A 113,586-nucleotide genomic window follows, 5' to 3' on the forward strand; every position below is an offset into this window, starting at 1 on the left:
GGTAGTATAAAGGAAAGATTATAACATGAAAAAATGCACTCGTTAGAGGAGGAAATATAGATGAAATCATTAGAAAGCATGGAGCAATTCCAAGAGTTAAAAAATGAAGAGAATGTAATCTTTATGTTCTCAGCAGAATGGTGTCCAGACTGCCGCTTCGTAGATCCATTTATGCCGGAAGTAGAAGAGAAATATAGTGATTTCTCATTTTACTACGTAGATCGTGATGAGTTTATTGATCTATGCGTAAAATTAGACGTATTTGGCATTCCGAGCTTTGTAGCGTACAATAAAGGTGAAGAAACAGGTCGCTATGTAAACAAAGATCGTAAAACACAAGAACAAATCGAAGAGTTCATTGAAGGTTTAAAATAAGGCTATTTGCCAATTGAATTGTAAAACAACCTCTACCTTCGCGGGGGAGGTTATTTTTTTGGAAGGGAGGAAAAAGAGATGAAGATGACAAGTAAAAAGATGAAAGACGAGTTAATGAAGAGATTATCTCGCCCGGAATGGGACTTTCAGTATGATAGTGAGAAAGAAGTTCTACGTATAGAACAGAAAGACTCAAAAAAAGGTATTAACGTATCGCTTCCAGGAGTTGTAGCAAAATGGGAAGTGAATAAAGAAAAGGCGATTGAAGAGGTTGCCTACTACGTACAAGAAGCGTTAATTGCGATGCATAAGGAAGAAAATAGCGCGGCAAAAATTTTACCTGTTATTCGCTCTACTTCTTTCCCGAAACAAGCAGAAGAAGGAAATCCGTTCATTATGACGGATCATACGGCGGAAACACGTATTTACTATGCGCTAGATTCGAATAAAACATATCGTCTTATTGATGAGCGTTTATTACAAAAATTAGGGCTTACAGAGCAACAAGTGCGTGAAATGGCATTATTCAACGCTCGCTCATTAAGTTATGAATTTAAACAAGACACAGTAGCAGGTAATACATTCTACTTTTTAAACACAAATGATGGGTATGATGCGACTCGTATTTTAAACGAATCGTTACTACAATCGATGCGTGAAAAGATTTCTGGTGACATGGTTGTTGCTGTTCCTCACCAAGATGTATTAATTATTGCTGATATCGTCAACGAAATCGGTTATGATATTATTGCACAAATGACAATGAAATTTTTTGCCGAAGGGCATGTTCCGATTACATCACTTTCATTCGTATATGAAGATGGGGACTTTGAACCAATCTTTATTTTAGCGAAGAATCGGAAGAAGACAGATGGAAAAGAGAAAGGATGAACGAAGTGAACGTTTTTTACAACCTTGAAGGAATTGGTGACACTCTAATTGTTGCCTTACAAGATATTACTTTAGAGAACCGTACTTTTGATCGCAAAGGAGATGTTGCACGCGTATATGACCGTGAAAGCAACGAAACAGCAGGATTCAACATCTTTAATGCATCTTCTTACTTAGAAGTAAAAGAAACAGGTAACCTTACATTAACGAAAGAGCTTGTAGAAAAAATTAACGAAATTTTAGCGAAGAACGGCTTTGAAGAAACAGTAGAAGCAGATCTTTCTCCGAAATTTGTTGTAGGCTATGTAGCTGAAAAAGAGAAACACCCAAATGCCGATAAGCTAAACATCTGTAAAGTAGAAATCGGTACAGAAACATTACAAATTGTATGTGGCGCACCAAACGTTGATGCAGGACAAAAAGTTGTCGTTGCAAAAATCGGCGCTGTAATGCCAAGCGGTATGTTAATCAAGCCAGCTGAGCTTCGCGGAGTTCCTTCTGCTGGAATGATTTGTTCAGCACGTGAATTAGAGCTTCCAGATGCTCCACAAGAAAAAGGTATTCTTGTATTAGAAGATAGCTTTGAAGTTGGACAAGAATTTAAATTTTAATTGATATAAGAAAAGAGAGGTTGTCCTTTTGGATGACCTCTCTTTTCATTTTTTTTGTCAGTAAATCGATATCCTGTGTTGAATCGTTGATATATTGCGAGTTGTGATAGATATATTCAGAAAATCATTCATATTCATAAGGATGTCACCTTTTTTCACAAAATCTATATTGTATTTTATGAACAATCTAGTTAAAATTTAGAAAAATAGAAGGGGATAGACTTATGAAACAACAACCAAAAATCGCAGAACTTCTGAAACGAATTGAAACTTCAAAACAGCAAGATATCGAGTTAGGTACTTATGAGATATATTTGTTTAGTCAAAATGAATTAGAAAAAGGACAAATTGGTTATCGATATGATAAACATAAAAATTCATTAATAAGTAAAGAACACGGAAAATGGAAAGATGAATGGATTGTTATTGGATATGAAACAGATATGGGAGACCCAGTTTTCGTGAATATCGATGATGATGCGTATCCAGTGTATACGGCAGAGCGTGGTACAGAAGTGTGGCAACCCGTTCATATTGGAAATATAGATGAGATTATAAAACAATTATAAAACAATTATAAAACAATTATAAAACAATTATAAAACAATTATAAAAAACTTTGAGATTGGTGCAAAGTGTAACGGATAGTGTAGATGAATATTGGAAGAGTAAAGCTTAAACGCAGTCTTACATGTAAGGGTGCGTTTTTCTATATGAAAACAATCGTAAATTAGAATATTATGGATAAATATGACATGCTTAATTTTACCTGCACTTTTTGCCGAATGCTGATACAATAAAGGATGTTACTATTTAGTAGAAAGAGTGGTAAGCATGTTAGATTGGATGAAAAAGCTGTTTAACAAAGAGGAAGAACAAACAGCGATGAATAAAGAAGTACCAAAGCAAGTTGAAAGTCAGCCGAAAATTCCTCGTGTAAACCACTACACTGAAGCAAGAGAAGCACAAATGGCAAGTAGGAATGCAGGTAAATGCCGTTTTCCATTAGTACCGGATAATGGGTTCGATGAAGAGGATGTTATAGAAACAGGGCATTTTGAAGAACAACCTGTTCAAGCTGTAACATATGAAAATGAGCCTATTCAAAGAGGAATCAAAGTGGAAAGAAGCAGACGACAGTATGTGGAGAAGGTAGTTTCTACATATGAAGAACCGGAAATGCAATATGAACCGGAGCGAGAACCTGTCGTAAAGAAAGCATCTACACCAGCGCAAGAAAGTAACCGTAGACCATTTCGTCCAACAGAAATGATTTCGCCAATTTACGGATATAATCGTCCTTCAGTAGAGAAAAAGGAAGAAAAGCAGGAGGAAGTAAAGGAAAGAGAAGACCTTGAAATATCTGTAGAGGGCAAATCAGTCGTTGATGCATGGTTAGAGAAAAAAGGATATACATTATCTGATTTCTCAGATGGACAAGCACCGACTTCTTCTAGTCATGGAGCTGCTAACCAGCAAGGAGAGCGACAATATGAAGAGAGTAAAAAGGAAGAAAAGTCAGTTGTCGATCAATGGCTAGAGAAAAACGGTTATGAAATCGAACGCCAAGAGCCTATAGTAGAAGAAAAAGAAGTGGTTCAAGAAATGAGTGCACCGCAGGAAGTTCCAGCGGCTGAATTACTTCATGAAACAATTGCTGAGCGCATGGAAGGTGCGAAGCAAGAAAGTGATGTAGTGGACAAAAACATTCTACAAGAGGAATTAGTAGATTCTAAAGTAGAGCACGAGGATACGATATTATCAGAAGAAATTAAACGTAGTACACAAATAGAACAACCTACTATTGAAGTAGAAAAACAAGCACCAGAAGAATCAGTGATTGTCAAAGCAGAAGAAAAACTTGCAGAAACAATTGTTGTAGAAATACCAGAAGAAGTGGAAGTAATTGCAGAAGCGGAAGAACCAGAAGAAGTGGAAGTAATTGCAGAAGCGGAAGAGTCAGAAAAAGTAGAAGTAATTGCAGAAACAGAAGAGTCAGAAGAAGTAGAAGTAATTGCGGAAGCAGAAGAGTCAGAAGAAGTGGAAGTAATTGCAGAAGCGGAAGAACCAGAAGAAGTGGAAGTAATTGCGGAAGCGGAAGAATCAGAAGAAGTGGAAGTAATTGCGGAAGCGGAAGAATCAGAAGAAGTGGAAGTAATTGCAGAAACAGAAGCACCAGAAGAAGCCGAACCTGTAGCACTTGAGGAAATGCAACAAGAAATGGTGTTAAATAAAGCAATTGAACAAAAGAATGAATGCATACATGTTGCTGAGGCTGATGAACAAACGAAAAAAGATGTTCAAAGCTTTGCGGATATTTTAATTGCAGAAGAACAACGAGTTGTAGAGGAAGCACCGGTCGTAGAAGAACAATCAGTTGTAGAAGAAGCACCGATTGCAGAAGAACAACCAGTTGCAGAGGAAGCACCGATTGCAGAGGAAGCACCGGTCGTAGAAGAACAATCAGTTGTAGAAGAAGCACCGATTGCAGAAGAACAACCAGTTGCAGAGGAAGCACCGATTGCAGAAGAACAGCCAGTTGCAGAAGAAGCACCGGTAGTAGAAGAACAATCAGTTGTAGAAGAAGCACCGATTGCAGAAGAACAGCCAGTTGCAGAAGAAGCACCGGTCGTAGAAGAACAGCCAGTTGTAGAAGAAGCACCGATTGCAGAAGAACAACCAGTTGCAGAAGAAGCACCGGTCGTAGAAGAACAACCAGTTGCAGAAGAAACATCGGTCGTAGAAGAACAACCAGCTGCAGAAGAAACACCGATTGTAGAAGAACAACCAGTTGTACAAAAAGAAGAACCAAAACGTGAGAAAAAGCGTCACGTACCATTTAATGTTGTTATGTTGAAACAAGATAGAGCGCGATTAATGGAAAGACATGCGTCTAGAACGAATGCAATGCAACCTTCTATGAGTGAACGAGTAGAGAATAAGCCTGTACATCAAGTAGAAGAACAGCCACAAGTGGAAGAAAAACCAATGCAACAAGTAGTAGTGGAACCACAAGTGGAAGAAAAACCAATGCAACAAGTAGTAGTGGAACCACAAGTGGAAGAAAAACCAGTGCAGCAAGTGGTAGTAGAACCACAAGTGGAAGAAAAACCAATGCAGCAAGTAGTGGTAGAACCGCAAGTGGAAGAAAAGCCAATGCAGCAAGTAGTGGTAGAACTGCAAGTGGAAGAAAAACCAGTGCAGCAAGTAGTAGAGCCACAAGTGGAAGAAGTGCAGCCAGTACAACAAGTAGTGGCAGAGCAAGTACAAAAGCCAATTTCAAGTACGGAAGTAGAAGAGAAAGCATATGTTGTAAATCAAAGAGAGAATGATGTGCGCAATGTATTGCAAACGCCACCGACGTATACGATTCCATCATTAACATTACTATCGATTCCGCAGCAAGCAGCGTTAGATAATACGGAATGGTTGGAAGAACAGAAAGAATTATTAGATACAACGTTTAATAATTTCCACGTTGGCGCACATGTTATTAATGTATCGCAAGGTCCAGCAGTAACTCGTTTTGAAGTACAGCCAGACCCAGGTGTAAAAGTAAATAAAATTACAAACTTAAGTGATGATATTAAGCTAAGTTTAGCTGCGAAAGATATTCGTATTGAAGCGCCGATTCCAGGGAAGAGTGCGATTGGAATCGAAGTTCCCAATAAAGAAAGTAAGCCAGTATTTCTTCGTGAAATTTTAAGAAGTCCTGTGTTTACAAAGAGTGAATCACCGCTTACAGTTGCGCTTGGACTTGATATTTCAGGTGATCCAATTGTAACGGATATTCGAAAAATGCCACACGGACTTATTGCGGGTGCAACAGGGTCAGGTAAAAGTGTGTGTATTAACGCCATTTTAACGAGCATTTTATATAAAGCGAAACCACATGAAGTGAAGTTAATGTTAATCGATCCGAAGATGGTTGAGCTTGCACCATACAATTCTGTTCCACATCTTGTAGCACCTGTTATTACGGATGTAAAAGCAGCGACAGCTGCATTAAAATGGGCAGTTGAAGAAATGGAGCGCCGTTATGAATTATTTGCGCACGCAGGAGCTCGTGATTTAACTCGTTACAATACGATTGTAAGTGAGCGAGAAATTCCGGGAGAGACATTACCTTATATCGTTATTGTCATTGACGAGCTAGCCGACTTAATGATGGTAGCACCTGGTGATGTTGAGGAAGCGATTTGTCGTATTGCGCAAAAAGCACGTGCTTGTGGTATTCATTTATTAGTAGCGACGCAGCGTCCATCTGTAGATGTTATTACAGGTTTAATTAAGTCAAACATTCCAACGCGTATTGCGTTTACTGTATCATCTCAAGTTGATTCGCGTACGATTATTGATATTGGGGGCGCGGAGAAATTACTTGGTCGTGGTGATATGTTATTCTTAGGGAACGGTACATCTAAGCCAGTTCGTGTACAAGGTGTATATGTATCGGATGATGAGATTGAAAAGACAGTTGATCATGTGAAAAAGCAAATGAAGCCGAATTACTTATTTAAGCAAGAGGATTTATTAGCGAAAACAGAACAGGCTGAGTCGGAAGACGAATTGTTCCTTGATGCATGTCAATTTGTTGTAGAACAAGGGGGAGCGTCCACATCTTCTGTACAGCGAAAATTCCGCATCGGTTATAATCGCGCGGCACGTCTCATTGAAGAGATGGAATCGCAAGGAATTATTTCTGAAGCAAGAGGAACGAAGCCAAGAGATGTCCTTATTTCTGAGGATGAATTTGCCGCTATGCAGGAAACAAATGTATAGTAAACGGTTTTGCTGTATACTAAGAGAAAATGTTGGATAGTAAAGTAGGGAGTAAAGCGACATGAAAGAAATTGAATTAAAATTAAAAGGTGAAATAAATAGACTAACAAATAAAACATTTAAATTTGACGAACGCGTTGGAGAAGGTTGGTTCTCTGCCGTTTACTTTTTAAAGACTAGAGAAATCATCGAAGAATTTCGCCCGAAAAGTGTTGTAACGATGCAATTTTTCCAAAAGGAAAATGCAGTTCTTTGCGGAACAGATGAAGTTATTGCATTGCTACAAACATTCGCTAAAAATCCTGAGGAACTTGAGATTAACTCTTTAAAAGATGGCGATAAAATTAGTCCATTTGAAACAGTGTTAACAATTCATGGTCCTTATGAAAATTTCGGATTTTTAGAAGGTGTTATTGATGGGATTTTAGCTCGTCGTACATCGGTTGCGACAAACGTATATAACGTTGTCCAAGCTGCACGTAGCGTAGATAAAGAAAAACCAGTTATTTTCATGGGAGACCGTGATGATCATTATACACAACAAGCTGGTGACGGTTATGCAGCATACATCGGTGGTATGAGCGCACAAGCGACGCATGCGATGAATGAATGGTGGGGCAAAAGTGGTATGGGGACAATGCCTCACGCATTAATTCAAATGTTTAATGGTGATGTTGTGGAAGCGGCAAAAGCATATCATAAAAAATTCCCAGAAGATGAATTAGTTGTATTAATTGATTACAACAATGATGTCATTACAGATGCACTTCGCGTAGCACGTGAATTTGGATCAACATTAAAAGGTGTACGTGTAGATACGTCTCGCACGATGATTGATCAATACTTCATTCGCCACCCAGAAGTACTTGGAACATTCGATCCACGTGGTGTAAACCCATCGCTTGTATTCGCACTTCGTAAAGCACTTGATGAAGAAGGATTCCAGCATGTAGACATCGTTGTAACTGGTGGATTTGATGAGAAACGTATTCGTGAATTTGAAGCTCAAAACGTACCTGTTGATATATACGGAGTAGGAAGTAGCTTATTAAAAATGAATATTGGCTTTACTGGTGATAACGTAGAATTAAATGGAAAACCGGAAGCGAAAGCTGGTCGTAAATATCGTCCAAACCCACGTCTAGAACGTGTTCAATTAGAAAAAAGAGAAGATATGTAAGAGAGAGAAAAACTGATAGGTGATTGACCCTATCAGTTTTTCTGTTATCATAGTATAGCGGCTTCTTTTTTGCTATAATGGATTTGTTATGGACATAAAAAAGAAGTACGTACGAGTTTATCCTGATAAGTGAAGGGAAGAATAACTTCACTACATCAAAAATGTATGATGATTACCAAAATAAGAAAAGATTCATATACTGTCTTATAGATAGGCCGTTGTATTAGTTCGAAATGTTGGAGGTTCTTTAAGATGACAGTTTACCATTTTGTAGGAATTAAAGGAACAGGAATGAGTTCATTAGCGCAAATTCTTCATGACATGAAGCATACTGTTCAAGGGTCTGATTATGAAAAGCGTTTCTTTACACAAACAGCGTTGGAAAAGCGTAGTATCTCGATTCTTCCTTTTGATAAAAGTAATGTAAAAGAAGGACAAGTGATTATTGCAGGAAATGCATTTCCTGATACGCATGAAGAAATCGTAGCAGCAAAAGAATTAAACATCCCAGTACATCGTTACCATCACTTCTTAGGTGACCTTATGAACCAATACACAAGTGTTGCTGTAACTGGTGCACATGGAAAAACATCAACAACTGGTTTGTTAGCCCATGTAATGCAAGGTGCACACCCTACATCTTACCTTATTGGAGATGGAACAGGGCATGGGGTAGAAAATAGTAAGTATTTTGTATTTGAAGCTTGTGAGTATCGTCGTCATTTCTTGTCTTACAATCCAGACTATGCGATTATGACAAACATTGATTTTGATCATCCAGATTATTTCACAGATATCAATGATGTATTCAGTGCATTCCAAGAGATGGCATTGCAAGTGAAAAAAGGCATTATTGCATGTGGAGATGATGAAGAACTTCAAAAAATTCAAGCGAAAGTACCTGTTATTTTCTATGGATTTGGAGAAGATAATGATTTCCAAGCACGTAACATTCAAAAGAGAACAGATGGTACTATTTTCGATGTATTCGTTCGTAATACGTACTATGACACGTTCAAAATTACAGGATACGGCAATCACAGCGTATTAAATGCATTAGCAGTAATCGCGCTTTGCCATTATGAAAATGTTGATGTAGAAGCAGTTAAGCATCAGTTAACAACTTTTGAAGGCGTAAAACGTCGCTTTAATGAGAAGCCGATGGGAGAGCAAGTTATTATTGATGACTACGCACACCATCCGACAGAAATTAATGCAACGATTGAAGCTGCTCGTCAAAAACATCCAGAGCGTGAAATTGTCGCTGTATTCCAGCCACACACATTCTCACGTACAGAAAAGTTCTTAGATGAGTTCGCTGAAAGCCTAAGCAAAGCTGATCAAGTATACTTATGTGATATTTTCGGATCAGCGCGCGAAAACAAAGGTGAATTAACAATCGAAGATCTGCAAAAGCGTATTGACGGTGCAGAATTAATTACAGATACAACAACGGATGTATTAAAGAAACATAAAAACGGCGTTCTCATTTTCATGGGCGCAGGAGACATCCAAAAATTCGAAGCAGCTTACGTAAAAGAAGTTCAAGTTGCAGAGAAGTAATAGAAAAGACGCATAGCTTAGCTGTGCGTCTTTTTTGTTGTGTTTGATTTTTATTTACGTATTGACCTAGAGCTAACTCTAGGTTGTAAGATGAATATGTAAAAACAAGGGGGAGAAAACATGTATAAAATCGGTGAAGTAGCAGAATTAACAGGGATGGGTATTCATACTTTGCGTTACTATGAGAAATTAGGATTAGTACCACCACCAACGCGAAATAGCGGGATTCGTCAATATACAGAAGGTGATGTGCGCCTATTAAAATTTTTATGTTCATTAAAACAAACTGGAATGTCATTAGAAGAGATGGCTGAGTTTGCAAGTGATGGATGCATTATAGAGGAAATTAGGCAGAGGAAAGAGGAAGTGCCAGCGAAAGTAAAAAAGAGAATTTCAATTTTAACAACTCATTTAGAAAGGTTAAAAGAACAGCAAGAACAATTGCGAAAAGTTGTCCAGCTAACAGAAGAGAAGTTAGAAATCTATTACGGTTTTCTAGAAGGAAAAGACTTGGAGGCCGACAATGAAAAATAAAGTATATGCGCAGTTATTAGGATTTGCGATATTTACTGGTGGAACATTTAATGCTTCGAAATATGCGGTGCAGTATTTCGAAGCGATTCATATAGCAGCATGGCGTTTTGGGATTGCTGCATTTGTGATGTTATGTCTGTTAAAAATACGAAAAGATTTTGAGGTAGAGGTATGGAGGCAGAATAGGGTCTATTACTTTTTGTTAGGTATTGTTGGTGTATTCGGCTTTAACTTCTTTTTCTTTTTGGGAATGAAACATACAGAAGCTATGAATGGTGCACTTATTATGGCAACAAATCCGCTTGTTACGATGTTATTAGCAAGTGTCATTTTACGGGAGACAATAGTAAAGCGCCAAGGTGTTGGAATGTTACTTGCACTACTTGGTGTTGTTTTTGTGCTTACACAAGGCTCGTTTACCGCACTACAAAATTTATCATTTTCAAAAGGGGATTTTTATATTTTATTAGGAAATATTTGCTGGGCGTTATACGGCGTGCTAGGCAGAAGGTTTATTAAAACTGGTAATCCAATACAAACGACGACATATACGATGACTATTGGTGCACTTGCCTTTATGATCATATCTTCTACACAAAAAAGTATAGTACCAGTTTTAGAAATTCCTTTGTTGGCATGGGGAGCGATTCTCTTTATGGCAATTGGAATGAGTGTGCTTGGTTACTTATGGTGGAATAATGGAATTGCTCAAATTGGTGCAGCAAGGACATCTTTATTTTTTAATCTAGTGCCTGTAGTTACAATGATTATTTCTTTTGTAGAGGGAGTAAATATAGCACCCGCACAATGTATAGGGATGATATTGGTTATTACGGGAGTATTGTGTTCATCAGGTTTTATACAAATAAAATCAAAAGAAAGTGTGAATATTTAACATTTTTTATTTAGAAATGTTAGAATAATAAGAAAAAATAAAAAGGGGAGCTAAAAAACATGTTCACACTCCGGGTAGACGACGAAATCGAATTACAATTATTAGAGAAGCATCATAAAGAGGAACTATATCAATTAATAAATCAAAACCGCAATCATTTAAGAAGATGGCTTCCTTGGGTAGATGGGACGAAATCTGCTGATGTTTATAATGAGATTTGTCCGATGTGGTTAAAGAAGTTTGCAGAGGGAGACGGTTTTGAAAGTGGCATACGTTATAAAGGAAAGCTCGTTGGGATGGTAGGTATTCATCCAGTGAGCTGGGGGAAGAAAGCGGCAAGTCTCGGTTACTATCTGGCAGAAGATGCTGGCGGGAAAGGTATTATGACGCGTAGCGTAAAGGCTGTACTTCACTATGCATTTGGGAATTTAAAATTAAATAAAATGGAAATTAGATGCGGTGTTGAAAATGTGAAAAGCCGCGCGATCCCAGAACGTTTAGGATTTAAGTTAGATGGTATTTTAAGAGATGAAGAATGGCTATACGATCACTTCCACGATATCGCTGTATATAGTTTATTAGCTTCAGAGTGGAAGGAGATTCGATGAACGAGAAGATACGCATTATTCCGTATGAAAGTACGTTTCAAGATGAAGTAGTAGATCTTATCGTTCATATTCAGCAAAAAGAGTACAATGTCCCCATTACGAAAGAAGAGCAGCCGGACCTGCTTGAAATAGAAACATTTTATCAAAGGAATCATGGCAACTTTTGGGTAGCAATTTATGATGGTAAAGTAGTTGGAACAGTAGCTTTATTAGATATTGGGAATCATCAAGTAGCGTTAAGAAAAATGTTCGTAAAAAAAGAATTTCGCGGAAAAGAGTGGGGTGCATCACATAAGTTGCTCCAAACAGCAATTTCGTGGGCTGAGAATAAAAAGCTGAAGGATATTTACTTAGGAACGACAGTGAAATTTTTAGCGGCGCATCGCTTTTATGAAAAGAATGGTTTTGAAAGTGTGAGTATAGATGAGTTGCCAAAAAGTTTTCCAGTGTTGCAGGTGGATAAGAAATTTTATAGATATATTGTTTAAGAAGGTCATGTAGAAATGGCCTTTTTTTATGAACTAAAATGGAAAAAGTGGTATAATTTAGGTTAGGGGGTGCGTGTATGAACTTTCCGATTCAAAGAAGTAAGTCAGTAGTCATTTTCGTTTGTCTTACGTTAGCTTTTATGTTTGTATATCCACTCGTCATGATTATCGCTAATAAAGAGCAGTGGATGACAGCGTTAATTGGGATGAGTTTATGCTTCCTTGTTAATGTCCCACTCGTTTGGGAAGTATTTATTAAAAAGCATAAAGTAGAAGATGGTGTATTAAAGTACGGTATTTTAAATGATGATGTTGTATTAAAAGATATAAGAGTTGTTCGTCAAGTTGGAAAATACCTTGAAATTACGACAAATGCATACAAAGTACATATGGTTGCGATGCCGCAACATATGACTGAATTTTTGGCACTTATTGAGAAAGAGAATCCACATGTGAAAATAGAAATGGTAGGGAAGAAATGAAATATGTAAAACCTTTGTTTTGTTTAGAAATATTATTTGTGCTTGTTGGTTGCACTAGAGTATATATGAAATGGGATTTGCCATTATATGTGCCAATATTAATAGATACTATTGCAGTGGTACTTTTGTATTATTTTCACTTTCAGCAAACAAAAAGCGAGAAAAGTAGGTCTATGTAGTTAGGAGGATTAGTAATGAAAAAAGTCCTTATGTTATTTGTACTTCTGCTAACCGCATCCGTTCTTTTACTAGGATGTAGTATGAAGAAGGAAAAAGTAGATATGAACTTAGAAAAGGCGCAAAAAGTTGAAATTGAATCACTTACTGATTCCAGTGAGAAGAAAGTAATTACCGATAAGAAAGAAATTCAAAAGCTGTTTGAAGTCATGAAAATGGATAAGTGGGAAATGCAGTCGGCTCCTTTAGATACTCCGCAAGGGAAAACATTTAAAATGTACCAAGAGGATACAACAAAATTATCGGAGTCGAGTAAAGATAAAAAGGAGTTACATGAAATTGGTACGATGACAGTATATAAAGATGTCCCTTATGTTGAAGTTGAAATGAAAAATAAGAAAATGAGTTTTAAAGTGCCAGAAGATGTGGCGAAAGACTTATTAAAATATTAAAAAAACGCTCGGAAAAAATCCCGAGCGTTTTTCATTATTTTAAGTTCTCTGGATTTAAAGCTTCTAATTCAGGTACAACGAAGCGTCCGTCTTTACGGATTAGTACATCGTCGAAGTAAATTTCGCCGCCGCCGTATTCAGGGCGTTGGATGCATACTAAATCCCAGTGAATGTTCGAGTTGTTACCGTTCCAAGCATCGTCGTAAGCTTGTCCAGGAGTGAAGTGGAAGCTGCCATCGATTTTTTCATCGAATAGGATATCTCCCATTGGATGTAAGATGTATGGGTTTACGCCAATTGCGAACTCACCAACGTAGCGTGCGCCTTCGTCTGTATCGAAGATTTTGTTAATGCGCTCTGTATCGTTTGCAGTTGCTTCAACGATTTGTCCGTTCTCGAACTTAAGTTGTACATTTTCAAATGTATAACCGTTGTAAGGAGATGGCGTGTTGTAAGAAACTGTACCGTTAACAGAATCACGAACTGGTGCAGAGTATACTTCACCGTCTGGAATGTTTAAATGACCTGAGCATTTAATTGCTGGAATGTCTTTAATAGAGAATGTTAAGTCAGTTCCAGGTCCAGTTAGGCGCACTTTATCTGTTTTATTCATTAATGTAACAAGGCTATCCATCGCCTTATCCATTTTACCGTAGTCTAAGTTACAAACTTCGAAGTAGAAGTCTTCGAAAGCTTCTGTGCTCATTTTAGCAAGCTGCGCCATAGAAGCATTTGGGTAGCGAAGAACAACCCAGCGTGTTTTCGGAACGCGGATGTCTCTATGAACTTTCTTACCAACTGTTTGACCATGAATTTGCATTCTTTCACTTGGCACGTCAGCTTGTTCGTTAATGTTATCGCCAGAGCGAAGACCGATATAAGCGTCCATATCTTTCATTACGCTTGCTTCATATGCAGCGATTTGTTCAAAATGTTCTTCAGTAGCACCCATTAATAAAGAGCGATCTACTTGATGATCTTTTAAAGAAACGAATGGGAAACCACCAGCTGCATATGCTTCTTTAACAAGTGCAGTTACAAGTTCTTTTTGTAAGCCAAAGTTTTCAATTAATACTTTTTCGCCTTTTTGTAAGCGAATAGAGTAGTTAATTAAATTGTATGCTAACTTTTCAATGCGTGGATCTTTCATATGTAAAGCCTCCCTACTAATTATGTATCCTCTCCTATTGTAACCTACTTAGTGGAATTTGTTGAATGATTTATGTTAAAGTTAACGAATAAGTATGAAAATTCTAATGAAAAGATAGGGATTAGAACGAAACGGAAAATGATTGTATAATAGGGGAAAGTATGAAAAAGATAAAGGAAGTGATGAAATGCAAGTTCTTTTATATGTAAGTGCAGCTATTATCGCGGTTGCTTTCGCTGTATTAGTAGTGTATGTATGCAGAACGTTGTTATCGGTTCAGAAGACGTTAGAAAACGTTGCAAGTACGTTAGAAGGTTTAGAAAAGCAAATGCAAGGAATTAGCGTAGAGACGGAGCAATTATTACATAAAACAAATGCGTTAGCTGATGACATTCAACAGAAGTCACAATCATTAAATAAAGTAGTATCGGGTGTAGATGGAATTGGAACGACAATCCACTCCTTAAATACGAAACTTCGTAATGTATCAGAGTCTGTTACGGACGAAATTGAAAATAATGCAGATAAAGTAGCACAAGTTGTACAGTGGAGTAGCGCAGCAATTGAAGTATACAATCATTATCGTGCGACAAGACAAGAGAAAAAGGTTGAAAAAGAAGAGCGTAAATTAGAAAGACTTGAGAAAAAAGCTGAAAAGAAAGAGAAGCGCTCTAGACTTCGTATGAGAGGTGAATCGTAATGAATATGACAAAACTTGAAACAATTGAAGAACTTGAAGTACTAGTAGAAAAAAACGAGCCTTATGTTCTTTTTAAACATAGTACGACATGTCCTATTAGTCATGGTGCTTATACAGAATTTCAAGCTTATTGTAGTGAAGAAAGGGCGGTACCAGCGTACTACTTATACGTACAAGATGCGAGAGATGTTTCGAATCGTGTTGCAGAACAGTACAGCATGAAACATGAATCTCCGCAAGTGTTATACATAAAAGATGGGATGGTAGTATGGAATACGTCTCATTGGAACATTAAAAAAGATGTTTTAGAAGAGAATATTAAGTAAAAAGAAGCAAGCGAAAGGTGCTTGCTTCTTTTTTTTGTTTTTGTTGAAATATATTTAATGGTAAACTGTTAATAGTTCAAACTAAATAACTAGATTGTTGAAAGTAGGTTTTAAGTAATGAAGAAAATGGCATTATCCTTCGCAGTCGTAAGTTTATTACTAGGAGCTTGTAGTAATGATACGATTAGTAAGAAGGATGAAGTTATACAGAAAGATACGAAAGAAAAAAGCATGATTCCGAGAACTGCTGTTTCTAAAGATTATTATAGAACTGTAATTCCTTTAAAAGAACAAAAGGTTATAAATACAGCTAATGTAAAAACAAATTCTAAATTAGATTTAGCAGAGTATGAAAATGGTTTAATGAATATTGCAAAAGAGCAATTTGATACAGAAAACCATGTGCTTCAATTAAATCAGTATATTCCTGAGAAGTTAGTTGATGAACTAGTCGCAAAAGTAGAAGCACCCGTTTTGACAAATATTATAGAACAAGACTATTTTGGGAAACAGAATTCAAATGAATTAAGTTTATCTGGCGTTGTAATTGGGTTAGCTATGTCTTCAAGTGTATCCAATGAAGAGGCAATGTCTAAGGGGACTGAAGTTGCTAAGCAACTTATTGAAGCTATTCATAAAAATGACAAGTATAATAAATCCCCAATTACGTTTGCTATCTTTAAGCAAGAAAGTACAAGTTCTTTAAAAAATGGCACGTATATTGCTAGTGCTACCGTTCAAAAGAATGATACGAACCTTGGAAATTGGAATGCAATTGAAGAAAAAGCGTATTCATATCCTTCCGATGAATTTACACAAGCACATGGAGAAGATAATGAAAAAATAAATAAATTTGCTGAGGCAATGAAAGGTTTTTCTCCTGGAGACTTTATCCCAGTAAATGCTAAAGTTTCTTATAAGAAAAATCAAATGGATACATTAAATATGGATATTGTTATTAAATATAACGGTAAAACAGAATTAATGGCTCTTACTCAACTCGCCGCTCAAAGTATGTTAGACCAATTACCGAAAGATGCAAAAGTACAATTGCAGATAAAGTCCGAGAATAAAATTGAGGCAATTGTTATAAAAGAGAAAAACAGCGATAAACCGTTTGTTTCCTTCTTATAAAAAAGACAGTGTTTAAACTGTCTTTTTTTACTGTAAATGAAAGGGGACGATGGGACAGGGCGTCACGTAATACGCTCCATATTTCCGCTGTACTAATCTCAAAGAAAGAAACCTATTTTACCCTTGCATTGTCGATGTAACGCATTCTACAGGGGGATGGGATCTTCTATTGCCAATTGTAGAGTACTTACAGCTCCAACGCATCAAATGCCTATCATTGTCGATTTTTGTTGGTAAGTCGATATATTTGGAAAACTGCTGATATATTTCGAGTTGCGGTCGATATATTTGGAAAATCGCTGATATAAATTTCATGTACTATCGTACTGCTTAAAATAAGGTTTCTACTTATGAAACATCTATATTTTTACAAAAAATGCCCTTTTTTTCATAAAAAATACGAAAATACGAGAAAAGAAGCGAATTTTTTCGAAACTTTTGCGGGAAAATATTGTATGAGCCTGCGTTTTTATCGTATCATTAGTAAAAGGAAGAACTCGGGACGATTGGTGGCATCTGCAAATAGAGTTGATGTCTTTTTTTCATTCAAGTAACCGATACATAAAAATAGATAGCAAAAACAGAAGGAGTGTGCGATGAGATGAACGTAACAATATATGATGTAGCGCGCGAAGCGAACGTTTCAATGGCTACCGTATCACGCGTTGTGAACGGTAATCCAAATGTAAAGCCTACAACAAGAAAGAAAGTATTAGAAGCAATTGATCGTTTAGGATACCGCCCAAATGCGGTAGCACGTGGACTAGCAAGTAAAAAGACAACTACAGTAGGTGTTATTATTCCTGATATCTCAAATACGTTTTATGCAGAACTTGCTCGTGGAATTGAAGATATCGCAACAATGTACAAATATAACATCATTTTAAGTAACTCTGACCAAAACAAAGAGAAAGAGTTCCATTTATTAAATACGATGCTTGGAAAACAAGTGGACGGAATTGTTTTCATGGGTGAAGATATTACAGATATTCACGCTGAAGAATTTAAAAAGTCTCCAGTACCAATCGTATTAGCAGCGTCATTTGATGAGCAAAATGAAACGCCATCAGTAAACATTGATTATACACAAGCAGCTTACGACGCAATGAAGCACTTTATTGAACAAGGACATAAGCGTATCGGTTTCGTCTCTGGTCCTTTCATTGATAAAGCGGGGAGTGCGAAGAAGTTACAAGGTTATAGAAAAGCTCTAGAAGAAGCAGGTATTTCATATGATGAAAATCTTGTAATCGATGGAGATTACACATATGACTCAGGTATCGAAGCATTCGAAAAGCTTTGGAGCCTTGATGAAAAGCCAACAGCGATCTTCGTATCTTCTGACGAAATGGCACTAGGTGTAATCCACGCAGCACAAGACACTGGATTAAATGTACCAACTGATGTAGAAGTACTTGGTTTCGATAATACACGCCTTGCATTAATGGTTCGTCCACAACTTTCAACAGTTGTACAACCGATGTATGATATCGGTGCAGTAGCAATGCGTCTATTAACAAAGTATATGAACAAAGAAAAAGTGGAAGATCACACTGTTATCTTACCTCACCGTATCCAATTTAGAGATTCAACGAAGTAAGTATAAAAAAGCTCACAGCGATTGCTGTGAGCTTTTATTCGTATTCAGGATAGTATGCTTTTACTACAGTATCCACCGTTTCATTTTTCTTAACGTGTAAAAATCTTGCGTATAATTCTTTTCCAGTTTCAAATGGTGTATCGTCTAATTCAAACACATGTAATAGTTTTCGAAACGCCCACGTTACTTGCTCACCGTACATATTATCGTACGTGTGCTCAGACTGTATAGCGATTTGTTCACCTAGTGCATGGGCCTCTTCCAAACTGTGTGCCTTAACAAGAATAATACTTTCTTCAAAAAGTGTATCGTGATTTTCTTCATAATGCTCATCTATTTTCGTAGGATCAGGCTCACCAGAATGAACAGATTCAAACAATAATTTTACAGCGTACATATTATGCTGCATGTTTCACTCTATAAATAATACTTGCGACAAGTGAAGCAGGTATTGTAAATACGTTACTTTGGTAATGGTAATGTATTTGGGATTCTTCATAAGACATGTTGTCATATAGTTCGTTTTGTGACATATTCATTTTCTTCTGTTTTTCTTTGAGTATTTTAATGTAGTTATACTGTATTGGGACGAGAATGATGAAATAGGCTAATACGATTAGTGAAATCCAAATCATTATGAACACTCCCTTATAAAGAATATTTATATATGGTAATTATATCAATATATATGAAAAATATCCATTTTTTTCTGGTAGTCAATTTCCTTTCCAAAATGCAAAAAGTTCATCAGGACTTCGTAAATTATGTTCAAGACATGTTTGTGCAATGTGTTTAAAGTTTTGTATGAATTGTTCTAACCTAGAAGGATCATATTGTTTCACATTGCCAGCAATAATAGTTTCATCTTTATCTAAGTTAAGTGATATTTTTAGCGAAGTTATATTTGTTTTTAGTTGTACAACTTCCATGTAAAAAAACTTTTTGTCTAAGTCAATTATAATATAATCATATCGCTCTACTTGTTTAAAGTATCCTACAACATCATCTTCCAATTGAAACCCTCCCAAGTACTATAGCGTATCTGGAAGACTTCTATATAGATTGTATGATTCCTTGTTATATGTCACATAAGTGTAAAAATAACTATTATAGGGCAATGTCATGTATAATAGAAAGAAAAGGCTTGTGAGGGGGGAGAAGAGATGATCGTTCTTTGGATAATTACGCTTTGTATGACTGCTATTTTTGCATATATGACGTTAAAACAAAATGGTTTAAAGCGATTTGTTCCAGGAAGTATTCTTGCAGGAATTGCCCTTATCACGTATGTAATTTCTATTTTTATTGAAAGTGTATCAGTGGATATGAGCACAAGTTTAATGTTTATCGGTATTACACTATTTGCAAGTAGTATTATGGTACTTATGGTTGCTGGTATTATTTTATTTATTCATATGAATTCGGAAACGTTATAGCATATAGAAAAGGCATGTCCCTCTCGGGACATGCCTTTTTATCCGTTCAATTATGCTCTATCTTTAGAAGAATTTTGTTGTTTTAATAAGTCGCGAATTTCGCTAAGAAGTTCTTCTTCTTTTGTTGGTTCTGGAATTTCTTCTGTCTTTTCTTCTTCTTTTTTAGATGTTAGTTTGTTGAATACTTTAACAAACATAAAGATAGCTGCTGCAATAATTAAGAAATCAAAAATAGTTTGGATGAAGTTACCGTACATAATAGATGACTTACCGAATGTAAGTTTTAAATCTGTAAAGTCAACGCCACCTAATACCATACCAAGTAATGGTGTAATAACATCTTTTACTAAAGAACTAACGATTTTACCGAATGCAGCACCGATTACAACCCCGACAGCTAAATCAACGACATTCCCTTTGAAAGCGAACTTTTTAAACTCGTTCCACATGTGTTAATCCCATCCTTTCCACGATTCATTATGAAATTTATAATTCCTATCAACATATTCTATAGAAATTTGCGTGAGAAATAAAGGGGGGATGGGAATGAAAGTAAATTCTGAAAAATGTATCCGTTTTAATTTTTGTTTACATTATTCAGCAGAGATTGGAGCATTTGCTGCGTTTTTAATCCTTCTAATCCATCTACAACAGGCTTTGTATCTCCTTGTACACATTCAATGAAATGATGAACAGCATCTTCAAAACCACGTTGTTTTAACGTCGTATCCCATGATGGGGAACCAATTTGAGAAACTGCATTTTCTTGCTCAACTTCAAATGTGTTCATGTTTTTTACGCGAATGATTTTTCCCGCCGTTACAAGTTCAATTTGTTCTAAATTTGTACCGGCATGGCGGTGCATTGCGGTAGAAAGTAACATTCCATTTGCAGTTGTATATGTATGATGTCCGTAAAGAAGTTCATTCTTTTCATTGATTTGCATCATATTATGAACGACGTTAAGCTCATCGTTAGCTAACCAGCGAGCAGTATCTACAATATGTAAGTAATCATCTAACATCGTAAAGTCGTACGTATAGGGCCCGACTTTATTTGTACGATGCTTTTCAATTCGAATCCATGAAATATGATGAGCTTGCTCTTTTGCCGCAACATACATAGGAACGAAGCGGCGATTAAATCCGACCATTAACTTTCGGTTATATTTTTCGCTCAACTCGACTAGTTTTTCAGCCTGTTCCACTGTAGCAGCTAGCGGCTTATCAACGTAAACATCGATTCCTTTTTTCAGAAGTTCAGAAACGATTTCATAATGAGTAGCAGTTGAACTATGAACGAAGATTGCATCGCATTCCGAAGCTAACGTTTCAATAGAATGGAAGTCTTGAATGCGGTATTGCTGGCAAATTTGTTTCCTTTTTTCTGCGTTAGGTGTAAACGCTCCTACAAAATTCCAATCTGTTTCTTTTGTAAGTGTTGGAAGATAGGCTTTTTGTGCAATACTTCCAAGTCCAATCATTCCAATTTTAGGTTTGTTCATGTGTATTCCCACCCTATTCATATTGATATAACGGCTTAAATGTAGCATAGGGCGGGGAAGGAAAGCAAAAATTAGCGTTTTACTTATGTTCTTCTAACAAAATCTTCTCTATCTCTTCAAAGTTATGAGCGCGAGCATGCTCTAGCGGAGTAACACCATCATTATCTGGAATGTTTACATCTGCACCGTGCTCAATAAGAAGGCGGATAACTTGTTGTTGTGTTTCATCTCCGTTGTTTAGTACGATGGCTTCCATTAAAGCTGTCCACCCGAGATTATTGACATGGTTTACATCGATATTTGTTCGCGTGAGGAGTTCTTTTATAACATCAATATAACCATGTTCTGAGGCAGGGATAAGGGCTGTTCCGCCGTAACGATTCGTAAGTGTTGGATCTGCGCCGGCATCAATCGTTAGTTTTAAAATATCCAAGTAACCTTCTGCACCGGCGTATAGAAAGGGATTGTTTTTCATATCATCTTGGATATTTACGTCAGCACCAGCTTCGATAAGTACTTTTGCGGTTTTTACATCATTTTTATATGTAGCAATCATAAGAGGGGTGCGTCCTTTATTGTCTGTTATATTTATGTCAGCCCCTTTTTTGAGTAACGATATAACAGTATTCGTTTCTTGTTTCTCAGTAGCTGTTAGTAGCGCTGTCTCCATGTTTATCATCTCCTTTTTAACTTCTTGTTCTTGCGAGCAACCTTGTAAAAAAATTACGCAACATATCATACTTACTGTTTTTTTGAACATGGAATTTCAACCTCCTCATTTCAACTGTAAAAGAAGAACATTAAATTTTTATAAACTGACGCTAAAATTACTATAAAATCGCTTGAGTATTTGAACATATATTTTTATGCTTATGAGTAATAAGGTTTGATAAAGTGAAACTTTAATCAGTGGGGGTTTTGTTCATCCCCCACTGATTATTAGCCCACACCAATCGGGCTTTTATGGGCAGCCCGACCCCCACTTAACTTCTTTGCTTTCTCTGAATTTTGAGGTGGGGATCTTACTGCCCGGCAAATAGCGGGGTAAAGTGAGGATGTAACATATGTCTATTAAAACAAGGTTTTTATTTTCTTATATCGCTGTCATTCTCGTTTCCATTACGCTTATATTAATCGCGGGATTTTTAATCGTTTTTTCGATAACAGGTGATTTGGAAGCAGTGAAAAATTTCTATAAAAGCTCCTATATTCAAAAGCCGCTTACGTCAGAAGAAGAGAATGCGTATATTGAGTTAAAGACGGCAGCAAAGAAACATCAATCGCAACTATTAGATGAATCGTTCGTTTCATCACTTGAAAAAGAAGGGGTGAAAATTGTTGTAAGAAAGGGAGAAACCATTTCTTATGCTACAAAAGTATTTGAAAGTGGGGCTTTAAAGGTAGCCCTTCCGAAATTTGAATCTGCAAATATTAATAGTCGTGGTACAACGGAACTCGGCGATACATTTTATCGATATGTAAAGTTTGATTTTTATTTTCCTCAGGAAGAAGAGGGGAGTATATTTGTATTAAAGAAGCAAAGTTCATTTGTAGATCTTACACAAAAGTTATTTCCGATTTTGTTCGTATCACTTTTACTGTTAGCTATTTTACTTATTGGATTATTAAGTTACCTCGTTTCAAGAAGTGTTATAAAACCAATCTTTGTATTGAAAGATGCGACTGAAAAAATTAAAGAAGGAAATTTAAATTTTCAAATACCAGTTACATCGCACGATGAAATTGGGCAATTGAATCAAGGATTTGAGGAAATGAGGAAGAAATTAAAAGAATCGATAGAGATGCAAACGCAGTATGAAGAAAATCGAAAAGAGCTCATTTCAAACATCTCTCACGATTTAAAAACACCGATTACATCTATTATTGGATATGTAGAAGGAATAAAAGACGGAGTAGCAAATACGCCAGAAAAAATGGATAAGTACTTAACGACTATCCATACGAAAGCAAGACATATGGATACACTCATTGATGAATTATTTTTATTCTCAAAGCTTGATTTGAATCGAGTTCCCTTTCAGTTTGAAACGGTTGAATTAAATATGTTTATGCAAGAATTAATAGAAGAGATGCAGATGGATTTAAGTAAAGAAGGTATAGAAGTTAACTTACAATTACATGCATCACCACTTTATGTAAAGGCTGATTGCGAAAAGATAAATAGAGTGATATCAAATTTAATTCATAATAGTGTGAAATACATGGATAAAGAAGAAAAGAAAATTACTGTAACAGTATCGATTGATAACAATAAAGTGATTGTGAAAGTAATGGACAACGGATCAGGTATAGAATCTGGTACACTTCCTTATATTTTTGAACGTTTTTATCGTGCAGAGCAATCGAGAAATTCGAGTACAGGTGGAAGTGGACTTGGTTTAGCAATAGCGAAGCAAATTGTTGAAGAACATGGCGGAGAAATTTGGGCGGAAAGCGAGCTTGGGGAAGGCACAAGCATTTTCTTCTCATTGGAAAAAGTAGAGGAATGTGGTGAGTAAATTGAAAAGAATTTTACTAATAGAAGATGAAGTAAGCATTGCAGAATTACAGCGAGATTATTTAGAAATTAATGATTTTCAAGTTGATGTAGAACACTCTGGAGAAACAGGTTTACAAATGGCCCTGCAAGAAGACTACGATTTAATTATTTTAGATATTATGCTTCCGAAAATGAATGGATTTGAAATTTGTAAGCAAATTCGAGCTATAAAAGATATTCCGATTTTACTTGTTTCAGCAAAAAAAGAAGATATAGATAAAATTCGCGGACTCGGCTTAGGGGCGGATGATTATATAACGAAACCGTTTAGCCCGAGTGAATTAGTCGCAAGAGTAAAAGCACATATTTCTCGTTATGAAAGATTATTAGGAAATGTAAGTAAGCAACGCGATACGCTATATATTCACGGAATCTCTATTGATCAAAGGGCGAGGAAAGTTTTTATAAACAATGAAGAAGTTGCGTTTACAACGAAGGAATTTGATTTATTAACATTCTTTGTCACAAACCCAAATCAAGTATTAAATAAAGAACAGCTATTTGAACGCATTTGGGGATTAGACTCCGCTGGTGATTTAGCAACTGTTGTCGTTCATATTAGAAAGTTACGTGAAAAAATTGAAAGAGATCCTGCTCACCCGCAATATATTGAAACAGTATGGGGGGCTGGTTATCGTTTTAATGTGTAGGGAACCTGTCAAAGTTTTGGCAGGTTTTTTTGTATGTGATCAAAAGGGGAGAATAGGTAATTTATGTTAAAATATAAAGAGAGATAAAAACATAGGAGAGTGTGAGAGGGCGTGCTACATTTTGGGGGATATATTAAAAGATAATAAATCAAACAAGGCTTTAAAAATCGGGACTAATATTATACTTATCTTATTAATTATTGGTGCAATACAAATGTTTTATGATGAAGATTATACAAATGATCATTTTGGTTGGTTATTTATGATGGTCTTTTTTGCAATTAAAATAGTTTCTAGTTTTCTAATAAGTTTAAAAGAAGGAGATAAAAAGGCAGTATTTATTGATTTAGGTTTAGTGGTTTTGTGTGTTCTTCTTTTAATTGTTACTAGTTGAAATACTTCTTTTGAAAAAAGCTCATAGTCTTATAGAGACTATGAGCTTTCCTTAATAATAACGGTACTAATGTAACAATTTATAAAATGTTCGAGTAGTAGAAGTAAACTGAGCAGCTTCTTCCAAAAAGGGATAATGATTACTCTCTTCAAATATCATAAAAATAGAATTACGTATGCCCTCATGCATCTCGATAGAATACTGAATTGGGCACTGTACATCATGTCTTCCGCATATAATAAGGGTCTTTGTTTGGATGGAAGGTAAATCCTTTCTTAAGTCAAATGAAAGATATTCATTGGTGAAAGCATTCATACGGCTAGCGGACATAGTTTTTTGGATTGGTTTACAAAAATAAGAATTGTAGTTTTCCGGTTTATATAATGATAATTTTGTTCTCTTAGTAGATAGCTCTTTCCGTTCTTCACTTGTAAGGTGAGGGCTTTTTAAATTTTCGATGAGCTGTTGCATATAATGAAACTGAGGATGTTCCGGATGATAAATACAAAATGGTGTTTCAGTATAATTACTTGCTGCGGCTCCAACGACGACTAGTGATTGTAAGGATTTGGGATATGTGATTGCGTATAGAAGTCCAAGCATACCTCCTGTTGAATGACCAGCGAAATGCCATGTTGGAAGTTGTAAAGTTTCTCGTATTGCTTCTAAGTCGTGAATTGTTTCAATCATACTTAATTCGTTTTCTACCTGGGCTTTTGCTGAGTTACCAGCGTCTCGTAAATTAATGAGCAATACACGATGCGTAGCAGTGAAAACATCCGCAAAGTAATCACCAGTTTCATTAAATTGTGAATAGTGATGTGTAATGCAAAGCGGTTCGCCATTTCCTTTTGTAAAAAGTTCAAATGTACCGCGTTTCGTATGGATCATTTGTTGTTTCCACATAATATCACGACCTTTTCCCATAAAGTCCGTTAGTACATAAAAATATATCAGCGATTATTAGAATATATCGACTTACCGACAGAAATCGACAATAAATAAAAGGAGGCTATTCAAAAACGAGCCTCCTTTTCGTTTAGTACAAAGATTTTTTCATATTATTCCGAATAATTTCAAGGGATTTCGCTACAGTTAATGCGTTCTTTTCTTCAATTTCTGGTTTGCGGGGGATAGGTTTATACATGTTGTCTGGATCTTCCCATGTGAGGGGAAGTTCTGTTTCTGCTTGTCCTTTCCAAGCGTCAATCCATTCTGGAGGGAGATAACCTGAGATGTTTTGGATGTTATTCATTTCGAGCCAAATGAGTGCCCACGCTCTTGGGACGACGCGCCAATGGTCATAGCCACCACCGCCGACAGCAATCCAGCGACCTTCGCAATATTCGTTAGCGATTTCGCGAGCGAGCTTCGGTATCTCGCGGTAAATATTCATCGTTGCGCAAAGGTGTGTAAGTGGATCGTAGTAATGTGCGTCAGCGCCATTTTGCGTTAAAATAATATCCGGTTTAAAGTATGCGGCAACTTCTTTTACGACAGTTCGATAGGAATCTAAAAACGATTCGTCTTCTGTAAAAGCATCGAGTGGAACGTTAAAAGAATAACTATAGCCATTACCTTGTCCGCGTTCGTTTACAGCGCCAGTTCCAGGGAATAAATATCGACCAGTTTCATGTAGTGAAATGGTGCATACGTTAGGATCGTCATAAAAGGACCACTGTACACCATCACCGTGATGAGCATCTGTATCAATATATAAAACGCGTAAACCGTATTTCTTCTGAATATATTTCATTGCGATGGAACTGTCGTTATAAATACAAAAGCCAGATGCCTTGCCGCGGAAGCCGTGATGTAAGCCGCCACCTAAATTAAGCGCGTGCTTTACTTTCCCAGAAAGAACAGCATCGACAGCTGTTAACGTACCGCCAACGAGTAATGCGCTTGCTTCGTGCATATTTGGAAACATCGGTGTATCTTCTGTTCCGAGTCCATATGTCATCGCAATTGATTTTTCTAACTTACCTTCTCCAGCACGTTTTACCGCATTTATGTACTCCTCTGTATGAATGTAGGCAATCTCTTCATCTGTAGCCATCCGTGGTGAGATGATTTGAGAAGGAGAGATGAAACCGCCCTTTTGTAATAAATCATACGTAAGTGTGACGCGCAGTTGGTTAAAAGGATGATCAGGGCTAAATGAATAGCCCCGAAAGTCATCCGAATAAATAAACGCGCTACTCATGCTTGCATCCCCATAATGTTCGGCCATAATACGCGGTAGCCTTCTGTTTCAAGTGCATCAATCACTTTTAGCGGATTCATCGTTTGAATGCGGAAAACGAGTACTTTATCATTCTCATCTTTTGCTGGATAGACGAGAACGCTCACGATATTTATTTGTAACTCACTAAAAATAGCAACGACTTTTCCGAGAATGCCAGGTTCATTTTTTACTTGAATTTCAATTTGTGAACTCGGTTGATGTGCTCCTGTTAATTTCACTAACGTGTGCAGTACAGTAGATTCAGAAATAATTCCAACTAACTTTCCAGCCTTTGTTACAGGAAGGCACCCTATTTTGTTTTCAAAAAATAAAGTAGCAATTTCCTCAACAAAGTCGAGAGGATGGCAAGTCATAACAGGGTGTTTCATAATAAGTTCAAGCGGTTGCTTCAGCATATCTAGTGAAACTTGTTCATCTAAAATAGACGGACTTGCATCTCTTACATCCCGATCAGAAATAATGCCTACGACATGATTATTTTGATCGACAATTGGAATGTGCCGAATGCCTTTCGTGCGTATCGTTCGGATTGCTGTTTCGATTGTATCGTTTGGATGTAGTGTCACCACATCTTGATTCATAATTTCTTCTACAATCATTCCAGTTGCCCCCTTTATTAATACATAAAACGATTGTGAAAACGTAGACGATCAAATGCTTGAATAGAATCCGTATCAACGCGTTTACCGATGCGGACCATTAAACAGTTAGCAGGATGTGAACAAATTTCAGGATCATCTGTAGCCATCCATTGTAACCCGCCAGCATTCATCATCTTTTCCATTACTTTTCGGTACTCCCAAACATTTAAGCCTGTTTGTTTCAAATCCCAGTGCCAATAATATTCAGTCGTCAATATAATGTAATCTTCCATATAATCGTCCATCATAGAAACCTCTAGTAAGTTCTTTCCGACAGAACTCCCGCGGAAGGCTGGGACCACTTCAATTGCCCCAAGCTCAATTAAGTTTTCCATTTTTCCTTCTGACCATCGTTCAAGTGGATCAGGATACAAGTATGTAACATATCCAACAATCGTTTGGTCATGTCTAGCAATAATGAGACGAGCTTCTGGCAATTTAGAAATTTCGACAATTGCTTTATATTGCTGCTCGGCAGGACGAAACGCAACTAAATCTGGATGAAATTCATACATTTCTAAGTTATGTGTAGAGACAGGCCCTTCAATAATTAAAGTGCCTTTCGCTGTTTTTAAGTTTCTAGCATTATATATTTTTTTATGGATCAATGTATTGCTCACCACCTTGAGGGTTTGTGAATCTATTCATATCGTACTTTATAATATATGCGATGTGAATCGAAATTTGTCATTAAAAATTTGTCTAAAAATCAACAAATATACTGAAAATTTTAAATAATGTTATTATAATAGATAATAGAATACATAGGAGGGGGATGTAAAGTATGAAAGTAGAAACGCTTCCTGTCATTAAAGGAGAAAATAATTTGCCGAATTATGATGAGGCATACGCGAATTTTAACTGGGAAGAGGTTAATAAAAACTTTACTTGGAATGAGACAGGCCGAGTAAATATGGCGTATGAGGCAATTGATAAGCATGCGAAATCCGATCGAAAGAATAAAGTAGCCCTTTATTATCAAGATGGATCGCGAAAAGAGAAATATACATTTAAGGAAATGAAGGATTTTTCTAATAAAGCAGGAAACGTCCTGAAAAATTATGGCGATGTAGAAAAAGGCGATCGCGTTTTTATTTTTATGCCGCGTTCCCCAGAGTTATATTTTGCCCTTCTTGGTGCAGTGAAATTAGGGGCAATCGTTGGACCGCTATTTGAAGCGTTTATGGAAGGAGCAGTTCGCGATCGTTTAGAAGATAGCGAAGCAAAGGTGTTAATTACAACGCCTGAATTGTTAGAGCGCGTACCATTAAATGATTTACCAGCTTTAAAAACAGTCTTCCTTGTTGGAGAGAATGTAGAAGAAGGCGGTAAAACGGTAGCGTTCAATCCTTTATTCGAACAAGCTTCAAAAGAATTACATATCGAATGGTTAGGCCGTGAAGACGGTTTGATTCTACATTACACGTCTGGTTCTACTGGTAAGCCAAAAGGTGTGCTTCATGCACAAAACGCAATGGTTCAGCACTACCAAACGGCGAAATGGGTATTAGATTTAAAAGAAGATGATGTATACTGGTGCACAGCTGACCCGGGCTGGGTAACTGGAACTGCTTACGGTATTTTCGCGCCGTGGTTAGTCGGAGCATCAAATGTTATTTTAGGCGGACGATTTAGTCCAGAAGCTTGGTATGAAGCACTGCAAGATTACGGTGTAACAGTTTGGTATAGCGCACCGACAGCTTTCCGTATGTTAATGGGTGCTGGACAAGATGCAATTAAAAAATATGATTTATCACAAGTGCGCCACGTGTTAAGCGTTGGTGAACCGTTAAATCCAGAAGTAATTCGCTGGGGTATGAACGCATTTGGACTTCGTATTCATGATACGTGGTGGATGACAGAAACAGGTGGACAAGTTATTTGTAACTACCCTTGTATGGAAATCCGTCCAGGTTCAATGGGGAAACCAATTCCAGGTGTGAAAGCAGCGATTGTTGATAATGAAGGAAATGAAGTGCCTCCATACACAATGGGTAACTTAGCAATTGGTAAAGGTTGGCCAGCTATGATGCGTGGAATTTGGAATAACAAGCAAAAATATGAGTCTTACTTTATGCCGGGTGATTGGTACGTATCAGGTGACTCTGCCTATATGGACGAGGATGGATACTTCTGGTTCCAAGGACGTATTGACGATGTAATTATGACGTCAGGTGAGCGCGTTGGACCATTTGAAGTAGAAAGCAAATTAATCGAGCATGCTGCTGTTGCAGAAGCTGGTGTAATTGGTATTCCTGATCCGGTGCGCGGCGAAATTATTAAAGCATTTATCGCGCTTCGTGCAGGGTACGAACCATCTGAAGAATTAAAAGAAGAAATTCGTCAATTTGTAAAGAAAGGTCTAGCAGCTCATGCAGCGCCAAGGCAAATTGAATTTAGAGACAAATTACCGAAAACGAGAAGTGGTAAAATTATGCGCCGCGTATTAAAAGCGTGGGAGTTAAACTTACCAACAGGTGACTTATCAACGATGGAAGATTAAGAGAGAAAGGTCTGAACGAAATAGTGTTCAGACCTTTCTTTTTTCTTCCCTCTTTAACCTACATATAAAGAGGGAAGAAAATGAAAACAGAAAAAGAAAAAATGATACTAGGAGAAATATATATACCGACTGATCCAGTTGTATGAAAAGATGTGCCAGATCATGTAGTAGTTGGCGGAAATCCTGCAAAGATTATAAAAAAATAAAATAATATTTGAACGAAGTGCCTTCCTCGTCTGTATACATTTATGAAAGAATAGATGAGGGAGGCTTTTTTATGTCTAATAAATTACTTCTTACTTTTGCTTTAATTGGAGTTATAGCTGTATTTTCTTGTGGTTTACTATTACCGATGCCAATCGGATTTAAAGTGTCGATGATCACAGCTGGAGTTATGATGATTGTTATGTTTTCCATCATTATTCCATTTGATAGAAAACATATAGTAAGAAAAAATGGATATAAAATTGATTTTACGAAAACAAAAGTATATTTTCGCTGGAATGTATTTGATACGATTTCGGCTTGCCTAGCAGTGTATGCATGTATATGTGTGCAAGTATTAAATATTTTAGTTTCAACCGGCGAGACAATTCAAAACCCGTATGTTCAATTTTTTACGAATCAATCACAAGTATGGATTATTGTCGCAAGTTGCTATTTAATTTCCCGTATTTCATTAACGTTAAAAGGAATAAAGGAGATCAAAAATCATGGCGCAGATTGGGATTGAGGAGGAGCTCATGCTTGCGTATCAAAGTGGAGATAAGCAGGCTGGGGAAAAACTATACATTTTAATCAAACCAGCGCTATACACATTTTTATATCGATTTAATCGAGATGAACAATTAAGTATCGATCTTGTGCAAGATACGTTTTTGACGCTAGAGCGTAAGAAACATATGTATGAACCTGAAAAGGGAAAAATAAAAACGTATTTATTTCAAATTGGTTATCGTCTTATGATTAATAAATTAAATAGGAGAAAAAAGTGGCGTACGCTTTTGCCATTTTTAGTGCCGATTCCGGAAAAAGAATTTTCTCACGAAGATCGGCTTACAGTAAGAGAAGCAATTTTGAAAGTTCCAGAAGAGCAAAGAGCAGTCCTAATCCTTTCTTATTATCATGACATGCAGCAAAAAGAAATTGCAGAGGTATTAGATATTCCAGTTGGAACGGTGAAGTCGAGACTTCATAACGGGATAAAGAAATTGAAACAATTGCTGGAGGTGGACGAAATTGAGCGAAAATCCCTTTAAGAGTGAATATAAGTTAAAGCAACATTTAGATAGTGATCATGTAGAAATACCAGACTTTCCAAAAACGGTAAGTCGCTTCGATCGATTAATCGGGTTTCTTGGTTCTCCGGCGAAAGATCCTGTGGAGGCTACGATTGGGAATGATTTATCAGTTGTGTTTCACGTATCATTATTAGTTGGTGTTCCAATACTTTCTCTTATTACGATACTCTTTATGACGTTGTAAAGGATTGGCAAGAAGGGAAAACTGACCTCTATTTGACACGCCTATATAAATGATGGTATAAAGAAAAGTATATGAATAATTGAGCGTGGAAAGGGAGAAGTAGTGATCATTTCCCTGTTTTAGAGAGCTGATGGCCGGTGAAAATCAGCACATAGATGATCGCGAATTACGCCCCTAGAGCATCTTTTTTCGATTGAATTGTATTCAAAAGGGAAAAGACGGTGCTAAGCCGTTATGTAAATAAGGTGGTAGGCTTTTTTGGTCTGCAACTAGGGTGGTAACGCGATAATCAAAATCGTCCCTTATTTGAAGGGGCGATTTTTTTATGTTTTCAACCTTCACGCCAGTAATGAACTTAAAGGAGAGTATGTAGGATATGGGTATTTTACAAGATCTTGAATTTCGCGGTCTAATTAATCAGCAAACAGATGCTGAGGGCCTTGAGCAATTATTAGAAAAAGAAAGCGTTAAATTATACTGTGGTTTCGACCCGACAGCGGATAGCTTACACATTGGTCATATGTTACCAGTATTAATGTTACGTCGTTTCCAATTAGCTGGTCACCAACCAATCGCACTTGTTGGCGGTGGTACTGGTATGATCGGTGATCCAAGTGGTAAAAAAGCAGAGCGTACATTAAATACGAAAGATACAGTTGCTTACTACACAGAAAGCATTAAAAACCAACTTTCAAACTTCTTAGAGTTCGAAAACGTGGAAAACCCAGCAACAATGGCTAACAACTATGATTGGCTTGGTAACTTAGATGTCATTTCATTCTTACGCGATATCGGTAAAAACTTCGGTTTAAACTATATGTTAGCGAAAGATACAGTAGCATCTCGTTTAGAGACTGGTATTTCATTTACTGAGTTTAGTTACATGATTTTACAATCATACGATTTCTTAAACTTATACCAACACCATAATTGCCGCCTACAAATCGGTGGTAGTGACCAATGGGGTAACATTACAGCTGGTCTTGAATTAATCCGTAAATCAGAAGAAGATGCAAAAGCATTCGGTTTAACAATTCCACTAGTTACGAAATCTGACGGTACGAAGTTTGGTAAAACAGAAGGCGGCGCAATTTGGTTAGACCCAGAGAAAACAACTCCTTACGAGTTCTACCAATTCTGGATTAACACAGATGACCGCGACGTTGTTAAATACTTAAAATACTTCACATTCTTATCTCATGAAGAAATTCTTGAGCTTGAAAAGCAAGTAGCTGAAGCACCAGAAAAACGTGCAGCACAAAAAGCATTAGGTGCAGAAATGACAAAACTTGTTCACGGCGAAGAAGCATTAGAGCAAGCGATTAAAATTTCAGCTGCATTATTCAGCGGTTCTGTAGCAGAATTGACTGCAAGCGAAATCGAGCAAGGATTCAAAGACGTACCATCTGTAGAACGTATTGCAGAAGATACAGTATTAATCGACTTACTTGTAGAAAGCAAAATCTCTCCATCAAAACGTCAAGCACGTGAAGATGTAACGAACGGCGCAATCTACGTAAACGGTGAGCGTACACAAGCATTAGACTACGTTGTAACAGAAAAAGACCGCATCGAAGGTAAATTCACAATCATTCGCCGCGGTAAGAAGAAATATTTCTTAATTCGTTACTAATCCGAAACGAATATAAACAAATAGTACCCCGAATTGTAGGCTGAAAAGTTTATGATTCGGGGTTTTTATGTATGAATTTAGATTACCTCACGAGTTCTTGTAAATAGAATATGAAGAATTAATACGATCATATAAAGTAAGCTAATAAGCATAACGATAAATGCTGTTGGATAAAATTTTGCTGCATATATAAAGAAGTCGATTTGATAAATATCTTCGTAATTTGAAACGGTGCCTTTGAAGTAATTCGTAAACTTAGCGCTATATTTCCATTCATCAGGATCATCTATTAAATTACTTCCCTGATACCAATTAATAAGCGCGGAAGTAATAAACAACATACATGCACTGCCTAACTGAACCATTTGGTTTATTGTCAAAATGAATCAACCTCCTATTTTATGGTTATTATAGCGTGCATTCATATACTTGTAACCATTTTGTTGTAATCTCCTTTTCGAGTTCATACGGAAATCACATGTAAGCGGTATGATAAATGTATAACAACTAGAAAGGAGTGGTAAAACAAAATGTCACTAGAAGCGCTCATTATTTTTTCTTTGCTAAATGCGGGTCAGCTTGCAGAGAATTCGAAGGTGGATATACATAAAGAGCAGAAAGATGCTTATGTATATGTTCAGAAAGAGGAAAATAAATAACTTTATTTTATATATAAACGAAAAAAGCCAATCCACAGGATTGGCTTTTTGTCATTAACGAGAGTAGAACTCTACGATTAATGCTTCGTTGATTTCAGCTGGTAACTCAGCACGCTCAGCGTGACGAGTGTAAGTAGCTTCTAATTTGTCAGCATCGAAAGTTAAGTATTCTGGTACGAAGTTGTTAACTTCGATCGCTTCTTTAACAACAACAAGGTTGTTAGATTTTTCGCGAACGCTGATAGTTTGACCAGGTTTTACACGGTAAGATGGGATATCTACGCGAGCGCCATCAACCATGATGTGACCGTGGTTTACTAATTGGCGAGCTGCACGACGAGTGCGAGCTAAGCCCATACGGTAAACTAAGTTGTCAAGACGAGCTTCAAGAAGGATCATGAAGTTTTCGCCGTGCTTACCAGGCATTTTACCTGCTTGGTCAAATGTGCGACGGAATTGACGCTCAGTCATGCCGTACATGTGACGAAGTTTTTGTTTCTCTTGTAATTGTAAACCGTATTCTGAAAGTTTCTTACGTTGGTTAGGACCGTGAGGACCTGGTGCGTAAGGGCGTTTTTCTAATTCTTTTCCTGTGCCGCTTAGAGAGATTCCAAGACGACGAGACAGTTTCCAAGCTGGACCTGTATAACGAGCCATAGTTGACTCCTCCTTTAAAATGTTTTTATTTACGTAAAATAAAAACAGACGTAATCGATATTTACGGGCATTTTGTTTTCATGTACCTTCGCTCCAGCAGCAGGGAGTTACGAGATACACCTCCGTAGAGGAACAAAATACAAACGATAAACTCACATTACAAGGCTGCCTTTTTATTTTACACAAACGCTATTATATCTTTTACCCAGAGTTTCGTCAAGCGAGTACGTTTTTGTTTTATGCATATAAATTTTGGAAATGAACAAGAAGGAATTTAAAACGATATAAAAGAAGAGATAGAAACACAAATAAAACGCTTACATAAAATGAAATAAAACGTTCATCAAATTTTTAATGATGAATATGCGGCAATAAAAACATAAAAGGGGATGTTTTTATGAAAAAGAAGCATATGGAGACAGCGTTAATTCATCACGGTTATACATCAGAGGAACATAAAGGAAGTTTAACACCGCCTTTATTTCAAACGTCTACATTTACATTTGAGACTGCGCAGCAAGGAGAGGCGAGTTTTGCGGGAGTGGATCCATCTTATATTTACTCAAGACTTGGAAATCCGACTGTGAAATTATTCGAAGAACGTATGGCGGTGTTAGAAGGAGGAGAAGAAGCGCTTGCTTTCGGATCCGGTATGGCAGCTATTTCCGCAACGTTAATTGGTTTTCTAAAAGCTGGAGATCATATTATTTGTTCAAATGGATTATACGGCTGCACATACGGTTTTTTAGAAGTGTTAGAAGAAAAATTTATGATTACGCATTCGTTTTGTGATATGGAGACAGAGGCTGATATGGAAAATAAAATTCGCCCGAATACAAAGCTTATTTTCGTTGAAACACCGATTAATCCGACAATGAAATTAATTGATTTAAAACAAGTGATTCGGGTTGCGAAGCGAAATGGGTTACTTGTTATTGTTGATAATACGTTTTGTTCACCTTATTTACAAAGACCGCTTGAACTTGGCTGTGACGCGGTTGTTCATAGTGCGACAAAATATATTGGTGGTCACGGTGATGTTGTGGCGGGTGTAACAATTTGTAAAACGAAAGCGTTAGCTGAAAAAATCCGCCCGATGCGAAAAGATATCGGTGGTATTATGGCACCGTTTGACGCGTGGTTATTGTTACGCGGATTAAAGACACTAGCAGTAAGAATGGATCGTCATTGTGATAATGCAGAAAAAATTGTATCGTTCCTAAAAAATCATGATGCGGTAGAAGGTGTTTGGTACCCAGAAGGAGAGTTAGCATCTCGCCAAATGAAACGTGGGGGCGGCGTTATATCTTTTTCAATTAAAGGCGGGAAAGAAGAGACGCAGGCGTTTATTAATGACCTTCACTTTATTACAATTGCGGTAAGTTTAGGAGATACAGAAACGTTAATTCAGCACCCGGCAACGATGACGCACGCCGCGATTCCAGCTGCGTTAAGACAAGAAATGGGCATTTATGATAATTTAATACGTTTATCTGTCGGTTTAGAATCGTGGGAGGATATCGTTTCTGATTTAGAGCAAGCGTTAAAGAAAATATCTACTGTTAGTAATCAATAAAAAAAGAGCTAGCTATCGGTTTTGTACGTGATGTACTTAATCGATAACTAGCTCTTTTTTGTTACATATGTTTTAGGAGTGTTTCCACAAACTTTTCTAAATAGCGCTGATCTACTTCGTCGAAACGATTTTTCTCAGGACTATCAATATCAAGTACACCGATGACATTCCCATCCTTAATAATCGGTACGACGATTTCTGAATTCGAAGCACTGTCGCAAGCGATGTGTCCTGGGAATTGATGAACGTCTGCTACAAGCTGCGTAGTTTTCGTTTCAGCTGCAACGCCGCAAACGCCTCGTCCAAATGGAATGCGTACGCAAGCAGGCATTCCTTGGAACGGTCCAAGAACAAGCTGATTTCCTTCTGTTACGTAAAAGCCAACCCAATTAACGCGATCTAGAAATTGGTTTAATAATGCGGACGCATTTGATAAGTTTGCGACTACGTTTGATTCGCCAGTTAATAATGCATCCAGTTGTTTTATTACTGTCTCATATTGCTCTTCAAGAGATCCTGCATAACTTTCTTTAGTAAACATGGAAACAGCTCCTTTTTTATCGAGATGTGTAAAACATTAGCAAAATACGATGTATTTCACATGACTTTGTCGATAGAAAATTAAAGGAATTTGTCTTAAAAGTCAAGAAATTTACACTATAGCTGTTCAGTGAGAGGAAGTGAGCGCATGAAACAGACGAAACAAAAAGTAATTGATGCGGCAATATCGTTGTTTAACACGAAAGGTTATGATGGAACATCGGTGCGAGACATTGCAAAGCGAGCGGATGTGAATGTAGCGAATATTTCATATTATTTTGCTGGAAAGCAAGGCCTATTAGAGCAGCTTATTACTAATTTTTTAGAAGGGTATATTCATGTGATTGAAACGTCCTTTGAACAGAGAGAATATTTGTCGGCTAAAGATGTGATGGTGCAAATGGTGCGCGGGATTTTACGATATCAATTTGATAATAGGGAGCTGACACGTTTCTTTTACCGAGAGCTGTCGCTTGATACGACATTAATTCGCGAAGTGATGACCGTTTATTTTTCTAAAGAAAGATATTATATAGAGCAAGTAATTAGGCAAGGACAAATGAAACAAGAGTTTAAGAAGGTATCTTTTACAATGTTTATGACGCAATTAAAAGGCATGATAAATATGCCGTTTTTATATCCGCAATATATATCAGAAGTACTACATTCTTTTCCATCTGAGACCTTTTTCTTAGAAATGTACACGAAAGAAATTGAACAATGGATGGAACAAACATTATGTATAATGAATATGTATCAGGAATGGCCAAGAGCTGTTCATATGTGAGAAATCCCCACCTAACGAACTGAGGTGGGGATTTTTGTGCTTTCTTTTCTTTGCCATAAATTGTTGCATAATAGCGCGATAATTGTTAATGAGGCGCCCACAATTTCAATTTTGTCGACTGTATAACCTCGAAAGATGGAACCGATAAGTGCAAGCACAGGAACTAAATTCATAAATAATATGCCATTAATAGATGAAATATAGCGATTTCCTGCGTTCCAGCAAAATACTGCGATAACGCCTGCAATAATAGACATATATAAGAGTTCAAAACGAACGTTCATAATTGTCGATAGTGAAGGTACAGTAACGACGTTTGTATAAGTTAAAAAAGTGACGATAGCGATGAGTGAAATTGAGCCAAATAAACAAGTTAACGTCGTATACCTAAGTGGCGACCAAGATTGAAAACTAGCACCACCGTTTGTATAAATGACCCAGCAAGTAACGCCGCACAGCATAAGTATATTTGTTGAGAGGTGACTGGCAGCTCCAAATAATAAGTGAATATTTCCTTTTGAAATGACAAGCATAACACCGAATAATGCAACAAACATACAAAGGAATGTATAGTTTTGTGGGCGTTTGTTTTTTGTTAGCCACTGCAATAATAAAGCGATGAGTGGCATAAGAGACTGAATCATCGCGGCATGGATGGCTCCAGACGGTCCGGCAAGTTGTTGTCCGTAGAAAACGAGAAAACCATATCCGGCGAAACCGACTGTTCCGTAAAAGAGTAACGAAAGTGTTTTCTTTTCTAAGCGGAGTGACTTTGTCCCTTCGGTAAGTAATAGCAGAATAAGAAAAATAATAGCTGCTGATCCATAGCGAATCGTTGTGAAGAAGAACGGATCGATAAACTGTAAGGCGTTTGCCATGATAGGAAACATAAATCCCCAAGCCGTTACGGCAAGTAAGCATAGGAGGGATCCGAGTAGCATTTGTTTTTTGTTCAAGAGTATCTTTCCCCTTTACATTTCGTTATAGTAAGTTGATGAAATAAGTATAAAGAATAATTGTTTATAGAAGGAAATATCGATTTTTTATGACAGTTATAACTTTTTGTTAGAGGTGTGTACGATGGATTTAGAGGCAGTACGATCGTTTATTGAAGTGAAGAATACGCGAAGTTTATCAAAGGCGAGTAAGATTTTACATATTTCTCAGCCGGCGCTTAGTAAACAAATTCAAAGGTTAGAAGCGGATTTAGAGGTTACTTTATTAAAACGTTCCGCGCAAGGAGTCGAATTAACAAGTGCTGGAGAGTTATTCATAACAAGAATGTTACCGATTTTGGGACACATACATGAAGTGAAAGCCGAAATGAAGAAGTTTCAAGAGAAGCGGAACATTTCTATAGGGATATTGCCAAGTTTAGCAGCACATTATATATCAAAATGTAAAGATATATTAGATGACGGGTTCGAAATAGAATGGAAAATTGAGCATACGAAAGTACTGATAGGACTTTTTAAAGAACGGAAGATTGAAGCGATGTTCATCGATTCAGTAGTAGAAGGTGCTACGTGTATAAAAGAAATACGAGAAGAAAAAATTGTGTGTGTCGTTTCAAATGATCATCTTTATAAAGAGAAAACAGTAATCCGAATGGAAGATTTGCAAAATGAAAAGTTAATCGTATACCCAGAAATCTGCGATGTAAGGAAAATGATTACGAATATGTTTCAAGGGATAGGTGCGAAACCGATTATTGCATTTGAAACTTCTTATGCAGAACCGATGCTTGCGATGGTCAGTGCTGGACTTGGCATTACGTTACTTCCAGAAATAGCAGTAGAGCAAGCGGTAAGGCAAGGAAATGTGCATGCGATTTCTATTGAACCGCCACTTTTGCGCAAAATTTATTTCGCATCTCATATGGAAGAAGGCCTTGTATTGCATTCATTTGATGATGAGAGGTAATCCAAACAGAATATTGAGAAAGATTACAACTACATTGAAAGAAACATGAAATTTTAAAAAAAACTAGGTCAAAAACAAACCATTACATGGTATGATTAGTACATTGTTAGTTGTTAAATATAGGGGAATTCCCTTTTTATACATAATGCCTTCCATTTCATAAACGGAACGGACAAAAAAAGAGATATAACTAGGAGGCTTTTTTGCATGGATTCTATCCTGACGATCGTTATCATTGTAGTAAGCTCTATTCTAGTGCTGCTCATGATAGAGCTTGTGATAAGAAATCGTTCATATAAAGATATTGAAGCACTTGAGCAGTGGAAACAAGAGATAAAAGATAAACCTGTGGCAGATGAACTAAAACGGGTGAAAGATTTAAATATGACGGGTCAAACAGAAGAACTGTTTGGTAAATGGCGTGAAGAATGGGATGAAATTGTATCAACAACCATTCCGAAAGCTGAAAAAGATTTAGCGCAAGCGCGAAAATTCGCCTCGCAATTCTCCTTCCGAAAAGCAAAGCATGCGATGAATGAATCCATAAGTGGTTTAGATGACGCTGATAATCGTATTACAGACATTTTAAATGAATTACAGCAATTGTTAGAAAGCCATGAAAAAAATAGCTCGGAAATCGAAGGGTTACGTGATACATATCGTAGTATGAAGAAGAGTGTTCTTGCTCATAGACATATGTATGGAGCAGCAGAGCAGAAAATCGAAGAGATGCTAGACGCTGAATCTGAGAAATTTAAAACCTTTGAAGAAGCAACAAATAATGGTGACTATTTAAAAGCGAGAGAAATTGTTATTAGTTTGGAAGAAGGTTTAGCAGATTTAGAAATCATTATTCACCAAATTCCAGATTTATTGGTAGAGTGTCAAGCGACGTTACCGGTTCAGCTGGAAGATTTATTACACGGACATAATGATATGGTAAGACAAGGTTATGTATTAGAGTATTTGGAAATCCCTAAAGAAGTTCGCGATATGAAGAAACAACTACAAATATGTTTAATGGATATACAGGAGCTTCACATAACAGAAGCGGCTGAAAAAGTAGAAAACTTAAAAACAAGTTTAGATAGCTTCTATGATCAACTAGAACAAGAAGTACATGCGAGACATTATGTGGAGCAAAAAACACTTTCTGTTTATGAAGACTTAGAAGAAATTCGCATTGAAACGATTGAAACAAAAGCAGAAACACAGCTCGTGAAACAAAGCTATCAGTTACAAGATAAGGACATTGAGTCTCAAAAAGTAATTGAAAAGCAAATGCACATTTTAATGAAACGTTTTGAAATGTTGCAATTACGGGTTGCGGAACAAGATATTGCCTTCTCTATTATTCGTGAGGAACTAGAAGAGATTTATGAGCAATGTGAAACATTAAAAGTACTTCATGCAGAATATAAAGAAATGCTGCAAACGATGCGCAAAGAAGAATTTGAAGCACGTGAGAAGTTACAAGAAATGCGAAATACTATTTTCGAAACGAAACGCTTTATGCAAAAGTCGAATTTGCCAGGTCTTCCAGAGAGCATTATGGAAGATTTAAAAAGAGGACAAATGGCAATGCAAGCTGTATATGAGCAATTAGAAGTGAAGCCGTTAAATATGAATGCTGTAAATAGCAGTTTAGAAGAAGCTTACACAACTGTTAATGGTGTTGCTGAAATGACAGAAGAGTTAATTGGACAAGCGTATTTAGTTGAAAAATTAATTCAATACGGTAATCGTTACCGCAGTCATGATGAAAACCTTGCAGAGAGCTTAAATTATGCGGAGAAATTATTCCGTGAATATCAATACGATGCAGCTTTAGAACAAGCAGCTTCTGTACTAGAGCAACTTGAGCCTGGCGTTGTTCAAAAAATAGCTGAATATGTAGACAATGAACAAACCCTTTCATAAGGGTTTGTTTTTTTGTGTAATTTTGCAGGCGATGTTGCTATAATGAATAGCGGAATACAGTAAGGTTATTCGTTTTAAAATATAACGGAACCTTTGCGTAGTCTTAGCGTAATGACACGTATTTGTGATATGATTATATGATGTGACAGCGCTGAAAGGGGAAGAACGATGATCTATTTTGATAATAGTGCGACGACAAAGCCATATCCAGAAGCTCTTCAATCGTACGTAACGGTTGCGGGGAAATATTTTGGGAATCCTTCTTCTATTCATTCGCTTGGAGGAGAGGCAGAGCGTCTATTAACACAATCAAGAACAATTGCAGCGCAGCTTCTTCACGTTAAACCTTCTGAAATTATTTTCACATCAGGTGGAACGGAAGGGAATAACCTTGCGATTAAAGGAATAGCGATGAGGAATCGTTCGCGCGGTAAACATATCATTACAACAAATATTGAACACGCGTCTGTGTTTGAAGCATATAAACAATTAGAAGATCTCGGTTTTGATGTAACATATTTACCGGTTAATGAGCATGGTGTTGTATCGGTAGAGGATGTAAAACGAGCGCTTCGTGAAGATACGATTCTTGTGTCAATTATTCACGTGAACAACGAGACTGGAGCAATTCAGCCCGTTGGTGAAATTGGAACGTTATTATCGAATTATCCGAAAATAAGATTCCATGTGGACCATGTACAAGGGATAGGAAAAGTACCGCTTAATTTATACGCTTCTCATATTGATCTTTGCTCAATATCTGGACATAAATTCCACAGTGTAAAAGGAACGGGTCTTCTTTATGTACGTGATGGCGTAAGGTTAGATCCAATTTTATCAGGTGGTCAACAAGAGCTGAAGTATCGCTCTGGTACAGAGAACTTACCTGGCATTGTAGCGATGGTGAAAGCACTTCGCATGACAATGGAGCAAGTGAAAGAAAAGGTAGCTCATTTGCAAAGTTTACAAGCAGAGCTTGTTCGTTTCTTTAAAGAGATGGAAGATGTAACGATTAATACGTCGCTTGCATATGCAGCACCGCACATTTTAAATGTATCATTTGTAGGTTTAAAACCAGAAGTGGTCGTTCATGCTTTAGAAGAGCACGGTGTATATGTATCAACGAAATCTGCTTGTTCTTCAAAAGCAAATGAAGTGAGCAGAGTGTTAGTGTCAATGGGAGTACCGCATGCCGCTGCTGCAAGTGCTATTCGCATTAGTTTGGCACCAGAAAACACGATGGAAGAAGTAAAGCAATTTGAAGGTATTGTGAAAGAGACGATGCCAAAATTATATGAAGTGATGAGGTAAAGGAATATGATGACATATGAATATATTTTAGTTCGTTATGGAGAGATGACGACTAAAGGTAAGAACCGTTCTAAATTTGTAAGCACATTAAAAGATAACGTGAAGTTCAAACTGAAAAAATTCCCAAATATTAAAATCGATGCAACGCATGACCGTATGTACATCCAATTAAATGGCGAAGATCATGAAGCGGTATCTGAAAGATTAAAAGATGTATTTGGTATTCATAAGTTTAACTTAGCGATGAAAGTACCATCAGAATTAGAAGACATTAAAAAAGGTGCATTAGCAGCTTTCTTACAAGTAAAAGGCGATGTGAAAACATTTAAAATTACTGTACACCGTTCTTATAAGCATTTCCCAATGAGAACGATGGAATTATTACCTGAGATTGGTGGACACATTCTAGAAAATACAGAAGATATTACTGTAGATGTTCATAATCCAGATGTAAATGTACGTGTAGAAATTCGCAGTGGTTATAGCTATATTATGTGCGATGAGCGTATGGGAGCTGGCGGTTTACCAGTTGGTGTTGGCGGAAAAGTAATGGTACTTCTTTCTGGTGGTATCGATAGCCCAGTAGCAGCGTACTTAACGATGAAACGCGGCGTATCTGTGGAAGCAGTTCACTTCCATAGCCCACCTTTCACAAGTGAGCGCGCAAAACAAAAAGTAATCGATTTAGCACAAGAGTTAACGAAATACTGTAAACGTGTAACACTTCACCTTGTTCCATTTACAGAAGTGCAAAAAACGATTAATAAAGAAATCCCATCTAGCTATTCAATGACAGTTATGCGCCGTATGATGATGCGTATTACAGAGCGTATCGCAGAGGAGCGTAACGCACTTGCGATCACGACTGGTGAAAGTCTTGGACAAGTAGCAAGCCAAACGTTAGATAGTATGCATACGATTAACGAAGTGACAAACTATCCGGTTATTCGTCCGCTTATTACGATGGACAAATTAGAAATTATTAAAATCGCTGAAGAAATTGGCACATATGATATTTCAATTCGTCCATACGAAGACTGCTGTACAGTATTCACACCAGCAAGCCCAGCGACGAAGCCGAAGCGTGAAAAAGCGAATCGTTTTGAGGCGAAATACGATTTCACACCATTAATCGAAGAAGCTGTAGCGAACAAAGAAACAATGGTATTACAAACAGTTGAAGTAGTGGCGGAAGAAGAAAAGTTTGAAGAACTTTTCTAAAACCATAAATTACCATATATAAACCGTGTATGAAGTCATGTTATTTATCACACTCTATACTCACAAGGAGGTGATATAACATGTCACGTAGCACAAATAAATTAGCGGTTCCTGGTGCTGAATCAGCATTAGACCAAATGAAATACGAAATCGCTCAAGAGTTTGGTGTTCAACTTGGAGCTGATGCAACAGCTCGCGCTAACGGTTCTGTTGGTGGTGAAATCACTAAACGTCTAGTTTCACTAGCTGAGCAACAATTAGGCGGTTTCCAAAAATAATCTCATATAAGATGGCTTAGAAAGAGCGGGTTCTCCCGCTCTTTCTTTTTTATGTTGTGGCACCATTTGTCGGCAAATTGATATATTTAATTTTTTTGTTAATATATTCTAAGTTGTGTTCGATATATTCGACAGAACTGAAAAATTTGTCAAAAGATGAGGGTTCAAAATTAACAGAAAATTCTTTATTATATAAGGGAGGCATAAAGAAAAAGGAGGATGTTTATGAAGAGAGAGGAATTGTTGGCACCGCCGTCTTATAATTTAGTTTCTGAAATAGAGAAATATACGGGTGATAAAGAGAAACTTGCTTTAATTTGGCAAGATGATAAAGGGAATCGACGAGAAGTTACATACGCTGAGTTAATGAAAGGTGCAAATAAAATTGGAAACGCTTTTATAAAGAATGGTCTGCAAAAAGGGGACAAGCTCCTCATTATGATGCCGCGTTTAATTGAAGCGTACATGACGTATATCGCTGCGATTAAAGCAGGATTTGTCGTAATTCCGAGTTCGGAAATGTTGCGCAAAAAGGATATTGAATACCGCATTGGACACGGGGAAGTAAAAGCAATCGTAAGTTATGAGCCGTACATTGGACAGTTTGATGATATAGAAGCGATGGAATCTCTTCAAAAATTCGTTCTGAGCGAGCAGTCAGTAGGTGGATGGATTAATTTAAAAACAGCGTTAGAAACAGAGAGTGACATGTTAGAAATGGCGAAGACGGATAAAGAAGATATGGTCTTTTTATCTTACACGTCAGGAACGACAGGAAATCCGAAAGGTGTTGTTCATACACATGCGTGGGCATACGCTCACTTACGTACGAGCGCTCCGAATTGGCTCGGAATTGAAGAGAATGATGTTGTATGGGCAACAGCTAGTCCAGGCTGGCAAAAGTGGATTTGGAGCCCGTTTTTAGCAACTCTAGGCTCGGGGGCAACAGGATTTGTATACCACGGTAAGTTTGAACCGAAAACGTACCTGAACTTATTAGACGATAATAAGGTGAATGTGCTCTGTTGTACACCGACTGAGTATAGATTAATGGCAAAGGTAGAAGATTTAAGACAGTACAATTTAGAGGCGTTACATAGCGCTGTATCCGCAGGTGAGCCGTTAAATAGAGAAGTCATTGAAACGTTCCAAAAGCACTTTCATATTACAGTAAGAGACGGCTATGGGCAAACGGAAAATACATTGCTTGTTGGTGTAATGAAAGGAATGGATATTAGACCAGGATCAATGGGGAAACCGACGCCAGGTAACCACGTTGATATTGTAGATGAAGAAGGCGTTCCGGTACAGGTAGGAGAGGTTGGTGATATTGCAGTTCACATTGAAACGCCGGCCCTCTTTAAACAATATTACAAAGACGATGAGCGTACAGCGATGCAATTCCGCGGTGATTATTATATTACAGGTGATAAAGCGAAAAAAGATGAAGACGGCTATTTCTGGTTTGAAGGGCGTGGTGATGATATTATTATTAGCTCTGGTTATACAATCGGGCCGTTTGAAGTAGAAGATGCGCTCGTAAAGCACCCTTACGTGAGAGAATGTGCGGTTGTCGCAAGTCCTGATGAAATTCGCGGAAGTGTCGTGAAGGCATTTATCGTATTAAGAGAGAATATAGAAAAGAACGAAGAAACATTAATTCCAATACTCCAACAACACGTCAAAGAACTTACTGCACCATATAAATACCCTCGCAAAATTGAATTTGTAGATGAACTACCAAAAACGATTTCTGGAAAAATCCGCCGTATTGAACTTAGAAAACAAGAGATGGAGATTCCGTCAAAATAAATTTGAAAACAGTGAAGGAAATAGTTGAATGAAATGGCAAACAATGATAATATAAAAACGAACACAAGTTCGATTTTATAAATTAAAAAAAGAGGTGTCCGTATGATTTTAGGTATTAATCCGTACTTAGTTTTAGATGGTAGTGGGCAAGAAGCTGTACAGTTTTATAAAGAGGCGTTAGATGCAAAAGTGGAAGTCATGCAAACTTTTGGTGATATGCCTGAAAATCCAGAATACCCGGTTCCAGCTGAAGCGAAAGAGCGCGTTTTACACGCTACTTTAAAGGTTGGTAGTACGGATCTTATGATTTCCGATACATTCCCAGGTCAAGGGCATGCAATTGGATCTCAAGTAACAATCGCAATTCAAATTAGTAACGCAGAAAAAGCGAAAGAAGTATTCGATAAGTTACAAGAAGGTGGAGAAGTTATTATGCCCCTTCAAGAAACGTTCTGGAGCCCAGCATACGGACAAGTAAAAGATAAATTTAATATTGAATGGCAAGTTACAACGTCTACTACTGAACAAAAGTAATGTTTAGAAAAGCACCATGTTTTGAAATGGTGCTTTTTTTTATACAATAAAAAATAAAGGAGATGAAATATATGGGGGAAATTTGGTATGGCGGCAACATTTACACGATGAGGGAAGAAAAGGAAAAAGTGGACGCTGTGTACGTTGAAAACGGTACGATTGTTGATGGTGGAAGTAAAGAAGAGTTAGAAAACCGATATGCTGTGGTTACATTGCACGATTTAAAAGGCAAAACGATGATCCCAGGCCTCGTTGATAGCCATATGCATCTTATTGGTCACGGGGAGAGATTACTTCGTTTAGATTTATCAAATTGCACATCTTATAGCGAAGTGCTGACTCTCGTTCGGAAGCGAGTAGAAGAAGCGCCGAAAGGTTCTTGGATTATCGGAGAGGGCTGGAATGAAAATAACTTTAAAGATATGAAAGATGTTCACGCAAAAGATTTAGATGCAATTTCAAGAGAACATCCCATTTTATTAAAGCGCGTTTGTCGCCATGTTACATGGGTGAATTCATACATACTGCAAGAAGCGAACATAACAGAAAAGGCAGAAGATCCAAAAGGCGGGAAAGTTGGACGGGACTCGTTCAATAAATTAACAGGACTTTTATATGAACAAGGCCAAGAGTTAATCAAACATGTCCAGCCTGAAATTGATGAAGCCTACTTACAAAGAGCTTTGCAAACAGCAATTAAAGACTGCTGGCAATATGGACTCGTTGGCGGGCATACGGAAGATTTAAATTATTACGGTGGATTTAGAAAAACGCATAATGCGTTTTCTCATGTTATAAAAGAAATGCCATTTAAAGCACATTTACTCGTTCACCATGAAGTAGCACATGAACGAAAAGAATATGAAAATGAGCATTATATTGAGTTTGGGGCAATGAAAATTTTTTCTGACGGTTCTTTTGGCGGAAGAACAGCTTTATTAAGTGAACCGTATGAAGATGCGAGAGAAACAAATGGAGTTGCCATTTTCTCACGTGAAGAACTTGCGGAATTAGTGAAGAAAGCACGAGACTTACATATGCCAGTTGCGATTCATACTATCGGTGACTTATCGCTTGAATATGTCATTGATGCGCTTGAATTGTATCCGCCAGCAAAAGGATTACGCGACCGTATTATTCATTGTCAGCTAGCTCGTGAAGAGTTGATTGAAAGAATGAAAAACTTGCAAGCCATTATTGATATACAACCAGTCTTTGTTTCATCAGATTTTCCATCAGTCATTGAAAAACTAGGCGAGCACCGTCTTCGTTATGCGTATGCTTGGAAGACGTTACTGGAAGCGGGATTACACTGTAACGGGGGATCTGATGCTCCGATCGAGCAAGTAAATCCGTTTCTAGGCATATATAGTGCTGTCACACGTAGAAGTTTTATTGACGGTGTATGCTATATGCCAGAGGAAAGATTAACGGTATATGAGGCTGTCTCGTTATTTACGACAGGAAGTGCTTATGCAATCGGAAAAGAAGCGAAGCGCGGGCAAATTACAAAAGGATATGAGGCAGACTTTACAATATTAGACCGCGATATTTTTGAAATAGAGGCAGAGGAAATAAAAGAAGTACAAGTAGAGATGACCGTAATAGATGGCAAAGTCGTCTATAGAAAAGGTGCGTAAAAATATATGAGCGATTATCGGAATATATCGACCGTAACTCCAAATATATCAGCGATTATTAGAATATATCGACTTACCGACAAAAACTAACAAGAATATCGGCCGGATAGCAAGAGATTGTTGCTCGCGTCAATCGGGGTAAATAAATAACCGCAGAATTATGTACTACCATAATTCTGCGGTTATTTTAATACTATAAAAACGTTCTCTGTACTTTTTCCCAGAAAGAGTTGTTTTTTAATTTAACTGTTTTAATTTGTTTATCGCTTAAGCGTACAACAGCTTTTTCCACTTGTTTAATGCTAAGCGCTTCGTTATCCATGCCGATAACAGGATAATCGTTACCGTCTGGTCTTAGTTTTAAAGTTAATGTACGTTCGTGATTTAAAATGAACGGTGAACCAAGTGTACGATATGTGTTGTTATTTAAAGATGCCAATTCACTTACTTGGAAGCAAGGGATAAGCGGGTCAACAACTGCACCACGTAACGATTTATTGTAAGCTGTACTTCCTGTTGGGGTAGAAACAACTAAACCGTCACCTCTAAAAGTTTCGAAATATAAATCATCAACGTGAACATCTACAACGAACGTTTTAATAATGCTAGAACGTAATGAGAACTCATTTAAACAATGGAAAGATGTGCTACCATCTACATCTACCTCAATTGTTGGATATTTTCGCACTTCAATTTCATTTTTTGTAATTTCTTGAAGGGCTGTATCAACGTGATCAATATGGAAATCGCAGTAGAATGAAATTTCGTCTTTCGTAGAAATCCCTGCGTATAAGCAATCTTCCCTAAAGCCAGTTTTACGAACGGCTTGTAAGAAAGTTGCATCATCTCCAACACTGACGATAGCGTTTGCATTTTTTGGATGATCTAATATGGTGAATCCATTCTCTTCTAAAATACGATAGATTGGTTTCATTTTTTCAACGAGCTTTGCTTTGTCATCACCATAAAAGAAAAATAAATTGCGACGATCTGCCATTATGTATCCCTCCACTGCAGTTAAATTTTCTATGCTTCGTGCTACATATCATTAGAGTCCGTTCTCTGACGATATGTTCAAATAATATATTTCGATATAAATTGTCAAAATACCTTTTTATTTTTAGAAAAATTTTTATATTCAATCTTATGGAACGCTGTTTAATGATGAATAAAGTTGTCGATAATGGGTACGGAGTGAAAGGATGATACGTATGAAGTGGTTCGTAATTGGAATAATAATTCTTCTCCTTTTTATTTTGTTTATACTATTGTCGAAAATAAAGCTTAAAGTGACATTTTTATATTCAGAAATGGAAAAGCAATGTTTGCTTCAAGTGAGAATATGGATGATTCGATATACATTTGATGTGTTGGAAAGAATTGAGAAACAGCAGAAGAAAACAGGACAAAAAATTGAAAAGGCTGAAGAGGACGGCGGACTAGACAATAAAATTATGGCACAACTTGATAGTATGGGGGAACTGATAAAAAAGCTTCAAGAAGTTCATACTATCGTTAAAGATTTTCTCAAACGAGTGAAAATCAATGGTTGGAAATGGCATACACAAATTGGAGCAGGCGACGCAGCTAGTACTGGAATTGTCACAGGATATGCATGGGGGACAAAAGGAATGGCTGCTGGAGTTGTAGGACAATATATGCATATTGTCGACGTACCAGAATTTGAAATTACTCCTGTTTTTCAAGGGAAGGGATTTGCGTCAAGATGTGAGTTAACAGCATCTTTTCGTATATTCCGTACTATAAAAACAGCGGTAAAATTACTCGTGTTTATGAGAAGGCAAAGATCTGGTACGACAGAAAAATCTGTTCAAGCATAGGGGGGATATAGAATGGACCATCCAATTCAAGGTTTAATGACAACTGCAATGCAGCATTTAAAACAAATGACTGATGTAAATACAATTGTCGGCGATCCAATTAAAGCGGCAGATGGAAGTGTAATTCTTACCGTATCGAAAGTTAGCTTCGGATTTGCTGCTGGTGGAAGTGAATTTGGTAAAGTAGAACATTCAGGCCGTCATCCATTTGGCGGGGGAAGCGGTGGAGGAGTTTCTATTAATCCTGTTGCTTTTCTTGTTATAAATGGAGAAGGCGTAAAAGTGTTGCACTTAGATAAGCAAACACACGTCATCGATAAAATAATTGAATTAGCGCCACAAGCTGTTGATAAAGTGAAAGAAATGATGGATAAACGAAAAGAAGACGATCCTGAATTTCAAATTTAACGAATAAAGAAGCTGATCAATAGATTAGCTTCTTTAATTTTTTTGTAAATAAAGCGATTTTATTTGCATTATCGATAGGGACAAACTATCATTTACATTGTACATATTTTGTTTAAATAAGGGAGGATTTTCAAGTGGCAAACGTAACTTTTAAAGGTAACCCAATGACTTTAGTTGGAACAGAAGTTAAAGTTGGCGATCAAGCGCCAAACTTCCAAGTGTTAGCAAATGACTTATCTCCAGTAAGTTTAGAAACATACAAAGGTGAAGTGAAATTAATTAGTGTTGTACCTTCAATCGACACAGGTGTATGTGATGCACAAACACGTCGTTTTAACCAAGATGCAGCAGGTATTGAAAACGCGAAAGTATTAACGATTAGCGCTGACTTACCATTCGCTCAAAAACGCTGGTGTGCAGCAAACGGTTTAGAAAATGTTGTTACACTTTCTGATCACCGTGACCTTTCATTCGGTGAAGCTTACGGCTTAGTAATGAAAGAGCTTCGTTTACTTGCTCGTGCAGTATTCGTAGTAGATAGCAATGACAAAGTAGTTTACGTAGAATACGTAAGCGAAGGTACAAGCCATCCAAACTATGAAGCAGCATTAGAAGCAGCAAAAGCTGCAAAATAATGTGAACGAAGATGACCTCTTTGTAAGAGGTCGTCTTCTCTCATATATTGCTATATGGAATCGATATACGAGAGAAGACGTTACATCATACATCACCAAAAAGGGAGCTCTTAAAAAGAGGTCGCTTTTTCTTTTGGGAAAAAATCAGATTATGGTATGATATAAGTTATGTGTAAAAGAGAGAAGGAGGAATGTACGTGAGTCAGACAGTAGAAACTTTATTTTCTATTTTTGATTCTTCTGCGGTAGTTTTACGTAAAGAATTAGATGTAACATATTTAGAGGCGCTTGTAGAAACAGGGGATAACTTGTTTGAAGGAGCGATTTTACAAGAGGAATTATCAGAATCAGCAATTGAAAGGCTGAATCGTGAATATAGTACGTTTAATGAAGAAACATATAAAGGTGAAGAAATTCGTAAAGCATTTCAGTTAGCCATCTTAAAAGGAATGAAGGAAGGCGTACAAGCGAATCACGAAATGACGCCTGATGCAGTTGGTATGTTCATGAGCTACTTATTCCATAAATTTATGAAGGGTCAAAATGAAATTACTGTGTTAGACCCTGCAATTGGAACAGGTAACTTGATGACGACAGTTTTCAATAGTGCTCAAGAAAACGTTACGATGAGTGGATTTGGTGTAGAAGTGGACGAAGTGCTAATTAAACTTGCTTTAGTAAATGCGAATTTACAAAAGCATGCAATCGAATTCTTCCATCAAGATGGACTAGCACCGCTTTATATCGATCCAGTTGATGCAGTTATTTCAGACTTACCGGTTGGTTACTATCCAAATGAAATCGGTGCAAGTGAATATAAGTTAAAAGCAGATGAAGGAATGTCATATGCCCACCACCTATTTATTGAACAAAGTGTGAAGCATACGAAAGAAGGCGGATACTTATTCTTCCTAGTACCGAACTTCATTTTTGAAAGTGATCAAGCACCGAAATTGCATGCATTTATTAAAGAAACATGCTTTATTCAGGGGTTATTACAGCTACCTGTTTCCATGTTTAAAAACGAGAAAAATGCAAAAAGTATATTTGTTCTCCAAAAGAAAGGTCCTAGTGTAACGATGCCAAAACAGGCGTTATTAGTGGAGTTACCTAAATTCTCCAACATGAAGGCGATGGAGGACATTATGGACCAATTAAATACTTGGTTTGCAACGCATAAATAAGGCTAGGTATATGTAACAGGGCTAGTAATTCATGTAGTACAGTTTTATATGATATGTCATATTTTTAAATATATACAAGATTTAACTGAATTTTTTTGAAATCTGTAATATATTTTTTTTCTTGGTGTTACAATTTTTTCACTTGAAATATATGTCGTACGATGTTTAAATTAAAATCGTGAGTATAAAATTTACTAATGATGAAACGTTTTCATATTTAGTAAATTTGATCAGATAAAATCGAGCGGTTTGTGGAAACATCCACACAACTACCAAGAGAAAAAGGGGCGAAAGACTAGATGTCAAAAATCATCGCGATTAACGCAGGAAGCTCTTCCTTAAAATTCCAATTATTTGAAATGCCAAGTGAAACAGTATTAACAAAAGGTTTAGTAGAACGTATCGGTTTAGAAGATAGTATCTTCACTATTACTGTAGATGGCGAAAAACAAAAAGAAATTACAAACATTCCAGATCACGCAGTAGCAGTTAATATGCTTCTTAAAAAATTAACTGAAAACGGAATCGTTAAATCTCTAGATGAGATTGGCGGTATCGGTCACCGTGTTGTTCACGGCGGCGAAAAATTTGCTGACTCTGTTCTAATTACTGATGAAGTATTAGCTGATATCGAAGAATTAAGCGATTTAGCACCACTTCACAACCCAGCAAACGTTGTTGGTATTAAAGCATTCCAAGAAGTATTACCAAACGTACCAGCAGTAGCAGTATTCGATACAGCATTCCACCAAACAATGCCGGAATCTGCATTCCTATACAGCTTACCATATGAGTACTATGAAAAATTCGGTATCCGTAAATACGGTTTCCACGGAACTTCTCATAAATATGTAACTGAGCGTGCGGCTGAACTATTAGGTCGTCCACTTGAAAGCTTAAGCTTACTTTCTTGTCACTTAGGTAACGGTGCAAGTATCGCAGCAGTAGAAGGCGGTAAATCTATCGATACTTCTATGGGCTTCACTCCACTTGCTGGTGTAACAATGGGTACACGTTCTGGTAACATTGACCCTGCGTTAATTCCATACATCATGGAAAAAACAGGCCAAACAGTAGAAGAAGTAGTTAACGTATTAAACAAGAAGAGTGGTATGTTAGGTCTTACTGGTTACTCTAGTGACCTACGTGACATCATTGCGAAAGAAGAAGAAGGCGATCACCGTGCGAAAGTAGCACTTGATGTATTCGTAAGCCGTATCCACAAATACATCGGTTCTTACACTGCTCGTATGAAAGGTGTAGACGCAATCATCTTCACAGCTGGTGTAGGTGAAAACAGTGCGATTATTCGTGAACGCGTATTAGAAGGCCTTGAGTACATGGGCGTATACTTCGATGCAAAACGCAATAACGTATTCGGTGAGGAAGCATTCATCAACTTCCCACATTCTCCAGTAAAAATTATTGTAATTCCAACTGACGAAGAAGTTATGATCGCTCGTGACGTACTACGTCTTGGAAACATCGGTTAATATATGAAAAGAAAGACGAGATCCTATAGGATTTCGTCTTTTTTCTTTTGGATATAGTTTAAAATTCCATCTGGATATAGTACTTTTTCCTTCTGAATAAAAGCTGTAATGGGAATCCACTTCGCATACGATACTGTTTGTTCATCTTGTATATTCAGTACTTCCATTCCATATAGTGACGTGTCTAATAAGCGTAAAGAATATAACTGAATGATTTCATGAGCAATTTCTCCATCAAGATGAAAGATGTTTTCTAAGCAACCTAAATAAGCAGTGATTTCCACTTCTGTATGAAGCTCTTCTTGAAATTCACGAATAACGGTATGTGCTGATTTTTCACCAATTTCAATTGAACCGCCAAGAGGCCGGTAATATGTTTCATCGTCTGTATGATATTCTTGTACGAGAAGCCGCTCGTGATGTAAAGCAAGACCGAAAGCTTTTGCACGTGGATACATATACAATCACTCCTTATTTATCCCGCTTTAACGGGCAGTAAGACCCCCACCTCAAAATTCAGCGGAAGCAAAGAAGTTAGGTGGGGGTCGGGCTGTCCGTAAAAGTCCGATTGGTGAGGGCTGATAATCAGTGGGGGATGAACAAAAACCTCACTGATTAAAGTGTCACTTTATTTTGTATAAGGATGATTATAATGTATTGCGTAATAAAAGTGTCGTGTATTTAAGAATGTGGTCGAATTACGATGCCATTAAATAAGTCATTCCAAAATGCTTCATTGTACTGAAATACATCCATAATAGGACATTTTATAACGCAAATATTTTGTAATCCCCAATCTTCTTCCGTAACAGTTGGTACATCTTCAGGAATGAGTAATAGGACGGAGAATGTATGTGTAACGATTTGAGATAAAATGTGTTCCAAGGAACGTGCTTCTTCGTATGTTCCTCCAGTTCGAATAAATAATATGGATTGTGCTGTGTCAATTGTTGTTAGAAAACGATTAATTCGGTGCTCATAATTTAACTTAATTTCTGTATAAGAAGGCCAAGAAGTTGGTGTGTTTACATCTGTTTTAAAGTCGTGGCAGGAGTCGATTTCATATAGATTGTCCCGTAGTCTTAATTTCGCATCATCATCCCAAAATGAGATGAAGGATAGGTTTTCTAACTGTAAAAAACGGTCGAATCGATTTTGTAATAATATATTCACCTTTTCTAATGATGGGCTTAGCATAAAATCAATAACGCCAAAAAATGGCGATAATTTGAATTGATATAACGCCCAAGCAGGCCAGCAGTTTTGTCCTAAACTGAATACTGCATGATATTCTTTTTTTATATCGGATAGATTCATGTGATTTATCTCATCCTTTTTGTTAATATTTTATGCTACTCAAAAATGGTATGTGAATAAAGATAGACAAGCATATTTGCAAAGAATAAGCAGAAATATGTTACAATAGAAAAAAATCGAACGAGGTGGTTGTTACGATGCGATCGAAGCGAGAACAAGCCATTTTAGACAATATAAAAGAATGGGAATCGCAATTAGTTGAGCAAGAAGCGACTGATTTTCAAAAACTGTTTGATAAATGGGTACATAATACAATTGCGAAACTACCTGAGAAAAAACGAAAAGATTTCTTTACGAAAGCAGATGGATGGCTCTTTCATTTGCATGCATTGATTCAAAGTTCACAATCACAGTTAGAGGCGCGTAATCGTATTTTAGGAACATCGAGATTATTTGATGAATCGATTGAGCAACTAGAGGATTTAAAAGCATTATCTATTGATCAATTAACATACATAGCAGAGCAGCAAACAGCACGCCATCGCCTATATTCATTCGTACAAGGCGGAGCAACGGGTGCTGGAGGTTTATTATTATTAACAGCTGATTTTCCGGTTATGATTGCGTTAAATGTGAAGGCTGTCCAACTTATTGCAACGTCATTTGGGCATGATGTGAACAAGCCTTATGAAATGATGCTTGCGTTAAAGGTATTTCATGCGTCATTACTACCAGGAAGACTTCAGCAATACGCATGGTACAATTTACTGCAAGAGCTAGAACAAGAAGATTCCTTCTTCTACGAAGGAGATGAAGCGGTGTTACAACCAGCTTCGACTGAAATTATTTTAAAACAAATTTTGAAAACATTTTCGATTTATGCTCTTCGTCGTAAATTATTCCAAGGTATTCCGGTAATTGGAATGGCAATCGGGTCTACAGTGAATTATCGTTTAACAAGAAACGTTACTGAATTTGCAAATAGATTTTATCAAGTGCGCCACATAGTCGAGAAGGAAAAAAGAGCATAAAAAAAGCGAGAGGCCGAAGCCTTTCGCTTTTTTAATTTGTTGCATGCTTTTTGGACATTGGAATAGATACTGGCTGCTTTTCTTCTGCTTTTTCTGTTTTTGGATAATAAATTAAATCCAATGTTTTTGCCTGTACGGCAATCGAAAGAATAGTAAAAGCAATTTCTGTCCAATTTAAATAATATAATGAAAGCGCAAGAACAATCGCGTCAAAGACGAAGAAAATTTGCCCAATTGTAAAACGTGTTTTTTTACTTAATACAATTGTTAAAATATCGTCTCCACCGGTTGCACCGCCAAATCGCAATATAAAACCGAGTCCAATACCAGCTAACGCACCGCCAACTACTGCAGCTATAAATAAATTGTTTGATAAATCGACCGTAAATGGAGAATAATTTTCCATAAGAGAATAAAATACTCCGAATGAAATTGAACCTAAGAATGAATAGCCAACCATTTTTCTACCTAACAATGAAGCGCATAGTAGAATAATTGGGATATCCATCATTACAGTTGAAATAGATGGTGAAATATCATAAAAATTTTGGATGAATAGTGCGATACCTACAAAGCCACCTTCTGTTAAGTGGTTTTGGAAGTGAATGTGATATAGCGCTGCTGCTAAAATAAATGAACCGATTAAAACCATAAAAACTTCTTTAATAATTTGTCGACTTTGGATGTTCCTCATCGTTATTCCTTCTTTCCGTAGTTAGTAGTCCTTTTTGTGTTGTAAACTAACTACGAGCTCACATGTAGCTTTCAGTTAGTTTACGAAAAAACTAACTACGCTATATGTCGCTGAAGAAATAACGAATAATCCTCTCGTCCATCAATTCTCCCTACTTTCGTTTTAGTTTAAGTCTTAAAACGACTAAACAAAACGTGGAGTAGGATTCTTCATTTAGCAATCCTGCTCTTCTTTGTTTTGTTTAGCTAGTAACAATTAAGTCCTAAACAAAACGCTATGTGTAAGAAGAGTCTTTTTTTTGCCAAATTATCCTTCGGGCAATCATAATTTCCCCACTCTCGTATTTTTTTCGCTAGACTAAAGTATCTGAGCTGGAAAATACGCTACGTGTATGATTCGTCAATACGATGCCACATGCTCCTTCGAGCGATCATGATATCAAAATCCCTTCCTTCAAGATTTATATTATTATATCATACTTTCAAAAAATGTATGCGGATGGAAACCGACAATAAACGGAGGAAATCTACAAAAATTGTTATGTTTAAATATTTTTGTAGAAAAGCCTAAGTTATTTTGGAGAATTGGACAGTTTTTAACGGTTTGTCCAATAAGTAAGAAAAAATGGGCTTTATTCAGTTGTATCCTTTTTATCTTTAAAAAACGCATCCCAGCTAATCACACTTAAAAAAGTTAAAGCGATAATAACGAAAGCGCGCATAAGTTTTTAAGGCCTCCTTTTGTACATAGTATATGAATGATTCAATTCAGAATGTGTCATTTTTTTACAAGTCTTAACTATTATGAGAGTATATTAATATAGATAGATGAAAGGGGAAGTGAAGATATGCTAAAAGACATGTTCAAAAGAAAAGAATTAACATGTGTTATATGTCAGAAAAAGATTCAATATGAAGAAGAGCTTGTTGCTTTTGTAAAGTTGCCGAAAGAAAGAAGTATATTAGTTGGTCCATTTGATGTGTGTTTGGCAAAAACAGCACAAGAAATATATTGTAAATCGTGTTACGACAAAAAAGCATGACCCAAAGTAATTGAGGGGCATGCTTTTTTTATTGGTGTGCTTTCCCCTCAGATACATTTTGAGTGAGTCGATACCAAAGCCAAAGGTCATTAATGATGGAAGCGAGATCGGCAATTTCTGAATTCAGTTTGCAAGAAATTTCGAAGTCTTCTTCGTTATTTAAATGATGCTGTTTTGCATTAATATAATGTTCCAGTTCTTTTATACGATCAGGAATCTTTCCGCGAACTTGTTCCCATTTTAATAAAATTGCATGCTGCATTTTTTCGGGGATATCTTCCCAGTCTTCTTGTAAATGCGGAATTTCAATTCCGAGATGTTCATCGTATAAGAAATACTTTTCCATAAGTTCACCCCCGTTTTCCTGCTTATATTGTACAAAAAAACAGAAAGAAGTTCGACGAAATTGTTTGAAAAAATTTGAAAATGGCTCTTGATACATTTTGTAAAAGGTGTTAAAGTGTGAATTATTATAAAAGAAAATGAATATTTATTCTTTAGGGGGATGCAAAATGGAGAAGAAAAAAGTTGTATTAGCATATTCTGGAGGCCTTGATACTTCCGTTGCAATTAAATGGTTACAAGAGAAGAATTATGATATTATCGCGCTTTGTTTAGACTTAGGGGAAGGCAAAGACTTAGCATTTGTAAAAGAAAAGGCACTTTCAGTAGGTGCAATTAAATCATACATGATTGATGTTCAAGAAGAATTTGCAAACGAATATGCATTGATGGCGATGCAAGCACACACGTTATACGAAGGGAAATATCCTCTTGTTTCGGCGTTATCTCGTCCACTTATTGCAAAGAAATTAGTAGAAATTGCAGAACAAGAAGGAGCGACTGCAGTTGCACACGGATGTACAGGGAAAGGAAATGATCAAGTTCGTTTTGAAGTTTCTATTCAAGCGTTAAATCCTTACTTAGAAGTGATTGCGCCTGTACGTGAATGGAAATGGTCACGTGAAGAAGAAATTGCCTATGCAAAAGAAAACGACGTACCGATTCCAATTAATTTAGATAGCCCGTTTTCAATCGATCAAAATTTATGGGGACGAAGCAATGAATGTGGCATTTTAGAAGATCCATGGGCAGCGCCGCCAGAAGATGCATATGAGATGACATTGGCATTAGAAGATACACCGAATAAACCAGAATTTGTAGAAATTGGCTTTGAAGCAGGCGTACCGACTACTTTAAATGGCACTGCCTATCCACTTTCAGAATTAATTAAAACGTTAAATGCACTTGCTGGAAAACATGGCGTTGGACGTATCGATCACGTAGAAAATCGCCTTGTCGGTATTAAATCGCGTGAAGTATACGAATGCCCAGCAGCAATGACATTAATTACGGCGCATAAAGAACTTGAAGATTTAACACTCGTAAAAGAAGTAGCACATTTTAAACCGATGATTGAGCAAAAAATAACAGAGCTTATTTATAACGGTTTATGGTTCTCGCCTTTAAAACAAGCGCTGAATGCTTTCTTACAAGAAACGCAAAAGAATGTAACAGGCATGGTGCGTGTGAAATTATTTAAAGGTCATGCAATTGTAGAAGGACGTAAATCTGAGTACTCTTTATACGATGAAAAATTAGCAACATATACTGCTCAGGATGAATTTAATCATGATGCAGCAGTTGGATTCATTTCATTATTCGGTTTACCGACGAAAGTATACAGCCAAGTGAATCAAAAGAAGGTGGAAGCGTGAGCAAACTTTGGGGCGGACGTTTTACAGAAGAAGCGGAAGCATGGGTTGAAGAGTTCGGAGCATCCATCTCCTTCGATCAACAATTAGTAAATCAAGATATAAACGGAAGTATTGCACACGTAACGATGCTAGCAAAGCAAGGCATCGTTACGAAAGAAGAAGCAGAGAAAATAAAGATAGGTCTTCAATATTTATTAGAAGAAGCGAAACAAAATAAATTGCATTTTTCCGTTGAAGCGGAAGACATTCATTTAAATATCGAAAAGATGTTAATTGAAAAAATCGGTGAAGTAGGAGGAAAACTTCATACTGGCCGAAGTCGTAATGATCAAGTAGCAACAGATATGCACTTATATTTAAAAGAAAAAGTAGAGCATATTATAAAAGCTACAAAACAATTGCAAACGGTTCTTGTTCATCAAGCAGAAAATAATATTGAAACGATTATGCCTGGTTATACGCACTTACAGCGTGCTCAGCCAATTTCATTTGCACATCATATTCTTGCTTACTTTTGGATGTTAGAGCGCGATGTGAATCGTTATGAAGATTCGTTAAAGCGTATTAACATTTCACCATTAGGAGCAGGAGCGTTAGCTGGGACAACATTCCCGATTGACCGAGAATATAGTGCGGAGCTTCTTGGATTTAATGGAATCTATGAAAATAGTTTAGATGCAGTAAGTGATCGTGATTTCATACTGGAGTTCCTCAGTAACTCATCTATGCTTATGATGCATTTATCACGCTTTTGTGAAGAACTTATTTTATGGAGTAGCCAAGAGTTTCAATTTATTGAAATGAGCGATCAATACGCAACGGGAAGCAGCATTATGCCGCAAAAGAAAAATCCAGATATGGCGGAACTTATTCGTGGTAAAACAGGCAGAGTGTACGGTAATTTATTTAGCTTACTTACAGTAATGAAAGGATTGCCGCTCGCTTACAATAAAGACTTGCAAGAAGATAAAGAAGGAATGTTTGATACAGTGAAAACAGTAGAAGGCTGCCTTCATATTATGGCAGGCATGTTAGAGACAATGACTGTAAACAAAGAAAAAATGGGGCAAGCTGTAACGCAAGATTTCTCTAATGCAACAGAAATTGCTGACTACTTAGCAAACAAAGGACTACCATTCCGTCAAGCTCATGAAATTGTTGGAAAGCTAGTGCTGCACTGCACACAAAAAGGAATTTATTTAGTAGATGTACCACTTGAAACGTATAAAGAAATGAGTGCGCTATTTGAAGAAGATTTGTATGAAGTGCTGTCACCATATGCAGCTGTAAAGCGTCGTAACAGTGCTGGCGGGACAGGATTTGAACAGATTGAAAAGGCTTTGGAGAAGGCGAAGGGATTAACGAAAGAAGTTATCAAGAATTGAGTTGAAAAGTACGCCAGTCTGTTAAAGTCTGGCGTACTTTCTTTTTTACTAGCATTTAAGTTATGATATAGTGAAAAATAACAATTTAGGGGAAGTCTATGAAAAAAGTAATATTTATCGTTTTACTGTTAATTAGCTTAAGTGCAAATGTTAAAGTATTTCTCTTGGACAAATATATCTTTGTTGGTGAACAAGTAAAGCGAGAGGAAGCGATTATCGCAACGATGTGGCACTTGCAAGAAAAAGGATATAAAGAAAGTGATATTTCGTACATAAAACCGGCCTTTTATAGTAAAATCGGTTCTTACGGTATGAATGTACAGTTTAAAGATGAACCAAACGAATCGTATACATATAGAGTTTCGAAAGATGCGAAAACAAATAAAGTAACTGTACACCAAGATAGCAATGAGCCAGGTGGTATGGGCGGGAAGCATCAAGGGCTTAAATAAAGAAAGAAAAACGACTGATGGCATTCGCCTGCAGTCGTTTTTCTTTTAATCATACTTATGTCGATCTTCCGTAATTCGAATATACTCAATATCCATTAAATCTCGCAGTAATGCACCATTACTTAGCTCAATTCCATGTGTTTCTCTAAAATGTGCGCGAATTGTATCTAACATTTCGATTTCTTTCCCATTCACATCTAAAATAATACGTTCAGAATCATCCATGTGGCATCCTCCTTTTTTAAACATATATATTTTGTCCGTCTATTTCTAAAAAATGTATGTTAACCTAATGTTAGGAAATAAGAAAGGGATGGAAAATGAGACGTATTTATTTTATAGGGTTAATTTTGTATACGCTAATTGTATTGCACGTTGCATTCCCAAATATCTTTTCATTTGAGGATGTAGAAACAGTACATATCGGGATATTTATCTTTATTCTATTTGTAGTAGACTGCTGTATTTCGATATGGCTTTCGAAAAGAAAACATGTACAAGATAAAAAAGAAATGGAACGAAAAAAGAGAAAACGTTCATTTTGGATAACGACGTATTGTTTTTCTTTAGTGATTGCCGCTGCTTGTTTTAGTGAACATATTCCATTAGAAAGAGTAAATATTGGATTTGGAGCGTTCGTATTTGCATACTATTTTTTCATGCATTTTCTTCCTTATATGAAAGAAGAGCGAGGAGAAGGGGAAGATCCGCTTGTAGAAGAAGCGAGAGAACAAGAGCATAAGAGAATAGAAGAAGATATACAGAAACTTGGAGAACAAAAATGGTATTTGAAATCAAAAATCATATATGTTCTTTGCTTTATTACGCCGCCAATTGGTTATTTGTATGTTTTATGCCTTCGTAAAAAAATGACAGAAGATGCAAAGAAAACATATTTAACCGTCGCTACGATCATGATGGCACTGTGGTCCTTAAAACTTCTTCCGCCTTATGTATTAGCAATTACTGTTGTTATTGTGGCTTGTCTTGTATTTCTAGTAAAATATGTGAAATGAAAAACACCAAGCCCATGTGGACTTGGTGTTTTATTTATAAATTAAAGATCACCTTGCTCCTCATCACCACGAACAACAAGGACATCGCATTTCGCATAGCGAATAATATGTTCAGAGACGCTACCAATTAGGAAACGCTCAACAGCATTTAAACCAGTTGCACCACACATAATTAAATCTACTTTATGATTTGGAGCGATTTCTTTTGAAATTTTTGATTTAGGATTACCAAATTCTAATACAGTTTCAATTTTTTCAAGGCCAGCTTCAAGCGCAGTTTTTTTGTAGTCTTCTAATAAGTCTTCTGCAAATAGATTTGCACGTTCAGCAATTGCACGGCTATAAGCTTCTACTGCTGAGTATGCTTTTACATCAACGATATGAGCAATAGTTAATGTTGCATTGTTGCGTTTTGCGACTTGAATTGCTTTTTTAAAGGCTTTTTCTGCTTCTTTAGAACCATCCACCGCGATTAAAATATTTGTATATGTATTATTCATAGTAAATTCCTCCCAATCATTTTTATTACCGTTTACAACTTTATTATAAAACAAATTTTGGTAATGTGCTTGCCAGAAACGTTACAGAATTTCGAAAACTCTGTTTCAATTCATTTTAGTTGTAATTGGTGCGAGAACTTGTTACATATGAACTATAGCAATTTAAAAGGGGGCCGTTTTGTGAGACACGCGCTCATTACAGCCGGTACGAAAGGTTTAGGAAAGCAAGTAACAGAAAAATTATTGGCTAAAGGCTATTCAGTAACAGTAACATATCATAGCGATATCACGGCTATGGAAAAGATGAAAGAAACATATAAAAATATGGAAGAGCGTCTACAATTCGTGCAAGCGGATGTCACGAAAAAGGAAGATTTACATAAAATAGTAGAAGAAGCGATAAGCCGTTTTGGCAAAATCGATTTCTTAATTAATAATGCTGGTCCATATGTATTTGAACGAAAAAAGTTAGTCGATTATGAAGAAGATGAATGGAATGAAATGATTCAGGGTAATTTAACAGCGGTGTTTCATTTGTTGAAACTTGTCGTTCCGATTATGAGAAAACAGAACTTTGGCCGTATTATTAATTACGGATTTCAAGGGGCGGATAGCGCACCGGGATGGATTTATCGTTCAGCTTTTGCCGCAGCGAAAGTAGGACTTGTTTCATTAACGAAAACAGTGGCTTACGAAGAAGCTGAATATGGTATTACTGCAAACATGGTATGTCCTGGTGATATTATTGGTGAAATGAAAGAAGCGACGATTCAAGAAGCACGTCAGTTGAAAGAACGTAACACACCAGTTGGTAGATCTGGAACAGGTGAAGATATTGCAAGAACGATTGCGTTTTTATGTGAGGACGATTCCGATATGATTACCGGTACAATTATTGAAGTGACTGGTGCAGTTGATGTTATTCATAGACATCGATAGAGAAAAATAAAGAGAAGTTTCGAATAATTGGACAGTTTATCCTTTATGCAAAGAGGTGCGGATAATACTGTCCTTTAATATAAAATTAAATCTATCGGAAAACTTGTATTATTTTTTGTCAAATATTGAGATATTATGTTAAAATATAAGAGCGTAGAAAGCGCTTTAAAAAATGATTCAGGGGTCATTTCATAACTCAAGGGGGAACTAATAATGCGTATCGGTATTCCAACAGAAATTAAAAACAATGAAAACCGCGTGGCAATGACACCAGCGGGAGCAGTACATTTAGTACAAAATGGTCATGAAGTTTTTGTTCAAAAAGGAGCAGGTTTAGGATCTGGCTTTACGGATGAAGAATACGTACAAGCTGGTGCGAAACTTGTTGAAACTGCTGAAGAAGCATGGAATCAAGATATGGTTATGAAGGTAAAAGAGCCAGTAGCAAGTGAATACGGTTATTTCCGTGAAGGTTTAATTTTATTCACATACTTACACTTAGCTCCAGAACCAGAATTAACGAAAGCATTAATTGATAACAAAGTTGTATCAATTGCATACGAAACAGTACAATTAGACAATCGTTCATTACCATTACTTGCACCTATGAGTGAAGTAGCAGGTCGTATGTCTGCACAAATCGGTGCACAATTCCTTGAGAAAAACAAGGGTGGTAAAGGTATTTTACTTGCAGGCGTTCCAGGGGTAAAACGCGGCAAAGTAACAATTATCGGCGGTGGTCAAGCTGGTACAAACGCAGCGAAGATTGCAGTAGGTTTAGGTGCAGATGTAACAATCATCGACTTAAGTGCAGAACGTCTTCGTCAACTAGATGACATTTTCGGTAACCAAGTAAAAACGTTAATGTCTAATCCATACAACATCGCAGAAGCTGTAAAAGAATCTGATCTTGTTATTGGTGCAGTATTAATTCCAGGTGCAAAAGCGCCAAAACTTGTAACAGAAGAAATGATTCAATCAATGGAACCAGGTTCTGTCGTTGTAGATATCGCGATTGACCAAGGTGGTATTTTCGAAACAACTGACCGTATTACAACTCATGACAACCCAACTTACGAAAAACATGGCGTTGTTCATTATGCAGTTGCTAATATGCCAGGTGCGGTTCCACGTACATCAACTCTTGCATTAACAAATGTAACAGTACCATATGCAGTACAAATTGCGAACAAAGGCTACAAAGATGCTTGCTTAGGCAACACTGCATTACTAAAAGGTATTAACACATTAGATGGATACGTAACATTCGAAGCAGTTGCAGAAGCTCACGGTTTACAATACGCTGATGCGAAAGAGCTTCTTGAAAAAGCTCCTGCTTTATCATAATAGAAATACATGTAAGCCCCTCCTTTCGTAAGGAGGGGCTTTTTATTTGAGTTAATTATCTAGTTTCTTTACAATTTTCAATCCGAACATCATTGTAAAGAAAAGAATGCCGAACAAGTAATATAAGGCATACTCAACTCGTATCATCGAGTTTTTGTCAGTGATATATAAAATAAATAGTATCACAGAGCCGACTAAATGAGAGAGACCGAAAATTTGTGCCATAAGCTTTAAACTCATCTTCTCGATTCTTTCATCCATTTCAGGTAATGGATATTTCTCGGAAACGCTCTTTTTTTTCTTAAAGAATATTTTTTTCACTACTAATAGTATTAAATCTAAGAGTATGTATACACCAACGAATAGAAGGACAGAACTAATCTTTTCTTCGTCATTACTATTGAAATAAAGTAAAGATGATCCTAACAATAAAATAGTAAGATGTGAAATGAACTTTTGATTAGAAGTATTTTTCATTCTTTTTCCTCCCCAGTTTTATCTAATTGAAATAAATCTTCTACTTTACAGTTGAAAAACTCACATAATTTCAATGCTAATTCTAAACTTGGGTTGTATTTGTTTTTTTCGATAGCGATGAGGGATTGTCTAGTGATTTGAACAGAGGAAGCTAATTGTTCTTGGGTGATGTCTCTAACGACGCGGAATTGTTTTACCTTATTTTTAATCAAATATACAAAGTCTCCTTTTTGTAAATTTGTTACATTTATTATATCCATTTTTAGGTAATAAGTAAATGAAGCTTTACAAAAAGTAAATAAAACTTTACGTGAAATATAGCTTGTTACAAAGTTAATTTTTGTGATAATTTGGAATTAAATGAAAAAATAAAGTCAAAAGAGGGGGTTCGGTGGGGAGTAAAAAGAGGAAGAAAAAGCAGGCTAAGAGACAAAAGTATATAAAGAAAAAACAAGAACAGAACATACACATACCTATTTCAAAAAAGGTAGTCCTTATGATAGAAAAAACATTTCGGTATATTTGTATGGCCCTGTATGTAATTTTGTGTCTTTATTCAGCTAGGCTGTTTTACAGTTTTGGGATAACCCCCAATATTATTGAGAGTGTTTTTGGATATATCCTTGTTGTAATAGAGTTAGTCTTATTCTTTATATTATTTAATAAAGTATGGCCTAGTCATGAAAGTAAGAAGGATAAGCAAAGAAATATGAGTAAAAAATCTTCATACGCTTCAAGCACATCAAGTGGATTCGGAGATTACAGTAGCAGTGATTGTAGCAGCTCAAGTGATGGTGGAGGAGATTGCGGAGGTGGTGGAGACTAAGTTAATTTTTCAGAAGAACGACTAATGAAAGGATGAGACGAAAGATGGAAACTGTGAACTTAATAGAATTAACAAAGGACATTCAAGATCAACATAAAAACTTCGTCGTTTCAAATGTAAATAGTCATTGTTTACGAATCGCTGTATTTACTGGTGAATATGATTGGCACTATCATTCTAATTCAGATGAATTATTTATTGTGTTAGAGGGAGAATTACTTATTGATTTTGAAGATGGAGAAACAGCGGTATTAAAGCCGAATGATTCTATTTTAATTCCGGCATGTACGATTCATAGAACGAGAGCATTAAAGAGAACGGTAAATCTTTGTTTTGAACATATAGAGGCGGATACGATTAAAGTGGAGCAATTATGAAAAAATTATCTGTAGCTGAGTATAGAAAAATCCTTCCGATTTTAGAAAGCCATACAAAAACGACGACGTTTGCTTATGCGGTATGTGATCAAGTGATAGATGGTGATGTTTTTGTAAACGAGAAGTTAACAGCAGGACTAATTCGTACAGCGAATGGCATTTATTATTTATTTGGTCATACTGATGATCAAAATTACAACGAAGATTTATTTTCTTTTATAAAAAAGGCTATTGAAAAAACAAAGAAGAGATTTACATTGTTCTCTTCGAGTGACGAGTGGGAAATGATGATAGAAGAACGTTTTAGTCATGTACTTCGAAACATCCCGCGAATGAAGTTTCAAAGCGTAATCTTTGAAGAGAGAAAACGAGATTGTAACAAAAATATATATGAAGTGAAGCGTATTGATAGAAGAGATATAGAACGAAGCAGTGAATTTACAGAGAAATATTATAAAGATTATTGGGGATCAATTGAAGCATTTTTGAATGATGGTTTTGGATTTTATATAGAACAAGATGGACTGATTATATCTGAATGTGTTTCGATATTTAGCGGGAATGGATTTGCTGAAATTGATATCGTGACGCATGAAGCGCATCAAGGAAAAGGATTAGCCCAAGCTGTTGCAGCAAGGTTTATTGAACATTGCATACAAAATGATATTATACCGTGCTGGGATTGTTATGTAGACAATATTCCTTCGCAAAAATTAGCTAGTAAATTAAGTTTTTATAATCCAATAGAATATAGATTGTTTGTACGTAAGAAAATGGGGGAATAAAAATGAATGTGGAGTTAACGAGATTTAAAGTGAAACAAGATAAAAGTCATCGTGTAGATGAATGGATGCAGCTTCTGAATGACAATATGAAAGAAGTACTTTTGACATTAAACGACGAAAAGATGTACGTTGAGACAATTTTCCGGGAAATAAGAGATGGAGAAGAGTACTTATATTGGTATTCTGTGCAAGGAGAAGGCGGGGCTCTTGTCGAAAATTCTCATCATGAAATTGATAAAAAGCACTTGGAATTTTGGTATGAGTGTATCGATGAGGAAGTCTCCTCTGTTGATATGAAAACAGAAGTCGTTATGATTCAAGATATTGTGAAGGACGCGATGAAATAATAGATTGGTATTTTATAACCGTAAAATGGTCATCTTTTTAGTTGGAATATACATTATTGGAGATGCTGTAGGATGAGAATTAGTAATAAATATATCACTCTTGATGAAATAGAAGTAATAAGAGAACCTTTAAATAAATTGCATGAATATCATAATAATACATCAAAACATTTTTCTGGTGACTATCCAAGAATGTCATTTGAGGAACGTATTGAAAATTATAAACAAAATTCAAAGTACGGAGAGTATAGAATTGAATTATTAGTTGAGACGGAAACAGATAATATATTAGGATGTTGTATAGCGTATAGCAAAAGTGTAAGCGGAAAGATTGAAGTTTTATTCGTTGATGAAAAACACCGAGGAAACGGATTTGGTTTGAAATTAATGAATAGTGCAGTGGAATGGTTTAAAGCGAAGAAGATAGATGAAATTGAATTAACAGTAGTGTACGGAAATGAAGCTATATCGTTTTATGAAAAGCTGGGGTTTTATCCTCGTTCAATTATTATGGCAACTAAGTCATAGATAGTATGGAGAGAGATGAGTGAGAGTTTTTGTTTCAAAAAATGATTTATATGTTACTAAAGTATATGTGAAGGGCGCATCAAAATAGATGTGCTTTTTATTATGATAAAAATGTAGAAAAGCTGTATTTGGCTATCTTTAAGTGAAAATAAAAGTGGGATATTAAGAATCTTTTAGGACAAACTATAAAGAAATAAAAAACAGAAAACCAAAAGACTTACCAATATACGGTGTAGTTGTAATAGGTAAAACAGAGGATTTACAAAGTTTACAAGGAGCACCATATATTAAGGCTGCTGTTAGAGGTGTAACAGTTGAGAAATATTAATTACAGTCTATTAATGTGAATAATCAGAAAATTTATGTTATATTATATGAAAAGGAGGTTTATATGAGGCAAATACATGGAGCAATTTATATTTACATAACAATGTTTTTCGTGGCGATATCTTATGGATTAGGGCACGTGTATTCGCATCCTATACTAACTTTTTTAAGCGGAGCATGTATGGCGTTTGCGCTTCTTGTCCACCTTTTCTCAGTTTGGATCGTGAAATTTCAATTAAATATTAGTGAAATAGAAGAAGGCACTTTCTAAGTGGCCTTCTTTTTCATTAGTATTTTCTTTTTAGGAAGCTGCTCGATTTGGTATTTTCTTTTTAGGAAGCTGCTCGATTTGGTATTTTACTTTTTCTAGCGAGAGCAAAAGTTGGACGGGACAATATAAAGGCCATATTAAGGATGACAGTGAAGATGGAATGTTTACATTTCGGTATAAGGGCGGAGATGGAAATACAGAATTTAAAAATTTAGAGATTGCTATTAATGGAGCCTTTAGCACAATGACACAAACGTCAGAAAATCATAAAGGAGCAAAGATTGAAATGAAGTCTTCTTGTGTAAGTTGTGCGCCTCTATCTAAAGATGAACCGATAGAGATTGTGATTAAATGGGATGATAAGTATGAAGAGAAGATGGTGTTAAAGCAGAAATAGTGTAGGATAAGGGGTTAGGAATGAATAGGCATATGAAAATTTCTATGTATATATTTTTAAGTGCATTTCTACTCGTAATATCAGCGTGTACCACAAAACAAGTAGCGGTAAAAGCAATAACTAAAGAAGGATATATTATATTAAGAAATGACACGGTGTTTTTTGTCGGTGATAAAACGTTTGAGACAAAAATAGAGTTGCAAAATTATATAGAACAACAAATGAATCAAGATTATCCATCAGATATAGTCCTAATTTTTAAGGATAAAGATGCATATGATCAATTAAAAACAGGGGATAAAATAAAAGTATGGTCTTCTCAAATGCTTGAAAGCTATCCCGCAAAAATGATTGTAGAGAAGTTTGAAATAGTAGAGAAATAAAAAAGGCAGCACTCACGCTGCCTTTTTGTTATTTTACAAATTGTAATTCTTTCGGGAACTTCGTTAAAATTTCTGATCCGTCTTTTGTGATATAAATATCATCTTCAATACGAACGCCACCTACGTTTGGTACGTAAATACCGGGTTCAATTGTGAAGACCATACCTTCTTTTAATGGAGACTCGTTACCAGCTTTTACATCTGGATATTCGTGTACGCTAATTCCAAGTCCGTGACCAAGGCGGTGTGGGAAGAATTCACCGTAACCTGCATCTGCGATAACAGAACGAGCAGCGTTGTCGATTGCGCCAAGTGTAATACCTGGTTTACATGCTTCAACTGCTTGTAGTTGTCCAGCAAGTACAGTGTTGTAAATGCGAGTTTGTTCTTCAGAAATGTCGCCAAATGCCACTGTACGTGTAATGTCAGAGCAATAACCGTCAATGATTACGCCTAAATCAAATAGTACGAAATCGCCGCGTTTCATTTTGTTTGCACCTGGAATACCGTGTGGAAGAGCAGAGTTTGCACCAGCTAATACCATCGTGTCAAATGACATTTTATGTATGCCTTTTGTTTTTAATTCGTGTTCAATAATTGCTAATACTTCTAGTTCGCTACGATCTTCTTTAATTGCATTTACACCAACCTCAACAGCATAGTCTGCCATTTTAGCTGCTTCGCGTAAAATAGAAAGTTCTTTTTCGTCTTTAATTAAACGAAGTTCACGAACTTTTTCCTCAGCTGACGTGAAAGCTGCATTTGGGAATAATTTTGTTAATTCTTCGTAGCGCTCTACGTTTAAATGTTCTTTTTCAATTGCAACTGCATTTGCATGGATACCGCGGTCTTTAATTGCTTTTGCAATCATATCCCATGGTCTGTCAGTATCAGTAAATCCGATAATTTCATGTGCCCAGCCAGCGTTACGTGCTTGGCCTTCTTCCATTTTAGGGCAAATTAAAATAGGTTCTTTTTCTTGGAATACAAACATACCAAGAAGTCTTTCGTGTGGTTCACAGTGGAAGTTTGTCATGTAGAAGACGTTCGGTGTAGAAGTTAAGAACGCAGCTTCAACGTTTTTTTCTTTTAGCCATTGCATTAAATTTTCTAATCTAGCATTCATCGATTGGCACCCCCGAGATATTTAATTACAAATATAACTTTAACTCGGAAGAAAGCGTTATGACAAGTAAATCGATGTTAGAAAAGACAGGGAATTGAAAAATCATGTAGAATAAAAAGTGAGAATGTAATAAGGGGAGGAATGTAATAATGAAAGTATCTTATCACGGGCATTCAGTTGTAAAGATTGAAACGAATGGAAAAGTAATTTTAATTGATCCGTTTTTAACAGGAAATCCAAAAACAGATTTAAAGGCTGAAGATGTAAAAGTAGATGCGATTCTTTTATCACACGGTCATGGTGATCATGTTGGAGATACAGTAGAACTTGCGAAGAAAAATAATGCAGTTGTAGTGGCACCGTTTGAACTAGCGACATTTTTAAGTTGGCAAGGTGTAAAAACACATCCGATGCATATTGGTGGTTCACATGAATTTGACTTCGGAAAAGTGAAGTTTACACAAGCATTCCACGGCTCTAGTTATATTGATGAAGAAAATAAGACGATTACATATACAGGTATGCCAGCGGGTATTTTATTTACAGCAGAAGAGAAGACTTTGTACCATGCAGGGGATACTGCTCTATTCTCTGATATGAAATTAATTGGAGAATTAAATAACATTGATGTAGCATTTTTACCAATTGGTGATAATTTCACAATGGGACCAGAAGATGCTGTTTTAGCAGCAAAATGGGTTCAGGCGAAAACTGTTGTACCGATGCATTACAATACGTTCCCAGTAATTGAACAAGATCCATATCAATTTGTAGAAAAGCTACAAAATTGTATAGGGAAAGTATTAGAAGCTGGAGAAAGTATTACACTATAGAAAAGAAACCCTTCATTTGAAAAGACAGGTGAAGGGTTTTTTACGTGTGTAGGACAGCTTGTAAAGGTTGTACTTGTTTTGATGATTCTTTTCTTTTTGGGAAGTGTCTGTTCAGGTGTTTCATTCAATTCCATTGCAACTTTTTTCCCGTCTACGAAAGCTAACAATACAGCACCTACAACTTCTAATAATTTTTTCATCATGTATCCGCTCCTTTGTTTCATTTCTTGTCTTCATTGTATATGGAAGTGGCTGGACAAACTATCGAACGAGATGACAATACCATTACATTGTTGTAATAGAAGTAGTGGTGTAATGTAAGGCGTATTTTGTTATAAAAAAAATAGTACAGATATATAAAGAGAGAGTGTAACAGTTTTGAAAATATAGTATACTGAAAATACAACACATGAAGAATTTAGGGAAAAGAAAGTATGGTGAAACCATTTGGCTACCAAGCATAACCAAATTTTAGAACATATTAATAGCCTGCCAGTAGGGCATAAAATTTCTGTAAGGCAAATTGCAAAAGATTTGAGTGTAAGTGAAGGTACAGCTTATCGTGCAATTAAAGATGCAGAAAATAAAGGGTATGTTAGTACGATTGAACGTGTCGGAACAATTCGAATTGAACAAAAGAAGAAAGAAAATATTGAAAAGCTGACATATGCAGAAGTCGTTAACATTGTCGATGGTCAAGTACTTGGAGGCAGAGAAGGACTACATAAAACGTTAAATAAATTCGTAATCGGAGCAATGAAATTAGAAGCGATGATGCGCTATACAGAAGCTGGAAACTTACTTATTGTCGGTAATCGTACGAACGCACATCAATTAGCGTTAGAAACCGGAGCTGCGGTGTTAATTACGGGCGGATTTGATACGGAAGATCATGTGAAGAAATTAGCAGATGAATTAAAACTGCCGATTATTTCAAGTAGTTACGATACATTTACAGTTGCAACGTTAATTAACCGTGCGATTTACGATCAGCTTATTAAGAAAGAAATTGTACTCGTTGAAGATATTTTAACGCCAATTGAAGAAACGTTATATTTAAAGCCAGATGATACAGTGCAGCAATGGCATGCGTATAACGAAGAGACGATGCACGGAAGATATCCGATTGTTGATGAAAATAAAAAGGTGTTAGGTATTGTAACTTCAAAAGATATGATCGGTGTAGCGAAAGAAACACCAATTGATAAAGTGATGACAAAGCATCCGATTACGGTAAATGGAAAAATGTCTGTCGCAGCTGCGGCGCGTATGATGGTGTGGGAAGGTATTGAGTTACTTCCAGTTGTTGATGAAGGAAATAAGTTGCAAGGTATTATTAGCCGTCAAGATGTACTTCAGGCGTTGCAAATGATTCAGCGTCAACCGCAAGTCGGTGAAACAATCGATGATATTGTAACGAATCAATTTATGACGCCGAAAGAAGCGAAAAATGAGCATCTATATCAATTTTCAGTGACACCGCAAATGACGAATTCAATCGGAACGCTATCTTACGGTGTATTCGCAACGATTGTGACAGAAGCAACGAATCGCGTTATTCGTGCGCAAAAGAAGAGCGATTTAATTGTTGAGAACTTAACAATTTATTTCGTAAAACCAGTTCAAATTGACAATGTTGTATCGGTTCATCCGAAAGTATTAGAAATTGGACGTAAATTTGGTAAGGTTGATGTAGAAGTACATCATGAAGGTAATGTTGTTGGGAAAGCATTACTTATGGTGCAATTGATCGATAAATAAAAAGATGGAGCAAGCCGCTTTGGTTTGTTCCATTTTTTTTAGAACGCTACATTAGAGGGTTTTAAAATTTAGTTATCGAATGTATTATATTTTGAATTGCAAAAGAGAATGTTAAATTACGTTTTGTTTCATATTCATAAATAGGGCATGCGATAATTTGAAGATGCTGGAGCAATAATTGTGGAGGTGTCGAATGGGAGTAGTACTTTTCTTTTTAGGTTTAATACTTGTAATTACTGTTCATGTGATAACTCATAGAATAATGGATTTAAATAAAAAGAAATTGTATGTAATAAGTTTGATTTTCGCTGTTATTTGTTCCTTTACCCCTACAATTGGAGAAAATAATAGCGATTTTCTTTACTTTGGTATACCAGCTGAAACATTTGTTTATTATGGTGGATGGGAATTTTCGTTTCATCCATTAGGTTTTTTCCTTAATTTTATTTTGTTTTATTGGATTTTGAAGCTATTACTTAAGTTCGGTCAGAGTTTTGGGAGAGAAGTAAAAAAATAGCAGGATATGTATCGGTACGGATAGAAAATTGCTTGTTAGTCAGTAGGAAAGCTTACGTTACTAATCATTACTATGCTTCACTATACGAACTAGGGGGAGAAGAATGGATTTTTACATTAAAGAGCAGTTATGTAAGCAATATAATTTAATTAGTCTTACGAAAGTTTCATTGTTGCATGGGGGAGAAAATCACACATATATGTTCGAATCGGACAAAAATAAATTTGTAGTTAGGCAGTATAGGGAAGGACGTTATACAGCCGAGCAAATAGAAGCTGAAATACATTGGTTAATAGCGATACAAAAACAAATGTTAGTACCAGAAGTAGTTGTAAATAAAGATGGTGACTGGGTCACAGCTGTTATGAAAGATGAGGGAAGTATCCAGTATTTTGTTGTCTTTAGGTTTATAAATGGAAGTGAAATTATAGAACCAAAGGATAAAGATTATGAAAAACTTGGATCATTCATGCGAAAGTTTCATGAAAAAGCAAGCGGAGTACTTAAAAGTGTGCCGCAAACTTGGAGGGGGTATGAAAGACCTATATATAGCGAGCAAAAGATGATTCATGAGCCTTTACAATGTTTATTACATGCTTCTTTTTTATCTTATGAAGATAAAAATAAATGCTTGAGAATTGCAGAAAGAATACAAGAACTTACAAACTCAATTCAATTGGGAGAAAAACAATTTGTTCACGGAGATATGCATTTTGGAAATATTCTTGTAGACAAAGAGGGTTGGTATTTACTCGATTTTGATGAATGTGGATTTGGCTATAAAGAGTTTGATATTGGTGTTCCGAGATTGCATTTAATTGCTTCGGGACAGTTAGAAGAAGTATGGGGGAACTTCATGATGGGATATGGGGAAAATATTTCAGAATCATCCATTCGACTGGGGACCGCTTCAAGAATCTTTTATATGGCAGGAAAAATACCATTAAGACTTGATATTGAACCAATTAAAAAGAATCCAGGTAATTTCATTCGCCGATATATGCAGTATGTCGAAGAAGAATTATGCGGAGAGACAATTGTTTAATGGAAAAACAGAATATTAACTCATTTGGATTCTAGATTATGTTATAATTGAATTGTAAGAAAATGGATTACGGGAAGGTGGTATGCATGATGTCATCAACAGTACTCTTTTTTGGTAGTATCGCACTATTTTACTTCCTTGTGATGATACCGATTCAATATTTATACTTACAAGGTTTACATGAAAAAAAGAAAAAAACAGGATTATCTCAGCGAGAACTATACGAAAAAATGTCTTTTGGGGAAGAACAATTACATCTTCATGTGCAAGGCAACCCATTTAATATACCATCTGCGTTTGTCGCATATATGATTTTGAAAGTTAGAGGACGTAAAAAAGCATCACAATGTTGATGCTTTTTTACGTTGCTTCATAGACTTCGGCTTCTTCAACTGCTAATGGTAAGAAATGTTTGTATTGGCGAAATCCATTAAAGGCACTTGCACTGCCAAATAGAACGAATAAGATACCAACGATAATACGAGCGGTTGAAAGTTCTAAAAAGAATTGGTTTATCCCAAAGAATAAGACGAATGAACCGAGTGCCATTGCGGATTTTCCTGAGAGCCAACCTTTCTCCATTGGGCGGTTTGTACGAAAGTATTTTGTTTTGTAGAAGAGGTACAACATAAATGAGACGATAATACAGAAGACTAATACTGGCATCATGCACACTCCCATCGCTTTATGAAAAAATAGTAGAGAAAAAAGAAATATCTAAACTTTCTAATTTTTATTATAAAGCAATTGTTCGCATGTATGAAATACTTTCCGTTATAATGGAGGATAAAGTGAGACTTTCATTAGTGTGGGGATGTTTCCGCGCTAATGATTAGCCCACATTCATTGGGCTTTTACTGCACGTTAAAGTGAAGAAGTTGAATAAAAAGGAGATTATACATATGCATGAGCAAATTTTAGGAGCAATTAAAGAGTTTGATACAATTATTATTCATCGTCATGTGCGTCCGGATCCAGATGCGTTAGGTTCACAGGGCGGTCTTAGTACAATTCTACAAGAATCGTTTCCAGAGAAAAATATTTATACGGTTGGGTACAATGAACCTTCATTAGCATATTTACGAGTAATGGATGATATTGAAGATAGTGTATACGAAAATGCGCTCGTTATCGTTTGTGATACAGCAAACCAAGAACGTGTTGACGATCAACGCTATACAAAAGGGAAGATGTTAATCAAAATTGATCATCATCCAAATGAAGATCCATACGGAGACATTACGTGGGTAGATACGACAGCAAGTTCTACAAGTGAAATGATTTATGAGTTTTATAATTATGGAAAAGATAAAGGGTTACAAATAACGAAAGAAGCAGCTCGTCTTATTTTAGCGGGTATTGTTGGGGATACAGGTCGTTTCTTATTCCCGAATACAACAGCGAAAACACTTCGTTATGTGAGTGAGCTTGTTGATATGGATGTGAAATTTACAGATTTATACAACGAAATGTATAAGACGAAAGAAAAGATTGCTCGTTTAAACGGCTATATTTTACAAAACTTTACGATGGTAGAAGAAGGAGCAGCTTACATTAAATTAACGAAAGAAGTATTAGAAAAGTTTGATGTACTTCCTTCTGAGGCATCAGGCGTTGTTGGAGCGCTTGGTAATATTGATGGATTAAAGGCGTGGGTTCTATTTTTAGAGGAAGACGATGTGATTCGTGTTCGTCTTCGCTCAAAAGGGCCAGTAATAAATAAATTAGCAATGCAATATAATGGCGGAGGGCATCCGATGGCTTCTGGTGCAAAAGCATCTTCTTGGGAAGAAGCGGATCGTCTTTTTGCTGATTTACGTGAGCTGTGTAGATAAGAGATTATATAGTAGAACAAAAAGAAGGAGCGGCGCTAAAGCCCTCCTTCTTTATTTTTCTTTCTCTATCGTAATACTAATTTCAAGCACTGTATCAAAAGATATCGTATCGACTTTGAAACGGTATAGCCGATCGTAATGTTTGTACGTTTTGTTTTCGATTACCTTTTTGAGTAGGTCTTTATTTTTTGCGATACTTTGTATGTTTTTCGTTAAAAGATGCTGGAGGTCATTATGGATAGAAGTAGTCATGTTTTCAATTGTAAGGTTGTCTAAATCGTATTTTTCTCGATTTATAAGTTTTATTTTAATCTCTTGAATGGTTAAGAGCCGTTTATTTTCAGTATTTAATTTTTCTTGATCTTCGAGAAGGACGTGGAGCTTTGCTTCTTGTTTTTCTATAATTTCTCTTTGTTCTGCTATTTTACTAGCTTGTTCTTCTTGAAAAACACCGTATATGTACAAAAAAATAAACCAGCTCAACACACCTCCAACAGCAGCCCCAGCTAAAACTAAATACCATCTTTTTGCTGTATTGGCACTTGGTACTCTCATACATGCTCCTGCGTTAGCCATTTAATAATAATAAGACCAGTTTGCATACCACCTGTTGCGAAAAAAATAAGGAGAATTTGTTTTACGATATCTTTCATATCCCCGCCAAAGAAACTTCTTTCAAAACTATAAAAAGTATCAAATGTTCCGCCGATCGCTGCAACGAGTGCCCAAATTCTTAAATTTTGGGCGAATTGATTAATGTAAGTGAGAGTTGGTTTTCCGATAAGAAATGCACCAAATCCACCAATTAATGAACCACCAAGTATAACCCCAAAGGCAATAAAATAACTAATAATAAGCAGAGAGAAAAAAGTATGTTCTCTTACATCCATCGTCATTCCCCTTTCTTCTTCATATATATGGACAAAGTATAAGAAGTATGTTTTGATTTCCTCTTTCCTCTTCACCTATAATAAAAGTAGTCAAATAGGTAAAGAGAGGGTACAACAGTGAAGTTTGTGCATTTACAATGTCAAACCGTTTTTAGTTTATTAAAAAGTGCTTGTAAAATTGATGAACTTGTAGTTAGGGCGAAAGAGCTCGGTTATTCATCGTTAGCTATTACGGATGAAAATGTTATGTATGGCGTTATTCCGTTTTATAAAGCATGTAAGAAACATGGTATACATCCTATTATCGGCTTAACAGCTTCTATTTTTAGTGAAGAAGAAGAAAAGTCTTATCCGCTTGTCTTACTTGCTGAAAATGAAATAGGTTATCAAAATTTATTAAAGATCTCTAGTAGCATTATGACAAAGTCAAAAGAAGGTATTCCTAAGAAATGGCTTGCACATTATGCGAAAGGATTAATTGCTATTTCACCAGGTAAAGATGGGGAAATCGAACAATTATTATTAGAAGACAAAGAGAGTCAAGCTGAAGAAGTAGTTCGTATGTATAAAAATATGTTCGGCAATTTTTATATGAGTTTACAGCATCATGCGATTCAAGATGAACTGCTTCTGCAAGAAAAATTACCTGCATTTATGAATAGGATAAATATTCCGGTTGTAGCGACGAACGATGTACGCTACATCAATCAAAGTGACGCACTTGTTCATGAATGTTTATTATCTGTTGAAAGTGGAACGAAAATGACAGATCCAGATAGGCCGAGGCTGAAAACAGATCAATATTATTTAAAATCATCAGATGAAATGGAAGCCCTATTTTCTCACGTAGAAGAAGCGATTTATAACACAGTAGAAATTGCAGAACGTTGCAGAGTAGAAATACCGTTTCATGTAAATCAATTACCGAAATTCCCTGTTCCATCTAACGAGACGAATGATATGTATTTGCGCCGCGTTTGTGAAGAAGGATTACAAAAACGTTATGGTACGCCGAAAGAAGTACATATAAATCGTTTGAATCATGAATTAAACGTGATTTCTAGCATGGGATTTAGTGATTATTTCCTCATTGTCTGGGATTTTATGAAGTACGCGCATGAAAATCATATTTTAACAGGACCAGGTCGTGGATCAGCTGCTGGATCACTCGTTTCTTACGTATTAGAAATTACAGATATTGATCCGATTGAATACGATTTATTATTTGAAAGGTTTTTAAACCCAGAGCGTGTGACACTTCCAGATATTGATATTGATTTTCCGGATATAAGACGTGATGAGATGATTCGATATGTGAAGGATAAATATGGTCAGCTTCGTGTTGCGCAAATTGTAACGTTCGGGACGCTGGCAGCGAAAGCGGCAATTAGAGATATTGCGCGTGTAATGGGGCTTCCGCCGCGAGATATCGACATATTCTCAAAACTTATCCCATCAAAGCTTGGTATAACGTTAAAAGATGCATATGAGGAATCGCAATCACTCCGTGAGTTTATACAAGGAAACCTTTTGCATGAACGTGTGTTTGAAATTGCAAAACGTGTAGAAGGCTTGCCGCGTCATACGTCTATTCACGCAGCTGGCGTTATTATGAGCCAAGAGCCATTAACCGGAAGTGTTGCAATTCAAGAAGGGCATAACGATGTGTATGTTACGCAATACCCAGCTGATGCATTAGAAGAACTTGGGTTGCTCAAGATGGACTTTTTAGGATTACGTAATTTAACGTTACTTGAAAATATTATAAAGTTTATCGTGCAAAAAACAGGAAAAGAAATCGATATAAGAAATTTACCACTTCAAGATGAAAAGACATTCCAATTGTTAGGTAGAGGGGATACAACAGGTGTATTCCAGCTTGAATCAGGTGGTATGCGAAATGTACTTCGCGGGTTAAAGCCGAATGAATTTGAAGATATTGTTGCTGTTAACTCGTTATATAGACCAGGACCGATGGAACAAATTCCAACCTTTATTGAATCAAAACACGGAAAAAGACAAATTGAATATTTACATCCGGACTTAAAGCCGATTTTAGAAAAAACATACGGTGTAATTGTATACCAAGAACAAATTATGCAAATCGCGTCGAAGTTGGCGGGCTTCTCGCTCGGAGAAGCCGATTTATTACGCCGTGCAGTGAGTAAAAAAAATCGTGATATTTTAGATCAGGAACGTAAGCATTTTGTGCAAGGGTGTTTACAAAATGGTTATGACGAGACATCTGCAGAGAAAATTTACGATTTAATTGTAAGATTCGCAAATTACGGTTTTAACCGAAGTCACGCTGTAGCCTACAGTATGATTGGGTATCAGCTTGCCTATTTAAAAGCGAATTATACGCTGGAATTTATGACGGCACTATTATCGAGTGCAATTGGAAATGAAGATAAGATTGTGCAATATATACGGGAAACGAAGCGAAAAGGTTTTCATGTTTTGCCGCCATCTCTTCAGAGAAGTGGTTACAATTTCCAAATAGAAGGAAATGCAATACGGTACAGCTTACTTTCCATTCGAAACATCGGAATGGCTACAGTGACAGCATTAATCGAAGAACGAGAGAAAAAAATGTTTGAAGATTTATTTGAATTTTGTCTGCGCATGCCATCAAAGTTTGTAACAGAGCGAAATTTAGAGGCGTTCGTCTGGTCTGGGTGTTTTGACGATTTTGGTGTTTCGAGAACGAATTTATGGAAAAGTCTTAAAGGAGCGTTAGAGTATGCAAATCTTGCACGTGATTTAGGAGATGCTGTTCCGAAATCAAAATACGTACAAGGAGAAGAGCTCTCTTTTATTGAACAGTTAAATAAAGAGAAGGAAGTACTAGGTTTTTATTTATCAAGCTATCCGACAGCGCAGTATGTGAAGTTAGCGAAAGAATTAGAAATTCCAACTCTCGCTCAGGCGATGCGACATAAGAAAAAAGTACAAAGAGCTATCGTGTACATAACAAGCGTGAGAGTGATTCGTACGAAAAAGTTGCAAAAGATGGCATTTATTACATTTTGTGATCAAAATGATGAAATGGAAGCAGTTCTTTTCCCCGAAACGTATATACATTTCTCAGATAAGTTACAAGAAGGAGCAATTGTTTTAGTTGACGGCACGATTGAGCTTAGAAATCATAAGTTGCAATGGATTGTAAATGGACTATATCCGTTAGAAGAAATGGATGTGTATGAGGAAAAGAAAGATGCGTCTGTTTACGTGAAATTGCCGTCTCAGTATGAGAAAAAGATTTTAAATCAGGTTACTAAAATATTGTTTGACTATTCGGGTTTTGCGAAAGTACTAATTTATTATGAAAAGGAACATAAAATGGTACAATTATCTCGAAGTTTATCGATTCACCCAAGTGAAGAATGTTTAGGAGCACTTCGTGAAATTGTCGGGGAAGAAAATGTGGTTGTGAAAATATAATGGACAATTTCCCTACACTTCGATTATTATAGTAGTAGTGTTCGTGGTCAGACCACTTGGAGAAATTGATATCAGCAAGAATAATTTGAGGAGAGTGGATAGTTTGTCAACACTTCGTGAAGAAGCACTTCACATGCATAAAGTGCATCAAGGAAAATTAGAAACTGTATCAAAAGTAAAAGTAGAAAATGCAAAAGATTTAAGTCTTGCATATTCTCCAGGGGTTGCAGAACCTTGTAAAGAAATTTATGACGATAAAAGTAAGGTATATGAATATACAATGAAGGGAAATATGGTAGCAGTTGTGACAGATGGAACGGCTGTACTTGGTCTTGGTAACATCGGACCTGAAGCATCTCTTCCAGTAATGGAAGGTAAAGCTGTATTATTCAAGAGCTTTGCTGGTGTAGATGCATTCCCAATTGCCTTAAATACAAACGATGTAGATAAAATTGTTGAAACTGTAAAATTAATGGAGCCAACTTTTGGCGGCGTTAACTTAGAGGATATCGCAGCACCAAACTGCTTCATTATTGAAGAACGTTTGAAAAAAGAAACAAATATTCCTATCTTCCATGATGATCAACACGGAACAGCTATCGTAACAGTAGCGGGTCTTGTGAACGCGCTAAAACTAGTTGGAAAGAAAATGTCTGACATTAAAGTTGTCGCAAATGGCGCAGGTGCAGCAGGTATTGCAATTATTAAACTTTTATATCGCTATGGCGTACGCGACATTATTATGTGTGACCGTAAAGGGGCAATCTATGATGGTCGTCCTACAGGTATGAATCCGGTGAAGGATGAAGTGGCAAAATATACAAATAAGAATCGTATCGAAGGTTCTTTAGCTGATGTTGTACAAGGTGCGGACGTATTCATCGGTGTATCTGCAGAAGGTGCATTAACAGAAGAGATGGTTCGTACAATGAATGACGATGCAATTATTTTTGCAATGGCGAATCCAGTTCCAGAAATTATGCCAGAATTGGCAAAAGCAGCGGGCGCAGCTGTTGTTGGAACGGGTCGTTCTGACTTCGCAAACCAAGTAAATAATGTACTAGCGTTCCCTGGTATTTTCCGCGGTGCACTTGACGTACATGCGACACAAATTAACGAAGAAATGAAGATGGCAGCTGTACAAGCTATTGCTGAGCTTGTAGCAGAAGATGAGTTAAATGCAGACTATATCATTCCAGCACCGTTTGACGCGCGTGTAGCGCCTCAAGTAGCAGCTTACGTTGCAAAAGCTGCAATGGAGACAGGAGTAGCTCGCCGTCAAGTAGATCCAAATGAAGTTGCTGAGAAAACAAAACAATTAGCGCTGATTGGTAAAGAATAAGCGAGGAATTTCCATTGACATCATCAAATACAAAAGTATATCTCGAAATTGTAAAAAAAATCCGTTCCATTATGGAAGAGGATGGATTGGTAGCGGGGGATCGTTTGCCGTCTGAGCGTGAGTTAAGTTCACGTTTAAACGTAGGACGTTCCTCTGTAAGAGAAGCGTTGCGTGCTTTAGAACTTGTAGGATTAATTGAAACGAGACGTGGTGAAGGGACGTTTATTCGAAACTTTTACGATAACGGTCTTGTACAATTGATTGCTCCGTTCTTGCTGCAAGATGAGAAAACAATTCGTGATTTATTACAAACAAAACGATTGCTTGAGAAAGATATGATTCGAATTGTATGTAATTTACCGAAAGAAATGTTTTCTAAAGTGCTAAGTAAATTACATCAAGTGCTTGAAGGAAATGAAAACTCAGTTCCAATGCTTCACCAAACGTTCTTTAAAACACTTATTGAACAAGTCGATAATTATTTACTATATCGCATTTGGATGATCGTAAATGATTACGTATCAACGCTTTCTTGTAAAGTTTCAGGAGATTCTATCGATATGTATAGAAAGCTTTACGCTATTTTGGAAGAAAAACAAGAAAATGATGCACTAAAAATTTACGATGAATTAGTAGAGAATATACAGTTTTACTCGTAATGTATAAAATTTGTCGAAATGACCATGACACGTTATGACAAACATTCTATCGCGTAGCGGTTAAAGTTAAACGTAAAGAGTGAGGTTATTAGACAGATTGAGAAGATAAGGCTAACATCAAACTTTGGTGTTAGCCCAATTTTCTTCTTACGCTAACCTTAGCTCTCAACGAAGGGGGTCAAATTGTGCTAAGAGATTTATTCGTGAAAAAGAAAAAGTACGCTGCAATACCTTCAGAACAAGTACGAAAAGATGTACCAGACGGCGTTATGACAAAATGTCCGAAATGTAAAAAAATCATGTATACGAAAGAGCTTCTAAAAAATTTAAAAGTATGTGTGAATTGTGGATATCATCATCCTATGAATGCATGGGAACGTCTTGATAGTATATTGGACGAAGGGTCATTCCGTGAGTATGACAAAGAAATGGTTTCATTAAATCCACTCGAGTTTCCAGATTATGAAGAGAAACTAGAGAGCGATCGTAAGAAGACTGACTTGAACGAAGCGGTTGTAACTGGTGAAGGAACAATTGATGACATGCTTGTTGTTGTTGCAGTAATGGATTCTCGTTTTCGAATGGGGAGCATGGGCTCTGTTGTAGGAGAAAAAATTGCCCGTGCGGTTGAAAAGGCGTACGACTTACAAGTTCCATTTATTATCTTTACTGCTTCGGGTGGTGCCCGTATGCAAGAAGGGATATTAAGTTTAATGCAAATGGCAAAAACAAGCGTAGCTTTGAAAAAGCATAGTAATGCAGGAGGATTATTTATTTCTGTTATGACTCACCCAACGACGGGCGGGGTTTCAGCGAGTTTCGCTTCACTTGGTGATTATAATCTTGCAGAACCAGGGGCGCTGATCGGATTTGCTGGTAGACGTGTAATTGAACAAACGGTGCGTGAGAAACTACCGGAAGATTTCCAAACGGCAGAATTCTTACTAGAACATGGTCAATTAGATGCGGTGGTACATCGTGATGATATGAGAGAATCGCTTCGTAAGATTTTAGAAGTTCATCAAGGAGGGGAAATGGCTGTATGGCAGAGCTAGAATTTGAGAAACCAGTTGTTGAGCTAAGAAATAAGATTCGTGAACTGAAAGACTATACGAAAAACAGCCAGATGGACTTCAGTGAGGAGATTCGTATTTTGGAAGACAAGCTAGAAAATTTAGAGGAAGATATATACGGCAATATGAAAGTATGGGACCGTGTTCAAATTGCTCGTCATGCAGAACGACCGACAACGCTCGATTATATTGAGCACTTATTTACTGATTTTTTTGAATGTCATGGAGATCGTCTATTTGGCGATGATGCAGCGATTGTCGGCGGCATTGCGAAGTATAAAGGGATGCCTGTAACTGTAATCGGGCATCAACGCGGAAAAGATACGAAAGAAAATATTCGCCGTAATTTTGGGATGCCTCACCCAGAAGGATATCGAAAAGCATTGCGTTTAATGAAGCAGGCGGAAAAGTTCAATCGTCCAATTATTTGTTTTATTGATACGAAAGGAGCTTATCCTGGTAAAGCTGCTGAAGAACGTGGTCAAAGTGAAGCAATCGCCCGCAATTTATTTGAAATGGCAGGCTTAACGGTGCCTGTTATTTGTATCGTTATTGGCGAAGGTGGTAGTGGTGGTGCACTAGGTCTTGGAGTAGGAGATTACATTCATATGCTAGAAAATTCCACTTATTCTGTTATTACGCCAGAGGGTGCAGCGGCAATTCTTTGGAAAGATGCAGGAAAAGCAAAGGAAGCTGCAGAGGCGATGAGAATTACAGCAGCAGATTTGAAAGAATTAGGTGTAATTGACGAAATTATTCCAGAGACAAAGGGTGGATCACACCGTAATATTTTGAAACAGTCAGAAAATATAGATTTAATGCTAGGGAAAACTTTTGAACAATTAAACGGAATTTCGAAAGATGAATTAATCGAAAAACGTTATGAAAAATATATGAAAATTGGGCAAGTTTCGTTTTCAAACGCTTCCATTTGGATAAAATAAGAAAAGCGTGCGTTCCACTTCGCGAATGCACGTTTTTATTATGAAAAGACACATCTTCTCCATTGTATTTTTATATTTTTTCGTGTTATTTTATTATAAGGCAAATAATCTTTATGAGGTGAGTACAAATGAAACGTATTGGTGTATTAACAAGTGGTGGAGATTCACCTGGTATGAATGCTGCCATTCGTGCAGTTGTTCGTAAAGCGATTTTCCATGATATTGAAGTATATGGTATTTACCATGGATACGCTGGATTAATTTCTGGTCACATTGAAAAATTAGAACTAGGTTCTGTTGGCGATATTATCCACCGCGGTGGTACGAAATTATATACAGCAAGATGTCCTGAGTTTAAAGACCCAGAAGTACGACTAAAAGGTATCGAGCAATTAAAGAAACACGGTATCGAAGGACTTGTTGTTATTGGTGGAGATGGTTCTTACCAAGGCGCTAAAAAATTAACTGAACAAGGATTCCCATGTGTTGGTGTACCAGGTACAATTGACAATGATATCCCTGGAACAGACTTCACAATTGGTTTCGATACAGCTTTAAACACTGTTATTGATGCAATTGATAAAATTCGTGACACAGCTACATCTCATGAACGTACATATGTTATCGAAGTAATGGGACGTCACGCTGGTGATATCGCATTATGGGCTGGTTTAGCTGATGGTGCGGAAACAATCTTAATTCCAGAAGAAGAGTATGACATGGAAGATGTTATCGCTCGTCTGAAGCGCGGTAGTGAACGTGGTAAAAAACACAGTATTATCGTTGTAGCTGAAGGTGTTGGAAGTGCAATTGACATCGGTAAGCACATTGAAGAAGCAACAAACTTTGATACTCGCGTAACTGTATTAGGTCACGTACAACGTGGTGGATCACCAAGTGCACAAGACCGTGTATTAGCAAGCCGTCTTGGTGCAAGAGCAGTTGAATTATTAATTGCTGGTAAAGGTGGACGTTGTGTAGGTATTCAAGATAACAAACTTGTTGATCATGATATTATCGAAGCGTTAGCTCAAAAGCATACAATCGATAAAGATATGTATCAATTATCTAAAGAATTATCCATCTAATCGGCGTAATGTCGGATATTTGGGAACGGTTTCATAATTTTCGGAGGTGCAATATGCGTAAAACTAAAATTGTATGTACTATAGGTCCTGCTAGTGAAAGTATTGAAAAATTAGAGCAATTAATCGAAGCAGGTATGAACGTTGCTCGTTTAAACTTCTCTCATGGTAGCCATGAAGAACACGGCGCTCGTATTAAAAACATTCGTGAAGCTTCAAAGAAAACTGGTAAAACAGTTGGTATCTTACTTGATACAAAAGGTCCAGAAATCCGTACTCACGACTTCGTAGACGGACAAGCTGAGCTTGTAACAGGTGCAGAAGTAGTTATTTCTACTGAGCAAGTATTAGGTACTGCAGAGAAGTTCTCTGTATCTTATGCTGGTCTTTATGACGATGTAAACCCAGGTTCTCGCATTCTAATCGATGACGGTCTTATCGAGCTAGAAGTAATCGAAAAAGCTGACGGAAACATCCGTACAAAAGTTCTTAACAGCGGAACTGTAAAAAATAAAAAAGGTGTTAACGTACCAAACGTAAGCATTAAGCTTCCTGGTATCACTGAAAAAGACGTAAAAGATATCATCTTCGGTATCGAGCAAAAAGTTGATTTCATCGCAGCTTCATTCGTGCGTAAAGCAGCTGACGTATTAGAAATCCGTGAATTACTAGAAGAGCATAACGCTCAGTACATCCAAATCGTACCAAAAATCGAAAACCAAGAGGGTATCGACAACATCGATTCAATCTTAGAAGTTTCTGACGGTTTAATGGTAGCTCGTGGTGATATGGGTGTAGAAATTCCACCAGAAGAAGTACCATTAGTACAAAAACGTCTAATCAAAAAATGTAACGTGTTAGGTAAACCAGTTATTACTGCAACACAAATGTTAGATTCTATGCAACGTAACCCACGTCCAACTCGTGCGGAAGCAAGTGACGTAGCTAACGCAATCTTTGATGGTACAGATGCAATCATGCTTTCAGGTGAAACAGCTGCTGGACAATACCCAGTAGAAGCAGTAACAATGATGGCTAACATTGCAGTACGTGTTGAAAAATCATTACAATATGAAGATATGTTCAAAAAACGTATTAAAGAGTTCACTCCAACAATTACAGATGCAATTAGCCAATCTGTTGCGCATACAGCACTTGCTCTTGATGTAGCTGCAATTGTAGCTCCAACAGAAAGTGGATATACTGCGAAAATGATCTCTAAATACCGTCCTAAATCTCCAATCGTAGCTGTAACATCTGACGAGCAAGTAGGACGTCGTCTTGCACTTGTTTGGGGTGTACAAGCATTTATGGCTGAGAAGCGTGCAGCTTCTACTGACGAAATGTTAGATACAGCGATTCAAACAGGTATGGATGCAGGTCTAATCGGACTTGGAGACACTGTAGTAATCACTGCTGGTGTTCCAGTTGCTGAAACTGGTACAACAAACTTAATGAAAATCCACGTTGTTGGTGAAGAAGTTGCTAAAGGACAAGGAATCGGTCGTAAAGCTGCAAAAGGTAAAGTAGTTGTAGCGAAAACAGCTGCTGAAGCTGTAGCGAACGTAAACGAAGGTGATATCCTTGTTACAACAAGCACTGATAAAGATATGATTCCTGCAATCGAAAAAGCTGCTGCTCTAGTTGTAGAAGAAGGCGGCCTAACAAGCCATGCGGCTGTTGTAGGTGTATCAATCGGTATTCCTGTTATCGTTGGTGTAAACGGCGTAACAGCAACTTTAAAAAATGGCCAAGAAGTAACAGTTGATGCGGCACGCGGAATTGTTTATAATGGACATGCGGAAGTGCTATAAGTAATACGGAGAGAAGGATCGGAGTCCTTCTCTTTTTTTTACACAAAAATGAGGTAAAACTAGCTTAAAACGTCTGAAATTGCTTTTAAAAGCTGTTTATTATGAAGTTTGATGGGAAAGTGCGTTTAGCTTTTATATGGTGTATATGGACGTTGTGAGAGTGTTTAAAGTGATAGGATATGAAAGGAGTGTAGAACTATGAAGTGGTTACTATTCTTGTTTATATTAATACCGGCTATTGAGATTACAGTCTTAATTGGATCGAGTCATGTAATAGGTTTGTGGTCTACGTTCGCTATGATCGTATTTACAGGCGTTGTAGGTGTGTATTTGGCGAAAAGACAAGGGTTTAAAGTACTTGGAGAGATTCAATATAAGTTGAATAGAGGAGAAATGCCAGGAGCAGCGGTTTTAGATGGTATTTTTATCTTTGTAGGGGGTATTCTTTTAGTGCTTCCTGGATATGTAACGGATATAATAGGTTTCATCTTTGTTGTCCCTATGACGAGGGCTTTATTGAAGCCGTTTGTTATGAAGTGGATGGAATGGAAGTTTAGAAAAAACTCAACTATTATTGTGCAGAAATAGTGCTTAGATTATAGCGATCTAAGCACTGTTTTTTTGTCTGTAAAAGGATGAGAGGGTGGTTAAAGTTCAGTTAATGAAAGATGTGTTTTAATATGCGGCGAATGTGACGGTTGATAATCGATGGGGATAGGACCCTTGTAGATTAAAGTTTTACTTTGTTGTATTTGTTGTGTATTTTTTCGATTGGATATGTGATTTGGGGAGTTATTAGCTCTGAATCAGTGTGTTTAAAGTGGGAATCTGAACTTAAGATTGTTTTTGTATGTAAAAAAGAATGAATTGGAATGAAAAAAGTTAAATAAGAATAGGAAAATGGTCAGTTTAAGTCTCATTCTATGCCGATTTGTATATTTATTCATTTACATAAAAAGTAATAAATGTAAGTAATAAATATAAATTTATTAGAATAAATATGTAAAAATACCACGAAATATGCGTTTTTTATGCGAAAAACAAGAGAATTATCCTGTTTTTAGGGTAATTCTCTTGTTGTGTGTAATGAGTATGAAAAATAAGTACAAGGAATAATCAGTGGGGAATTTCCACTGATTATATGTAAGTTTTTTGTTGTGTATGAATTAGAAACTATTATTTTGAAGGTGAGCCTTTAATATATTTCCACAAATCATGGAATACACGAGCTTTGTGTAATGTATTAAGTAGTACTAAGGTGACTGGACCGATGATTAATCCTAAGAAGCCAAAGAGCTTAAAGCCGACAAATAGAGCAATCAGTGTTGCTAATGGATCAAGGCCGATATTAGATGAAAGTACCTTTGGCTCCATAATTTGCCTTTGGACAATCACGACGATGTATAAAATGAGAAGACCGATGGCGAAAGCAGTGTCGCCAGTGAAAAATACGTATATAACCCAAGGAACGAAGACAGCTCCTGTTCCTAAATACGGGAGTAAATCTACAACCCCTGTAATAATCGCGATAGTAATGGCGTATGGTACGCGTAATATTAAAAGTCCGATTAGTACAATAACAGTTGTCATAGATACGAGTGTAAGTTGTGCTTTAACAAAACCGAATAAAGCTTTTCTTAAATCCACAAAAATAGTTTTTCCATAGCCATGAACACGGTTGGGCAAAAACTTTCTTACTTTCTGAGCAAGACGATGCCAATCGTAACTAATGAAGAAAGTGGCTAATAAAACGAATACAAGTACAGTTAAAGTAGTTGGTAGTGCACTAATAAAATTTGTTAACCCGCTTATAATAGCGGTTAAAAGTTCTTTCATTTGCGTCGTTGCTTCGGTTCCTAAGTTTTGAATGTTTTGTGTAATCGTATAGCGCTGCGGTTCCCCAAGATGATTAAATTTAGAGATTAAATCATCGTAGAGAGGCATAATATGATTAAGTGCAAACTGCTGAGCGAATGCAACGATATCCGGAAATTTTACTGTAACAAGTTGTAGTAAGTATGTTGTGGCAGATATTGCTTCTGTTACAAGATATGTAACGAGTCCGACGATAGCTCCAAATACGAGAATTAAGCTAACGAGTACTGCGAGTGCGCGAGGAAATTGTAGTTTTTGATTCAGGAAATTGACGACAGGATTAATTAAATAAGCAAATGCGAAAGCGATAATAAAAGGATAGATAAGCCCTGACATATATAGTAATGCATAGAACCCGGCTACCGTCGCTATAATGACAAATACGAGTCGCAATATCATATATAGTAAGTTTCGATTCAAAGATGTATACCTCCCATTCCAATTTGGATTATCCTAATTCGTTCAACTTATAACGAGTGTGCCCCACTGATTAAAGTTTCACTTTATGTTATAGTGGAATGATGGATTTTCCTGCTTTTTCGGTACGTGAGTGACTGTGAAAGCTTGGTGTTGATGCTTCTACTATATGGTAAAAACTTCATTTTCTCTTCTTTTTATTTTACCTGTTTCTAATTAGAAAAGAAAGGAGAGACGCCCGTTTTTTAAAATGTATACATGCTTACATTTGGATGGTGAAAGTCTCAGTTTGGCATTTTAAAATGCGTAAAAAAATGAAGTGATTCATGTTGAATAGGCATCGATATAGCATGTATAACGATAGGTTTAAAGGTATTTTTGTTTGGAAATGAGTTCATTATTTTCAGAAAGGAAGTGCAAACATGATTAGTCAGTCAACGTTATTTTTATTCATACTACTTATTATAGGACTTATTGCGAAAAACCAATCGCTTACTGTAGCTATTGGTGTGTTATTTCTATTAAAATTTACATTTCTAGGGGATAAAGTCTTTCCTTATCTACAAACGAAAGGGATTAACCTCGGTGTTACGGTTATTACAATAGCAGTACTCGTACCGATTGCGACGGGGGAAATAGGGTTTAAGCAACTTGGAGAAGCAGCGAAATCGTATTATGCATGGATTGCTTTAGCTTCAGGGGTAGCAGTTGCTTTGTTAGCAAAAGGTGGCGTACAATTATTAACGACAGATCCTCATATTACAACTGCGCTCGTTTTCGGGACAATTATAGCAGTTGCTTTATTTAATGGGGTCGCTGTAGGTCCATTAATTGGGGCTGGAATTGCCTATGCAGTAATGAGTATTATACAGATGTTTAAATAAGGAATTTTATAGTAATATAAAATTTTTGAATTCTTTCTGTTCACAAAAGTCAGATAATTGTTTATAATAGGATTAGAAACTTTGAAAAGTTACATAACAGCAGAGACTTTACACCAGATAAAATAAAAACAACATAAAACAATTTTATAATGATATTGTTTTATGTTGTTTTTATCATAAAACTCTTCGGAATTCATTTTCCTCACTAACTTGTTGTTTTGAGCGTGAGGATTCGGGGAGACATTCACGCTCATGCTTTCCATGTAGACAATGGACAATAAGAGGGGAACATCGCAACAAATTTGCATGATCGTGCATTTTGCTTGCCTAAAGAGTGAACGGGCGTTCATAATTCAAAAGGGGAGCAAATAGATATAAGGAGCAAGGTTGGGAGAATTTTCAGGAAAAGGAGAGAATGTCATGACTGTTATTCGAGGTTTAGAAGGGGTAGTAGCAACAACATCATCTGTGAGCTCTATTATTGATGATACATTAACTTATGTTGGGTATAATATTGATGATTTAGCTGAGAATGCTACATTTGAAGAAGTAGTGTACTTATTATGGCATCGCAAGCTTCCTAACGAGCAAGAACTAGCGAAATTTAATGAGATTGTATCGGAATACTATAAAGTTCCAGGTGAGATTTTAGCATATTTGAAACAAGTAGATTTAAAAATCGCACATCCGATGTCTGTTTTACGAACTGCAATTTCCATGCTATCATTATACGATGAGAGCGCTGAAATTATGGATGAAAAGTCCAATTATTTGAAAGCGGTTAAATTACAGGCTCAAGTGGGTACTTTAGTTGCTGCTTATGCAAGAATCCGTAAAGGTTTAGATGTTGTTGAGCCTAGAAATGATTTATCATTAGCTGCAAACTTCTTGTACATGTTAAATGATCGCGAGCCAAATGAAGTTGAAATTGAAGCTTTTGATAAGGCGCTTGTACTTCACGCAGATCATGAGTTAAACGCTTCTACATTTACTGCACGCGTTTGTGTAGCTACACTTTCAGATGTATATTCTGGCATTACAGCAGCAATCGGTGCGTTAAAAGGTCCTCTTCACGGTGGGGCAAATGAAAATGTAATGAAGATGTTAACTGAAATTGGCGAAGAAGAAAATGTAGAATCATATATTCATAATGCTCTTCAAAATAAAGTGAAAATCATGGGCTTTGGCCACCGTGTATATGAGCAGGGTGATCCGCGTGCAAAACATTTACGCGAAATGTCTAAGAGATTATGCGTGCTTTTAGGAGAAGAGAAATGGTATAATATGTCTATCAAAATTGAAGACATTGTAACAAAAGAAAAAGGTCTTCCACCAAATGTTGATTTCTATTCAGCTTCTGTATACCATTGTTTAGGAATTGACCATGACTTATTTACACCTATTTTTGCAATTAGCCGTATGTCAGGCTGGTTAGCTCATATTCTAGAACAATATGAAAATAACCGTTTAATCCGTCCGCGTGCTGATTATAATGGACCAACACATCAAGTGTATGTTCCAATTGCACAACGATAAGCGAATAACACTATTTTGATAGTGAAAATACGCTTTCAAAAGTCTGATTTTTTCGGAAAGATGTAATGATTAGAATATTTTAATTTGACTAACGGTTTGAACTGAGGGGTTATTCCCTCAGTTTCATACATATGAAATTTCAAACATGGGGGTTATCACATTGACGACAGGTGAAAAAATTACTGTAACTAATGGTGTTATGAATGTACCAAACAATCCGATTATTCCATTTATCGAAGGAGATGGAATTGGTCCTGATATTTGGGCAGCTGCATCTCGTGTACTAGAAGCAGCAGTTGAAAAAGCTTATGATGGTGAGAAGAAAATCGTTTGGAAAGAAGTGCTTGCAGGGGAAAAAGCATTCAACCAAACAGGCGAGTGGTTACCAGAAGAAACTTTAAATTTAATTCGTGAATATTTAATCGCGATTAAAGGTCCACTTACAACTCCAGTTGGCGGTGGTATTCGTTCTCTAAACGTAGCACTTCGTCAAGAATTAGATTTATATGTATGTCTACGTCCAGTTCGTTATTTTGAAGGTGTTCCTTCACCTGTAAAACGTCCGGAAGATACTGATATGGTTATTTTCCGTGAAAATACAGAAGACATTTATGCTGGAATTGAATATGCGCAAGGATCTCCAGAAGCAGAAAAAGTTCTTGCTTTCTTAAAAGAAGCAATGGGTGTTAATAAAATCCGCTTCCCAGAAACATCTGGTATTGGTATTAAACCAATCTCAGAAGAAGGGACAAAGCGTCTTGTTCGTGCTGCAATTCAATATGCAATTAACGAAAAACGCTCTTCTGTTACATTAGTTCATAAAGGAAACATTATGAAATTTACAGAAGGTGCTTTCAAAAACTGGGGTTACGAAGTAGCGGAACAAGAATTCGGCGACAAAGTATTTACTTGGGCTGAATATGATCGTATCGTTGAGAAAGATGGTAAAGATGCAGCGAATAAAGCGATGGCAGACGCTGAAGTGGCTGGAAAAATCATCGTAAAAGATTCTATTGCAGACATCTTCTTACAACAAATTTTAACTCGTCCACGTGAGTTCGATGTTGTTGCAACAATGAACTTAAACGGTGACTACATCTCTGATGCACTTGCTGCACAAGTAGGTGGAATTGGTATTGCACCTGGTGCAAACATTAACTATGTAACTGGACATGCTATCTTTGAAGCTACGCACGGTACAGCTCCAAAATATGCAGGTTTAGATAAAGTAAACCCATCTTCAGTTCTTCTTTCTGGTGTATTATTATTAGAACACTTAGGATGGAACGAAGCTGCGAAATTAGTAACTGCTTCAGTTGAGAAGACAATTGCTTCAAAAGTAGTAACTTATGATTTCGCACGCTTAATGGAAGGTGCAACAGAAGTGAAATGTTCTGAGTTCGCTAATGAACTTATTAAAAACATGGATGTAGCGATAATCAAAAACGCATAATTAAAGTGGGGGGTAAATTATGACAATCAAACGCAAGAAAGTTTCAGTCATCGGTGCAGGATTTACAGGAGCAACAACAGCATTCTTATTAGCACAAAAAGAACTTGCAGATGTTGTATTAGTGGACATTCCACAGCTGGAAAATCCAACAAAAGGGAAAGCGTTAGATATGTTAGAAGCGAGCCCAGTACAAGGTTTTGATGCTAACATTATTGGAACATCTGATTACGCAGATACTGCTGATTCTGACGTTGTTGTGATTACAGCAGGTATTGCGCGTAAGCCTGGTATGAGCCGTGATGATTTAGTAGCAACAAACTCCAAAATTATGAAAAGTATTACGCGCGACATTGCAAAACATTCACCAAATGCAATTATTGTTGTGTTAACAAATCCAGTTGATGCAATGACATATTCTGTATTTAAAGAAGCTGGATTCCCGAAAGAGCGTGTTATCGGTCAATCGGGCGTATTAGATACAGCTCGTTTCCGTACATTCATCGCACAAGAATTAAATCTTTCTGTGAAAGACATTACAGGATTTGTTCTTGGTGGACACGGTGACGATATGGTACCTCTTGTACGTTATTCATATGCAGGTGGCATTCCGTTAGAAACGTTAATTCCGAAAGAGCGTTTAGAAGCAATCGTAGAACGTACCCGTAAAGGTGGCGGCGAGATTGTAGGCTTATTAGGAAACGGTAGTGCATATTATGCACCAGCTGCTTCTTTAGTTGAAATGACAGAAGCAATCTTAAAAGATCAACGCCGTGTATTACCGGCTATTGCGTACCTTGAAGGTGAATACGGTTATAGTGACCTTTACTTAGGGGTACCAGTAATTCTAGGTGGTAACGGAATTGAAAAAATTATTGAATTAGAACTTCTTGCAGATGAAAAAGAAGCGTTAGATCGCTCTGTAGAATCTGTACGTAATGTTATGAAGGTTCTTGTTTAATCATTAAATATAAGTAGAAAAAGATTCGGGGCCCCGAATCTTTTTCTACTATTTATACAAATGTTTTTTTGAAATAACATGAAAACGCTATCATTTGTAATATCCTATAATGAAACTGTAGATTTATACTATACATTGCCCTCATCATAGTAAATGTCGGATCAAGTATCGCTTTTAGTAGGATAATAAGGTGAAAAAATCGGAGGGGGTTGTAACATGTTAAAGAAAAAAGTTCAAATTGGTCGTAAAATGGATGAAATTACAGTAGGAGAGAAATTATCTATCACTGAAAAAATTGAGGATAAAGATTTGTTATTGTACTTAGGGTTAACGAATGATGCCAATCCATTATATATTCAGCATGATTACGCATCCCAAACTCCGTATGAAAAGCCGATTGTACCAAGCATTATGCTAACTGGAATGATTACAACGGCAGTTACGAAATATTTACCAGGTCCAGGTAGTCATATTACGAGAAAGGACCTTACGTTCGTGAAGCATGTTCACCATTATGAAACGTTACAAATCCACTTTGAAGTTGTGGCTGTTTCTGAGGAGGAACATACAATTGATATGCTTGTATTTGCTCATGATGAAAAAGGGGATACTGTTGTGAAAGGCTCATTAACAGTAACGCCACCTTACAAATCAGTCTCTATTATGGAAAAAGCATTAGATAATTTTTAAAACATGAAAATGTGAATAGCGCTAGCATACCTTTCATAAGGGGGCTAGCGCTATTTTTAGTTGAAGAATCCCTCTTTGAACCCTTCAGCAAAATCTGAACACCCCGTTTTAATCGTATCCCAGCTCGGTACGTTAAAAGTAAGGAAACATGTTACTACTAAAGTTAAAATAGGTAGTAATATTCGCATAATAGCTCCTTTATTGCGTTTATTTATATATTAAAATTAATAATATATAAATTAATAATTAAAGTCAATTAAAGGGGTTTTTTAAGATGAAGTGGAAGAGAGAAGACGTTATCTTTGAAACGATAAGAGAAGCTGAAGTATGGGCGGACGGGGTTGCGAATGAAATGCATGGAAGACTATTTGATGGATATGAAACGCTAGATTATAAAATAGCGTATGCTCTTTCTTTTTTTCTAGCGCAAAATCGAGAATTCAATATTCATACGGAAGTAGAATGGAATGAAAATATAGATGTGTATAAAGTATGGATAACAACACGTTAATGGAAGTGAATGAGTAATAACAATGGCACAATCTGAATCCATGAATAGACAATTATATTGAGAGGGACCTTGTTTTCTAGTATGATGAGAATAACGGGGAAAATACTAGGATGAAGAAGGTTTCAAGTCTATAACTTGGAGGAAAAGAATGAACAATCGTATTTTAGTAGTTGATGATGAGGAATTTATCTTAACTTTAATTGAATTTAATTTACAACAAGCTGGGTTTGAAGTGATAACAGCGATGGATGGAGAAATGGCGCTTCAAAAAGCGACAACAGAACGCCCAGATTTAATTATATTAGATTTAATGCTTCCAAAAATGGATGGTATGGAAGTGTGTAAAGAATTACGATTGCAGCGCGTTATGACGCCAATTTTAATGTTAACAGCAAAAGATGATGAGTTTGATAAGGTGCTAGGTCTTGAACTTGGGGCGGATGATTATATGACGAAGCCATTTAGCCCAAGGGAAGTTGTGGCGCGTGTGAAGGCAATTTTACGCCGTACGAAATTACAACAAGAAGAGCAAGTTACAGAATCGTCAGATGAAGAGAGCATTACAATTGCTGAACTTAAAATTTTACCGGAGTTTTATGAGGCTTATTTCCAAGGAAGAAAGCTTGAATTAACACCAAAAGAATTTGAACTACTTGTTTATCTTGCGAAAAATAAAAGTCGCGTATTAACGCGTGATCAATTATTAAGTGCTGTATGGAATTATGATTTCGCTGGTGATACACGAATTGTTGACGTTCATATTAGCCATTTGCGCGATAAAATTGAACAAAATACGAAAAAACCGACGTACATTAAAACGATACGTGGTTTAGGATATAAATTAGAGGAGCCAAAAGGGGATGAATAAATTTCGTTCCAGGCTTCTTTTTACATTTGTTTCTCTTATTGTTTTTATTTTAGTCGGACTCGGTTTATTGCTGGAAACCGTGTTTGAAAACTATTATATAGATCATGCGAAAGAGAGAATGGTAAAAGAGACAGAGTATGTTGCGGTATTAGCAGAAGAACAAGGTTTTGATGATGTTTTAAAAAATCCATATATATTTAAAAAGCTAGAAGAAAAAATTCAGGCTTCTATTGCTTTTGTAGATGAGAAAAAGAAAGTTCAATATAGCGGGGGAGAACCGTCTGCTTTTAGCCAAGGGACAATAAAAGAACTTTCCTCTGAAACAACGAAACAAAGAAATAAAGTCATTACGAAAGAAACAGATCAAAATAATGAATTTTACCATGCGGTGTTCGTGCAAGATGTAGCAGGGAAACAAGGATACATTTTGGTGAAGAGCACAATCGAGCCTTTGAAAGACGTTCATCAAAAAACGTGGGGATTATTAATTATCGGATTTGTTATTGCGTGTCTTGTAGTCGTATTTTTAGGTATGAAAATTACAGGGCAATATATTAGGCCGATTGAGTCCGTTACGAAAGTTGCCATCGAATTAGCGAAGGGTAATTATAAAGCACGCGCTTATGAAAGTCATTCGGATGAAACGGGAATGTTAAGTAAAGCGATTAATATTTTAGCTCGTAATTTACAAGAGATGACACTTGAGCAAGAAATGCAACAAGATCGTCTGCATACGTTAATTGAAAATATGGGAAGCGGAATGATTTTAATTGATAGCCGCGGTTATATCAACCTTGTAAACCGTTCGTATAAGGAAACTTTCCACGTCACAGATGAAGAATATTTAGATCGTTTATATTATGAGTCGTTTCATCATCCGGAAATTATAGAGCTTGTGGAAGAAATCTTTATGACAGAAGTGAAAGTGCGCAAACAAATGTTATTGCCACTTGGAATTGAGCGAAAGCATTTCGAGGTATATGGAGCACCGATTATCGGGACGAACCATGAATGGAAAGGGATTGTCCTTGTATTCCATGACATTACTGAGCTGAAAAAGTTAGAACAAATGAGAAAAGACTTTTTAGCGAATGTTTCTCATGAACTAAAAACGCCGATTACTTCTATTAAAGGTTTTTCAGAAACACTTTTAGACGGTGCTATGGATAATAAAAAATTCTGCGAGCATTTCTTGCATATTATTTTAAAAGAAAGTGAACGTATGCAAGGATTAATTGAAGATTTATTAGATTTATCAAAGATTGAGCAACAAGGATTTAAATTGAATATGGGTACCGTTGATATGAAGGGACTTCTTGAAGATATTCATATGGTACTTGATAATAAAGCGGGAGAAAAAGAAATCTCTTTACAAGTAAATGCATTAAAACGTGTCTCTGTCATTGGAGATCCAAGTCGCTTGCAGCAAATCTTTATTAATTTAATGAATAACGCAATCGTATATACACCGGCTGGAGGCGTTGTTTCTGTAGAATTAGCAGAAGATAAATATAATGCTTATATAAAAGTGTCGGATACTGGAATTGGTATTAGTAAAGATGAAATTCCGCGTATTTTCGAACGCTTTTACCGAGTTGATAAAGCGAGAAGTAGAAATACTGGTGGTACAGGTCTTGGGTTATCAATCGTAAAGCATTTAGTCGAGGCCCATCACGGTACGATTACAGTGGATAGTGAAGTAGGAGAAGGGACAACGTTTACAGTTGTTTTACCAAAATCAGCAACTGAAAAATAGGATGAAGGATGTTTACAATATATTAACAATGGCTTAATTAAATATTAATAAAGCTCTGTTAATATAATACATGAAAACCCCTTCATCCAAGGAGTATTTTTGGACGAGAATAGTTAAGCTGTTCTCGTCACTTCCCTTTATGCCAATATAAGTCTGTTTTATATATGAAAGAAAATAACCGTTATTTTTCTTCTCTCTATTAGTCATGTTAATATAGAGAGAGGAAAGAAACGGTTTTTTTCTGTGAAAAAAATCATTTCAAATTTGTATGGGGAGGTTTCTGATTTGGAAAAAAAGGTCGTATTAGTAGATGGTAATAATATCGCGTATCGTGCTTTCTTTGCACTACCGCTTTTAAATAACGACAAAGGTATACATACGAACGCAATTTACGGTTTTACAATGATGTTAATGAGAATATTAGAGGAAGAAAAACCGACGCATATGTTAGTAGCATTTGATGCTGGGAAAACGACATTCCGTCATAAAACATATAGTGAGTATAAAGGAGGACGTCAAAAGACTCCGCCTGAGTTATCAGAGCAATTTCCATTTATTCGTGAGATGCTTGATGCATTCAATGTACCGCGTTATGAATTAGAAAATTATGAAGCGGATGACATTATGGGAACGCTAGCGAAAGAAGCGAGTGAACAAGGCGCAAGTGTAAAAGTTATTTCAGGAGATAAAGACTTACTTCAACTTGTTTCTGATAACACGCTTGTATGTATTCCTCGAAAAGGGATTACGGAAGTAGACGAATATACGAAAGAAGCTTTATTTGAAAAATACAGCTTATCACCAAAGCAAATTATCGATATGAAAGGTTTAATGGGAGACCAATCAGATAATATTCCAGGTGTACCAGGAGTTGGTGAAAAAACTGCGATTAAATTGTTAACACAGTTTGGAACGGTTGAAGAAGTGTATGAAAATATAGATCAAGTAAGCGGGAAGAAATTAAAGGAAAAGCTGGAAGCAAATAAAGACCAAGCTCTTATGAGTAAAGATCTTGCAACCATTATTACAGACGCACCGATTACTGTGCATGTGGATGATATGGAGTATAAAGGATATGAGCCAAGTGATGTCATTCCAATGTTCGAGAATTTAGGATTTACATCTCTTTTAAACAAATTAGGTGTTACGCCAGAAGAAACGGCTCCAGCTGAATTAGATGATATTACATTTGATATTGTAGAAGAAGTTACAGAAGAAATGCTTCAGCAAGATAGTGCGCTTATCGTTGAAGTACAAGAAGATAATTATCATAAAGCAGACATTCAAGGTTTCGGTATTCAAAATGAAAATGGATGTTACTTTATTCAGACAGACATTGCACTTAAATCAGATGCTTTTAAAGAGTGGCTTGCAGATGGAGAAATGAGAAAGTATACATTTGATGCGAAGCGTGCGATCGTTGCGCTGAAATGGAACGGTATAGATATGCAAGGGATTGACTTTGATCTATTAATCGCTGCTTACTTACTTGACCCGGCTGATACAGATAAAGATTTCCGTACTGTAGCGAAAATGAAAGAAACGCATGCTGTGAAATCTGATGAAGAAGTTTACGGAAAAGGTGCGAAGCGTGCTGTTCCAGAGTTAGAGATAGTAGCGGAGCATGTAGCTCGTAAAGTGCATGTATTATATGATGTAAAGCAAACATTCGTTGAAGAGTTAGAAAAGAATGAGCAATATGAACTGTTTACAGAGTTAGAATTACCACTTGCACGTGTATTAGCTGATATGGAAGTAAAAGGTGTAAAAGTTGATACAGAACGTCTTCGTAATATGGGAGAAGAACTTGCAGGTAGATTAAAGGAAATGGAACAGGAAATTTATAAGCTGGCGGGAACAGAATTTAATATAAATTCACCGAAGCAGCTTGGTGTGATTCTGTTTGAGAATTTAAACTTACCGGTTATTAAGAAGACGAAAACAGGTTATTCTACGTCAGCAGATGTATTAGACAAGCTGATGGATCACCATGAAATTATTCCAAACATTTTACATTACCGTCAATTAGGGAAACTAAATTCAACTTATATTGAAGGTTTATTAAAAGTTGTACATGAAGATTCATCTAAAATCCATACTCGTTTCAATCAAGTATTAACGCAAACGGGCCGATTAAGTTCAACGGATCCTAACTTACAAAATATCCCAATTCGATTAGAAGAAGGAAGAAAGATTCGTCAGGCATTCGTTCCATCAGAAGAAGGATGGATTATGTACGCAGCGGATTATTCACAAATTGAACTTCGTGTATTAGCTCATATTGCAAATGATAAAGGGCTAGTCGACGCGTTCCAACATGACATGGATATTCATACGAAAACAGCTATGGATGTATTTGGCGTTGAAAAAGATGAAGTAACTTCAAATATGAGACGACAAGCGAAAGCTGTTAACTTCGGAATTGTGTATGGTATTAGTGATTATGGTCTTTCACAAAACTTAGGAATTACAAGAAAAGCAGCAGCGGAATTTATTGAAAAGTATTTAGAAAGTTTCCCTGGTGTACAAGAATACATGGATGACATCGTAAAAGATGCGAAACAAAAAGGATATGTAGCTACATTATTAAATCGCCGCCGTTACATTCCGGAAATTACGAGTCGTAATTTCAACTTGCGTAGCTTTGCTGAGCGTACAGCTATGAATACACCAATTCAAGGTACTGCAGCAGATATTATTAAAAAAGCGATGATTATTATGGCAGATCGTTTAGAAGAAGAAGGATTACAAGCGCGTCTTCTATTGCAAGTACACGATGAATTAATATTTGAAGCACCAAAAGAAGAAATTGAAAAATTAGAGAAGCTTGTACCAGAAGTAATGGAGCATGCAATTGAACTTGCAGTTCCGTTGAAAGTTGATTATTCTTACGGTCCAACTTGGTACGACGCAAAATAAGGAAGTGATGAAATGCCTGAATTACCAGAGGTTGAAAACGTCAGACGGACACTTGAAAATCTTGTAACAGGAAAAACGATTGAAGATGTTATTGTTACTTATCCGAAAATAGTGAAACGACCGGATGATGCAGAAATCTTTAAAGAAATGCTAAAAGGCGAGACGATTGAAAATATAAAGCGAAGAGGAAAGTTTTTGCTTTTATATGTAACGAATTATGTCATTGTTTCACATTTGCGTATGGAAGGTAAGTTTTTACTGCATCAAGAGGATGAACCAATTGATAAGCATACGCACGTCCGTTTCTTATTTACAGATGGAACTGAATTACATTATAAAGATGTGAGAAAGTTTGGTACGATGCATCTCTTTAAAAAAGGTGAGGAAATGAATCAAATGCCTCTTGCTGACTTAGGTCCGGAGCCATTTGATGCTGAATTGACACCACAGTATTTACAAGAGAGATTGCGAAAGACAAATCGTAAAATAAAAGTTGTATTGTTAGACCAGCGTCTTTTAGTAGGACTTGGAAATATATATGTAGATGAAGTTTTATTCCGTTCTCAAATTCATCCAGAACGAGAAGCGTCGTCTTTAACAGTAGAAGAAATTGAGCGAATTTATGAGGCGACCGTTACAACGTTAGGTGAAGCGGTGAAGCGTGGCGGAAGTACAATTCGAACGTATATCAACTCACAAGGGCAAATTGGTTCGTTCCAAGAACTGCTAAATGTATATGGAAAAAAAGGAGAACCGTGTGTGACTTGCGGTACGATATTAGAAAAAACAGTTGTTGGCGGAAGAGGAACGCATTATTGCCCGATTTGTCAGCCAAGAATATAGAAAAGAGATAACATCGGATAGGCATTTGTCATATACATACAGCAGAGCTATGTATAAGGGAGGAGCTTACCGATGTACCTTTATTTATCTCTTATTTTATTAGCTTTTACATTAAGCTTAGATAGCTGTAGTGTAGGGCTAACATATGGTTTAAGAAGCGTAAGAATTCCACTAAGATCAATTGTAATTATCGGAATGTGTTCAGCGGCTGTTATGCTTGTTTCAATGGGAATTGGACATATGATCGCGAAAGTATTTTCACCTGTTATCGCAACGCGTATCGGTGGGCTTGTTCTTATTGGAATAGGGATTTGGGTATTATATCAATTTTTTCGAAGTGAGAAAAAAGAAGAACCGAAGCAAGAGGAGAAGGTCTGGAAATTAGAGATTGCCTCGCTTGGGTTAGTCATTCAAATTTTACGGAAACCGACTGTAGCAGATTTCGATAAATCAGGCACCATTTCTGCAGGAGAAGCATTGCTTCTTGGTATCGCTCTTTCTGTAGATTCATTCGGTGCTGGAATTGGTGCGTCTTTATTAGGGTATGCACCTGCTATGATGGCGATATTAGTTGCAGTGATGAGTTCTTTGTTTTTATTTATTGGAATGAAACTTGGAACGGTTTTATCAAATATGAAATGGTTGCAAAAATTTACATTCCTGCCTGGGGTATTACTCATTATTATTGGAATTTGGAAAATGTAAGTACGGGCGTGGAACATTAGTTTCGCGCCTTTTATTATGAGGAGGATTATGATGACAGTAGTAATTGGATTAACGGGAGGTATTGCAAGCGGAAAAAGTACAGTATCTCAAATGTTTCGCGAGCTCAGTATACCAGTTATTGATGCAGATATTATCGCAAGAGAAGTTGTAGAAAAAGGAAAACCAGCATATAACAAAATTGTAGAAGTGTTTGGAACGGAAGTGTTACAAGGAGATGGAGAACTAGATCGGCCGAAATTAGGAAGTGTCGTTTTCTATAATGAAGAGAAACGATTGCAGTTAAACAAAATTGTTCATCCTGCAGTGCGTGAGGAAATGAATAGGCAAAAGGAAATGTACATAAAAGAAGGTATGCAAGCGGTTGTGTTAGATATTCCTCTCTTATTTGAAAGTAAATTAACAAGTCTCGTTGACCGCGTTTTAGTTGTAGCAGTTAAGCCACATACGCAATTAGAACGTTTAATGAAGCGAAATAATTTTTCAGAAGAAGAAGCAACAGCTCGTATTCAATCTCAAATGCCGTTAGAAGAAAAAGTGAAACATGCAGATGAAGTAATAAATAATGATGGCACAATTATGGGAACGAAAACACAATTACAGGGGATTTTAAAGAAATGGAACATTATTGACTAAAAAATTGTGAAATTAATGAAAATGCTTAGTGACATATCCTCTTTTTGTGTTATACTATTATTGGGATTGGAGATAAATAGTATAACGCATTCAAGGGGGATAACATATTATGACTCGTGTGGCAATTAATGGATTTGGACGTATTGGGAGAATGGTATTTCGTCAGGCAATAAAAGAAAGCGCATTCGAAATTGTAGCAATCAATGCAAGCTATCCATCTGAAACGTTAGCACATTTAATTAAATATGATACAGTTCACGGCAAGTTTGACGGAACAGTAGAAGCATTTGAAGATCACTTATTAGTTGATGGGAAAATGATTCGCCTTTTAAACAACCGCGATCCAAAGGAATTGCCTTGGACAGATTTAGGTGTTGAAGTTGTAATTGAAGCAACTGGTAAATTTAATTCAAAAGAAAAAGCAATTCTTCACGTTGAAGCTGGAGCGAAAAAAGTTATTTTAACAGCGCCTGGTAAAAATGAAGATGTAACAATTGTAGTAGGTGTGAACGAAGACCAATTAGATATTACAAAACATACTGTTATTTCAAATGCATCTTGTACAACAAACTGTTTAGCGCCTGTTGTGAAGGTGTTAGATGAGCAGTTTGGAATTGAAAACGGTTTAATGACGACAGTTCACGCTTATACAAATGACCAAAAAAATATTGATAATCCACATAAAGATTTAAGAAGAGCACGTGCTTGCGGACAATCAATTATTCCGACAACGACAGGTGCTGCGAAAGCGCTAGCAAAAGTTCTTCCACATTTAAATGGGAAACTTCATGGTATGGCACTTCGTGTACCAACGCCAAACGTGTCTCTTGTTGACTTAGTAGTAGATGTAAAACGTGATGTGACAGTGGAAGCTATTAACAATGCATTCAAAACTGTTGCAAACGGTGCGTTAAAAGGCATTGTAGAATTCAGCGAAGAGCCTTTAGTATCTATTGACTTTAATACAAATACACACTCAGCTATCATTGATGGTTTATCTACAATGGTAATGGGTGATCGTAAAGTGAAAGTGCTGGCTTGGTATGATAACGAGTGGGGCTACTCTCGTCGTGTTGTAGATCTTGTAACGTTAGTTGTTGACGAATTAGCGAAGCAAGAAAATGTGCAACATATTTAAGTGAATAAGGGAGAGGGCAAGTGGAATATTTGCCCTCTTTTTTTTATTTTTTTCTGAAAAGGAAAAAAATTATAGGAGTATATTTTTGATAGTGGACATACCACGAAACGTTGGGGTTACTGTATTTGTGAATCATTTATTTTTTTTAGGGAAAAGTAAAGAGGAAAATATGACAGAAAATCGAAAAAACTGTTGTTGCAAAATGAAAATAAACAAAGTATACTAACACTCGTAAACTTAAGAGCTGAGGTACGTAGTCACTACTTAAAGGGTTAGGACCTCTCTGGACTAACTTTCCCCCGTGGTAGTGGAGCAAGCCAAATTGCAAATTAGTTTTCAATTCGAACAGTTAGAATAAATTTACAAGGGGGAACTGTAGAATGGATACTATGGATACGATGGGTCGTCACGTGATCGCTGAACTTTGGGATTGCGATTTCGACAAGCTTAATGACATGCCGTATATTGAACAATTATTTGTGGATGCAGCACTAAGAGCTGGTGCTGAAGTGCGTGAGGTTGCTTTCCATAAATTTGCACCACAAGGTGTAAGTGGAGTAGTAATTATCTCGGAATCACATTTAACAATTCATAGCTTTCCGGAGCACGGTTACGCAAGTATTGATGTTTATACTTGTGGGGATCGTATTGATCCAAATGTTGCTGCAGAATATATTGCAGAAGGTTTAAACGCGAAAACGCGTGAGAGCATCGAGCTTCCTCGAGGCACTGGTAGCTTCGAAATTAAGCAGAGAGAAACAAAAGCTCTTTAAAAAAGAACATAATTGATTTAAAATGTAAAGAGGTGTATAATGCACCTCTTTTTTAGTTTATAAAAAAGGAAAAATATGATGTACTCGTTAGTTGAATAAATGGAGCTCTTACGAATAAGTTAACAACGCATCTATCATCGTATTCTTAAAAACGAGATGATAAAATAATGCGCTTAAACTTAAAGTGGTAAGAGAGTTAAAATGAGTTATATAATAATGTATATATATTGTCAGATGAAGTAAGTAGAGAAAAATAAAGAGTATAGTGTAAAGGAGTGAATATATTGCGTTGTCCATCCTGTTCTCATAATGGTACAAGAGTGTTAGATTCGCGTCCGGTAGACGAGGGGCGCTCTATTCGAAGAAGGAGAGAGTGTGAAAGCTGTTTAAGCCGCTTTACGACATTTGAAAGAGTGGAAGAGTCACCTCTTATCGTTGTAAAAAAAGAAGGAACACGAGAAGAGTTTAATAAAGAAAAGATTTTACGTGGCTTAATTAAAGCGTGTGAAAAAAGACCAGTATCTTTAAGACAATTAGAAGAAGTAACTCAAAGTGTGGAACGTGAACTTCGTAATTTAGGTATATCAGAAGTGAAAAGTGATATGATTGGTGAAATTGTTATGGAAGAACTGCGTGATATCGATGATGTTGCTTACGTGCGTTTTGCTTCTGTATATCGCCAATTTAAAGATTTAAATGTATTTATTGAAGAATTAAAAGATATACTGCAAAAAGAAAGAGAGTAGAATCTGTATCGTATTCTCTTTACATACCGTAAGTAATGAGATAAGAGAGCTAGAAGCGAAAGCTAATAGCTCTTTTTCGCTAATAAATTATATAGTGAAGATTGGATGAGAGAAAGGAAAGCAAGAATGGAAAAACAGTCATGGATGGAGCTATTGCCGATTGATCGTTATAAAGTAAGTGCGAAAGGGTTATTGCATAATTACGACCGAAAAGTGTTAACGATGTTATATCAGCCGTTAATAGGTAGTAGAGCTTTTAGCTTGTACATGACGCTATGGGGAGAGTTAGAACAAGATCGTGTATTTGGAAAAGAGAATACGCATCATTCCCTTATGGTGACCATGCAAATGCAGCTTCCCGAAGTATATGAGGAACGAGTAAAGTTAGAGGCAATTGGACTTTTGAAAGTATATATTAAGAAAGAAAAAGATATTCGAATGTTTATATATGAGCTGCAACCACCTTTATCTCCAAAGCAGTTTTTTGATGATATTGTTTTAAGTATCTTTTTATACAATCGATTGAGTCGGACAAAATATAATCAAGTAAAGCATTATTTCTTAGAAGAAGAATTTGATTTTGCATCTTATGAAAATGTTACGCGTTCTTTTAATGATGTGTTTGGTTCGTTTAATCCAGGTCAGCTTGAGCATGCGCAAGAAGACCTTCGTATTCCAAAAACGACAGCTATGCCAAGTAATGAAAAGGGAGACGCTCCGAAAGTTTGGAATGATTTCTTTGATTTCTCCTTATTTGTAGATGGCTTGTCCGCTCTTGTCCCTAAAAAGGCGATTACAGATCAAGTGCGAGAATGTGTCATTACACTTGCTTACGTGTATGATGTAGATGTGTTATCGATGCAAAATATCGTTCTTGGTGCGGTGACAGAGCTGCAGACAATTGATATCGAAAGGCTTAGAAAAGGAGCGCGTGATTGGTATCAGTTCGAAAACGGCCAAGCGTTACCTGTATTAAGTGAAAGAGTACAGCCTCACGCTGCACGTATGATGAAAGAAAAAGAGCCTTCTACGCAAGAAGAGATGTTAATCAAACAGCTAGAGGAAATCTCACCAAAGCAACTATTGAAAGAAATCTCTGGCGGTGCAGAGGCAACGAAGGCTGACTTGCAAATCGTTGAAGATGTAATGATCAATCAAAAATTAACGCCAGGTGTTGTGAATGTACTTATTTATTACGTTATGCTACGCTCAGATATGAAACTTGCGAAAACGTATGTGGAGAAGATTGCTGGACATTGGGCACGTAAAAAGGTCGGCACAGTAGCTGAAGCAATGGCGTTAGCGAAAGAAGAAAACCGTCAATATCAAGAATGGGCTGAGACGAAGAAGAAAGGCCGTACGTCGAAGAAAACGGTACGAAAAGAAATGGTACCAGATTGGCTGAAAGAAGAGCCGAAAGAACAAGAGAAAGAAACTGTGAAAAAAGATGTAAGTGCTGAAAAAGGTGCAAGTACGTTAGAGGACGAACGAAAACGATTAGAAGAAGTGTTAAAAAAATATAAGCGTGATTAATAGAAGAGAATGAACGCTCTTTGAGGTGAGAAAATGGAGCATATTCAAAATTCATTTGCAAAGTTAATGGAAAATGAAAATTTTAAAAATAGATATGAAATATTAAAGGCGGAAGTAATGGCACATCCGCGTGTGAAAGAATTTATAGACGAACATAAAGGGGAAGTAACAACGTCTATGATTGAACGCAGTCTTGTGAAATTATACGAATATATTGGACAAAGTGTAGGTTGCGCGGATTGTCCGGATCTAGGTTCGTGTAAAAACATGCTGCAAGGGTATGAGCCAAAGCTCGTTATCCAAGGGAAGATGATTGATATTCAATACGATCGTTGCGTGAGAAAAGTAGCCTATGACGAAAGAAAGAAATATGAAAAGCTCGTTCAGAGTGTATATATGCCGACTGATATTTTACAAGCAACGATGGAAAACTTAGACCCTTCAGATTTAGATGCGCGTATTGATGCAATTGGTGCAGCCAATGAATTTTTAAGTACATATGAACCTGGTAAAAAAGTACAAGGTTTATATTTGTACGGTAAATTTGGTGTAGGGAAAACGTATTTATTAGGAGCAATTGCGAATGAGCTTGCTCGAAAGAAAATAAGTTCAATGCTCGTATATTTCCCTGAATTTTTACGTGAAATTAAAAGTTCAATTCAAGATAATTCGATTGGGGAAAAGATTGATGCGGTGAAACGCGTACAAGTTTTAATGTTAGATGATATTGGAGCAGAAGCGATGTCAAGCTTTGTGCGTGATGATGTACTCGGTGCAATTTTGCAATTCCGTATGTTAGAAAACTTACCGACGTTCTTTACGTCTAACTTTGATTTTAAACAACTAGAACATCATTTAACATATACGCAGCGCGGTGAAGCGGAAGAAATGAAAGCAGCTCGTATTATGGAACGCATTAAATATTTGGCGAAACCAATTCCGATTGGCGGGAAAAACCGTCGTCATAAGTAAAGAGCAAGCTGAGAAGCTTGCTCTTCTTTTGTAGTTAAACGCTTTTTAAAGTAGCCGAATTATAAAATGAAAAGTTCTTATTGAAAATTCCTAGTAGCTTGTATCATTTTTTTCTCCCTCCCTTAATATATATAAAATTAGCAAGCCATATCGAGTGGATTTTCTAACGATAAGAAATGTAATTCTACTAAGAGTGAACTTTCACGCGGGACGGACTCTTATAGGATTTGTAACGTATAGATACAGTCCTTTAGAGCAGGGATAAAAGGGGGGACAAAAGTGATTGAAATTTGCTTCGAAGAAAAAAATGATGCTATGCACGTATATAGACAACTACTGAAAAGAGCGGAACTGTTATATAAGGAAACGAGTGTGTATTTACAGGAACAAAAAGTGGTGATTCACATACCAGTATGTGAATCAAATTATATTGAAAAGATTTTATTACCAGTCATGGTATATTTCATTGTGAATGTGAAACAAAATGAGTGGATATATACAATCTTAAAAGAGAAGTTTTTTTATGAAGAAGAGGAAGAGTGTCATCAAATATTGCATAGGGCACAAGAGATTTTAAAAGGAAGAAGAAAAGGAATTGCTCGTGAATTAACGCGTCACACATTTGAATCATATATTAAATCTTCTTTAAATAACTGGCTTTGTGATCCGCTTTCATTCTCGTTTTCATCATATGTTCGTTTTCGTCTTCGTACATATAGGGAAATGGTAGCTAAGCTTGCCGAAGTGGCGATTGATGAGTATAAGTTGGAACAAGAATATCAAATGTTTATTGAGTCGCTAAGGCAACAAGTGCGTAGTCGGAAATCACGTTTGTCCTGTGTGCATCTTATTTTTGATGAGAGTTTTATTTTCTACGATGATAAAGGTAGACGTTTAAAACAGGAGAAATTGGTTCAATATATAGATGAGGAATTATTGAAGCAAAAGGATGTATATATTGATACGAAAGTAATTGCGCCACTTCTTTCTATTTCGCCGAAAAAAATTTATTTATATACGAAAGAACAAGACCATAATATGATTATTACTTTGCGAAATGTATTTCAAGAACGGGTACAATTACATGGATTACATGAGTTTGAGCGCAATGTGAAAAATTTAAAAAATAAAGGTAACGCCCTTGATTTTCTAAGTTTTTGAGCATATAATTACCTACATAAATGAAATATATTGAAATGTCATGATGAGGACATGAGTAGTTTTCTACGATTTTCAGAGAGGGAAGCCTTAGGGTGTGAGCTTCCTAGTACGGGATTATTACTTACCACCTCTAAACTTTAGCAGTGAACGATTCTTCTAGTAATTGCTAACGGACAACACCGTTATGTTGAACTTGAGCAATTAACAATAAGGTTAATTGGAACAAGGGTGGAACCACGAATTCAACACTCGTCCCTTTTTACGGGATGAGTGTTTTTTATTTTGAGAAAAAGAGGAGTGACCAGTGATGGCAGATGTAGTTAAAATTACTTTCCCTGATGGAGCTGTGAAGGAGTTTCCAAAAGGCGTAACAACTGAAGAAATCGCAGCTTCTATTAGCCCAGGCTTAAAGAAAAAAGCTGTGGCTGGAAAATTAAACGATGAGATGATTGATCTTGTTACACCAATCGAAGAAGATGGTGCAGTTTCTATCATTACATTAGATTCTGAAGATGGCTTATATATTTTACGCCACTCAACAGCTCACCTTTTAGCACAAGCGTTAAAACGTTTATATAAAGATGTTAAGGTTGAGCTTGGCATTGGTCCGGTAATTGAAAATGGCTTCTACTACGATATTGATATGGAAGAAGCAATTACAGTTGAAGACTTCAAGAAAATCGAAAAAGAAATGCAAAAAATTGTGAACGAGAACTTAGAAATCGTTCGTCATGAAGTACCACGTGCAGAAGCAATTCGTCGTTTTGAAGAAATCGGCGATGAGTTAAAATTAGATTTAATTAACGATCTTCCAGAAGATGCAGTTATTTCAATTTATGAGCAAGGCGAATTCTTCGACCTTTGCCGTGGTGTTCACCTTCCATCTACAGGAAAAATTAAAGTATTCAAATTATTAAGCGTTGCAGGTGCTTACTGGCGCGGCGATAGCAATAATAAAATGCTACAACGTATTTACGGTACTGCATTCGTTAAAAAAGCAGAATTAGATGAGCACTTACGTATGCTTGAAGAAGCGAAAGAGCGCGATCACCGTAAATTAGGTAAAGAATTAAAACTATTTACTAATAGCCAAAAAGTAGGACAAGGTTTACCACTTTGGTTACCAAAGGGTGCAACAATCCGCCGCATTATCGAGCGTTACATCGTTGATAAAGAAGCGAGCTTAGGCTATGATCACGTATACACTCCAGTACTAGGAAGCAGAGAGCTTTATGAAACTTCTGGACACTGGAACCACTACCGTGATGGTATGTTCCCATCAATGGAAATGGATAATGAAGAGTTAGTTCTTCGTCCAATGAACTGCCCTCACCACATGATGGTTTATAAAAACGATATTCACAGCTATCGTGAATTACCAATCCGTATTGCGGAACTTGGAACAATGCACCGTTATGAAATGTCAGGTGCGTTATCTGGCTTACAACGTGTACGCGGAATGACTTTAAACGATGCGCACATTTTCGTTCGCCCAGATCAAATTAAAGAAGAGTTAAAACGTGTTGTAAACTTAACTCTAGAAGTGTACAAAGATTTCGGTTTAGAGAACTATTCATTCCGTCTATCTTATCGTGACCCAGCAGATACTAAAAAGTATTATGCTGATGATGAGATGTGGGAAAAAGCACAAGGTATGTTAAAAGAAGCTATGGATGAAATGGGTCTTGATTACTATGAAGCTGAAGGTGAAGCGGCATTCTACGGTCCAAAACTTGACGTTCAAGTTCGTACTGCTCTTGGAAAAGACGAAACACTTTCAACTGTACAATTAGACTTCTTACTTCCAGAACGCTTTGAACTATCTTACGTTGGTGAAGACGGTAAACAACACCGTCCAGTTGTAATTCACCGTGGTGTTGTATCAACTATGGAACGTTTCGTAGCATTCTTAATTGAAGAATACAAAGGTGCATTCCCAACTTGGTTAGCTCCAGTTCAAGTACAAGTAATTCCAGTTTCTCCGCAAGTACATTTAGACTATGCGAAGAAAGTACAAGACGAATTGCGCCGTGCTGGTATCCGTGTTGAATTAGATACTCGTGAAGAGAAAATTGGTTACAAAATCCGTGAAGCACAAATGCAAAAAATTCCGTACATGCTTGTAGTAGGTGACAATGAAGTAACTGAAAACGGCGTAAACGTACGTAAATACGGTGAACAAAAATCAGAAACAATCGCATTAGATGCTTTTGTTGATATGATTAAAGTAGAAGGAAAACGATAAGAAAAAGCCGCGGTATACCGCGGCTTTTCTATGTAATATAAGTAAGAGAAATTAGAAAAAAAAACCATGTAATACTTATCGTAAAAAAGTATTGCAAGTATGTTAGTTGTTTGTTACAATATTTCTTGTTGTTAGTAAAACACATCGCGTCTTCTTGACAGACGTCATGTCCTATGATAAACTCATCAAGGATAATAGAATATTGTTTTGTGGAACAAGTAGAAGCACCCGCTTCTCACCTGATGGACGCATTCGCAGTTTACAGGTAAATGTATTTCTTACTTAAGATTTTACAAGTGTGGGTGTCGTATGCCCGCACTTTTTTTGTCGGGTTCTATGACTACAAACTATGTTCTGAGAAAACCTTGGAGGTGGCTTACTATTAGCAAGGATATGATGATTAACGAGCAAATTCGTGCACGTGAAGTACGTTTAGTTGGTGCAAATGGCGATCAACTTGGAATCAAGTCTCGTAATGACGCTTTAGACTTAGCTGCAAATCTTAATCTTGATTTAGTATTAGTTGCTCCAAATGCGAAACCGCCAGTATGCCGCATTATGGACTACGGTAAATTCCGCTTTGAGCAACAGAAGAAAGAAAAAGAACAGCGCAAAAATCAAAAAGTAATTAGCATGAAAGAAGTTCGTTTAAGTCCAACAATTGATGAACACGACTTTAACACAAAACTTCGTAATGCTATCAAGTTTTTAGAGAAAGGCGACAAGGTTAAAGCGTCAATTCGCTTTAAAGGACGTGCCATTACTCATAAAGAAATCGGTCAACGTGTTTTAGATCGCTTCTCAGAAGCTTGTGCTGAAGTTAGTACAATCGAATCTAAGCCTAAAATGGAAGGACGCAGTATGTTCTTAGTTTTAGCACCGAAAAACGATAAGTAATAGATAGAGGAGGAAATACCTATGCCTAAACAAAAAACTCATCGCGGCGCTGCAAAGCGTTTCAAAAAGACTGGATCAGGTAAACTGAAACGTTCTCACGCTTACACAAGCCATTTATTCGCTAACAAATCTACAAAAGCTAAACGTAAACTACGTAAAGCTGG

General features: G+C 36.6%; 124 protein-coding genes, 1 pseudogene and 3 other annotated features (1 of these 128 running past the window's edge). Of the genes and pseudogenes, 95 read left to right on the plus strand and 30 right to left on the minus strand.

What is annotated here, in order from left to right:
• Window positions 1-60 precede the first annotated feature (60 nt).
• The 14 genes from RCJ96_RS01050 (at window position 61) to RCJ96_RS01115 (ending at window position 13,038) form a co-directional block, all read left to right on the plus strand.
• The gene (locus tag RCJ96_RS01050) at window positions 61-375 is read left to right on the plus strand and encodes a thioredoxin family protein (protein WP_000838188.1); all 315 of its coding nucleotides are present in this window, start codon (window positions 61-63) and stop codon (window positions 373-375) included.
• Window positions 376-453: 78 nt separating this feature from the next.
• Window positions 454-1,266 carry a DUF1444 domain-containing protein gene (locus RCJ96_RS01055; protein ID WP_000784614.1) on the plus strand — a complete coding sequence of 271 codons (813 nt, stop codon included), beginning with the start codon at window positions 454-456 and terminating at the stop codon, window positions 1,264-1,266.
• Window positions 1,263-1,877 carry a YtpR family tRNA-binding protein gene (gene ytpR / locus RCJ96_RS01060; RefSeq protein ID WP_001006759.1) on the plus strand — a complete coding sequence of 205 codons (615 nt, stop codon included), beginning with the start codon at window positions 1,263-1,265 and terminating at the stop codon, window positions 1,875-1,877. The genes RCJ96_RS01055 and ytpR overlap by 4 nt, the downstream gene beginning before the upstream one ends.
• Window positions 1,878-2,101: 224 nt before the next feature.
• Window positions 2,102-2,446: a hypothetical protein gene (locus RCJ96_RS01065; protein ID WP_000813337.1), complete on the plus strand. Its 345-nt coding sequence runs from the start codon at window positions 2,102-2,104 to the stop codon at window positions 2,444-2,446.
• 265 nt (window positions 2,447-2,711) lie between these two features.
• Window positions 2,712-6,659 carry a DNA translocase FtsK gene (locus RCJ96_RS01070; protein ID WP_446699715.1) on the plus strand — a complete coding sequence of 1,316 codons (3,948 nt, stop codon included), beginning with the start codon at window positions 2,712-2,714 and terminating at the stop codon, window positions 6,657-6,659.
• 61 nt (window positions 6,660-6,720) lie between these two features.
• Window positions 6,721-7,839 carry a nicotinate phosphoribosyltransferase gene (locus RCJ96_RS01075; protein ID WP_000658369.1) on the plus strand — a complete coding sequence of 373 codons (1,119 nt, stop codon included), beginning with the start codon at window positions 6,721-6,723 and terminating at the stop codon, window positions 7,837-7,839.
• Between the two features lie 252 nt (window positions 7,840-8,091).
• Window positions 8,092-9,402, plus strand: coding sequence for a UDP-N-acetylmuramate--L-alanine ligase (murC, locus tag RCJ96_RS01080; protein ID WP_000219470.1), 1,311 nt, complete (start codon window positions 8,092-8,094; stop codon window positions 9,400-9,402).
• 120 nt (window positions 9,403-9,522) lie between these two features.
• The gene (locus RCJ96_RS01085; RefSeq protein ID WP_416504139.1) at window positions 9,523-9,936 is read left to right on the plus strand and encodes a MerR family transcriptional regulator; all 414 of its coding nucleotides are present in this window, start codon (window positions 9,523-9,525) and stop codon (window positions 9,934-9,936) included.
• A complete protein-coding gene (locus tag RCJ96_RS01090; RefSeq protein WP_416504138.1) occupies window positions 9,926-10,831 on the plus strand; it encodes a DMT family transporter in 906 nt (301 codons plus the stop codon). The genes RCJ96_RS01085 and RCJ96_RS01090 overlap by 11 nt, the downstream gene beginning before the upstream one ends.
• A gap of 59 nt (window positions 10,832-10,890) precedes the next feature.
• Window positions 10,891-11,439 carry a GNAT family N-acetyltransferase gene (locus RCJ96_RS01095; protein ID WP_416504137.1) on the plus strand — a complete coding sequence of 183 codons (549 nt, stop codon included), beginning with the start codon at window positions 10,891-10,893 and terminating at the stop codon, window positions 11,437-11,439.
• Window positions 11,436-11,927 carry a GNAT family N-acetyltransferase gene (locus RCJ96_RS01100; protein ID WP_001003140.1) on the plus strand — a complete coding sequence of 164 codons (492 nt, stop codon included), beginning with the start codon at window positions 11,436-11,438 and terminating at the stop codon, window positions 11,925-11,927. Before RCJ96_RS01095 ends, RCJ96_RS01100 begins: the two co-directional genes overlap by 4 nt.
• A gap of 77 nt (window positions 11,928-12,004) precedes the next feature.
• Entirely contained in the window at window positions 12,005-12,409 is a 405-nt protein-coding gene (locus tag RCJ96_RS01105; protein WP_074606460.1) for a PH domain-containing protein, read from the plus strand.
• The gene (locus RCJ96_RS01110) at window positions 12,406-12,588 is read left to right on the plus strand and encodes a hypothetical protein (protein ID WP_074606462.1); all 183 of its coding nucleotides are present in this window, start codon (window positions 12,406-12,408) and stop codon (window positions 12,586-12,588) included. Before RCJ96_RS01105 ends, RCJ96_RS01110 begins: the two co-directional genes overlap by 4 nt.
• A 15-nt stretch (window positions 12,589-12,603) precedes the next feature.
• A complete protein-coding gene (locus tag RCJ96_RS01115; RefSeq protein ID WP_074606464.1) occupies window positions 12,604-13,038 on the plus strand; it encodes a hypothetical protein in 435 nt (144 codons plus the stop codon).
• A gap of 34 nt (window positions 13,039-13,072) precedes the next feature.
• Here the strand turns inward: RCJ96_RS01115 and RCJ96_RS01120 are convergent, their stop codons facing one another.
• Window positions 13,073-14,188 (minus strand): aminopeptidase, encoded by a 1,116-nt coding sequence (locus RCJ96_RS01120; protein WP_000654739.1) that lies wholly within the window; start codon window positions 14,186-14,188, stop codon window positions 13,073-13,075.
• 187 nt (window positions 14,189-14,375) lie between these two features.
• Between RCJ96_RS01120 and RCJ96_RS01125 the strand changes: the two genes are divergently transcribed.
• The 4 genes from RCJ96_RS01125 (at window position 14,376) to ccpA (ending at window position 17,948) form a co-directional block, all read left to right on the plus strand.
• Window positions 14,376-14,888 (plus strand): DUF948 domain-containing protein, encoded by a 513-nt coding sequence (locus tag RCJ96_RS01125; protein ID WP_001197726.1) that lies wholly within the window; start codon window positions 14,376-14,378, stop codon window positions 14,886-14,888.
• Complete coding sequence (gene ytxJ / locus RCJ96_RS01130; protein WP_074606466.1) at window positions 14,888-15,214, plus strand: bacillithiol system redox-active protein YtxJ; 327 nt, start codon at window positions 14,888-14,890, stop codon at window positions 15,212-15,214. Before RCJ96_RS01125 ends, ytxJ begins: the two co-directional genes overlap by 1 nt.
• Before the next feature lie 117 nt (window positions 15,215-15,331).
• A complete protein-coding gene (locus RCJ96_RS01135; RefSeq protein ID WP_000738019.1) occupies window positions 15,332-16,348 on the plus strand; it encodes a CamS family sex pheromone protein in 1,017 nt (338 codons plus the stop codon).
• Between the two features lie 601 nt (window positions 16,349-16,949).
• Window positions 16,950-17,948 carry a catabolite control protein A gene (gene ccpA / locus RCJ96_RS01140; RefSeq protein WP_001103286.1) on the plus strand — a complete coding sequence of 333 codons (999 nt, stop codon included), beginning with the start codon at window positions 16,950-16,952 and terminating at the stop codon, window positions 17,946-17,948.
• 34 nt (window positions 17,949-17,982) lie between these two features.
• On the opposite strand, the gene RCJ96_RS01145 is transcribed toward ccpA, so the two are convergent.
• The 3 genes from RCJ96_RS01145 to dhp61 form a co-directional block, all read right to left on the minus strand.
• The gene (locus tag RCJ96_RS01145) at window positions 17,983-18,345 is read right to left on the minus strand and encodes a DUF4288 domain-containing protein (protein WP_139302708.1); all 363 of its coding nucleotides are present in this window, start codon (window positions 18,343-18,345) and stop codon (window positions 17,983-17,985) included.
• Between the two features lies 1 nt (window position 18,346).
• Window positions 18,347-18,583 (minus strand): DUF3949 domain-containing protein, encoded by a 237-nt coding sequence (locus RCJ96_RS01150; protein WP_000637881.1) that lies wholly within the window; start codon window positions 18,581-18,583, stop codon window positions 18,347-18,349.
• Between the two features lie 81 nt (window positions 18,584-18,664).
• A complete protein-coding gene (dhp61, locus tag RCJ96_RS01155) occupies window positions 18,665-18,961 on the minus strand; it encodes a protein Dhp61 (protein ID WP_139302705.1) in 297 nt (98 codons plus the stop codon).
• Window positions 18,962-19,111: 150 nt separating this feature from the next.
• Between dhp61 and RCJ96_RS01160 the strand changes: the two genes are divergently transcribed.
• Window positions 19,112-19,384 (plus strand): DUF3917 domain-containing protein, encoded by a 273-nt coding sequence (locus RCJ96_RS01160; protein ID WP_000636591.1) that lies wholly within the window; start codon window positions 19,112-19,114, stop codon window positions 19,382-19,384.
• Window positions 19,385-19,434: 50 nt separating this feature from the next.
• Here the strand turns inward: RCJ96_RS01160 and mscL are convergent, their stop codons facing one another.
• From mscL to RCJ96_RS01175, 3 genes are all read right to left on the minus strand, one after another.
• Window positions 19,435-19,833 carry a large-conductance mechanosensitive channel protein MscL gene (gene mscL, locus RCJ96_RS01165; protein ID WP_074606472.1) on the minus strand — a complete coding sequence of 133 codons (399 nt, stop codon included), beginning with the start codon at window positions 19,831-19,833 and terminating at the stop codon, window positions 19,435-19,437.
• 128 nt (window positions 19,834-19,961) lie between these two features.
• On the minus strand, window positions 19,962-20,888 hold the full coding sequence (locus tag RCJ96_RS01170; protein ID WP_416504136.1) for a Gfo/Idh/MocA family protein: 927 nt from the start codon (window positions 20,886-20,888) through the stop codon (window positions 19,962-19,964).
• Window positions 20,889-20,967: 79 nt separating this feature from the next.
• Window positions 20,968-21,648, minus strand: coding sequence for an ankyrin repeat domain-containing protein (locus tag RCJ96_RS01175; protein ID WP_416504135.1), 681 nt, complete (start codon window positions 21,646-21,648; stop codon window positions 20,968-20,970).
• Between the two features lie 304 nt (window positions 21,649-21,952).
• Between RCJ96_RS01175 and RCJ96_RS01180 the strand changes: the two genes are divergently transcribed.
• The 3 genes from RCJ96_RS01180 to RCJ96_RS01190 all read left to right on the plus strand — a co-directional run bounded on the left by RCJ96_RS01180 (window position 21,953) and on the right by RCJ96_RS01190 (window position 24,492).
• Window positions 21,953-23,407: a sensor histidine kinase gene (locus RCJ96_RS01180; RefSeq protein WP_242304550.1), complete on the plus strand. Its 1,455-nt coding sequence runs from the start codon at window positions 21,953-21,955 to the stop codon at window positions 23,405-23,407.
• Between the two features lies 1 nt (window position 23,408).
• Window positions 23,409-24,098: a response regulator transcription factor gene (locus tag RCJ96_RS01185; RefSeq protein ID WP_001993852.1), complete on the plus strand. Its 690-nt coding sequence runs from the start codon at window positions 23,409-23,411 to the stop codon at window positions 24,096-24,098.
• A 121-nt stretch (window positions 24,099-24,219) separates the two neighbouring features.
• Window positions 24,220-24,492, plus strand: a complete 273-nt coding sequence (locus tag RCJ96_RS01190) for a hypothetical protein (RefSeq protein ID WP_000502324.1) — start codon at window positions 24,220-24,222, stop codon at window positions 24,490-24,492.
• A 66-nt stretch (window positions 24,493-24,558) separates the two neighbouring features.
• On the opposite strand, the gene RCJ96_RS01195 is transcribed toward RCJ96_RS01190, so the two are convergent.
• The 4 genes from RCJ96_RS01195 to acuA all read right to left on the minus strand — a co-directional run bounded on the left by RCJ96_RS01195 (window position 24,559) and on the right by acuA (window position 27,989).
• On the minus strand, window positions 24,559-25,419 hold the full coding sequence (locus RCJ96_RS01195; RefSeq protein WP_139302706.1) for an alpha/beta fold hydrolase: 861 nt from the start codon (window positions 25,417-25,419) through the stop codon (window positions 24,559-24,561).
• A 112-nt stretch (window positions 25,420-25,531) separates the two neighbouring features.
• Window positions 25,532-26,698, minus strand: coding sequence for an acetoin utilization protein AcuC (gene acuC / locus RCJ96_RS01200; protein ID WP_000092796.1), 1,167 nt, complete (start codon window positions 26,696-26,698; stop codon window positions 25,532-25,534).
• On the minus strand, window positions 26,695-27,339 hold the full coding sequence (locus RCJ96_RS01205) for an acetoin utilization AcuB family protein (RefSeq protein ID WP_000634569.1): 645 nt from the start codon (window positions 27,337-27,339) through the stop codon (window positions 26,695-26,697). Before RCJ96_RS01205 ends, acuC begins: the two co-directional genes overlap by 4 nt.
• Window positions 27,340-27,356: 17 nt before the next feature.
• Entirely contained in the window at window positions 27,357-27,989 is a 633-nt protein-coding gene (acuA, locus tag RCJ96_RS01210; protein WP_000581400.1) for an acetoin utilization protein acetyltransferase AcuA, read from the minus strand.
• A gap of 176 nt (window positions 27,990-28,165) precedes the next feature.
• Here acuA and acsA point away from each other — a divergent pair, with 176 nt between their 5' ends.
• The 5 genes from acsA (at window position 28,166) to tyrS (ending at window position 33,002) form a co-directional block, all read left to right on the plus strand.
• Complete coding sequence (gene acsA, locus RCJ96_RS01215; protein WP_098298844.1) at window positions 28,166-29,884, plus strand: acetate--CoA ligase; 1,719 nt, start codon at window positions 28,166-28,168, stop codon at window positions 29,882-29,884.
• Between the two features lie 277 nt (window positions 29,885-30,161).
• A complete protein-coding gene (locus RCJ96_RS01220; RefSeq protein WP_416504133.1) occupies window positions 30,162-30,617 on the plus strand; it encodes a hypothetical protein in 456 nt (151 codons plus the stop codon).
• Window positions 30,598-31,143, plus strand: a complete 546-nt coding sequence (locus RCJ96_RS01225) for an RNA polymerase sigma factor (RefSeq protein ID WP_270795662.1) — start codon at window positions 30,598-30,600, stop codon at window positions 31,141-31,143. The genes RCJ96_RS01220 and RCJ96_RS01225 overlap by 20 nt, the downstream gene beginning before the upstream one ends.
• On the plus strand, window positions 31,124-31,369 hold the full coding sequence (locus tag RCJ96_RS01230) for a hypothetical protein (RefSeq protein WP_001293783.1): 246 nt from the start codon (window positions 31,124-31,126) through the stop codon (window positions 31,367-31,369). The genes RCJ96_RS01225 and RCJ96_RS01230 overlap by 20 nt, the downstream gene beginning before the upstream one ends.
• 77 nt (window positions 31,370-31,446) lie before the next feature.
• Window positions 31,447-31,675 (plus strand) — a binding site (T-box leader).
• A 70-nt stretch (window positions 31,676-31,745) separates the two neighbouring features.
• A complete protein-coding gene (gene tyrS / locus RCJ96_RS01235; protein WP_270795661.1) occupies window positions 31,746-33,002 on the plus strand; it encodes a tyrosine--tRNA ligase in 1,257 nt (418 codons plus the stop codon).
• A gap of 77 nt (window positions 33,003-33,079) precedes the next feature.
• On the opposite strand, the gene RCJ96_RS01240 is transcribed toward tyrS, so the two are convergent.
• A complete protein-coding gene (locus RCJ96_RS01240) occupies window positions 33,080-33,382 on the minus strand; it encodes a YjdJ family protein (protein ID WP_074564663.1) in 303 nt (100 codons plus the stop codon).
• 150 nt (window positions 33,383-33,532) lie between these two features.
• Here RCJ96_RS01240 and RCJ96_RS01245 point away from each other — a divergent pair, with 150 nt between their 5' ends.
• Entirely contained in the window at window positions 33,533-33,661 is a 129-nt protein-coding gene (locus tag RCJ96_RS01245) for a hypothetical protein (RefSeq protein WP_000050940.1), read from the plus strand.
• Window positions 33,662-33,715: 54 nt separating this feature from the next.
• Here RCJ96_RS01245 and rpsD read toward each other — a convergent pair whose 3' ends face one another.
• Window positions 33,716-34,318 (minus strand): 30S ribosomal protein S4, encoded by a 603-nt coding sequence (rpsD, locus tag RCJ96_RS01250; RefSeq protein WP_000135311.1) that lies wholly within the window; start codon window positions 34,316-34,318, stop codon window positions 33,716-33,718.
• Window positions 34,319-34,715: 397 nt separating this feature from the next.
• Here rpsD and megL point away from each other — a divergent pair, with 397 nt between their 5' ends.
• Window positions 34,716-35,894: a methionine gamma-lyase gene (megL, locus tag RCJ96_RS01255; RefSeq protein ID WP_000726590.1), complete on the plus strand. Its 1,179-nt coding sequence runs from the start codon at window positions 34,716-34,718 to the stop codon at window positions 35,892-35,894.
• A gap of 61 nt (window positions 35,895-35,955) precedes the next feature.
• On the opposite strand, the gene RCJ96_RS01260 is transcribed toward megL, so the two are convergent.
• Window positions 35,956-36,435, minus strand: a complete 480-nt coding sequence (locus tag RCJ96_RS01260) for a GAF domain-containing protein (protein WP_074606488.1) — start codon at window positions 36,433-36,435, stop codon at window positions 35,956-35,958.
• Between the two features lie 147 nt (window positions 36,436-36,582).
• On the opposite strand from RCJ96_RS01260, the gene refZ reads away from it, so the two are divergent.
• Window positions 36,583-37,221: a forespore capture DNA-binding protein RefZ gene (gene refZ / locus RCJ96_RS01265; RefSeq protein ID WP_074606538.1), complete on the plus strand. Its 639-nt coding sequence runs from the start codon at window positions 36,583-36,585 to the stop codon at window positions 37,219-37,221.
• 11 nt (window positions 37,222-37,232) lie between these two features.
• Here refZ and RCJ96_RS01270 read toward each other — a convergent pair whose 3' ends face one another.
• Window positions 37,233-38,177, minus strand: a complete 945-nt coding sequence (locus tag RCJ96_RS01270) for a DMT family transporter (protein WP_416504132.1) — start codon at window positions 38,175-38,177, stop codon at window positions 37,233-37,235.
• A 124-nt stretch (window positions 38,178-38,301) separates the two neighbouring features.
• Here RCJ96_RS01270 and RCJ96_RS01275 point away from each other — a divergent pair, with 124 nt between their 5' ends.
• From RCJ96_RS01275 to RCJ96_RS01310, 8 genes are all read left to right on the plus strand, one after another.
• Window positions 38,302-39,144, plus strand: coding sequence for a LysR family transcriptional regulator (locus RCJ96_RS01275; protein ID WP_416504131.1), 843 nt, complete (start codon window positions 38,302-38,304; stop codon window positions 39,142-39,144).
• Window positions 39,145-39,351: 207 nt separating this feature from the next.
• Window positions 39,352-41,064: a septation ring formation regulator EzrA gene (gene ezrA, locus RCJ96_RS01280; protein WP_000377297.1), complete on the plus strand. Its 1,713-nt coding sequence runs from the start codon at window positions 39,352-39,354 to the stop codon at window positions 41,062-41,064.
• A gap of 168 nt (window positions 41,065-41,232) precedes the next feature.
• Window positions 41,233-42,375 carry a cysteine desulfurase family protein gene (locus RCJ96_RS01285; protein WP_000638971.1) on the plus strand — a complete coding sequence of 381 codons (1,143 nt, stop codon included), beginning with the start codon at window positions 41,233-41,235 and terminating at the stop codon, window positions 42,373-42,375.
• A gap of 6 nt (window positions 42,376-42,381) precedes the next feature.
• Window positions 42,382-43,596, plus strand: coding sequence for a tRNA uracil 4-sulfurtransferase ThiI (thiI, locus tag RCJ96_RS01290; RefSeq protein WP_000989285.1), 1,215 nt, complete (start codon window positions 42,382-42,384; stop codon window positions 43,594-43,596).
• Between the two features lie 80 nt (window positions 43,597-43,676).
• Window positions 43,677-43,874 carry an alpha/beta-type small acid-soluble spore protein gene (locus RCJ96_RS01295; protein WP_000091639.1) on the plus strand — a complete coding sequence of 66 codons (198 nt, stop codon included), beginning with the start codon at window positions 43,677-43,679 and terminating at the stop codon, window positions 43,872-43,874.
• Window positions 43,875-44,099: 225 nt separating this feature from the next.
• On the plus strand, window positions 44,100-45,686 hold the full coding sequence (gene mbcS, locus RCJ96_RS01300; RefSeq protein WP_416504130.1) for an acyl-CoA synthetase MbcS: 1,587 nt from the start codon (window positions 44,100-44,102) through the stop codon (window positions 45,684-45,686).
• A gap of 102 nt (window positions 45,687-45,788) precedes the next feature.
• Complete coding sequence (locus tag RCJ96_RS01305) at window positions 45,789-46,220, plus strand: VOC family protein (protein ID WP_046198175.1); 432 nt, start codon at window positions 45,789-45,791, stop codon at window positions 46,218-46,220.
• A 71-nt stretch (window positions 46,221-46,291) separates the two neighbouring features.
• Window positions 46,292-47,860, plus strand: coding sequence for an amidohydrolase (locus RCJ96_RS01310; RefSeq protein ID WP_074606496.1), 1,569 nt, complete (start codon window positions 46,292-46,294; stop codon window positions 47,858-47,860).
• Window positions 47,861-48,053: 193 nt separating this feature from the next.
• On the opposite strand, the gene RCJ96_RS01315 is transcribed toward RCJ96_RS01310, so the two are convergent.
• Window positions 48,054-48,857 carry an NAD kinase gene (locus RCJ96_RS01315; RefSeq protein WP_000785168.1) on the minus strand — a complete coding sequence of 268 codons (804 nt, stop codon included), beginning with the start codon at window positions 48,855-48,857 and terminating at the stop codon, window positions 48,054-48,056.
• 205 nt (window positions 48,858-49,062) lie between these two features.
• Between RCJ96_RS01315 and RCJ96_RS01320 the strand changes: the two genes are divergently transcribed.
• The 5 genes from RCJ96_RS01320 to ackA all read left to right on the plus strand — a co-directional run bounded on the left by RCJ96_RS01320 (window position 49,063) and on the right by ackA (window position 53,421).
• Window positions 49,063-49,701 (plus strand): DUF2953 domain-containing protein, encoded by a 639-nt coding sequence (locus tag RCJ96_RS01320; protein WP_074606498.1) that lies wholly within the window; start codon window positions 49,063-49,065, stop codon window positions 49,699-49,701.
• A 12-nt stretch (window positions 49,702-49,713) separates the two neighbouring features.
• A complete protein-coding gene (gene ytfJ, locus RCJ96_RS01325) occupies window positions 49,714-50,109 on the plus strand; it encodes a GerW family sporulation protein (protein ID WP_000350005.1) in 396 nt (131 codons plus the stop codon).
• 134 nt (window positions 50,110-50,243) lie between these two features.
• A complete protein-coding gene (gene tpx / locus RCJ96_RS01330; RefSeq protein ID WP_000024528.1) occupies window positions 50,244-50,744 on the plus strand; it encodes a thiol peroxidase in 501 nt (166 codons plus the stop codon).
• A gap of 197 nt (window positions 50,745-50,941) precedes the next feature.
• Window positions 50,942-51,928: a class I SAM-dependent methyltransferase gene (locus tag RCJ96_RS01335; protein WP_242304562.1), complete on the plus strand. Its 987-nt coding sequence runs from the start codon at window positions 50,942-50,944 to the stop codon at window positions 51,926-51,928.
• A gap of 299 nt (window positions 51,929-52,227) precedes the next feature.
• On the plus strand, window positions 52,228-53,421 hold the full coding sequence (ackA, locus tag RCJ96_RS01340) for an acetate kinase (RefSeq protein WP_000034576.1): 1,194 nt from the start codon (window positions 52,228-52,230) through the stop codon (window positions 53,419-53,421).
• A 23-nt stretch (window positions 53,422-53,444) separates the two neighbouring features.
• Here the strand turns inward: ackA and RCJ96_RS01345 are convergent, their stop codons facing one another.
• Both RCJ96_RS01345 and RCJ96_RS01350 read right to left on the minus strand, forming a co-directional pair.
• Window positions 53,445-53,879: an NUDIX hydrolase gene (locus RCJ96_RS01345; RefSeq protein ID WP_242304563.1), complete on the minus strand. Its 435-nt coding sequence runs from the start codon at window positions 53,877-53,879 to the stop codon at window positions 53,445-53,447.
• 223 nt (window positions 53,880-54,102) lie between these two features.
• A complete protein-coding gene (locus RCJ96_RS01350; RefSeq protein WP_001053723.1) occupies window positions 54,103-54,738 on the minus strand; it encodes a DUF1796 family putative cysteine peptidase in 636 nt (211 codons plus the stop codon).
• Window positions 54,739-54,875: 137 nt separating this feature from the next.
• Here RCJ96_RS01350 and RCJ96_RS01355 point away from each other — a divergent pair, with 137 nt between their 5' ends.
• Window positions 54,876-55,709, plus strand: coding sequence for an EcsC family protein (locus RCJ96_RS01355; RefSeq protein ID WP_001256869.1), 834 nt, complete (start codon window positions 54,876-54,878; stop codon window positions 55,707-55,709).
• A gap of 31 nt (window positions 55,710-55,740) precedes the next feature.
• On the opposite strand, the gene RCJ96_RS01360 is transcribed toward RCJ96_RS01355, so the two are convergent.
• Window positions 55,741-56,403 (minus strand): YitT family protein, encoded by a 663-nt coding sequence (locus RCJ96_RS01360; RefSeq protein WP_001244531.1) that lies wholly within the window; start codon window positions 56,401-56,403, stop codon window positions 55,741-55,743.
• An 847-nt stretch (window positions 56,404-57,250) separates the two neighbouring features.
• Here RCJ96_RS01360 and RCJ96_RS01365 point away from each other — a divergent pair.
• Complete coding sequence (locus RCJ96_RS01365) at window positions 57,251-57,445, plus strand: hypothetical protein (RefSeq protein WP_074606504.1); 195 nt, start codon at window positions 57,251-57,253, stop codon at window positions 57,443-57,445.
• A 28-nt stretch (window positions 57,446-57,473) separates the two neighbouring features.
• Here the strand turns inward: RCJ96_RS01365 and RCJ96_RS01370 are convergent, their stop codons facing one another.
• Window positions 57,474-57,791, minus strand: a complete 318-nt coding sequence (locus RCJ96_RS01370) for a hypothetical protein (protein ID WP_000417212.1) — start codon at window positions 57,789-57,791, stop codon at window positions 57,474-57,476.
• A 166-nt stretch (window positions 57,792-57,957) separates the two neighbouring features.
• Here RCJ96_RS01370 and RCJ96_RS01375 point away from each other — a divergent pair, with 166 nt between their 5' ends.
• The 3 genes from RCJ96_RS01375 to RCJ96_RS01385 all read left to right on the plus strand — a co-directional run bounded on the left by RCJ96_RS01375 (window position 57,958) and on the right by RCJ96_RS01385 (window position 61,000).
• Window positions 57,958-59,163: an argininosuccinate synthase gene (locus RCJ96_RS01375; protein ID WP_000412314.1), complete on the plus strand. Its 1,206-nt coding sequence runs from the start codon at window positions 57,958-57,960 to the stop codon at window positions 59,161-59,163.
• Window positions 59,160-60,548: an argininosuccinate lyase gene (gene argH, locus RCJ96_RS01380; RefSeq protein ID WP_074606508.1), complete on the plus strand. Its 1,389-nt coding sequence runs from the start codon at window positions 59,160-59,162 to the stop codon at window positions 60,546-60,548. The genes RCJ96_RS01375 and argH overlap by 4 nt, the downstream gene beginning before the upstream one ends.
• Before the next feature lie 98 nt (window positions 60,549-60,646).
• Window positions 60,647-61,000 carry a DUF3139 domain-containing protein gene (locus RCJ96_RS01385; protein WP_316148892.1) on the plus strand — a complete coding sequence of 118 codons (354 nt, stop codon included), beginning with the start codon at window positions 60,647-60,649 and terminating at the stop codon, window positions 60,998-61,000.
• Between the two features lie 45 nt (window positions 61,001-61,045).
• Here the strand turns inward: RCJ96_RS01385 and RCJ96_RS01390 are convergent, their stop codons facing one another.
• A complete protein-coding gene (locus RCJ96_RS01390; protein WP_000342755.1) occupies window positions 61,046-61,225 on the minus strand; it encodes a hypothetical protein in 180 nt (59 codons plus the stop codon).
• A 95-nt stretch (window positions 61,226-61,320) separates the two neighbouring features.
• Between RCJ96_RS01390 and RCJ96_RS01395 the strand changes: the two genes are divergently transcribed.
• Entirely contained in the window at window positions 61,321-62,016 is a 696-nt protein-coding gene (locus tag RCJ96_RS01395; protein WP_074606512.1) for a hypothetical protein, read from the plus strand.
• Window positions 62,017-62,057: 41 nt separating this feature from the next.
• On the opposite strand, the gene RCJ96_RS01400 is transcribed toward RCJ96_RS01395, so the two are convergent.
• Complete coding sequence (locus RCJ96_RS01400) at window positions 62,058-62,516, minus strand: universal stress protein (protein WP_001066672.1); 459 nt, start codon at window positions 62,514-62,516, stop codon at window positions 62,058-62,060.
• Window positions 62,517-62,663: 147 nt separating this feature from the next.
• On the opposite strand from RCJ96_RS01400, the gene RCJ96_RS01405 reads away from it, so the two are divergent.
• Window positions 62,664-63,455: an SDR family oxidoreductase gene (locus tag RCJ96_RS01405; protein WP_002163505.1), complete on the plus strand. Its 792-nt coding sequence runs from the start codon at window positions 62,664-62,666 to the stop codon at window positions 63,453-63,455.
• A 213-nt stretch (window positions 63,456-63,668) separates the two neighbouring features.
• Window positions 63,669-64,802, plus strand: a complete 1,134-nt coding sequence (gene ald / locus RCJ96_RS01410) for an alanine dehydrogenase (RefSeq protein ID WP_001219405.1) — start codon at window positions 63,669-63,671, stop codon at window positions 64,800-64,802.
• Between the two features lie 51 nt (window positions 64,803-64,853).
• Here ald and RCJ96_RS01415 read toward each other — a convergent pair whose 3' ends face one another.
• On the minus strand, window positions 64,854-65,279 hold the full coding sequence (locus RCJ96_RS01415; RefSeq protein WP_242304565.1) for a hypothetical protein: 426 nt from the start codon (window positions 65,277-65,279) through the stop codon (window positions 64,854-64,856).
• The gene (locus RCJ96_RS01420; protein WP_002003636.1) at window positions 65,276-65,539 is read right to left on the minus strand and encodes a helix-turn-helix transcriptional regulator; all 264 of its coding nucleotides are present in this window, start codon (window positions 65,537-65,539) and stop codon (window positions 65,276-65,278) included. The genes RCJ96_RS01415 and RCJ96_RS01420 overlap by 4 nt, the downstream gene beginning before the upstream one ends.
• 131 nt (window positions 65,540-65,670) lie before the next feature.
• Here RCJ96_RS01420 and RCJ96_RS01425 point away from each other — a divergent pair, with 131 nt between their 5' ends.
• The 9 genes and pseudogenes from RCJ96_RS01425 to RCJ96_RS01465 all read left to right on the plus strand — a co-directional run bounded on the left by RCJ96_RS01425 (window position 65,671) and on the right by RCJ96_RS01465 (window position 69,520).
• Window positions 65,671-66,105 carry a hypothetical protein gene (locus RCJ96_RS01425; protein ID WP_270795647.1) on the plus strand — a complete coding sequence of 145 codons (435 nt, stop codon included), beginning with the start codon at window positions 65,671-65,673 and terminating at the stop codon, window positions 66,103-66,105.
• A gap of 44 nt (window positions 66,106-66,149) precedes the next feature.
• The gene (locus RCJ96_RS01430; protein WP_071678969.1) at window positions 66,150-66,482 is read left to right on the plus strand and encodes a cupin domain-containing protein; all 333 of its coding nucleotides are present in this window, start codon (window positions 66,150-66,152) and stop codon (window positions 66,480-66,482) included.
• A complete protein-coding gene (locus RCJ96_RS01435; protein WP_316148891.1) occupies window positions 66,479-67,267 on the plus strand; it encodes a GNAT family N-acetyltransferase in 789 nt (262 codons plus the stop codon). Before RCJ96_RS01430 ends, RCJ96_RS01435 begins: the two co-directional genes overlap by 4 nt.
• Before the next feature lie 2 nt (window positions 67,268-67,269).
• On the plus strand, window positions 67,270-67,614 hold the full coding sequence (locus tag RCJ96_RS01440; RefSeq protein WP_074606519.1) for a DUF6176 family protein: 345 nt from the start codon (window positions 67,270-67,272) through the stop codon (window positions 67,612-67,614).
• Window positions 67,615-67,686: 72 nt separating this feature from the next.
• Window positions 67,687-68,142 (plus strand): GNAT family N-acetyltransferase, encoded by a 456-nt coding sequence (locus RCJ96_RS01445; RefSeq protein ID WP_074606521.1) that lies wholly within the window; start codon window positions 67,687-67,689, stop codon window positions 68,140-68,142.
• Window positions 68,143-68,277: 135 nt separating this feature from the next.
• Window positions 68,278-68,470 (plus strand): annotated as a pseudogene (locus RCJ96_RS01450) (anti sigma factor C-terminal domain-containing protein); the annotation flags it as partial.
• A 63-nt stretch (window positions 68,471-68,533) separates the two neighbouring features.
• Window positions 68,534-68,740, plus strand: a complete 207-nt coding sequence (locus RCJ96_RS01455; RefSeq protein WP_001248905.1) for a hypothetical protein — start codon at window positions 68,534-68,536, stop codon at window positions 68,738-68,740.
• Window positions 68,741-68,792: 52 nt separating this feature from the next.
• On the plus strand, window positions 68,793-69,137 hold the full coding sequence (locus tag RCJ96_RS01460) for a hypothetical protein (protein ID WP_446699742.1): 345 nt from the start codon (window positions 68,793-68,795) through the stop codon (window positions 69,135-69,137).
• 20 nt (window positions 69,138-69,157) lie between these two features.
• On the plus strand, window positions 69,158-69,520 hold the full coding sequence (locus tag RCJ96_RS01465; RefSeq protein WP_001079369.1) for a DUF3221 domain-containing protein: 363 nt from the start codon (window positions 69,158-69,160) through the stop codon (window positions 69,518-69,520).
• Between the two features lie 28 nt (window positions 69,521-69,548).
• On the opposite strand, the gene pepQ is transcribed toward RCJ96_RS01465, so the two are convergent.
• Window positions 69,549-70,646 (minus strand): Xaa-Pro dipeptidase, encoded by a 1,098-nt coding sequence (gene pepQ / locus RCJ96_RS01470; RefSeq protein WP_074606525.1) that lies wholly within the window; start codon window positions 70,644-70,646, stop codon window positions 69,549-69,551.
• 149 nt (window positions 70,647-70,795) lie between these two features.
• On the opposite strand from pepQ, the gene RCJ96_RS01475 reads away from it, so the two are divergent.
• From RCJ96_RS01475 to RCJ96_RS01495, 5 genes are all read left to right on the plus strand, one after another.
• Window positions 70,796-71,479 (plus strand): metal-dependent hydrolase, encoded by a 684-nt coding sequence (locus RCJ96_RS01475; protein ID WP_074606527.1) that lies wholly within the window; start codon window positions 70,796-70,798, stop codon window positions 71,477-71,479.
• A 447-nt stretch (window positions 71,480-71,926) separates the two neighbouring features.
• On the plus strand, window positions 71,927-73,240 hold the full coding sequence (locus RCJ96_RS01480; RefSeq protein WP_000201583.1) for a CBS domain-containing protein: 1,314 nt from the start codon (window positions 71,927-71,929) through the stop codon (window positions 73,238-73,240).
• A 193-nt stretch (window positions 73,241-73,433) separates the two neighbouring features.
• Window positions 73,434-73,757: a hypothetical protein gene (locus RCJ96_RS01485; protein WP_316148886.1), complete on the plus strand. Its 324-nt coding sequence runs from the start codon at window positions 73,434-73,436 to the stop codon at window positions 73,755-73,757.
• A gap of 103 nt (window positions 73,758-73,860) precedes the next feature.
• Window positions 73,861-74,802: a phosphotransferase enzyme family protein gene (locus RCJ96_RS01490; RefSeq protein ID WP_316148885.1), complete on the plus strand. Its 942-nt coding sequence runs from the start codon at window positions 73,861-73,863 to the stop codon at window positions 74,800-74,802.
• Between the two features lie 89 nt (window positions 74,803-74,891).
• On the plus strand, window positions 74,892-75,155 hold the full coding sequence (locus RCJ96_RS01495; protein WP_000099739.1) for a DUF3949 domain-containing protein: 264 nt from the start codon (window positions 74,892-74,894) through the stop codon (window positions 75,153-75,155).
• A gap of 7 nt (window positions 75,156-75,162) precedes the next feature.
• Here RCJ96_RS01495 and RCJ96_RS01500 read toward each other — a convergent pair whose 3' ends face one another.
• Window positions 75,163-75,468: a YtpI family protein gene (locus RCJ96_RS01500; protein ID WP_044790633.1), complete on the minus strand. Its 306-nt coding sequence runs from the start codon at window positions 75,466-75,468 to the stop codon at window positions 75,163-75,165.
• Window positions 75,469-75,704: 236 nt separating this feature from the next.
• Here RCJ96_RS01500 and RCJ96_RS01505 point away from each other — a divergent pair, with 236 nt between their 5' ends.
• A complete protein-coding gene (locus RCJ96_RS01505; protein ID WP_074606535.1) occupies window positions 75,705-76,637 on the plus strand; it encodes a DHH family phosphoesterase in 933 nt (310 codons plus the stop codon).
• Between the two features lie 51 nt (window positions 76,638-76,688).
• Here the strand turns inward: RCJ96_RS01505 and ytrI are convergent, their stop codons facing one another.
• Both ytrI and RCJ96_RS01515 read right to left on the minus strand, forming a co-directional pair.
• Window positions 76,689-77,192, minus strand: a complete 504-nt coding sequence (gene ytrI / locus RCJ96_RS01510) for a sporulation membrane protein YtrI (RefSeq protein ID WP_001265735.1) — start codon at window positions 77,190-77,192, stop codon at window positions 76,689-76,691.
• On the minus strand, window positions 77,189-77,602 hold the full coding sequence (locus RCJ96_RS01515; protein WP_001998397.1) for a YtrH family sporulation protein: 414 nt from the start codon (window positions 77,600-77,602) through the stop codon (window positions 77,189-77,191). Before RCJ96_RS01515 ends, ytrI begins: the two co-directional genes overlap by 4 nt.
• 42 nt (window positions 77,603-77,644) lie before the next feature.
• On the opposite strand from RCJ96_RS01515, the gene dnaE reads away from it, so the two are divergent.
• The 8 genes from dnaE to RCJ96_RS01555 all read left to right on the plus strand — a co-directional run bounded on the left by dnaE (window position 77,645) and on the right by RCJ96_RS01555 (window position 88,476).
• A complete protein-coding gene (gene dnaE, locus RCJ96_RS01520; protein ID WP_316148884.1) occupies window positions 77,645-80,971 on the plus strand; it encodes a DNA polymerase III subunit alpha in 3,327 nt (1,108 codons plus the stop codon).
• A 133-nt stretch (window positions 80,972-81,104) separates the two neighbouring features.
• Entirely contained in the window at window positions 81,105-82,313 is a 1,209-nt protein-coding gene (locus RCJ96_RS01525) for an NAD(P)-dependent malic enzyme (protein ID WP_001970845.1), read from the plus strand.
• Between the two features lie 14 nt (window positions 82,314-82,327).
• Entirely contained in the window at window positions 82,328-82,972 is a 645-nt protein-coding gene (locus RCJ96_RS01530) for a FadR/GntR family transcriptional regulator (protein ID WP_242304567.1), read from the plus strand.
• 185 nt (window positions 82,973-83,157) lie between these two features.
• Window positions 83,158-84,027 (plus strand): acetyl-CoA carboxylase, carboxyltransferase subunit beta, encoded by an 870-nt coding sequence (gene accD, locus RCJ96_RS01535; protein ID WP_000942861.1) that lies wholly within the window; start codon window positions 83,158-83,160, stop codon window positions 84,025-84,027.
• Complete coding sequence (accA, locus tag RCJ96_RS01540) at window positions 84,015-84,989, plus strand: acetyl-CoA carboxylase carboxyl transferase subunit alpha (RefSeq protein WP_316148883.1); 975 nt, start codon at window positions 84,015-84,017, stop codon at window positions 84,987-84,989. Before accD ends, accA begins: the two co-directional genes overlap by 13 nt.
• Before the next feature lie 128 nt (window positions 84,990-85,117).
• Entirely contained in the window at window positions 85,118-86,077 is a 960-nt protein-coding gene (gene pfkA / locus RCJ96_RS01545) for a 6-phosphofructokinase (RefSeq protein ID WP_000821163.1), read from the plus strand.
• Between the two features lie 53 nt (window positions 86,078-86,130).
• Entirely contained in the window at window positions 86,131-87,888 is a 1,758-nt protein-coding gene (gene pyk / locus RCJ96_RS01550) for a pyruvate kinase (protein WP_001232661.1), read from the plus strand.
• 198 nt (window positions 87,889-88,086) lie between these two features.
• Entirely contained in the window at window positions 88,087-88,476 is a 390-nt protein-coding gene (locus tag RCJ96_RS01555; RefSeq protein ID WP_316148882.1) for an FxsA family protein, read from the plus strand.
• Between the two features lie 588 nt (window positions 88,477-89,064).
• Here the strand turns inward: RCJ96_RS01555 and ytvI are convergent.
• Window positions 89,065-90,183 carry a sporulation integral membrane protein YtvI gene (gene ytvI, locus RCJ96_RS01560; RefSeq protein ID WP_001081394.1) on the minus strand — a complete coding sequence of 373 codons (1,119 nt, stop codon included), beginning with the start codon at window positions 90,181-90,183 and terminating at the stop codon, window positions 89,065-89,067.
• 419 nt (window positions 90,184-90,602) lie between these two features.
• Here ytvI and RCJ96_RS01565 point away from each other — a divergent pair, with 419 nt between their 5' ends.
• The 5 genes from RCJ96_RS01565 (at window position 90,603) to RCJ96_RS01585 (ending at window position 95,701) form a co-directional block, all read left to right on the plus strand.
• On the plus strand, window positions 90,603-91,064 hold the full coding sequence (locus tag RCJ96_RS01565) for a DUF441 domain-containing protein (RefSeq protein WP_000625507.1): 462 nt from the start codon (window positions 90,603-90,605) through the stop codon (window positions 91,062-91,064).
• A gap of 387 nt (window positions 91,065-91,451) precedes the next feature.
• Entirely contained in the window at window positions 91,452-92,600 is a 1,149-nt protein-coding gene (gene citZ, locus RCJ96_RS01570) for a citrate synthase (RefSeq protein ID WP_000503660.1), read from the plus strand.
• A 160-nt stretch (window positions 92,601-92,760) separates the two neighbouring features.
• Window positions 92,761-94,053 carry an NADP-dependent isocitrate dehydrogenase gene (gene icd / locus RCJ96_RS01575; protein ID WP_000206898.1) on the plus strand — a complete coding sequence of 431 codons (1,293 nt, stop codon included), beginning with the start codon at window positions 92,761-92,763 and terminating at the stop codon, window positions 94,051-94,053.
• A 19-nt stretch (window positions 94,054-94,072) separates the two neighbouring features.
• Window positions 94,073-95,011, plus strand: coding sequence for a malate dehydrogenase (mdh, locus tag RCJ96_RS01580; protein ID WP_000153232.1), 939 nt, complete (start codon window positions 94,073-94,075; stop codon window positions 95,009-95,011).
• Window positions 95,012-95,227: 216 nt separating this feature from the next.
• Window positions 95,228-95,701, plus strand: a complete 474-nt coding sequence (locus RCJ96_RS01585; RefSeq protein ID WP_316148881.1) for a MaoC/PaaZ C-terminal domain-containing protein — start codon at window positions 95,228-95,230, stop codon at window positions 95,699-95,701.
• Window positions 95,702-95,757: 56 nt separating this feature from the next.
• Here RCJ96_RS01585 and RCJ96_RS01590 read toward each other — a convergent pair whose 3' ends face one another.
• Window positions 95,758-95,889: a hypothetical protein gene (locus tag RCJ96_RS01590; RefSeq protein WP_001993614.1), complete on the minus strand. Its 132-nt coding sequence runs from the start codon at window positions 95,887-95,889 to the stop codon at window positions 95,758-95,760.
• An 86-nt stretch (window positions 95,890-95,975) separates the two neighbouring features.
• Between RCJ96_RS01590 and RCJ96_RS01595 the strand changes: the two genes are divergently transcribed.
• From RCJ96_RS01595 to rpmI, 16 genes are all read left to right on the plus strand, one after another.
• A complete protein-coding gene (locus RCJ96_RS01595) occupies window positions 95,976-96,212 on the plus strand; it encodes a hypothetical protein (protein WP_000871418.1) in 237 nt (78 codons plus the stop codon).
• A 148-nt stretch (window positions 96,213-96,360) separates the two neighbouring features.
• Window positions 96,361-97,080 (plus strand): two-component system response regulator PhoP, encoded by a 720-nt coding sequence (gene phoP, locus RCJ96_RS01600; RefSeq protein ID WP_001065225.1) that lies wholly within the window; start codon window positions 96,361-96,363, stop codon window positions 97,078-97,080.
• On the plus strand, window positions 97,073-98,836 hold the full coding sequence (gene phoR / locus RCJ96_RS01605; protein WP_074610057.1) for a sensory box histidine kinase PhoR: 1,764 nt from the start codon (window positions 97,073-97,075) through the stop codon (window positions 98,834-98,836). Before phoP ends, phoR begins: the two co-directional genes overlap by 8 nt.
• A 285-nt stretch (window positions 98,837-99,121) precedes the next feature.
• Window positions 99,122-101,755, plus strand: a complete 2,634-nt coding sequence (gene polA, locus RCJ96_RS01610; protein WP_000412813.1) for a DNA polymerase I — start codon at window positions 99,122-99,124, stop codon at window positions 101,753-101,755.
• A gap of 12 nt (window positions 101,756-101,767) precedes the next feature.
• Window positions 101,768-102,598, plus strand: a complete 831-nt coding sequence (gene mutM, locus RCJ96_RS01615; RefSeq protein ID WP_074610059.1) for a DNA-formamidopyrimidine glycosylase — start codon at window positions 101,768-101,770, stop codon at window positions 102,596-102,598.
• 72 nt (window positions 102,599-102,670) lie between these two features.
• Window positions 102,671-103,303, plus strand: coding sequence for a sporulation membrane protein YtaF (gene ytaF, locus RCJ96_RS01620; RefSeq protein ID WP_000281751.1), 633 nt, complete (start codon window positions 102,671-102,673; stop codon window positions 103,301-103,303).
• Between the two features lie 51 nt (window positions 103,304-103,354).
• A complete protein-coding gene (gene coaE, locus RCJ96_RS01625; RefSeq protein WP_316148879.1) occupies window positions 103,355-103,957 on the plus strand; it encodes a dephospho-CoA kinase in 603 nt (200 codons plus the stop codon).
• Window positions 103,958-104,066: 109 nt separating this feature from the next.
• Window positions 104,067-105,095 (plus strand): glyceraldehyde-3-phosphate dehydrogenase, encoded by a 1,029-nt coding sequence (locus RCJ96_RS01630; protein ID WP_316148878.1) that lies wholly within the window; start codon window positions 104,067-104,069, stop codon window positions 105,093-105,095.
• A gap of 389 nt (window positions 105,096-105,484) precedes the next feature.
• Window positions 105,485-105,868 (plus strand): adenosylmethionine decarboxylase, encoded by a 384-nt coding sequence (gene speD, locus RCJ96_RS01635; RefSeq protein ID WP_002003660.1) that lies wholly within the window; start codon window positions 105,485-105,487, stop codon window positions 105,866-105,868.
• A 284-nt stretch (window positions 105,869-106,152) separates the two neighbouring features.
• The gene (gene nrdR / locus RCJ96_RS01640; RefSeq protein ID WP_001203687.1) at window positions 106,153-106,614 is read left to right on the plus strand and encodes a transcriptional regulator NrdR; all 462 of its coding nucleotides are present in this window, start codon (window positions 106,153-106,155) and stop codon (window positions 106,612-106,614) included.
• A 126-nt stretch (window positions 106,615-106,740) separates the two neighbouring features.
• A complete protein-coding gene (locus RCJ96_RS01645) occupies window positions 106,741-108,147 on the plus strand; it encodes a replication initiation and membrane attachment family protein (protein ID WP_000415041.1) in 1,407 nt (468 codons plus the stop codon).
• A 33-nt stretch (window positions 108,148-108,180) separates the two neighbouring features.
• Complete coding sequence (gene dnaI / locus RCJ96_RS01650) at window positions 108,181-109,119, plus strand: primosomal protein DnaI (RefSeq protein ID WP_074610067.1); 939 nt, start codon at window positions 108,181-108,183, stop codon at window positions 109,117-109,119.
• 279 nt (window positions 109,120-109,398) lie between these two features.
• Window positions 109,399-110,280: a putative sporulation protein YtxC gene (gene ytxC / locus RCJ96_RS01655; protein WP_316148877.1), complete on the plus strand. Its 882-nt coding sequence runs from the start codon at window positions 109,399-109,401 to the stop codon at window positions 110,278-110,280.
• 31 nt (window positions 110,281-110,311) lie between these two features.
• Window positions 110,312-110,540: a binding site (T-box leader), on the plus strand.
• Between the two features lie 47 nt (window positions 110,541-110,587).
• Window positions 110,588-112,525: a threonine--tRNA ligase gene (thrS, locus tag RCJ96_RS01660; protein ID WP_000786083.1), complete on the plus strand. Its 1,938-nt coding sequence runs from the start codon at window positions 110,588-110,590 to the stop codon at window positions 112,523-112,525.
• Window positions 112,526-112,735: 210 nt separating this feature from the next.
• Window positions 112,736-112,856: a sequence feature (ribosomal protein L20 leader region), on the plus strand.
• A gap of 62 nt (window positions 112,857-112,918) precedes the next feature.
• Window positions 112,919-113,422 (plus strand): translation initiation factor IF-3, encoded by a 504-nt coding sequence (infC, locus tag RCJ96_RS01665; RefSeq protein ID WP_000973214.1) that lies wholly within the window; start codon window positions 112,919-112,921, stop codon window positions 113,420-113,422.
• A gap of 21 nt (window positions 113,423-113,443) precedes the next feature.
• Window positions 113,444-113,586, plus strand: partial view of a 50S ribosomal protein L35 gene (rpmI, locus tag RCJ96_RS01670; RefSeq protein WP_001125945.1) — the 5' portion only. 58 nt of this gene lie beyond the right edge of the window; only the first 143 of its 201 coding nucleotides appear in the window; its start codon is at window positions 113,444-113,446; its stop codon lies off the right edge, out of view.

This window comes from Bacillus sp. BSL6 (genome assembly GCF_052928345.1).

What these genes read in the sequence shown, in the direction of transcription:
- RCJ96_RS01225 (WP_270795662.1), top strand. Translation starts at nt 30,598, where the DNA reads ATGGCGCAGATTGGGATTGAGGAGGAGCTCATGCTTGCGTATCAAAGT.
- acsA (WP_098298844.1), top strand. Translation starts at nt 28,166, where the DNA reads ATGAAAGTAGAAACGCTTCCTGTCATTAAAGGAGAAAATAATTTGCCG.
- RCJ96_RS01405 (WP_002163505.1), top strand. Translation starts at nt 62,664, where the DNA reads ATGAACTATAGCAATTTAAAAGGGGGCCGTTTTGTGAGACACGCGCTC.
- RCJ96_RS01555 (WP_316148882.1), top strand. Translation starts at nt 88,087, where the DNA reads ATGAAGTGGTTACTATTCTTGTTTATATTAATACCGGCTATTGAGATT.
- RCJ96_RS01100 (WP_001003140.1), top strand. Translation starts at nt 11,436, where the DNA reads ATGAACGAGAAGATACGCATTATTCCGTATGAAAGTACGTTTCAAGAT.
- RCJ96_RS01525 (WP_001970845.1), top strand. Translation starts at nt 81,105, where the DNA reads ATGCATAAAGTGCATCAAGGAAAATTAGAAACTGTATCAAAAGTAAAA.
- rpsD (WP_000135311.1), bottom strand. Translation starts at nt 34,318, where the DNA reads ATGGCTCGTTATACAGGTCCAGCTTGGAAACTGTCTCGTCGTCTTGGA.
- RCJ96_RS01375 (WP_000412314.1), top strand. Translation starts at nt 57,958, where the DNA reads ATGGAGAAGAAAAAAGTTGTATTAGCATATTCTGGAGGCCTTGATACT.
- RCJ96_RS01385 (WP_316148892.1), top strand. Translation starts at nt 60,647, where the DNA reads ATGAAAAAAGTAATATTTATCGTTTTACTGTTAATTAGCTTAAGTGCA.
- ytxJ (WP_074606466.1), top strand. Translation starts at nt 14,888, where the DNA reads ATGAATATGACAAAACTTGAAACAATTGAAGAACTTGAAGTACTAGTA.
- RCJ96_RS01125 (WP_001197726.1), top strand. Translation starts at nt 14,376, where the DNA reads ATGCAAGTTCTTTTATATGTAAGTGCAGCTATTATCGCGGTTGCTTTC.
- RCJ96_RS01055 (WP_000784614.1), top strand. Translation starts at nt 454, where the DNA reads ATGAAGATGACAAGTAAAAAGATGAAAGACGAGTTAATGAAGAGATTA.
- RCJ96_RS01175 (WP_416504135.1), bottom strand. Translation starts at nt 21,648, where the DNA reads ATGTTCAAAAAAACAGTAAGTATGATATGTTGCGTAATTTTTTTACAA.
- RCJ96_RS01415 (WP_242304565.1), bottom strand. Translation starts at nt 65,279, where the DNA reads ATGAAAAATACTTCTAATCAAAAGTTCATTTCACATCTTACTATTTTA.
- RCJ96_RS01245 (WP_000050940.1), top strand. Translation starts at nt 33,533, where the DNA reads ATGTCACTAGAAGCGCTCATTATTTTTTCTTTGCTAAATGCGGGTCAG.
- ezrA (WP_000377297.1), top strand. Translation starts at nt 39,352, where the DNA reads ATGGATTCTATCCTGACGATCGTTATCATTGTAGTAAGCTCTATTCTA.
- mbcS (WP_416504130.1), top strand. Translation starts at nt 44,100, where the DNA reads ATGAAGAGAGAGGAATTGTTGGCACCGCCGTCTTATAATTTAGTTTCT.
- ald (WP_001219405.1), top strand. Translation starts at nt 63,669, where the DNA reads ATGCGTATCGGTATTCCAACAGAAATTAAAAACAATGAAAACCGCGTG.
- ytrI (WP_001265735.1), bottom strand. Translation starts at nt 77,192, where the DNA reads ATGAGAGTACCAAGTGCCAATACAGCAAAAAGATGGTATTTAGTTTTA.
- RCJ96_RS01490 (WP_316148885.1), top strand. Translation starts at nt 73,861, where the DNA reads ATGGATTTTTACATTAAAGAGCAGTTATGTAAGCAATATAATTTAATT.
- RCJ96_RS01505 (WP_074606535.1), top strand. Translation starts at nt 75,705, where the DNA reads ATGCATGAGCAAATTTTAGGAGCAATTAAAGAGTTTGATACAATTATT.
- RCJ96_RS01445 (WP_074606521.1), top strand. Translation starts at nt 67,687, where the DNA reads ATGAGAATTAGTAATAAATATATCACTCTTGATGAAATAGAAGTAATA.
- RCJ96_RS01150 (WP_000637881.1), bottom strand. Translation starts at nt 18,583, where the DNA reads ATGATTTGGATTTCACTAATCGTATTAGCCTATTTCATCATTCTCGTC.
- RCJ96_RS01295 (WP_000091639.1), top strand. Translation starts at nt 43,677, where the DNA reads ATGTCACGTAGCACAAATAAATTAGCGGTTCCTGGTGCTGAATCAGCA.
- RCJ96_RS01160 (WP_000636591.1), top strand. Translation starts at nt 19,112, where the DNA reads ATGATCGTTCTTTGGATAATTACGCTTTGTATGACTGCTATTTTTGCA.
- RCJ96_RS01495 (WP_000099739.1), top strand. Translation starts at nt 74,892, where the DNA reads ATGTCATCAACAGTACTCTTTTTTGGTAGTATCGCACTATTTTACTTC.
- RCJ96_RS01320 (WP_074606498.1), top strand. Translation starts at nt 49,063, where the DNA reads ATGATACGTATGAAGTGGTTCGTAATTGGAATAATAATTCTTCTCCTT.
- RCJ96_RS01205 (WP_000634569.1), bottom strand. Translation starts at nt 27,339, where the DNA reads ATGATTGTAGAAGAAATTATGAATCAAGATGTGGTGACACTACATCCA.
- thiI (WP_000989285.1), top strand. Translation starts at nt 42,382, where the DNA reads ATGATGACATATGAATATATTTTAGTTCGTTATGGAGAGATGACGACT.
- RCJ96_RS01345 (WP_242304563.1), bottom strand. Translation starts at nt 53,879, where the DNA reads ATGTATCCACGTGCAAAAGCTTTCGGTCTTGCTTTACATCACGAGCGG.
- RCJ96_RS01275 (WP_416504131.1), top strand. Translation starts at nt 38,302, where the DNA reads ATGGATTTAGAGGCAGTACGATCGTTTATTGAAGTGAAGAATACGCGA.
- RCJ96_RS01565 (WP_000625507.1), top strand. Translation starts at nt 90,603, where the DNA reads ATGATTAGTCAGTCAACGTTATTTTTATTCATACTACTTATTATAGGA.
- RCJ96_RS01595 (WP_000871418.1), top strand. Translation starts at nt 95,976, where the DNA reads ATGAAGTGGAAGAGAGAAGACGTTATCTTTGAAACGATAAGAGAAGCT.
- dnaI (WP_074610067.1), top strand. Translation starts at nt 108,181, where the DNA reads ATGGAGCATATTCAAAATTCATTTGCAAAGTTAATGGAAAATGAAAAT.
- RCJ96_RS01260 (WP_074606488.1), bottom strand. Translation starts at nt 36,435, where the DNA reads ATGTTTACTAAAGAAAGTTATGCAGGATCTCTTGAAGAGCAATATGAG.
- RCJ96_RS01455 (WP_001248905.1), top strand. Translation starts at nt 68,534, where the DNA reads ATGAGGCAAATACATGGAGCAATTTATATTTACATAACAATGTTTTTC.
- RCJ96_RS01370 (WP_000417212.1), bottom strand. Translation starts at nt 57,791, where the DNA reads ATGGAAAAGTATTTCTTATACGATGAACATCTCGGAATTGAAATTCCG.
- mutM (WP_074610059.1), top strand. Translation starts at nt 101,768, where the DNA reads ATGCCTGAATTACCAGAGGTTGAAAACGTCAGACGGACACTTGAAAAT.
- RCJ96_RS01645 (WP_000415041.1), top strand. Translation starts at nt 106,741, where the DNA reads ATGGAAAAACAGTCATGGATGGAGCTATTGCCGATTGATCGTTATAAA.
- RCJ96_RS01585 (WP_316148881.1), top strand. Translation starts at nt 95,228, where the DNA reads ATGTTAAAGAAAAAAGTTCAAATTGGTCGTAAAATGGATGAAATTACA.
- phoR (WP_074610057.1), top strand. Translation starts at nt 97,073, where the DNA reads ATGAATAAATTTCGTTCCAGGCTTCTTTTTACATTTGTTTCTCTTATT.
- RCJ96_RS01465 (WP_001079369.1), top strand. Translation starts at nt 69,158, where the DNA reads ATGAATAGGCATATGAAAATTTCTATGTATATATTTTTAAGTGCATTT.
- RCJ96_RS01090 (WP_416504138.1), top strand. Translation starts at nt 9,926, where the DNA reads ATGAAAAATAAAGTATATGCGCAGTTATTAGGATTTGCGATATTTACT.
- RCJ96_RS01485 (WP_316148886.1), top strand. Translation starts at nt 73,434, where the DNA reads ATGGGAGTAGTACTTTTCTTTTTAGGTTTAATACTTGTAATTACTGTT.
- RCJ96_RS01365 (WP_074606504.1), top strand. Translation starts at nt 57,251, where the DNA reads ATGCTAAAAGACATGTTCAAAAGAAAAGAATTAACATGTGTTATATGT.
- pfkA (WP_000821163.1), top strand. Translation starts at nt 85,118, where the DNA reads ATGAAACGTATTGGTGTATTAACAAGTGGTGGAGATTCACCTGGTATG.
- RCJ96_RS01050 (WP_000838188.1), top strand. Translation starts at nt 61, where the DNA reads ATGAAATCATTAGAAAGCATGGAGCAATTCCAAGAGTTAAAAAATGAA.
- ytpR (WP_001006759.1), top strand. Translation starts at nt 1,263, where the DNA reads ATGAACGAAGTGAACGTTTTTTACAACCTTGAAGGAATTGGTGACACT.
- RCJ96_RS01070 (WP_446699715.1), top strand. Translation starts at nt 2,712, where the DNA reads ATGTTAGATTGGATGAAAAAGCTGTTTAACAAAGAGGAAGAACAAACA.
- RCJ96_RS01360 (WP_001244531.1), bottom strand. Translation starts at nt 56,403, where the DNA reads ATGAGGAACATCCAAAGTCGACAAATTATTAAAGAAGTTTTTATGGTT.
- RCJ96_RS01115 (WP_074606464.1), top strand. Translation starts at nt 12,604, where the DNA reads ATGAAAAAAGTCCTTATGTTATTTGTACTTCTGCTAACCGCATCCGTT.
- RCJ96_RS01220 (WP_416504133.1), top strand. Translation starts at nt 30,162, where the DNA reads ATGTCTAATAAATTACTTCTTACTTTTGCTTTAATTGGAGTTATAGCT.
- coaE (WP_316148879.1), top strand. Translation starts at nt 103,355, where the DNA reads ATGACAGTAGTAATTGGATTAACGGGAGGTATTGCAAGCGGAAAAAGT.
- RCJ96_RS01145 (WP_139302708.1), bottom strand. Translation starts at nt 18,345, where the DNA reads ATGTACGCTGTAAAATTATTGTTTGAATCTGTTCATTCTGGTGAGCCT.
- RCJ96_RS01500 (WP_044790633.1), bottom strand. Translation starts at nt 75,468, where the DNA reads ATGCCAGTATTAGTCTTCTGTATTATCGTCTCATTTATGTTGTACCTC.
- tyrS (WP_270795661.1), top strand. Translation starts at nt 31,746, where the DNA reads ATGGGTATTTTACAAGATCTTGAATTTCGCGGTCTAATTAATCAGCAA.
- RCJ96_RS01095 (WP_416504137.1), top strand. Translation starts at nt 10,891, where the DNA reads ATGTTCACACTCCGGGTAGACGACGAAATCGAATTACAATTATTAGAG.
- RCJ96_RS01430 (WP_071678969.1), top strand. Translation starts at nt 66,150, where the DNA reads ATGGAAACTGTGAACTTAATAGAATTAACAAAGGACATTCAAGATCAA.
- RCJ96_RS01395 (WP_074606512.1), top strand. Translation starts at nt 61,321, where the DNA reads ATGAGACGTATTTATTTTATAGGGTTAATTTTGTATACGCTAATTGTA.
- RCJ96_RS01105 (WP_074606460.1), top strand. Translation starts at nt 12,005, where the DNA reads ATGAACTTTCCGATTCAAAGAAGTAAGTCAGTAGTCATTTTCGTTTGT.
- RCJ96_RS01110 (WP_074606462.1), top strand. Translation starts at nt 12,406, where the DNA reads ATGAAATATGTAAAACCTTTGTTTTGTTTAGAAATATTATTTGTGCTT.
- RCJ96_RS01305 (WP_046198175.1), top strand. Translation starts at nt 45,789, where the DNA reads ATGATTTTAGGTATTAATCCGTACTTAGTTTTAGATGGTAGTGGGCAA.
- RCJ96_RS01420 (WP_002003636.1), bottom strand. Translation starts at nt 65,539, where the DNA reads ATGGATATAATAAATGTAACAAATTTACAAAAAGGAGACTTTGTATAT.
- refZ (WP_074606538.1), top strand. Translation starts at nt 36,583, where the DNA reads ATGAAACAGACGAAACAAAAAGTAATTGATGCGGCAATATCGTTGTTT.
- mdh (WP_000153232.1), top strand. Translation starts at nt 94,073, where the DNA reads ATGACAATCAAACGCAAGAAAGTTTCAGTCATCGGTGCAGGATTTACA.
- RCJ96_RS01120 (WP_000654739.1), bottom strand. Translation starts at nt 14,188, where the DNA reads ATGAAAGATCCACGCATTGAAAAGTTAGCATACAATTTAATTAACTAC.
- ackA (WP_000034576.1), top strand. Translation starts at nt 52,228, where the DNA reads ATGTCAAAAATCATCGCGATTAACGCAGGAAGCTCTTCCTTAAAATTC.
- thrS (WP_000786083.1), top strand. Translation starts at nt 110,588, where the DNA reads ATGGCAGATGTAGTTAAAATTACTTTCCCTGATGGAGCTGTGAAGGAG.
- acuC (WP_000092796.1), bottom strand. Translation starts at nt 26,698, where the DNA reads ATGAGTAGCGCGTTTATTTATTCGGATGACTTTCGGGGCTATTCATTT.
- RCJ96_RS01630 (WP_316148878.1), top strand. Translation starts at nt 104,067, where the DNA reads ATGACTCGTGTGGCAATTAATGGATTTGGACGTATTGGGAGAATGGTA.
- ccpA (WP_001103286.1), top strand. Translation starts at nt 16,950, where the DNA reads ATGAACGTAACAATATATGATGTAGCGCGCGAAGCGAACGTTTCAATG.
- RCJ96_RS01170 (WP_416504136.1), bottom strand. Translation starts at nt 20,888, where the DNA reads ATGAACAAACCTAAAATTGGAATGATTGGACTTGGAAGTATTGCACAA.
- accA (WP_316148883.1), top strand. Translation starts at nt 84,015, where the DNA reads ATGGCAGAGCTAGAATTTGAGAAACCAGTTGTTGAGCTAAGAAATAAG.
- RCJ96_RS01590 (WP_001993614.1), bottom strand. Translation starts at nt 95,889, where the DNA reads ATGCGAATATTACTACCTATTTTAACTTTAGTAGTAACATGTTTCCTT.
- speD (WP_002003660.1), top strand. Translation starts at nt 105,485, where the DNA reads ATGGATACGATGGGTCGTCACGTGATCGCTGAACTTTGGGATTGCGAT.
- RCJ96_RS01350 (WP_001053723.1), bottom strand. Translation starts at nt 54,738, where the DNA reads ATGAATCTATCCGATATAAAAAAAGAATATCATGCAGTATTCAGTTTA.
- ytaF (WP_000281751.1), top strand. Translation starts at nt 102,671, where the DNA reads ATGTACCTTTATTTATCTCTTATTTTATTAGCTTTTACATTAAGCTTA.
- RCJ96_RS01285 (WP_000638971.1), top strand. Translation starts at nt 41,233, where the DNA reads ATGATCTATTTTGATAATAGTGCGACGACAAAGCCATATCCAGAAGCT.
- RCJ96_RS01400 (WP_001066672.1), bottom strand. Translation starts at nt 62,516, where the DNA reads ATGAATAATACATATACAAATATTTTAATCGCGGTGGATGGTTCTAAA.
- ytfJ (WP_000350005.1), top strand. Translation starts at nt 49,714, where the DNA reads ATGGACCATCCAATTCAAGGTTTAATGACAACTGCAATGCAGCATTTA.
- RCJ96_RS01195 (WP_139302706.1), bottom strand. Translation starts at nt 25,419, where the DNA reads ATGGGAAAAGGTCGTGATATTATGTGGAAACAACAAATGATCCATACG.
- RCJ96_RS01435 (WP_316148891.1), top strand. Translation starts at nt 66,479, where the DNA reads ATGAAAAAATTATCTGTAGCTGAGTATAGAAAAATCCTTCCGATTTTA.
- RCJ96_RS01085 (WP_416504139.1), top strand. Translation starts at nt 9,523, where the DNA reads ATGTATAAAATCGGTGAAGTAGCAGAATTAACAGGGATGGGTATTCAT.
- RCJ96_RS01075 (WP_000658369.1), top strand. Translation starts at nt 6,721, where the DNA reads ATGAAAGAAATTGAATTAAAATTAAAAGGTGAAATAAATAGACTAACA.
- RCJ96_RS01355 (WP_001256869.1), top strand. Translation starts at nt 54,876, where the DNA reads ATGCGATCGAAGCGAGAACAAGCCATTTTAGACAATATAAAAGAATGG.
- murC (WP_000219470.1), top strand. Translation starts at nt 8,092, where the DNA reads ATGACAGTTTACCATTTTGTAGGAATTAAAGGAACAGGAATGAGTTCA.
- RCJ96_RS01310 (WP_074606496.1), top strand. Translation starts at nt 46,292, where the DNA reads ATGGGGGAAATTTGGTATGGCGGCAACATTTACACGATGAGGGAAGAA.
- megL (WP_000726590.1), top strand. Translation starts at nt 34,716, where the DNA reads ATGAAAAAGAAGCATATGGAGACAGCGTTAATTCATCACGGTTATACA.
- RCJ96_RS01315 (WP_000785168.1), bottom strand. Translation starts at nt 48,857, where the DNA reads ATGGCAGATCGTCGCAATTTATTTTTCTTTTATGGTGATGACAAAGCA.
- RCJ96_RS01180 (WP_242304550.1), top strand. Translation starts at nt 21,953, where the DNA reads ATGTCTATTAAAACAAGGTTTTTATTTTCTTATATCGCTGTCATTCTC.
- pyk (WP_001232661.1), top strand. Translation starts at nt 86,131, where the DNA reads ATGCGTAAAACTAAAATTGTATGTACTATAGGTCCTGCTAGTGAAAGT.
- RCJ96_RS01065 (WP_000813337.1), top strand. Translation starts at nt 2,102, where the DNA reads ATGAAACAACAACCAAAAATCGCAGAACTTCTGAAACGAATTGAAACT.
- mscL (WP_074606472.1), bottom strand. Translation starts at nt 19,833, where the DNA reads ATGTGGAACGAGTTTAAAAAGTTCGCTTTCAAAGGGAATGTCGTTGAT.
- RCJ96_RS01440 (WP_074606519.1), top strand. Translation starts at nt 67,270, where the DNA reads ATGAATGTGGAGTTAACGAGATTTAAAGTGAAACAAGATAAAAGTCAT.
- pepQ (WP_074606525.1), bottom strand. Translation starts at nt 70,646, where the DNA reads ATGAATGCTAGATTAGAAAATTTAATGCAATGGCTAAAAGAAAAAAAC.
- infC (WP_000973214.1), top strand. Translation starts at nt 112,919, where the DNA reads ATGATGATTAACGAGCAAATTCGTGCACGTGAAGTACGTTTAGTTGGT.
- phoP (WP_001065225.1), top strand. Translation starts at nt 96,361, where the DNA reads ATGAACAATCGTATTTTAGTAGTTGATGATGAGGAATTTATCTTAACT.
- RCJ96_RS01135 (WP_000738019.1), top strand. Translation starts at nt 15,332, where the DNA reads ATGAAGAAAATGGCATTATCCTTCGCAGTCGTAAGTTTATTACTAGGA.
- RCJ96_RS01390 (WP_000342755.1), bottom strand. Translation starts at nt 61,225, where the DNA reads ATGGATGATTCTGAACGTATTATTTTAGATGTGAATGGGAAAGAAATC.
- RCJ96_RS01475 (WP_074606527.1), top strand. Translation starts at nt 70,796, where the DNA reads ATGAAAGTATCTTATCACGGGCATTCAGTTGTAAAGATTGAAACGAAT.